This window comes from Arthrobacter sp. NPDC058097, assembly GCF_042884885.1.
Classification (GTDB): Bacteria; Actinomycetota; Actinomycetes; order Actinomycetales; family Micrococcaceae; genus Arthrobacter.
This window is the reverse complement of the sequence record NZ_JBHVSZ010000015.1, coordinates 1-108,833: the sequence shown is the minus strand read 5'-3', so window position 1 is coordinate 108,833 and position 108,833 is coordinate 1. Positions and strand designations below refer to the sequence as shown.

General features: G+C 63.7%; 92 protein-coding genes and 4 pseudogenes. 55 read left to right on the top strand and 41 right to left on the bottom strand.

What is annotated here, in order from left to right; all coding sequences use genetic code 11:
- The first annotated feature begins 159 nt into the window (after positions 1–159).
- Positions 160–1,923, top strand: a complete 1,764-nt coding sequence (locus ACFVTE_RS21570) for a thiamine pyrophosphate-dependent enzyme (RefSeq protein ID WP_387104134.1) — start codon at positions 160–162, stop codon at positions 1,921–1,923.
- Positions 1,924–2,028: 105 nt separating this feature from the next.
- Here ACFVTE_RS21570 and ACFVTE_RS21565 read toward each other — a convergent pair whose 3' ends face one another.
- The gene (locus ACFVTE_RS21565) at positions 2,029–3,390 is read right to left on the bottom strand and encodes a formimidoylglutamate deiminase (protein ID WP_387104132.1); all 1,362 of its coding nucleotides are present in this window, start codon (positions 3,388–3,390) and stop codon (positions 2,029–2,031) included.
- On the bottom strand, positions 3,387–4,586 hold the full coding sequence (locus ACFVTE_RS21560) for an allantoate amidohydrolase (RefSeq protein WP_387104131.1): 1,200 nt from the start codon (positions 4,584–4,586) through the stop codon (positions 3,387–3,389). The genes ACFVTE_RS21565 and ACFVTE_RS21560 overlap by 4 nt, the downstream gene beginning before the upstream one ends.
- A gap of 255 nt (positions 4,587–4,841) precedes the next feature.
- Here ACFVTE_RS21560 and ACFVTE_RS21555 point away from each other — a divergent pair, with 255 nt between their 5' ends.
- From ACFVTE_RS21555 to ACFVTE_RS21525, 7 genes are all read left to right on the top strand, one after another.
- Positions 4,842–5,507, top strand: a complete 666-nt coding sequence (locus ACFVTE_RS21555) for an IclR family transcriptional regulator (RefSeq protein WP_387104129.1) — start codon at positions 4,842–4,844, stop codon at positions 5,505–5,507.
- Positions 5,508–5,524: 17 nt separating this feature from the next.
- Positions 5,525–6,631 (top strand): ABC transporter ATP-binding protein, encoded by a 1,107-nt coding sequence (locus ACFVTE_RS21550; protein WP_387104127.1) that lies wholly within the window; start codon positions 5,525–5,527, stop codon positions 6,629–6,631.
- Positions 6,628–7,278 carry an ABC transporter permease gene (locus ACFVTE_RS21545; protein WP_387104125.1) on the top strand — a complete coding sequence of 217 codons (651 nt, stop codon included), beginning with the start codon at positions 6,628–6,630 and terminating at the stop codon, positions 7,276–7,278. The genes ACFVTE_RS21550 and ACFVTE_RS21545 overlap by 4 nt, the downstream gene beginning before the upstream one ends.
- A complete protein-coding gene (locus ACFVTE_RS21540; RefSeq protein WP_387104122.1) occupies positions 7,275–8,000 on the top strand; it encodes an ABC transporter permease in 726 nt (241 codons plus the stop codon). Before ACFVTE_RS21545 ends, ACFVTE_RS21540 begins: the two co-directional genes overlap by 4 nt.
- An 82-nt stretch (positions 8,001–8,082) precedes the next feature.
- A complete protein-coding gene (locus ACFVTE_RS21535) occupies positions 8,083–8,994 on the top strand; it encodes an ABC transporter substrate-binding protein (RefSeq protein ID WP_387104120.1) in 912 nt (303 codons plus the stop codon).
- A 26-nt stretch (positions 8,995–9,020) separates the two neighbouring features.
- The gene (locus ACFVTE_RS21530; RefSeq protein ID WP_387104119.1) at positions 9,021–10,715 is read left to right on the top strand and encodes a urocanate hydratase; all 1,695 of its coding nucleotides are present in this window, start codon (positions 9,021–9,023) and stop codon (positions 10,713–10,715) included.
- Positions 10,716–10,797: 82 nt separating this feature from the next.
- Positions 10,798–12,267, top strand: coding sequence for an aromatic amino acid ammonia-lyase (locus ACFVTE_RS21525; protein WP_387104117.1), 1,470 nt, complete (start codon positions 10,798–10,800; stop codon positions 12,265–12,267).
- Positions 12,268–12,344: 77 nt separating this feature from the next.
- On the opposite strand, the gene ACFVTE_RS21520 is transcribed toward ACFVTE_RS21525, so the two are convergent.
- The 7 genes from ACFVTE_RS21520 to dnaK all read right to left on the bottom strand — a co-directional run bounded on the left by ACFVTE_RS21520 (position 12,345) and on the right by dnaK (position 19,656).
- Positions 12,345–12,737, bottom strand: a complete 393-nt coding sequence (locus ACFVTE_RS21520) for a nuclear transport factor 2 family protein (protein ID WP_387104115.1) — start codon at positions 12,735–12,737, stop codon at positions 12,345–12,347.
- Positions 12,738–12,921: 184 nt separating this feature from the next.
- The gene (gene trxA / locus ACFVTE_RS21515) at positions 12,922–13,350 is read right to left on the bottom strand and encodes a thioredoxin (protein ID WP_387104113.1); all 429 of its coding nucleotides are present in this window, start codon (positions 13,348–13,350) and stop codon (positions 12,922–12,924) included.
- Entirely contained in the window at positions 13,347–15,983 is a 2,637-nt protein-coding gene (clpB, locus tag ACFVTE_RS21510; RefSeq protein ID WP_387104111.1) for an ATP-dependent chaperone ClpB, read from the bottom strand. Before clpB ends, trxA begins: the two co-directional genes overlap by 4 nt.
- The gene (locus tag ACFVTE_RS21505) at positions 15,980–16,294 is read right to left on the bottom strand and encodes a chaperone modulator CbpM (protein ID WP_377950842.1); all 315 of its coding nucleotides are present in this window, start codon (positions 16,292–16,294) and stop codon (positions 15,980–15,982) included. Before ACFVTE_RS21505 ends, clpB begins: the two co-directional genes overlap by 4 nt.
- Positions 16,291–17,232 carry a DnaJ C-terminal domain-containing protein gene (locus ACFVTE_RS21500; RefSeq protein ID WP_387104107.1) on the bottom strand — a complete coding sequence of 314 codons (942 nt, stop codon included), beginning with the start codon at positions 17,230–17,232 and terminating at the stop codon, positions 16,291–16,293. The genes ACFVTE_RS21505 and ACFVTE_RS21500 overlap by 4 nt, the downstream gene beginning before the upstream one ends.
- Entirely contained in the window at positions 17,225–17,755 is a 531-nt protein-coding gene (locus ACFVTE_RS21495) for a nucleotide exchange factor GrpE (protein ID WP_387104106.1), read from the bottom strand. Before ACFVTE_RS21495 ends, ACFVTE_RS21500 begins: the two co-directional genes overlap by 8 nt.
- An 8-nt stretch (positions 17,756–17,763) precedes the next feature.
- Positions 17,764–19,656 carry a molecular chaperone DnaK gene (gene dnaK / locus ACFVTE_RS21490; RefSeq protein WP_387104103.1) on the bottom strand — a complete coding sequence of 631 codons (1,893 nt, stop codon included), beginning with the start codon at positions 19,654–19,656 and terminating at the stop codon, positions 17,764–17,766.
- Between the two features lie 324 nt (positions 19,657–19,980).
- Between dnaK and ACFVTE_RS21485 the strand changes: the two genes are divergently transcribed.
- The 5 genes from ACFVTE_RS21485 (at position 19,981) to ACFVTE_RS21465 (ending at position 25,579) form a co-directional block, all read left to right on the top strand.
- Positions 19,981–21,654, top strand: coding sequence for a PucR family transcriptional regulator (locus tag ACFVTE_RS21485; protein ID WP_387104101.1), 1,674 nt, complete (start codon positions 19,981–19,983; stop codon positions 21,652–21,654).
- Between the two features lie 346 nt (positions 21,655–22,000).
- A complete protein-coding gene (locus ACFVTE_RS21480; protein WP_387104100.1) occupies positions 22,001–22,870 on the top strand; it encodes a S1C family serine protease in 870 nt (289 codons plus the stop codon).
- 66 nt (positions 22,871–22,936) lie between these two features.
- A complete protein-coding gene (locus ACFVTE_RS21475) occupies positions 22,937–23,512 on the top strand; it encodes an HdeD family acid-resistance protein (RefSeq protein ID WP_387104098.1) in 576 nt (191 codons plus the stop codon).
- Between the two features lie 37 nt (positions 23,513–23,549).
- Entirely contained in the window at positions 23,550–23,813 is a 264-nt protein-coding gene (locus ACFVTE_RS21470) for a UBP-type zinc finger domain-containing protein (RefSeq protein WP_387104095.1), read from the top strand.
- Between the two features lie 23 nt (positions 23,814–23,836).
- A complete protein-coding gene (locus ACFVTE_RS21465; RefSeq protein ID WP_387104093.1) occupies positions 23,837–25,579 on the top strand; it encodes an FAD-dependent oxidoreductase in 1,743 nt (580 codons plus the stop codon).
- A gap of 395 nt (positions 25,580–25,974) precedes the next feature.
- Here the strand turns inward: ACFVTE_RS21465 and ACFVTE_RS21460 are convergent, their stop codons facing one another.
- The 4 genes from ACFVTE_RS21460 to ACFVTE_RS21445 form a co-directional block, all read right to left on the bottom strand.
- Positions 25,975–27,228 carry an amidohydrolase family protein gene (locus ACFVTE_RS21460; protein WP_387104091.1) on the bottom strand — a complete coding sequence of 418 codons (1,254 nt, stop codon included), beginning with the start codon at positions 27,226–27,228 and terminating at the stop codon, positions 25,975–25,977.
- 61 nt (positions 27,229–27,289) lie between these two features.
- On the bottom strand, positions 27,290–27,745 hold the full coding sequence (locus ACFVTE_RS21455; protein ID WP_387104089.1) for a GAF domain-containing protein: 456 nt from the start codon (positions 27,743–27,745) through the stop codon (positions 27,290–27,292).
- 43 nt (positions 27,746–27,788) lie between these two features.
- Positions 27,789–29,462 carry a hydantoinase B/oxoprolinase family protein gene (locus tag ACFVTE_RS21450; protein WP_387104086.1) on the bottom strand — a complete coding sequence of 558 codons (1,674 nt, stop codon included), beginning with the start codon at positions 29,460–29,462 and terminating at the stop codon, positions 27,789–27,791.
- A gap of 10 nt (positions 29,463–29,472) precedes the next feature.
- Positions 29,473–31,524 carry a hydantoinase/oxoprolinase family protein gene (locus tag ACFVTE_RS21445; RefSeq protein ID WP_387104083.1) on the bottom strand — a complete coding sequence of 684 codons (2,052 nt, stop codon included), beginning with the start codon at positions 31,522–31,524 and terminating at the stop codon, positions 29,473–29,475.
- 581 nt (positions 31,525–32,105) lie between these two features.
- Here ACFVTE_RS21445 and ACFVTE_RS21440 point away from each other — a divergent pair.
- The 3 genes from ACFVTE_RS21440 to ACFVTE_RS21430 all read left to right on the top strand — a co-directional run bounded on the left by ACFVTE_RS21440 (position 32,106) and on the right by ACFVTE_RS21430 (position 35,632).
- Positions 32,106–33,395, top strand: coding sequence for an MFS transporter (locus ACFVTE_RS21440; protein ID WP_387104082.1), 1,290 nt, complete (start codon positions 32,106–32,108; stop codon positions 33,393–33,395).
- Positions 33,392–34,216, top strand: coding sequence for an aspartate/glutamate racemase family protein (locus tag ACFVTE_RS21435; RefSeq protein ID WP_387104081.1), 825 nt, complete (start codon positions 33,392–33,394; stop codon positions 34,214–34,216). The genes ACFVTE_RS21440 and ACFVTE_RS21435 overlap by 4 nt, the downstream gene beginning before the upstream one ends.
- A gap of 417 nt (positions 34,217–34,633) precedes the next feature.
- Positions 34,634–35,632, top strand: coding sequence for a zinc-dependent alcohol dehydrogenase family protein (locus ACFVTE_RS21430; RefSeq protein WP_387104079.1), 999 nt, complete (start codon positions 34,634–34,636; stop codon positions 35,630–35,632).
- A 195-nt stretch (positions 35,633–35,827) separates the two neighbouring features.
- On the opposite strand, the gene ACFVTE_RS21425 is transcribed toward ACFVTE_RS21430, so the two are convergent.
- From ACFVTE_RS21425 to ACFVTE_RS21410, 4 genes are all read right to left on the bottom strand, one after another.
- The gene (locus tag ACFVTE_RS21425) at positions 35,828–37,375 is read right to left on the bottom strand and encodes a helix-turn-helix domain-containing protein (RefSeq protein ID WP_387104078.1); all 1,548 of its coding nucleotides are present in this window, start codon (positions 37,373–37,375) and stop codon (positions 35,828–35,830) included.
- Complete coding sequence (locus tag ACFVTE_RS21420) at positions 37,368–38,450, bottom strand: DUF917 domain-containing protein (protein WP_387104077.1); 1,083 nt, start codon at positions 38,448–38,450, stop codon at positions 37,368–37,370. Before ACFVTE_RS21420 ends, ACFVTE_RS21425 begins: the two co-directional genes overlap by 8 nt.
- Complete coding sequence (locus tag ACFVTE_RS21415; RefSeq protein ID WP_387104074.1) at positions 38,447–39,667, bottom strand: hydantoinase/oxoprolinase N-terminal domain-containing protein; 1,221 nt, start codon at positions 39,665–39,667, stop codon at positions 38,447–38,449. The genes ACFVTE_RS21420 and ACFVTE_RS21415 overlap by 4 nt, the downstream gene beginning before the upstream one ends.
- Positions 39,668–40,084: 417 nt before the next feature.
- Positions 40,085–40,531 carry a hypothetical protein gene (locus ACFVTE_RS21410; protein ID WP_387104071.1) on the bottom strand — a complete coding sequence of 149 codons (447 nt, stop codon included), beginning with the start codon at positions 40,529–40,531 and terminating at the stop codon, positions 40,085–40,087.
- Positions 40,532–40,961: 430 nt separating this feature from the next.
- Here ACFVTE_RS21410 and ACFVTE_RS21405 point away from each other — a divergent pair, with 430 nt between their 5' ends.
- The gene (locus ACFVTE_RS21405) at positions 40,962–41,192 is read left to right on the top strand and encodes a YegP family protein (RefSeq protein ID WP_387104069.1); all 231 of its coding nucleotides are present in this window, start codon (positions 40,962–40,964) and stop codon (positions 41,190–41,192) included.
- A gap of 174 nt (positions 41,193–41,366) precedes the next feature.
- Here ACFVTE_RS21405 and ACFVTE_RS21400 read toward each other — a convergent pair whose 3' ends face one another.
- A complete protein-coding gene (locus ACFVTE_RS21400; RefSeq protein WP_387104066.1) occupies positions 41,367–41,819 on the bottom strand; it encodes a hypothetical protein in 453 nt (150 codons plus the stop codon).
- 100 nt (positions 41,820–41,919) lie between these two features.
- On the opposite strand from ACFVTE_RS21400, the pseudogene ACFVTE_RS21395 reads away from it, so the two are divergent.
- Positions 41,920–42,000: pseudogene (locus tag ACFVTE_RS21395) on the top strand (winged helix-turn-helix transcriptional regulator); the annotation flags it as partial.
- Between the two features lie 75 nt (positions 42,001–42,075).
- Positions 42,076–42,561: an Lrp/AsnC ligand binding domain-containing protein gene (locus ACFVTE_RS21390; protein ID WP_387104136.1), complete on the top strand. Its 486-nt coding sequence runs from the start codon at positions 42,076–42,078 to the stop codon at positions 42,559–42,561.
- Between the two features lie 232 nt (positions 42,562–42,793).
- Here ACFVTE_RS21390 and ACFVTE_RS21385 read toward each other — a convergent pair whose 3' ends face one another.
- A complete protein-coding gene (locus ACFVTE_RS21385) occupies positions 42,794–43,111 on the bottom strand; it encodes a thermonuclease family protein (protein WP_387104065.1) in 318 nt (105 codons plus the stop codon).
- 252 nt (positions 43,112–43,363) lie between these two features.
- On the opposite strand from ACFVTE_RS21385, the gene ACFVTE_RS21380 reads away from it, so the two are divergent.
- The 7 genes and pseudogenes from ACFVTE_RS21380 (at position 43,364) to ACFVTE_RS21350 (ending at position 48,291) form a co-directional block, all read left to right on the top strand.
- Entirely contained in the window at positions 43,364–43,666 is a 303-nt protein-coding gene (locus tag ACFVTE_RS21380) for a DUF4193 domain-containing protein (protein WP_387104063.1), read from the top strand.
- Positions 43,667–44,476: 810 nt separating this feature from the next.
- Positions 44,477–44,926 (top strand): hypothetical protein, encoded by a 450-nt coding sequence (locus ACFVTE_RS21375; protein ID WP_387104062.1) that lies wholly within the window; start codon positions 44,477–44,479, stop codon positions 44,924–44,926.
- Between the two features lie 93 nt (positions 44,927–45,019).
- A complete protein-coding gene (locus tag ACFVTE_RS21370; RefSeq protein ID WP_387104060.1) occupies positions 45,020–45,829 on the top strand; it encodes a hypothetical protein in 810 nt (269 codons plus the stop codon).
- Between the two features lies 1 nt (position 45,830).
- The gene (locus ACFVTE_RS21365) at positions 45,831–46,340 is read left to right on the top strand and encodes a hypothetical protein (protein ID WP_387104057.1); all 510 of its coding nucleotides are present in this window, start codon (positions 45,831–45,833) and stop codon (positions 46,338–46,340) included.
- 8 nt (positions 46,341–46,348) lie between these two features.
- Positions 46,349–47,863, top strand: coding sequence for an OmpL47-type beta-barrel domain-containing protein (locus tag ACFVTE_RS21360; RefSeq protein WP_387104056.1), 1,515 nt, complete (start codon positions 46,349–46,351; stop codon positions 47,861–47,863).
- Positions 47,864–48,113: 250 nt separating this feature from the next.
- Positions 48,114–48,182 (top strand): annotated as a pseudogene (locus ACFVTE_RS21355) (asparaginase domain-containing protein); the annotation flags it as partial.
- A 16-nt stretch (positions 48,183–48,198) separates the two neighbouring features.
- On the top strand, positions 48,199–48,291 hold the full coding sequence (locus tag ACFVTE_RS21350; RefSeq protein WP_387104053.1) for a hypothetical protein: 93 nt from the start codon (positions 48,199–48,201) through the stop codon (positions 48,289–48,291).
- 101 nt (positions 48,292–48,392) lie between these two features.
- On the opposite strand, the gene ACFVTE_RS21345 is transcribed toward ACFVTE_RS21350, so the two are convergent.
- Positions 48,393–49,361, bottom strand: coding sequence for a hypothetical protein (locus ACFVTE_RS21345; protein ID WP_387104050.1), 969 nt, complete (start codon positions 49,359–49,361; stop codon positions 48,393–48,395).
- Positions 49,362–49,720: 359 nt separating this feature from the next.
- Here ACFVTE_RS21345 and ACFVTE_RS21340 point away from each other — a divergent pair, with 359 nt between their 5' ends.
- Positions 49,721–50,158 carry a hypothetical protein gene (locus ACFVTE_RS21340; protein ID WP_387104048.1) on the top strand — a complete coding sequence of 146 codons (438 nt, stop codon included), beginning with the start codon at positions 49,721–49,723 and terminating at the stop codon, positions 50,156–50,158.
- A gap of 309 nt (positions 50,159–50,467) precedes the next feature.
- Here ACFVTE_RS21340 and ACFVTE_RS21335 read toward each other — a convergent pair whose 3' ends face one another.
- From ACFVTE_RS21335 to ACFVTE_RS21320, 4 genes are all read right to left on the bottom strand, one after another.
- Positions 50,468–51,502, bottom strand: coding sequence for an AAA family ATPase (locus ACFVTE_RS21335; protein WP_387104045.1), 1,035 nt, complete (start codon positions 51,500–51,502; stop codon positions 50,468–50,470).
- Positions 51,503–51,782: 280 nt separating this feature from the next.
- Entirely contained in the window at positions 51,783–52,958 is a 1,176-nt protein-coding gene (locus ACFVTE_RS21330; RefSeq protein ID WP_387104042.1) for an MFS transporter, read from the bottom strand.
- Positions 52,955–53,620 carry a GntR family transcriptional regulator gene (locus ACFVTE_RS21325; RefSeq protein ID WP_387104040.1) on the bottom strand — a complete coding sequence of 222 codons (666 nt, stop codon included), beginning with the start codon at positions 53,618–53,620 and terminating at the stop codon, positions 52,955–52,957. The genes ACFVTE_RS21330 and ACFVTE_RS21325 overlap by 4 nt, the downstream gene beginning before the upstream one ends.
- A 93-nt stretch (positions 53,621–53,713) precedes the next feature.
- Positions 53,714–54,346 carry a hypothetical protein gene (locus ACFVTE_RS21320; RefSeq protein WP_387104037.1) on the bottom strand — a complete coding sequence of 211 codons (633 nt, stop codon included), beginning with the start codon at positions 54,344–54,346 and terminating at the stop codon, positions 53,714–53,716.
- A gap of 78 nt (positions 54,347–54,424) precedes the next feature.
- Here ACFVTE_RS21320 and ACFVTE_RS21315 point away from each other — a divergent pair, with 78 nt between their 5' ends.
- From ACFVTE_RS21315 to ACFVTE_RS21270, 10 genes are all read left to right on the top strand, one after another.
- On the top strand, positions 54,425–54,853 hold the full coding sequence (locus ACFVTE_RS21315) for an Lrp/AsnC family transcriptional regulator (RefSeq protein WP_387104036.1): 429 nt from the start codon (positions 54,425–54,427) through the stop codon (positions 54,851–54,853).
- A gap of 41 nt (positions 54,854–54,894) precedes the next feature.
- Entirely contained in the window at positions 54,895–55,797 is a 903-nt protein-coding gene (locus ACFVTE_RS21310) for a LysR family transcriptional regulator (RefSeq protein ID WP_387104033.1), read from the top strand.
- Positions 55,798–55,904: 107 nt separating this feature from the next.
- A complete protein-coding gene (locus ACFVTE_RS21305) occupies positions 55,905–57,275 on the top strand; it encodes an L-serine ammonia-lyase (protein ID WP_387104031.1) in 1,371 nt (456 codons plus the stop codon).
- A gap of 888 nt (positions 57,276–58,163) precedes the next feature.
- A complete protein-coding gene (locus ACFVTE_RS21300) occupies positions 58,164–58,739 on the top strand; it encodes a DUF3090 domain-containing protein (protein ID WP_387104029.1) in 576 nt (191 codons plus the stop codon).
- A 256-nt stretch (positions 58,740–58,995) separates the two neighbouring features.
- On the top strand, positions 58,996–60,054 hold the full coding sequence (locus ACFVTE_RS21295) for an NADP-dependent oxidoreductase (protein ID WP_387104027.1): 1,059 nt from the start codon (positions 58,996–58,998) through the stop codon (positions 60,052–60,054).
- Positions 60,051–60,908 carry an alpha/beta fold hydrolase gene (locus ACFVTE_RS21290; protein WP_387104026.1) on the top strand — a complete coding sequence of 286 codons (858 nt, stop codon included), beginning with the start codon at positions 60,051–60,053 and terminating at the stop codon, positions 60,906–60,908. Before ACFVTE_RS21295 ends, ACFVTE_RS21290 begins: the two co-directional genes overlap by 4 nt.
- A gap of 72 nt (positions 60,909–60,980) precedes the next feature.
- Positions 60,981–61,583, top strand: a complete 603-nt coding sequence (locus ACFVTE_RS21285) for a TetR/AcrR family transcriptional regulator (protein ID WP_387104023.1) — start codon at positions 60,981–60,983, stop codon at positions 61,581–61,583.
- Between the two features lie 134 nt (positions 61,584–61,717).
- On the top strand, positions 61,718–61,927 hold the full coding sequence (locus ACFVTE_RS21280; protein WP_387104022.1) for a hypothetical protein: 210 nt from the start codon (positions 61,718–61,720) through the stop codon (positions 61,925–61,927).
- A gap of 237 nt (positions 61,928–62,164) precedes the next feature.
- Positions 62,165–62,602, top strand: a complete 438-nt coding sequence (locus tag ACFVTE_RS21275; protein ID WP_387104019.1) for a Rieske (2Fe-2S) protein — start codon at positions 62,165–62,167, stop codon at positions 62,600–62,602.
- A gap of 307 nt (positions 62,603–62,909) precedes the next feature.
- Complete coding sequence (locus ACFVTE_RS21270; RefSeq protein ID WP_387104018.1) at positions 62,910–63,236, top strand: hypothetical protein; 327 nt, start codon at positions 62,910–62,912, stop codon at positions 63,234–63,236.
- Positions 63,237–63,601: 365 nt separating this feature from the next.
- Here ACFVTE_RS21270 and ACFVTE_RS21265 read toward each other — a convergent pair.
- Positions 63,602–63,822 (bottom strand): annotated as a pseudogene (locus ACFVTE_RS21265) (BCCT family transporter); the annotation flags it as partial.
- 1,025 nt (positions 63,823–64,847) lie between these two features.
- Between ACFVTE_RS21265 and ACFVTE_RS21260 the strand changes: the two are divergent.
- The 3 genes from ACFVTE_RS21260 to ACFVTE_RS21250 all read left to right on the top strand — a co-directional run bounded on the left by ACFVTE_RS21260 (position 64,848) and on the right by ACFVTE_RS21250 (position 69,670).
- Positions 64,848–66,152 (top strand): SRPBCC family protein, encoded by a 1,305-nt coding sequence (locus ACFVTE_RS21260; RefSeq protein ID WP_387104015.1) that lies wholly within the window; start codon positions 64,848–64,850, stop codon positions 66,150–66,152.
- Positions 66,149–67,555, top strand: a complete 1,407-nt coding sequence (locus ACFVTE_RS21255; RefSeq protein ID WP_387104012.1) for a ferredoxin reductase — start codon at positions 66,149–66,151, stop codon at positions 67,553–67,555. Before ACFVTE_RS21260 ends, ACFVTE_RS21255 begins: the two co-directional genes overlap by 4 nt.
- Before the next feature lie 1,317 nt (positions 67,556–68,872).
- Positions 68,873–69,670, top strand: coding sequence for a 5'-nucleotidase, lipoprotein e(P4) family (locus ACFVTE_RS21250; protein ID WP_387104011.1), 798 nt, complete (start codon positions 68,873–68,875; stop codon positions 69,668–69,670).
- Positions 69,671–70,260: 590 nt separating this feature from the next.
- Here ACFVTE_RS21250 and ACFVTE_RS21245 read toward each other — a convergent pair.
- The 6 genes from ACFVTE_RS21245 to ACFVTE_RS21220 form a co-directional block, all read right to left on the bottom strand.
- A complete protein-coding gene (locus ACFVTE_RS21245) occupies positions 70,261–72,597 on the bottom strand; it encodes an arylsulfatase (protein WP_387104008.1) in 2,337 nt (778 codons plus the stop codon).
- Between the two features lie 85 nt (positions 72,598–72,682).
- Positions 72,683–73,075 (bottom strand): 4Fe-4S dicluster domain-containing protein, encoded by a 393-nt coding sequence (locus tag ACFVTE_RS21240; protein WP_387104006.1) that lies wholly within the window; start codon positions 73,073–73,075, stop codon positions 72,683–72,685.
- Positions 73,072–74,673 (bottom strand): FAD-dependent oxidoreductase, encoded by a 1,602-nt coding sequence (locus ACFVTE_RS21235; protein ID WP_387104003.1) that lies wholly within the window; start codon positions 74,671–74,673, stop codon positions 73,072–73,074. The genes ACFVTE_RS21240 and ACFVTE_RS21235 overlap by 4 nt, the downstream gene beginning before the upstream one ends.
- Before the next feature lie 225 nt (positions 74,674–74,898).
- The gene (locus ACFVTE_RS21230) at positions 74,899–75,774 is read right to left on the bottom strand and encodes an ABC transporter substrate-binding protein (protein ID WP_387104000.1); all 876 of its coding nucleotides are present in this window, start codon (positions 75,772–75,774) and stop codon (positions 74,899–74,901) included.
- A gap of 1,260 nt (positions 75,775–77,034) precedes the next feature.
- On the bottom strand, positions 77,035–77,280 hold the full coding sequence (locus ACFVTE_RS21225; protein WP_387103998.1) for a hypothetical protein: 246 nt from the start codon (positions 77,278–77,280) through the stop codon (positions 77,035–77,037).
- Positions 77,281–77,403: 123 nt separating this feature from the next.
- The gene (locus tag ACFVTE_RS21220; RefSeq protein ID WP_387103997.1) at positions 77,404–77,871 is read right to left on the bottom strand and encodes a hypothetical protein; all 468 of its coding nucleotides are present in this window, start codon (positions 77,869–77,871) and stop codon (positions 77,404–77,406) included.
- Positions 77,872–78,194: 323 nt separating this feature from the next.
- On the opposite strand from ACFVTE_RS21220, the gene ACFVTE_RS21215 reads away from it, so the two are divergent.
- A complete protein-coding gene (locus tag ACFVTE_RS21215) occupies positions 78,195–78,500 on the top strand; it encodes a zinc-binding dehydrogenase (RefSeq protein ID WP_387103994.1) in 306 nt (101 codons plus the stop codon).
- 176 nt (positions 78,501–78,676) lie between these two features.
- Here the strand turns inward: ACFVTE_RS21215 and ACFVTE_RS21210 are convergent, their stop codons facing one another.
- The 7 genes from ACFVTE_RS21210 to ACFVTE_RS21180 form a co-directional block, all read right to left on the bottom strand.
- Complete coding sequence (locus ACFVTE_RS21210) at positions 78,677–80,788, bottom strand: FAD-binding protein (RefSeq protein ID WP_387103992.1); 2,112 nt, start codon at positions 80,786–80,788, stop codon at positions 78,677–78,679.
- 146 nt (positions 80,789–80,934) lie between these two features.
- On the bottom strand, positions 80,935–82,383 hold the full coding sequence (locus ACFVTE_RS21205) for a sugar porter family MFS transporter (RefSeq protein ID WP_387103990.1): 1,449 nt from the start codon (positions 82,381–82,383) through the stop codon (positions 80,935–80,937).
- Positions 82,376–83,029 carry a bifunctional 4-hydroxy-2-oxoglutarate aldolase/2-dehydro-3-deoxy-phosphogluconate aldolase gene (locus ACFVTE_RS21200; RefSeq protein ID WP_387103987.1) on the bottom strand — a complete coding sequence of 218 codons (654 nt, stop codon included), beginning with the start codon at positions 83,027–83,029 and terminating at the stop codon, positions 82,376–82,378. The genes ACFVTE_RS21205 and ACFVTE_RS21200 overlap by 8 nt, the downstream gene beginning before the upstream one ends.
- Positions 83,030–83,078: 49 nt before the next feature.
- A complete protein-coding gene (locus ACFVTE_RS21195; protein ID WP_387103986.1) occupies positions 83,079–84,038 on the bottom strand; it encodes a sugar kinase in 960 nt (319 codons plus the stop codon).
- Positions 84,035–84,943 carry a carbohydrate ABC transporter permease gene (locus ACFVTE_RS21190; RefSeq protein ID WP_387103985.1) on the bottom strand — a complete coding sequence of 303 codons (909 nt, stop codon included), beginning with the start codon at positions 84,941–84,943 and terminating at the stop codon, positions 84,035–84,037. Before ACFVTE_RS21190 ends, ACFVTE_RS21195 begins: the two co-directional genes overlap by 4 nt.
- A gap of 2 nt (positions 84,944–84,945) precedes the next feature.
- A complete protein-coding gene (locus ACFVTE_RS21185; protein WP_387103982.1) occupies positions 84,946–85,947 on the bottom strand; it encodes a carbohydrate ABC transporter permease in 1,002 nt (333 codons plus the stop codon).
- Between the two features lie 74 nt (positions 85,948–86,021).
- Positions 86,022–87,320: an ABC transporter substrate-binding protein gene (locus ACFVTE_RS21180; protein WP_387103980.1), complete on the bottom strand. Its 1,299-nt coding sequence runs from the start codon at positions 87,318–87,320 to the stop codon at positions 86,022–86,024.
- Positions 87,321–87,591: 271 nt separating this feature from the next.
- Here ACFVTE_RS21180 and ACFVTE_RS21175 point away from each other — a divergent pair, with 271 nt between their 5' ends.
- The 11 genes from ACFVTE_RS21175 (at position 87,592) to ACFVTE_RS21125 (ending at position 101,966) form a co-directional block, all read left to right on the top strand.
- Positions 87,592–88,611: a LacI family DNA-binding transcriptional regulator gene (locus ACFVTE_RS21175; RefSeq protein ID WP_387103978.1), complete on the top strand. Its 1,020-nt coding sequence runs from the start codon at positions 87,592–87,594 to the stop codon at positions 88,609–88,611.
- 10 nt (positions 88,612–88,621) lie between these two features.
- Complete coding sequence (locus ACFVTE_RS21170; protein WP_387103976.1) at positions 88,622–89,632, top strand: Gfo/Idh/MocA family protein; 1,011 nt, start codon at positions 88,622–88,624, stop codon at positions 89,630–89,632.
- A gap of 15 nt (positions 89,633–89,647) precedes the next feature.
- Positions 89,648–91,282 (top strand): acyl CoA:acetate/3-ketoacid CoA transferase, encoded by a 1,635-nt coding sequence (locus ACFVTE_RS21165; protein ID WP_387103974.1) that lies wholly within the window; start codon positions 89,648–89,650, stop codon positions 91,280–91,282.
- A 32-nt stretch (positions 91,283–91,314) separates the two neighbouring features.
- Complete coding sequence (locus tag ACFVTE_RS21160) at positions 91,315–93,594, top strand: gluconate 2-dehydrogenase subunit 3 family protein (protein ID WP_387103972.1); 2,280 nt, start codon at positions 91,315–91,317, stop codon at positions 93,592–93,594.
- A complete protein-coding gene (locus ACFVTE_RS21155; protein WP_387103969.1) occupies positions 93,591–94,403 on the top strand; it encodes an enoyl-CoA hydratase/isomerase family protein in 813 nt (270 codons plus the stop codon). Before ACFVTE_RS21160 ends, ACFVTE_RS21155 begins: the two co-directional genes overlap by 4 nt.
- A 28-nt stretch (positions 94,404–94,431) precedes the next feature.
- Positions 94,432–95,949, top strand: a complete 1,518-nt coding sequence (locus ACFVTE_RS21150; RefSeq protein WP_387103966.1) for an aldehyde dehydrogenase family protein — start codon at positions 94,432–94,434, stop codon at positions 95,947–95,949.
- Positions 95,950–95,973: 24 nt separating this feature from the next.
- Positions 95,974–97,188 carry a glycoside hydrolase family 88 protein gene (locus ACFVTE_RS21145; RefSeq protein WP_387103965.1) on the top strand — a complete coding sequence of 405 codons (1,215 nt, stop codon included), beginning with the start codon at positions 95,974–95,976 and terminating at the stop codon, positions 97,186–97,188.
- A gap of 5 nt (positions 97,189–97,193) precedes the next feature.
- The gene (locus ACFVTE_RS21140) at positions 97,194–98,822 is read left to right on the top strand and encodes a GMC oxidoreductase (protein WP_387103963.1); all 1,629 of its coding nucleotides are present in this window, start codon (positions 97,194–97,196) and stop codon (positions 98,820–98,822) included.
- A 3-nt stretch (positions 98,823–98,825) separates the two neighbouring features.
- Complete coding sequence (locus ACFVTE_RS21135) at positions 98,826–100,256, top strand: MFS transporter (RefSeq protein ID WP_387103960.1); 1,431 nt, start codon at positions 98,826–98,828, stop codon at positions 100,254–100,256.
- A 92-nt stretch (positions 100,257–100,348) separates the two neighbouring features.
- Positions 100,349–101,371 (top strand): LacI family DNA-binding transcriptional regulator, encoded by a 1,023-nt coding sequence (locus ACFVTE_RS21130; protein ID WP_387103957.1) that lies wholly within the window; start codon positions 100,349–100,351, stop codon positions 101,369–101,371.
- A 52-nt stretch (positions 101,372–101,423) separates the two neighbouring features.
- The gene (locus tag ACFVTE_RS21125) at positions 101,424–101,966 is read left to right on the top strand and encodes a heme-degrading domain-containing protein (RefSeq protein ID WP_387103955.1); all 543 of its coding nucleotides are present in this window, start codon (positions 101,424–101,426) and stop codon (positions 101,964–101,966) included.
- Positions 101,967–102,000: 34 nt separating this feature from the next.
- Here ACFVTE_RS21125 and ACFVTE_RS21120 read toward each other — a convergent pair whose 3' ends face one another.
- Together ACFVTE_RS21120 and ACFVTE_RS21115 are read right to left on the bottom strand one after the other, a co-directional pair.
- On the bottom strand, positions 102,001–103,881 hold the full coding sequence (locus ACFVTE_RS21120; protein ID WP_387103953.1) for an AAA family ATPase: 1,881 nt from the start codon (positions 103,879–103,881) through the stop codon (positions 102,001–102,003).
- An 11-nt stretch (positions 103,882–103,892) separates the two neighbouring features.
- Positions 103,893–104,960, bottom strand: coding sequence for an ROK family protein (locus tag ACFVTE_RS21115; protein WP_387103950.1), 1,068 nt, complete (start codon positions 104,958–104,960; stop codon positions 103,893–103,895).
- Between the two features lie 153 nt (positions 104,961–105,113).
- Between ACFVTE_RS21115 and ACFVTE_RS21110 the strand changes: the two genes are divergently transcribed.
- Both ACFVTE_RS21110 and ACFVTE_RS21105 read left to right on the top strand, forming a co-directional pair.
- Positions 105,114–106,418 (top strand): DUF1479 domain-containing protein, encoded by a 1,305-nt coding sequence (locus tag ACFVTE_RS21110; protein WP_387103947.1) that lies wholly within the window; start codon positions 105,114–105,116, stop codon positions 106,416–106,418.
- A 429-nt stretch (positions 106,419–106,847) separates the two neighbouring features.
- A complete protein-coding gene (locus ACFVTE_RS21105) occupies positions 106,848–107,090 on the top strand; it encodes a hypothetical protein (RefSeq protein ID WP_387103946.1) in 243 nt (80 codons plus the stop codon).
- Between the two features lie 461 nt (positions 107,091–107,551).
- On the opposite strand, the gene ACFVTE_RS21100 is transcribed toward ACFVTE_RS21105, so the two are convergent.
- Complete coding sequence (locus ACFVTE_RS21100) at positions 107,552–107,815, bottom strand: helix-turn-helix transcriptional regulator (protein WP_387103943.1); 264 nt, start codon at positions 107,813–107,815, stop codon at positions 107,552–107,554.
- A 794-nt stretch (positions 107,816–108,609) separates the two neighbouring features.
- Here ACFVTE_RS21100 and ACFVTE_RS21095 point away from each other — a divergent pair.
- A pseudogene (locus ACFVTE_RS21095) lies at positions 108,610–108,833 on the top strand (aldehyde dehydrogenase); the annotation flags it as partial.

The window sequence follows — 108,833 nt, the reverse complement described above, 5'->3', positions numbered from 1 at the left end:
CATGGTGGCCGGCTGGTACGCCTGCCGCAAACGCATCCACGAAATCGCCGAAGCCCGCGAAGGCTTCACCGGCATGTCCCCCGTCATCGCCAACCCGACACCCATCAAATAAGACCTGCATCATCACAAACCCAGACCGCAGCCAGACAAAGAAAGCACATGACAACAGAGTCCCAGTCCACCTTGACCGCATCCGACAACCGCTCCTCCGATGGTCGGCCCCAAGAACCGAAGCCCCAACAGGTCCCGTCCGATGCCGCAACTCAACCGCACGGCCCGGCCCTGAAATCGGCCGGCCACGTGATCGTAGACTCGCTGGCCGCCCACGGCGTGGCGCGCACCTATGTCGTTCCCGGTGAAAGCTTCCTCGACGTGCTGGACGGGCTGCACAATTCGGACATCGAGACCATCGTGTGCCGGCACGAGGGCGGGGCTGCCTACATGGCCGAGGCAGACGGCAAAATGAACCAGCTGCCGGGAGTCGCCATGGTCACCCGCGGGCCCGGTGCCGCGAACGCGCACGTCGGGCTGCACACGGCATGGCAGGATTCGACGCCGGTGATCCTGTTCGTTGGCTTGATCCCATTCGCACACCGGGACCGCGAAGCGTTCCAGGAGTTCGACATCAAAGCCTGGTTCGACACCGGCGCCAAACGGGTCATGGTCCTTGACCACGCGGAGCGGGCATCCGAGATCGTCGCCGAGGCAATGTTCGCCGCCATGAGCGGACGTCCCGGCCCGGTAGTGGTGGGGCTGCCCGAGGACATCCTCCGGCAGAAGGTCAAACCGGAACTGCACCCGCCGATCCCCGTCGCGGCCGGCGGAATGAGCAGCCGGGACGCGGAGGCTCTCAAGGCTGCTCTTGCCGCGTCCAGCAAGCCGCTCTTTGTGACCGGCGGCAACGACTGGACCCAGTCGGCGGCGGACCAGCTGACCGCCTGGCTCGAACGGCACCAGATACCCGCTGCTGCGGAGTGGCGCACCCAGGGAACCGTTTCCTTTGATTCCCCGTCCTATGTCGGCCCCATCGGGTACGGCCGTCCGCGCCCCACCTATGACTTGCTCGACGAAACCGACCTCCTGGTATTTGTTGGCACCGTGCCGGGAGACGTGATTACGGACGGATTCGTCTGCCGGCAGGACTGGAGCAAGCAGAACTTCCTGGTCACCAGCGACCCCGCACTGCGCGGCCGTTCAGGTCCGGTTTCCCGGCAGATCCTCGCGAAACCGGAGGCCTTTGTCCGCGACCTGGCGGAAATCGACCTGCCGGCAAAGGAGGAATGGAAGGCATGGACGGGCCGGATGAGGGCCGAGCAGGAGTCCTTTGCCGCGCTTCCGGCGTCGACTCCGTCTGCCGGCAGGGCAAAGATGGACACCATGATGGCAAACCTGGTTCCCGGGCTGCCGGAGGACGCGGTGGTGACGTTCGGCGCTGGCGAACATACCAACTGGGCGCACCGATACTTCCCCACCCGCCGCTATGCCTCCATGATCAGTGCCCGCAACGGCTCCATGGGCTACTCCATCCCGTCGGCCATCGCGGCATCCCTGGCAGAACCGCAGCGCCGGGTGGTGACCATCGCCGGGGACGGGGAGTTCCTCATGAACGGGCAGGAACTGGCCACCGCAGCCCAGTACGGCGCCACCCCGCTGGTCATCGTCATGGACAACCAGGAGTACGGCACCATCCGCACCCACCAGGAGCGCCACTACCCGGACCGGGTTTCCGGCACCCAACTGAAGAACCCCGACTTCGGTCTGATGGCCAGGGCCTTTGGCGGTTTTGGCGTCACAGTCACCGAGGACAAGGACATTCCAGCCGCCCTCGCTGCGGCCCTTGCCGCCATTGACGAAGACGGCGTCTTCGCCCTCATCCACCTCGTGGTTGAACAGCGCGTCAAGGCCTACCCGGCCACCGTCTAACAGAACAGCCGACGACGGCGGGTACCTCCCGCCGTCGTCGGCTATCGATACGAGCCACGGATCTCCTCTCGGAATTGTGGCGCATCCGCCCCTGTCTCCGACTTTTTAGGAAAACTCCTTCAGGGCCTCCGTAAGGAGGTTCCCGGGCTTCCCCAGGCGCCTGTGGATGCCGTTCGACGCCACCAGTTCACCGGCTATGACGACGTCGGTAACGTCGCTCGCCGTGGCGCTGAACACGAACTGCGGCGCCGCCGATCCTGCGGTGCGGACCGAATCAGGTGCCACGGCCATCAGGTCACACACGGCGCCGGGCCGGAGGGCGGCCGGCATGACCGGCGTGGCCATGGAGGCGGCCGCTCCTTGTGTGGCGGCGGCCAGCAGTTCGCGTGGCGTGAATCTTCCGCGCTGGCCGGAGTTAAGCCGTTCGCCATGCTCCAGGGCACGCATCTCGGTCCAGGGGTCGATCACGGCGTGCTGATCCGTTCCGAGCGCAATGGTGGCTCCGGCGTCGGACAATGACCGGGCAGGTCCGATTCCGTCTGCCAGATCGGCCTCGGTACTGGGACACATCACTACTGTGGCACCCGCCTCGCCCAGCAGCCGGATGTCCTCCGGTGTGAGGTGCGTTGCATGGACGGCGGACAGGCGCCGTGTGAGCAGGCCGTGCCGGGCCAGCAGGCCCGCCGGAGTGACCCCGTACGCCTGTTGGCAGGCAGCATTCTCCGCCGGCTGTTCGCTGAGGTGGATGTGAAGGGGAATGTCGACAGGGAGGTGTTCGGCGACAATCTTGAGGTCCTGCTCGGGAACGCCCCGCACCGAGTGCAATGCCGCTCCCACGCTCACCATTTCCCGGGGAAAGGCGCGCGTCACTTCGGTTCGAAGTGAGCTGAGCCTGTCCAGCCAGGCGTGGGCATCTGTGTCACCGAACCGGGCCTGCTCTGCGCTGAGCGGTGTGCCGCCACCGCCGGCCCCGATTCCTCCGGCCAGGTAGAGGGTGTCCAGCAAGGTCAGCCTGATGCCGGACGCCATTGCTGCCCGGGCCAGAGCCAGTTCCATCCCATGCCGCTCCGGATACGGGTGGCCGCCCGGCTGGTGGTGGACGTAATGGAACTCGGCCACGCTGCTGAAGCCGGTCGCCACCATTTCCACGAAGACGGCGGTGGCGAGCTTTTCGTACTTTTCCGGGGTCAGTTCGCCGGCGCTGCGGTACATCTGCTCCCGCCAGACCCAGAAATCGCCCCGCCCGTCATGGGTGCGGCCACGCAGGATTCTGTGGAAGGCGTGGGAATGGGCATTGGCGGCCGCGGGGAAGACCATGCCGTCCAGCACTTGGTCGCCCGGTTCGGCATTGACGCCGGAACTCAGGCCGGAAATCCGGCCGTCATGCGTTTCCAGCCGGACGCCGGTGGCGACGACGGGTCTGCCGTTTTCCTCGATCAGCGCCGCTTCGCACCAGAAGCCTTTCACAGCAGGCCGCCCAGGACCTCGGCGAGGGCGACAGCACCGGCGTCGGCGTCCTCATCGGCGACATACTCTTCTGGCGAATGCGATATTCCGCTGGGATTGCGCACAAAGAGCATGGCGGACGGCACGTAACCGGCCAGCACCCCGGCATCGTGACCCGCCCCGGTTGCCAGCACGGGCACCCCCGGGAGGATATCGCCGATCTGCCGGCTCAGTGGAGGGTCGAAATGCACGGTGTCACTATAGGACTCCTCAGTGAGGAACACAGAGCATCCTTCCGCGGCAGCGATGTCCTGGGCAGCCGCGTAGATGGATTCGATGAGCCGCGCGGTGACGGCGTCATCGGGGTGGCGGGCATCCAGCCACATGTCCACGCGCGAGGCAATGACGTTGGTTCCCCCGGGTACCGGTGTCAGGCGGCCGACGGTCGCCCGCGCATCGGGCTGGCCGGCGGCGGCGTCCCGAACGGCCACGATGATTTGCGCCGCAGCAACCATGGGATCAGAGCGGTCGGCCATGAGGGTAGTTCCGGCATGGTTGCCCTGTCCGTGGACGCTTAGCTTCCAGCGCCCGTGCCCGAGGATGGAACTCCCGACGGCGATGCCCGGCCCGTGCGCGCCCAGGCCCTTGCCCTGTTCCACGTGGAGTTCAACGAACTGGCCGATCCGCGCCAGGCTTTCGGGATCGGGACCGATGTGCCGGGGATCCAGACCGTTGGAGCGGGCGGTATCTGCGAAGGTGTTCCCATCCGCGTCTCGTAGGTTCAGTGCCTTATCCACGTCAATTGCTCCGGTAAGGAGCCGGGACCCCAGGCACGCCACCCCGAAGCGGGAGCCTTCCTCTTCGGGGAAGACAGTGATGGCCAGGGACCGGTCCGGAGTCCTTCCGCGGTTCTTGAGTATGTCGACGGCGGCCAGTGCGGAGGCGACGCCGAGCGGACCGTCGAAGGCTCCTCCGCCGGGAACGGAGTCAAGGTGGCTTCCGGTGACCAGGGCACCCTCCTGGGGTTTTCCCCACCATGCCCAGATGATTCCGTTGCGGTCGGTTTCGACGTCGAGGCCCCGCCGTTGGGCCTGATCAACGAACCAGCTCCTCAGGTCCAGTTCGGCGGTGGAGTAGACGGCGCGGGAATATCCTCCGCGAACGTCATCCCGGCCGACGTCCTGGATGGAGTGAAGCAGTTGCGTGACGGTTTCCACATGAACCTCCGATTGATTTCCGCTGCCACCAAGTAAAAACCACATTTCATTGGATGACAAGCCTTTAGGGACGCTGCCATGGGCCGCCATCAAGCCGACGCGCCGCCGAAACGGCGTGTTTTCAGGACAGGTGAACCCTCCCGGACGGCTAAAGCTGCGGCGTAATCTTTCTCGTCCTATTGCCATGCATTGAAAAAGGGTTTTTACTTGATGGCAAGACAATGTGATTCGGACCACCTGAAAGCGGGACAGGCAGTGGCGGCAGATTCTTCAACCCGGACGGTCGAAAGGGCCCTGGCCCTGCTGAGCGCGGTCTGCACTGACGGTGCTATCAGCCTGAGCGATGCAGCAAGGGTGGTGGACTTGTCGGCGAGCACGGCCCTCCGCCTCCTGCGAACCCTTGAAGGCAGCGGTTTCGTCTCGCGGGACCCGGGGGGAAACTTTCGCCCCGGAGCAAGCGTCATCCAGCTCGGAGCCCTGGCACTGAGCCATGAATCCCTGGTGGGTCTCTGCACGCCGCATATGAAGAAGCTGGTGGCCGAAACAGGCGAATCCTGCTACCTGAGCATCCCCGGACCCGGTGACACAGGGATCTATATAGCGATAGTTGAAGGCACGCATTCGATCCGTCACACCAGCTGGGTGGGCCGAAGCATTCCCTTGGAAGGCTCTGCCGCAGGGCAGGTGCTGACGGGAGAGCAGCCCGAGCGCGGCTTCGCAATCGTCCGCAGCGGAGTCGAAGACGACATCACAGCCATCGCCGCACCGATTGTGATCGGCGGCCGCACTGTAGCCGCCCTGAGCATCGTGGCCCCCAGCTACCGGCTGGACGAGACGAAGGCTCTGAAAATTGGCGGGGAACTGCTGAGGGTGGCCGGCAACGTCCTCACTGAACCCTCCGAAAACCATGAAGTGGCCTAAGAAAGCATGGAAGAGAAATGATCAAGTTTGAAAACGTGACAAAGGCTTATCCCGACGGAACTGTTGCCGTCGATGGGCTGAACCTGGAAGCGCCCACCGGGAAGCTGACAATCCTGGTTGGTCCTTCCGGCTGTGGCAAGACCACCTCCCTGCGAATGATCAACCGCCTGATCGAACCAACCAGCGGAACCATCTACCTTGACGACCAGCCAACTTCCGGCATGGATGCAGCGTTGCTTCGCCGCCGGATCGGGTACGTCATCCAGCACGCAGGCCTGTTCCCGCATCGCACGATTGTGGATAACGTCGCAACCATGCCCGTCCTGCTCGGCGCAAGCCGGCAAGAGGCCCGCACCAAGGCACTGGAACTCATGGAGCGCGTTGGCCTGCCGGCGAACTTCGCCAACCGCTACCCCTGGCAGCTCTCGGGCGGACAGCAGCAGCGTGTCGGAGTTGCCCGCGCGCTGGCATCGGATCCCGCCTTCATGCTGATGGACGAGCCGTTCAGCGCGGTGGACCCAGTGGTCCGTGCACAGCTCCAGGACGAGTTCCTCCGCTTGCAGCGCGAAATCGGCAAGACCATCATCATGGTCACGCACGACATTGATGAGGCCCTCAAGCTTGGGGACCAGGTGGCTGTGATGCGCGTCGGCGGAAAACTCGCCCAGATGGCTTCCCCCTCAGAACTCCTGACCGCCCCGGCCGATGAATTCGTGGCCGACTTCGTTGGCCGAGACCGCGGATACCGGTCCCTCGGCTTCGCCAACGCGGCCGAAGCTGTCTCCGTCAGCGAAGAACCCGTCGTGCAGCTCGGGGCCTCCGCCGCCGAGACACAGGCCAAAGCCACGGGAGCGTGGGTCCTGGTCGTGGACGGCGGCAAGAAGCCGCTCGGCTGGGCCCAGCCGGACCTGGTCGGCGCAGAGCTCAGGCGGGAGCACCTTAACCTCAGCGGCACCTCAGCGTCGTCGTCCGGCACCATGCGCCAGTTGCTCGACGCCGCACTGTCCTCACCCAGCCGCCGCGGCGTCGTCGTCAACGACCAGGGCGAGCTCATCGGCACGGTAACCGCCACCGACGTCATCAAGGCCATTGAAGCTGAACCCCATCTGGAGACTGCACGATGAACCTTGAATGGCTGGGCCGCCAGTTCGACAACATCGTGTTCCTGTTCGGCTGGCATGTCCTGCTTGCCGTTACCCCGCTCGTCCTTGGCCTGCTGATTGCCTTGCCCTTGGGCTGGTGGGCACACCGCAGCCGCCGGATCTACCCCCTTCTGGTGGGCGTAGCCGGCCTTCTGTACACCGTCCCGTCGCTGGCGTTGTTCGTGCTGCTGCCCCTGGTCCTTGGCACCAAGATCCTGGACCCGCTCAATATCGTGGCCGCGCTGACCATCTACACAGTGGCCCTGCTGGTCCGCGTCGTGGCCGACGCCCTGGATTCCGTTCCGGAAGACACCATCCAGGCGGCGAAGGCGATGGGCTACCGCAGCTACCAGAGCCTCCTTAAAGTGGAACTCCCCGTGGGCGTCCCGGTGATCAGCGCCGGTCTACGCGTGGCAGCCGTGTCCAACGTCAGCCTGGTATCCGTGGCCGCGCTGCTGGGCATACCCCAGCTCGGTTCCCTCTTCACACAGGGCTTCCAGCTGCGGTTCTTCACTCCGATCATCGCCGGCATCGTCCTCTGCGTGGTCCTGGCCATGATCCTGGACGGGCTGATCATTCTTCTCAACCGGTGGCTGACACCGTGGACCCCCAAGGTGGTGGCATCGTGAACTACTTGTTCGACCCCGCACACTGGACCGGCGCGGACGGCATCCCCAACCTGATCGGCGAGCATCTGCTCTACTCGCTGATCGCGCTTGGTATCTCCGCCGTCATCGCTGTACCGCTCGGCATCTATATTGGCGTAACCGGCAAGGGCGTCTTCCTGATTGCCGGACTCGCCAACGCCCTCCGAGCCCTCCCCAGTGTGGGGCTTCTCATCCTGCTCGTCCTGCTGATCTCCCCCGCTTTCCCCTCCAAGATGGGCTATATCGTGCCGAGCCTCATCGTCCTGGTGCTGCTCGCCGTGCCGCCGATCCTCACCAACACCTACGCCGGCGTCCGCGCAGTGGATGCCGCAGCCGTCGACGCGGCGAAGGGCATGGGCTTCCGCACCATGAAGATCCTCACGGACGTCCAACTCCCCTGCGCGCTTCCGCTGATGCTGTCCGGTGTCCGCAGCGCCTTGCTGCAGATCATCTCGACTGCCACGATCGCGGCGTACATTTCGCTCGGCGGCCTCGGCCGGCTGCTCATCGACGGCAAGGCGCAGAACGATTACAGCCAAATGGTTGCCGGCGCCGTCCTCGTGGCCCTGCTGGCCCTGTTCTTCGACCAGCTGCTCGCCTTCATTACCCGACGGGTCGTCTCACCCGGGCTAACCCGGCGCGCGGTCAAAACCGCCGTGACGCCCGTTACTGCCGAGACCGTCAAAACCCCCGTCGCGCTCTAGCTCCCCCTCTCCACCAGCCCCCCGGGCGCCCCGCACCTGACTACTGCACGCCCCGTACAGTCCATCGCCAGAGAGTATTGACATGAAAAAATTCCTGACCGGCATCACCATTGCCACGGCTGCCGCCATCGCCCTGAGCGCCTGCGGCGGAGACCCCATGAGCACCTCCAACAACTCCCAGGCTGCAGGTTCCGCCGACAGCATCATCGTCGGCTCCGCAGACTTCCCCGAAAGCCAACTGATCGCCAAGATCTACGCCGAGGCCCTCAGGGCCAAGGGTGTCCAGGTCACGGAAAAGCCCAGTATCGGCAGCCGCGAGGTGACGATTCCGGCCCTCAAGGACGGCTCCATCGACCTCATGCCCGAATACGGCGGAGCGCTCCTGCAGTACCTTGACTCGAAAACCAAGGCAGTAACCTCCGAGGAAGTCACCGAGGAACTGGGCGCCAAGATTCCTGCCGGACTGACCCAGTTGACGGCATCCAAGGCACAGGACAAGGACGTGCTGGCGGTAAAGAAGGAGACGGCCGACAAGTACAACCTCAAGTCCATCAGCGACCTCAAGCCTGCGGCCAAGGAGCTCGTCCTGGGCGGGCCGCCGGAGTGGAAGACGCGCGTTAACGGTGTTGCCGGTCTGAAGTCCGTCTACGGTCTGGAATTCAAGGAATTCTCGGCGCTCGACGCCGGCGGTCCGCTGACGCTGAACGCCCTCCTTTCCGGCCAGGTACAGGTGGCCGACCTCTTCAGCACCGACCCGGCGCTGGCAGCCAACAACCTGGTTGCGCTGGAGGACGACAAGAACCTGTTCCTTTCCGAGAACATCGTCCCGGTCATCAACAAGAAGAAGTCCACGGACACGGTCAAGGAGGTCCTGGACAAGGTCTCGGCCGCACTCACCACCGAAGACCTGATCGAGATGAACGGCCGCACTGCGAAGTTCGAGGACGTCGGAGAGATCGCCAAGGACTGGCTCAAGTCCAAGAACCTGGCCTAGGCCGCGCCCGAATTAGGAGTACGCAAATGACAGCCGATTTCACTACCGGTGCCCGTCCGGTCAGAGCAGCCCGCGGCACCGAGCTTACGGCCAGGTCCTGGCAGACCGAGGCGCCGCTGCGCATGCTGATGAACAACCTTGACCCGGAGGTGGCCGAACGCCCGGATGACCTGGTGGTCTACGGCGGGACCGGCCGGGCGGTGCGCTCGTGGGCTGCGTTCGATGCGATCACCCGGACCCTGGAGACCATGGAGAAGGACGAGACCCTGCTGGTCCAGTCGGGCAAGCCGGTGGGCGTTTTCCGCACCAATGAGTGGGCGCCGCGTGTGCTGCTGGCCAACTCCAACCTCGTCGGTGACTGGGCCACCTGGCCCGAGTTCCGCCGGCTCGAGGCCGAGGGCCTGATGATGTACGGGCAGATGACGGCCGGGTCCTGGATTTACATCGGCACCCAGGGCATCCTGCAGGGCACGTTCGAGACGTTCGCCGCGATCGCCCGCAAGCTCACCGGGGACGCGGACGGCACACTGGCCGGGACCCTGACCCTGACCGGCGGCTGCGGCGGCATGGGCGGCGCCCAGCCGCTGGCCGTGACCCTGAACGAGGGCGCCTGCCTGATCGTAGACGTCGACGAGACCCGCCTGCGCCGCCGCGCCGGCAAGCGCTACCTGGACGAAGTCGAAACCGACCTCGACGCCGCGATCGCCAAGGTCCTGGCCGCCAAGGAAGAGCGGCGCGGCTGGTCCGTCGGCTACGTCGGCAACGCCGCCGAGGTGTTCCCGGAACTGCTGCGCCGCCACAAGGCCGGCGAGCTGAGCATCGACATCGTCACCGACCAGACCTCCGCCCACGACCCCCTGTCCTACCTGCCGGAGGGCATCTCGGTGGATGAGTGGCAGCGCGAGGCCGCGGCCGACCCGGAAGGGTTCACCAAGAAGGCCCAGGCATCGATGGCCCGCCACGTCCAGGCCATGGTGGAGTTCCAGGACGCCGGCGCCGAGGTGTTCGACTACGGCAACTCGATCCGCGACGAGGCCCGCAAGGGCGGCTACAGCCGCGCGTTCGAGTTCCCCGGCTTCGTCCCGGCCTACATCCGGCCCCTGTTCTGCGAGGGCCTGGGCCCGTTCCGCTGGGTCGCCCTCTCCGGTGACCCCGAGGACATCGCCGTCACCGATGCGGCCATCAAGGAACTGTTCCCGGAGAACAAGCACCTGCACCGCTGGATCGACGCCGCCGGCGAACGCGTCGAGTTCGAGGGCCTGCCGGCCCGGATCTGCTGGCTGGGCTACGGCGAACGCGCCAAGGCCGGCCTGCTCTTCAACCAGCTCGTCGCCGACGGCAAGGTCAAGGCACCCATCGTGATCGGCCGCGACCACCTGGACTCCGGCTCCGTCGCCTCCCCGTACCGCGAAACCGAAGCCATGGCCGACGGCTCCGACGCCATCGCCGACTGGCCCCTGCTCAACGCCCTGATCAACACCTCCTCCGGAGCCACCTGGGTCTCCATCCACCACGGCGGAGGCGTAGGCATCGGCCGCTCCATCCACGCCGGCCAGGTCTCCGTCGCCGACGGCACCGACCTCGCCGCACAAAAACTCGAACGCCTCCTCACCAACGACCCCGGCATGGGCGTCATCCGCCACGTCGACGCCGGCTACAACCGCGCCCTCGACGTCGCCAAGGAACGCGGCGTCCGCATCCCCATGAACGAATCCCGCTGATCCAGTCCGTCGGGATCAAGGTTTCGACAAGCTCAACCAGCGAACAACCACCGCCAGTATGGACACCAGAAAGGATCATTCAGTGATCGAGATCGACGGACGCCAGTTGGACCTGGCCGCATTGGCGGCAGCAGCCACTGCGGCAACACAGGTTCGGCTGGCGCCGTCGGCCCTGGAACGAATCGCAGAATCACAGCGCTCCGCCCAGGCAACGGCTAAGGCCCGACCGGTCTACGGCCGCTCCACCGGCGTCGGCGCGAACCGCTCCGTGACCCTGAACCGGGGTGTTGAGGGAGCCGACGTTCACGGACTCAACCTGCTCCGGAGCCACGCCGTCGATGCCGGCAGGGCCTTGAATCGGGAAACCGTCCGGGCCATGTTGATCATCAGACTCTCCCAGCTCGCTGCCGGGTCGTCGGGCATCAGCCCCGCAGTGGCTCAGGCTCTCGCGGGGTTGATTAACGCCGATGCCCTGCCTGAGGTGCGGGAGTTTGGCGGCATCGGAACCGCGGACCTTCCCGCGCTGTCCGGGACGGCGCTCACACTGTTGGGCGAGCGGCCAACGATGGACGGGCAAAATGTCACAGCACCGCTGGAAGGCTGGGCCACGGAAGATGCCCTGCCGTTCATCAGCTCCAATGCGCTCACCATCGCCCAGGCAGTCGTGGCCCATCAAAAGCTCACGACGCTGCTGGAGAACCTTACGGCCATCGCCGCACTGTCCTTCGCTGCCATGTCCGGAAACCGGGAGGCGTTCAGCCCCCACGTGGCGCAGGCGGCAGATACGGCTTCGGTTGCCAACATGGCCAATGTGCTCTATGACCTCTTGGACGGTCACCACAGCCCGGCACGAATCCAGGACCCCTACTGTCTGCGCACCCTGCCCCAGGTCCTTGGTGCCATGCTCGAAGAACTCGAAGCGCTTCAGGCCCTTCTTGAACGCCTCGTCGTCGCAGGCCATGAGAACCCGCTGGTGTTCGGCTCCGCACAGGATGGCAGCAATGGCGTGGCCCACCACGGCCTGTTCCAAATGACCACTCTAGGAAGACGCGTGGACGCTCTGCACCTCGCGGTCGGTGCCGCGTGTGCCACACTCCTTCGCAGGATCGACCTGCTTTGCGATCCTTCCTATACCGGCCTGAACCCTTTCCTCGCCGCCGACAACGCAGGCCAGTCCGGAGTCATGATGCTGGAATACGTGGCGGCTGCGTCGGCGGGCCGAATCCGGGCCAGCGCACAGCCGACGAGCCTGCAGACTGTGGTCCTGTCACTGGGCGCGGAGGAAGACGCGAGCTTCGGAAGCGTGGGTACGTCCCAGTTGTCAGCCACTGTCGACGCTTTTTCGACAATCGTTGGCATTGAATTCCTATGCGCCGTGAGGGCGCTGAGGCTGCAGGGCCGGACCAGCGCCGAGTTCCGCAGTGAACGGCTCCGTACAGCTTTCGATGCCGGGCTGGGGCTCCCAGCAAGTGTCCAGGACCGGGACCTCCGCGGTGACGTGCAGGCCGCAGCCAGAATGGTGCTTAGCCCGGGCTTCGGATACCCCATGTAACCCCGTTTCGAGGGCTCGCCCCCGAAGGGAAATGCCCAGCCATTCCGCGAAGGAAAGGCTGGGCTTTACGGCTCGGGCTACCCCCAGAAGGCGTCTCCCTGCGCCGTGTCAGCGTAGAACTCCCGGGCCTCCGCAACCTTGCCGTCGCGGACTTGAAAGGTCAGGGCTCCGTCTGTGTCCAAAGTCTTGCCGTTGGTCTCCGCGTGGTTATGCTGCAGCCCGACAATGTGGTTGTCCCCTCCAATGATCTCCTGCAGTGTCACCTTGAAGGTTCCGTCCGAACGTGTCGCCAGTTCACCAAAATAAGCGAGGATGGCCTCGCGTCCCTGTTTAGACCCCGACAGCGCGCCGGTGCCGGGACCGTACCAGACGGCATCCTCAGCGAACAATTCGCGCAGCGTCTCCATATCCCCGGCGTCGAAGGCCTCGTAGCCGCGCCGAATCAGCTCAACATTTTCCTGGGTTCCCATTTCCGGTATCTCCGTCTCCATTGTCGGAACACTCTCGGACGGCTCAAGGGTATTCCTGGCCCATCCGCTTGTCGACGACGATTTGGTAGCGGACAGGGGGATTTTTCTCGACCATCTCAAACGGTGACACCGCGCCCATAAGGGGTGGCGGGATACTGCCCGCGGTTCGTCCGCCGTTCTTGAACTATTCCGCGAGTGCCCCCTCCAACCAGGACCTCAGCACCGGCGCGGGAGCTGCGCCGGCCTGCCTCGCGACGATCTTGCCGTCGACGATGACCATCAACGTTGGCACCGCCTGAATGGCGAATCTGGCGGAGAGCTGCGGCGAGTGGTCCACGTCGACCTTCACAAGTTTGATGTGCCCCGCGCGTTCGTGGGCCAACTCGTCCAACACGGGGCTCACCATCCGGCAGGGTCCGCACCACACCGCCCAAAAGTCAACCAGTACCGGAACGCCGGACCGTTCGGCAATCTCGCCGAAGTCGTCGTCGCCCGCCTCAACCACCCAAGGAAGCTCCCGGTGGCAATTCCCGCACCGCGGCCGGCCCTCAGCGACAGCCGGCACGCGGTTGGATTTGCCGCAATGGGGACATTTGGTGATGGCCTTGTTCATGCTGTTCCGGCCCCCTCCAGCTCCATCGTGCTGTAGTCAACCACCAGTTCCCCTCCGGATGCGGTCACAGTGACCACTCCGCCTTCCGCGATGCTGCCACGCAGCAGGGCGCGGCCCACTTGCGTTTCCACCACATGGGAAATGTAGCGGCGCAGGGGGCGGGCCCCGTAGACCGGATCGAAGCCTCGTTCGGCTATCAGAAGGCGCGCCTCCTCGGTCAGGTGCAGCTCTATTTGCTGCTCGGCCAGCCGCTGCCGCAGCTGTTGGAATTGCAGATCAACGATGCGCTCGATTTGCGGCAGTCCCAAGGGTGCGAACAGGACCGTATCGTCCACGCGGTTGAGGAACTCGGGGCGGAAATGCGCCCGGAGCTCGCCCATCACCATGCCGCGCGCCTCCTCGGTGATCGCCCCGCCTTCGGCCGAACCCTCCAAAAGATACTGGGAGCCGATATTGGAGGTCATGATGATGACTGTATTGCGGAAGTCGACGGTCCGGCCCTGCGAGTCCGTAATCCGTCCGTCGTCGAGCACCTGGAGCAAGGTGTTGAAAATGTCCGGATGGGCCTTTTCCACCTCGTCGAACAGCACCACCGAGTACGGCTTCCGGCGTACCGCTTCGGTGAGCTGGCCTCCTTCGTCGTAGCCGATGTAGCCAGGAGGCGCCCCCAGCAGGCGGCTCACGGTGTGGCGCTCCTGGTACTCACTCATGTCCAGCCGGATCATTGCGTTCTCGCTGTCAAAGAGCGCCGCAGCCAGAGACTTTGCAAGCTCGGTCTTCCCGACGCCGGTCGGGCCAAGGAAGATGAAGGAGCCGATGGGCCGGCGGGGATCCCGGATACCGGAGCGGGCACGTATGATAGCGTCCGACACCGCGCTGATCGCTTCTTCCTGCCCCACGACGCGGGCGCGCAGAATTTCATCCAGGTGCAGGACTTTTTCACGTTCGCCCTGCTTCAGCCGTGCGACCGGTATGCCTGTCCACGCCGCGACGATGTCGGCGATCTCGTCCTCCGTCACCACCTCGCGGAGCAGGCGTTTTTCACCCTGTTTCGCGGTCAGCCGGTCCTCCTCGGAGGCCAGCCGCCGTTCGAGGTCGGCCAGTCTGCCGTAGCGTAGCTCAGCCGCCCGGTTGAGGTCGTAGTTCCTCTCGGCTTCCTCAGCGTCCTGCCGCAGCCGCTCCAGTTCACTGCGGATTTCCTGCAGTTTGTGGATCGCCTGGCGCTCGGCCTCCCATTGGGCCCTCTTCGCGTCGGCCTCAGCCCGCAGGTCCGCCAATTCACGCCTCAGCTCCTCGAGCCGGGTCTTGCTGGCCGGATCGGATTCCTTGGAGAGTGCTGCCTCTTCTATTTCGAGCCGGGTGACTTTCCGTGTGAGCTCATCCAGTTCCGCCGGCATCGAATCAATTTCCGTCCGCAGCCTGGCGCACGCCTCGTCCACAAGGTCAATGGCCTTGTCCGGAAGGAACCGGTCAGTGATGTACCGGTGGGAAAGGGTGGCCGCAGCCACCAGAGCACTGTCCTGGATCCGCACGCCGTGGAAGACCTCAAGCCGCTCCCGCAGCCCGCGAAGAATGGAAATGGCGTCCTCGACGTCGGGCTCGTCAACCGTGACCGGCTGGAAGCGGCGTTCCAAAGCCGCATCCGACTCAATGTGCTTGCGGTATTCGTCGAGTGTGGTGGCGCCGATCATGTGCAGTTCCCCGCGGGCCAGCATTGGCTTGAGCATGTTGCCGGCGTCCATTGATCCCTCAGACGCGCCTGCCCCGACGACGGTGTGCAGCTCGTCCACGAAGAGCAGGATCCTGCCTTCTGCCGCCAGCACCTCGGCCAGCACCGCCTTTAGCCGCTCCTCGAACTCGCCGCGGTACTTGGCACCGGCCACCAGGGCGCTCAGGTCGAGCGAGAAGATGGTCTTGTTCTTCAGCCCTTCCGGCACATCCTGCCGGACGATCCTCTGGGCCAGCCCCTCCACAATGGCGGTCTTGCCGACTCCGGGCTCGCCGATAAGCACCGGGTTGTTTTTGGTCTTGCGGGAGAGTATCTGGACGACCCGCCGGATTTCCGCGTCGCGGCCGATGACCGGATCCAGCTTTCCGGTGCGGGCGTCCGACACCAGATCGCGGCCGTACTTCTCAAGCGCTTCGTAGGTCTGTTCCGGTGTTGCCGATGTGACGCGCTGATTTCCCCGCACTTGGGTCAGTACCGACAGAAACGCCTCGCGGGTGATCCCGTGATCAGCCAGCACCCTTCCGGCCGCAGTGGACCGCCCCTCCTCCGCCAGGGCAACCAGCAGGTGCTCCACTGAGACATACTCGTCTTTGAGGCGCTTGGCTTCACGTTCGGCGGCGTCCAGGAGCGCGCCCAGCCTGCGGCTCACATACACCTGGCCCGGTGCCGCTCCAGGGCCCGTGACCTTTGGCTTGCGCCTCAGCTCGGCTTCGACGGCGGCCCTCAGCTCATCCACATCCACCTGCATGGCCACGAGCAGGCGCGGGACAAGGCCACTTTCCTGCTCCAGCAGGGCCAGCAGCAGGTGTTCGCCGTCGGTCTCAGTGTGTCCATTGCGTTGGGCTATGCGTTGAGCCTCTGCCAAGGCCTCCTGCGACTTTTGGGTCAAACTCTCCATGTTCATTGTGAAGCAGTCCCTTCCACCTGCGTGATTTCAACCAACCGTCGTTCAAGCGAGTCGACCCGCACCAACAGATCGAGTACCAACGGGATTGCCGCGTAGTTCAGCGACAGCTCCGAATGGAGTCTCATGACGCGCGCTATGAGTTCCGGGGCCCGCGGGCTGAACCATGGTCCGCCCGCGGCATCGCCAAGCGGCCGGATCAGATCCAAATCTACGAACCGCATGACGACGTCCGGGTGGACGCCGCTGCTGCGCGCCACCGCCTCGAGGTTCAGACGCCACGGATAGGCGAGCGGATATTCTCGGCTCATAGAATCCCCTCCCTCGGGTGGAAGTCGGACACAGCGGCAAGCTGCTCATATAGCTTGCGCACCTCACTGCTCAACCGCGGGGGCACCATGACGCGGATCTCTGCGTAGAGGTTCCCCGGCTGGCCCTTCGGATTGGGCACGCCCTGCCCGCGAAGCCGAAGCCTGCGCCCGCTGGAAGACCCGCCGGGAACGGTGATGGTGACCGGTCCCGCAGGTGCGTTGACCTTGATCTTGGTCCCGAGGGCGGCTTCCGACGGCGTGACGGGAAGGTCGAAGTGAATGTCCCGGCCCTTGAGCCGGTATCTGGCGTCCGGCTGGATGCGTACGGTCAGGAACAGATCCCCCGGCGGACCCCCGCCGCGGCTCGCGGCGCCCTCTCCCGCGAGGCGGATGCGCTGGCCGTCGAGTACACCGGGGGGCACGTCGACGTCATAGTTCCGGGCTTCACCACCGGGCTGCGCCAGGCGGACGGTGCGACGTCCGCCTCGGATCGCTTCGTCGAGGGTCAGCCGAAGCTCGGCTTCGTGGTCCGCTCCCTGTACCGGACCTGCACCCTGCTGACGGAACCAGCCCCCGAGCAGGTCCTCCCAATCGACGTCGCCACCCATATCGACGTCGACGTTGCCGTACCCGCCGCGTCCCGGCCGCGGACCTGGCCGAGGGCCGCCGGTCCCCCATCGCGGACCGCCTCCGGCCGGTCCGGCGCCGCTGCCGGCGTACTGCCGGAAATCGGCACCGAAACGGTCGTAACGGGCCCTCGTTTCGGCATCCGAGAGAGTGCTGTAGGCCTCGCCGATTTCCTTAAACCGCTCAGCGGCATCCGGATCACGGTTGACGTCCGGATGATATTTTCGCGCCAGTTTGCGGTAGGCGCGCTGGATCTCGTCAGCGTCCGCCGTCCGGGAAACGCCGAGAACGGAATATGGGTCGTTAGCCACGGTCAGCGTTCACCGCCCGGCTGACAACGACCGCCGCTGGCCTGAGGATGGTGTCCGTGCCGCCGTAGCCCGGGCGCAGAACGGTCAGCACCGTCCCCGGTGGAGCCTCGTCCGTTTCCGACACACTGACCACCTCATGAATCCGAGGGTCGAAGGGGACGTTCTCGGCGTCGATCCGCGGATAGCCAAGGCGGGACAGGGTATCGATGGCCTGGGATCGGATGGCGGCTATACCCTCGACGAGCGGGTCCCCGGCAGCCGGGGCGTGAGCCAAGGCCAGTTCCAGATTGTCGAGGACGGGCAACCACGCCAAAGAGACCGCTGCGCGCTCCTGTGCCCTTAACTGTGCGCCGTCCCGGGCGGCGCGCTTTCGGACGTTGTCTGCGTCAGCCAGCGCACGGCGCCACAGATCCTCCATTTTGGCCAGCGCGTCCGCCTGTTGCGTCGCTTCGTTATCCCTTTCACCGAGTGCGGCGGCATCTGCCTCGTTACTTCCTGGAGCCGGTCCTGCCTGGTCGCTCATGGCCGTTCCTAGCCACGGTCGAATTCCGCGTCGACGATGTCATCCTCATCTACATCGTTGGACGCTGCGGGCTGAGATGCGGATTCCTGACCCGCCCCTGCGGTGGCCGCAGCCGAGGCGCTCAGCGCCGACTGCAGCTGCTGAAGCTCGGAAATCAGTTCCCTCGCGGTGCCAACGTCTGCCTGGTTGCTGACGGCGTCGCGCGCCTGGCCAACCAGCAGTTCCGCTCGGGCCTTGTCGTGCACCGGGACTGCGTCACCTAGCTCATTGACGGCCCGCTCAACGCGGTAGGCCACCGCATCGAGTTCGTTGAGGGTATCGATCCGCTCCCGGTTCTGCAGGTCCTCGCTTCTGTGGGACTCAGCCTCAGCAATCATGCGCTCGACTTCCTTGGTGTCGAGGTTGGAGCCTTCGCTGATGGTGATGCCCTGTTCCTTGCCCGTGTCCTTGTCGCGGGCGGTCACGTTCAAAATGCCGTTGGCATCTACATCGAACGTGACTTCGATCTGCGGTTCTCCGCGGGGTGCTGGCCGGATATCGGTCAGCTGGAACCGGCCCAGCACCCGATTATCCGCCGCCAGTTCACGCTCCCCCTGCAAGACCACAACGTCCACGGCGGGCTGGTTGTCGTCGGCGGTGGAGAACACTTCGCTGCGGCGTGCGGGGATGGTCGTGTTGCGCTCGATGATCTTTGTCATCACACCGCCGCGGGTCTCGACACCCAGGGAAAGCGGCACAACGTCCAGAAGCAGGACGTCCGAGACCTCTCCTTTAAGCACGCCGGCCTGGATCGCCGCACCGATAGCCACGACTTCGTCTGGATTGACGCTCATGTTGGGATCTTTGCCGCCGGTAAGACGCCGAACGACGTTCTGCACAGCGGGAATGCGGGTGGAGCCGCCGACCAAGATCACTTCATCGATGTCGTTGGCCGTGACCTTGGCGTCCGTCATGGCCTGCTTGACCGGATCCATGGTGCGTTCCACCAGGTCATGGGTGATGTCTTCAAAAACGGAGCGCCTAACGGTGGTCGTCAGATGCTTGGGGCCCGTGGCGTCGGCAGTGATGAAGGGAAGGTTCACCTGGGTCTGGGTCACAGAACTCAGCTCGACCTTCGCTTTCTCGGCGGCCTCGAACAGGCGTTGCAACGCCTGGGGGTCCGACCGGAGGTCGATGCCGGCCTCCTTCTGGAAGTCGTCGGCCAGGTAATCGACAAGCCGGCGGTCAAAATCGTCTCCGCCGAGGTGCGTGTCACCCGCTGTGGAGCGGACCTCCACAACCCCGTCCCCCACGTCCAGCAGGCTCACATCAAAAGTTCCGCCGCCAAGGTCGAAAACTAAAACCGTCTCATGCTGACGTTTATCGATGCCGTAGGCCAGGGCCGCAGCAGTAGGTTCGTTGATGATGCGCAGGACTTCCAGCCCCGCGATCCTGCCCGCATCCTTGGTCGCGGTGCGCTGTGCGTCGTTAAAGTACGCGGGAACCGTAATGACGGCCTCGGTCACCTTTTCGCCCAACTGCTTCGCGGCGTCGTCCACTAGCTTGCGGAGAACGAGCGCGCTCACCTCTTCGGGGGCTACTTTCTTGCCCTGAACCTGAAAACGCGCCACGCCGTTGTCGTCCGCTACGACGTCGAAACTCACGGCCTTGGCCTCATCCGTGATCTCGTCATAGTGCCGGCCGATAAACCGCTTGGCCGACGTGATGGTTCCTTTGGGATTCAGAATCGCCTGCCGGCGGGCCAGTTGCCCCACAAGCCGTTCCCCGTTGTCCGTGTACGCCACAACCGAGGGCGTGGTCCGGGCGCCTTCGGCGTTGGGGATAACGCGGGCTTCCCCGCCTTCCCAGACGGCGATCACCGAGTTGGTTGTTCCAAGATCAATTCCTACTGCTTTGGCCATGACTCACTCCGGTCCTAGAGGGCGCGTTTCTGTCCTGCGGCGACGTCCGCCCGAAATTGCACCGCATGATTCCACCCCGTGTCCTGCTGGGCCGCGCGGCTCACGGGGCTGTGTCATGGGGCCTTACAGGTTGAGTCTGCCCGTGGAAGGGAGCGACGGCATGACCCTCGAGGGTCCAAATATGCTCCCGGTCTTTGACCTAGCAGGATAGGGTCCGCAGGCGTAGTCTGGATAACGCCGGGATGATTGGGGATCCGCCGCCACCTATCTCGCCCACGAACGAGGCCCTTAGCCGCGGACAGAGAGGGCCGGCAGGTAACTTGGATGTTCGATCGACAAAGGGCCGAGGAGACTCTCCTCAAGGCCACACAATCTGTTTCTACACTGGAATTTTGCCATGTGTCAGCATGCTTTCTAGTGGTGGACGGTCATCTGCTTCCCGGCCCGAACCGGGCGCCGACGCCCCTGGACCCCGATGTCGGCCAGTTCGACGCCAGGGATGCCGAACTTCCCTCCACAGGGCCGGGGTGGCGATACGCGCTTTCGACCTATGATGACAGCGGAGAACTGAACGGGTGCCTTGTCCTGCAGGCCCGCACAGCCCCGAGTCCGGCGCAGATGATCGAGCTACACGCAACGGCGGCAACTGCCCCCGGCGCAGTCGAGGAAGCGGCAGGAGCACACCAGCAGGAGCACAGGGCCCCGATTTCCAATGCCCCCGACGTGTACAATCGCCTGCGTATCCTCACGGCAACGGTACTGCAGCTCGAAACCCGAACGTCGATCCAGAACGCCCTCAATGGCACTCTCACAGCCCCCCTCGGACAAATGAGCTCCCGGGAGTCCCTTCTGGCGGAAGTACTCTCAGTGCTGACGGGGCACCCGGTCTGCACCGAGGACGCATTCGGCAACATCCGCGCCGCGGCCGGCACGAAATCCGGGCGTCCGTATCTCCGGCCCAGTGCGGCCGACAGGTCGCGGACGGTGCAGCTCTGGCACGCCTTCGGATTGCCGGTCCAAGAACCCCGAGGGCTCGTGGCGCTGGTTCTGCCGGACCGGGACGTGCTCGGAGCAATTTGCTTGCTCGAGAACGGCAGGCCCTACACGGCCGATGACATCTTCGCCTTGGAGTATGGAACGCGGCTCTTGCAGATCGAGTTGTCGCACCGCCGCAGCATTGCCCAGCTGGAACTGAAACTGGGGCGCGACCTGGTGGATGAATTGGTGTCGGGAATGGATGAAGAGACCGCAGCCGTGCGTGCCGAGGCGATGGGATATGACATCACGGGCCCGCAGCACGTCATCGTTGCTCAGTGGCAACCGCCAAGAACCGACGATACGGTCGTGGTCGCCCTGCGCAGAACGCTGCGGGAACTGCAGACGCCTGCCCTCGTTTCACGGCGTTCGGACATAACACTTGCCGTGGCTACGGGAGATCCGCTCGATACAGAGCTCTTTACCGTTGCGGCAAGGACTCTGCGCAGCGCCACCGGAGCCGTGGGCATCGGAGGTCCGAGCCACGATGTCACCCAGCTCCCACGTTCTTACGCGCAGGCCCTGCGTGCGCTGCACATCCGGGTACATTCCATCGACCCCTACGGTCTCACACGCTACGACCAGCTGGGGATCTACCGCATCCTTGACATGCCCGGCAGCGAAACTGACCTCTCCGGCTACGTCGCGGAGTGGCTAGGTGCACTGCAGAGTAACGACGCCCGCCGGGGATCCGATCTGGTGCACACCTTGGCGCAGTATCTGGATCATGGCGGCAACTATGACGACACGGCCGACAGCCTTGCCATCCACCGGAGCACGCTGCGATACCGGCTGAAGTCCATCCGGCAGATCACCGGTTTAGACCTTGCTGACCCCGAGACCCGCCTCAACCTGCACGTTGCCACGCGTGCCTGGCGCCTACGTCCGCACGAACGCGATGAGCCATTGCACGGCTCAGATCAAGCGCGAAACAGAAGCGCGCACCAGGTGCCTCGGATTTGACCTGAGGGACTCAAATTCGGGCCGTTTTTAGGCGTCGCGGGGCCATGCGGGCGCGACGGGGACGGAGGAGACTCAGACTGGTACATGTCGCCGTAGACGTCCAGAGAAGGCTGGGGATCCAATGAGTATGAGCAGACGAACGGCCGCCGAGGGCAAGGCCCCGCTCCCGTCGCCAGGACGCAGGAGGGCGTGGACCGCCCTCCTCGGCGCGGGGTTACTCATATTCGGGTCGGCGTGCACAGGGTCGCCTCCGGCTCCGGCATCACAGTCCGCCAGCGCTGGGGGTTCCAGTTCCACAGGAGACCTTTCAGCCGTTCCTGGGATCGTCAGAGAAGTTGAACCCTCTGTGGTCACGATCCAAACATCAGGGGGCATCGGCAGCGGAGTGGTCTACCGCAGCGACGGCACCATCGTCACGGACGCCCACGTGGTGGAGGACCAGCAAAAGAAGCCGTTCAAGAGCGTCCGGATCCACTTCGCGGACGGATCCCAGGCAACGGCCACTGTCGTCGGTGTTGACGACCCAACCGATGTGGCAGTGGTGAAGGCTGACCGTGGCAACCTTCCGGCAGCCAGGTTCTCGACAACACTTCCCGAAGTTGGGCAGCTGGCAGTTGTTCTTGGCAGTCCGCTGGGGCTGGAGCAGACCGTCACGGCAGGCATCGTTTCCGCACTTCACCGTAATATGCCACCGTCAGAGGGATCGCCGCAGGGGCTTATCGACCTCATCCAGACGGACGCCCCCATCTCCCCGGGCAATTCAGGTGGAGCGGTGGTCAACAGCAACTCTGAGGTCATCGGGCTCTCAGAAGCGTATCTGCCGCCCAGCTCGGGGGCCGTGTCCATCGGGTTCGTGACTCCCGCGGCGACCGTGACCGACGTAGCGGACCAGATCCTGAAGAGCGGGGTGGCCACACACGCGGTCCTTGGAATTATTCCGACCGACATCTCTCCTGAGGTCGCAAGCCGCTTTGGCCTCCCCACAACGTCGGGGGCGCTGGTCATCGAAGTTGCCCGCGGAGGACCGGCAGCCAAAGCGGGACTGCAGCCAGGAGACATCATCACGCAGTTCGACGGGCAGAAGATCGCGAGTGTGACCGACCTCCTGGCCGCTATCCGCAAGAAAGAGCCGGGGCAGCAGGCCGATGTCGAGTTCCAGCGCGGGCCAGACACGAAATCATCGAAAGTCACACTGGGGAGCACCGCCAAGGAATAGACCCTGTTCGAAGGCACTGAGTCAGCAAGTTTACGAATGAACCACTCCAGAAACAGAGGTCTGGCTATGTCTGACACACTTCCACAACAATTGTTCAAGGGATCAGGAACTGCGCTGATTGTCCGGGGCATTGCGGCCATTCTGTTCGGCATTGTAGTTGTCGTCTGGCCCGGTGTTTCCCTACTCGCACTGGTGATCCTCTTCGGGACCTACGCTGTCTTTGACGGCGTCACCAACATCGTGCACTACGTCAGGCGCATGAGGCGCCGGTCCGCCGTCTGGCAACTAGTAGGCGGCATCATCTCCGTGCTCGCGGGTCTCGTCGCGTTCATCTGGCCGGGCACCACCGCCCTGTCGCTGGCGCTCGTAATCGGTGTGTGGGCGGTTATTCTCGGTGTCTCCCAGATGGCTCTCGCCTTTGAAACCAGAAAGACCGTCGGGCTGTGGTGGCTCTGGCTGATCACAGGCATCGTCACCACTCTTTTCGGCCTCTTCCTGGTCTTCTTTCCCGGCCCGGGCATACTGAGTCTCCTGGGTCTGCTCTCGTCCTTCGCAGTTCTCTTCGGAATACTTCTGATCGCCTCCGGAGTCGGACTGCGCAGGCTGGGCGAAAGCCCCGGTACTAGGCTCTCGATGGGCTAAAAGCCTGCTAACGGGCCGGACCGACATAGGAGCCACCATGATTCCTGGAATTCGTGATCCGCATCTGGCGCGGATTCGTCCCGTTCGGGTGCGCACACCGCAGGGCTGCGAGGAATGCCTGTTGTTGGGCACGGCATGGGTCCATCTGCGTTTGTGTCTCACCTGCGGCCATGTCGGGTGCTGTGACTCCTCACCCATGCGGCACGCCCGGGCCCACGCCACCGAATTGCATCCAATCGTTCGTTCTCTGGAGCCCGGCGAGGACTGGCGCTGGTGCTATCCCCATGAGGCATTCGTCTAGGCTACCGGCGGGCGAACCAACTGATGCAACCTGTCGCAGGATCGACGCCGAGGGAAACGCCGGATGTCGGCGGCGCCTACCCACGGCTCGGCCAGGCCCAGATCGAATTGTTGGGCCGCGCCGGCACCAGCCGGGCTACCGCGGCCGGAGAAGTCCTCATCCAAGAGGGGACGGTTGGGGCTGATTTCTTCGTCATACTGCAGGGCACGGTAGTGGTCGTCGAGGGGCTGCACGCCGCCGGTGGCAGACAGCCTGCTGAGCTTGGCCCCGGCACTCGGATTCTCGAAGTTCACGGTCCGGGACGCTTCCTCGGGGAACTGGGCCTGGTCGAGGGGCAACCGGCCTTTGTCAGCACTGTGTCCGCCGAGGCGGGTGAAGTGCTTCAGATCAGCGGGGACGACCTGCGCCGTGCCGTCCTGACGGACGCCGCAGTGGGCGAGACCATCCTGCGAGCATTTCTACAGCGCCGGGTCCTGCTGATCAGCGCGGGCGCGGGCACCCGCATCGTTGGATCCCGCTTCAGCCGTGACACCCTTCGCCTCCTGGAATTTGCAGCCGCTAACCGCCTGCCTCACCACCTGGTCGATCTGGAGGATGATGAGCAGGCGCAGGGCATTCTGGACCGGGCCGGGATACTCGCGGATGAGCTGCCGGTGGTGGTGCTAAACGCCTCGCAGGTCCTCAAGAACCCGTCAAACGCAGAGCTGGCCCTTGCCATGGGCCTACGGGCGGTGAAAGAGCATTCGGCTTCGTACGATCTCATGGTGATCGGAGCCGGTCCCGCCGGACTGGCGGCCGCAGTCTACGCGGCGTCGGACGGGTTGTCGGTCGTCCTTAAGGAAGGCTTCGCGATAGGTGGGCAGGCCGGCACGTCGCCGCGGATCGAGAACTTTCTCGGCTTTCCCGCCGGAATCTCAGGTGGCGAACTCACTGAAAGAGCGATCATTCAGGCCCGCAAGTTCAGAGTGCAGATCAACGTCGCCTGCCGGGCACGCAGCATCGAATTGAAGGATGGCGAGATCCGCGCCGAGTTCCACGAGAGCGGCCCTGCATCCTCACGGGCAGCGCTGCTCGCAACCGGGGTTCATTACCGCCGCCTCCCAGTCCCCGGGCTGGAGAAATTCGAGGGGATCAGTGTCTTCTACGCCGCCACTGTCCATGAAGCCAGGCTCTGCGGATTGCAGCCGGTGGCCGTCGTTGGGGGTGGAAACTCCGCGGGACAGGCCGCGCTTTTCCTGGCTGGCGCTGGAGCACCAGTGCGGCTGGTGGTGCGCGGGGCAGACCTCTACGCGGACATGTCGAGATACCTCGCGGAACGGATCGAAGAACACCCGGGCATAGAAGTACTGCTGGGGGCCAACATCGTGGCCGTAGACGGTTCTGGCGCACTTGAACGGATCGTCGTCGATCTGGGAGCCACAGGCGAACAACGCAGCTTCGACTCCCGGTACCTCTTCATTTTCATCGGGGCCTTGCCGCACACAGAATGGCTGCAGGGCACCGTCGCCTTGGATGACCACGGCTTTGTCCTCACCGGGGCTGATCTCGAGGACCTTCCTCCTGAGTTCAGCCATCTGGGCCGCAGCCGGCTGCCCCTGGAAACCAGCGTCCCGGGGATGTTCGCGGCCGGTGATGTTCGGCATGGGTCGGTGAAACGGGTAACGGCTGCCGCCGGCGAAGGCTCAACAGCGGTGGCAATGATCCACGAGCACCTGCGCCTCCTTCGGGATGGACCGGCCAGCGCGCGTCAGGGTGACGGACACTGAAAGTCCAGCAGGACAGTCCCTATCCCCTGCAGTGCAACGTACGACGGCAACGGCACCCATCTCGCGATTTTCCGTCCAGTCGCCGCGGCCAATAAGACTGCCCGGGTCCCATCCACCAATCTGCCGAAAGACGCACGCGGGTCCGCGGCTTACCGCCGGTCAGCTTTTTAAGCTAAGCGGCATGAATCCCCGACGGCTCCGGATACTCCTGCACGTCTGTGAGGGAAGGAGAGCCCAGCTGACTCCCTGAGGGCGCGACGCATGGCTTCCACGGGCGCCGCCATGCCAGAGCTTCTGTCTTCAGTTGCCCTGTTGAAGCACACCTGTCCTGACATGTAGCTCCACGGAATCGCGGTTATCGGCGTTCGGAGATGCGTTCCATCTCGCACGTTTTCTTAGGCAACCGGAACGTCTAGCGGCAAGTCCGCCGAGCCCTGAAGGACAGCGGTGGACATGATCTGCCCGTCCTTGATGACGGTACGCGTCTTGCTTTCGTCCCAGAGGATCGAGGGTTCATTGAATGGATTCCCGTCCAGCACAACCAAATCCGCGCAGGACCCTCGGGTGATGCGTCCAAGGTCACCGCGGCCGAGCAAGGCGGCATTGGTTGATGTTGCCGACCGGAGTGCGCCGTACACGCCAAGCGCTTCACACTGCAGACGGAGTCCGGCCAGCTGCTCATCCTCAAGTTCACCCATGAGGTCTGTTCCGAACCCAATCCGGACCCCGGCATCTCGGGCCAGTGCCACGGCGTTCCTCCCGGCCTCCAGCACTTCCCGATTCTTGGCTGCTCCCACTTTGGTGAGGCCGACTTCCTCTCCGCGTCGTTCCATGGCCTCATAGGTCACCAAGGTGGGGACAAGATAGACGTCGTTTTCAGCCATTAGCTGCGCGGTTTCCGCGTCCAGCAGATTGCCGTGTTCGATGCAGCGAACCCCGTTAAGTACTGAATGGCGAATGGCCTCGGGCGAATATGCGTGAGCCGTGGCGTAGCTGCCCCGGCGGGTAGCCTCCTCCGTTACGACGCGGATTTCCTCCGCGCTGTACTGCGGAACCCGAATCGGATCGATCGGTGAAACAACCCCTCCGGAGGTCATTAGCTTTATGGCGGAGGCACCCGTGCGGAATCGGTGACGCACGGCCCGGAGCAGGTCATCGGCGCCGTCCACCACTTCGCACATGTGCCCGCCGTGGAAGCATCCTCCTTGGTTCGCGGCCCGGATGTCGCCGTGGCCGCCTGTCTGGCTCAGCGCCGGGCCTGTGAAGAAGTAGCGTGGACCAGGGTACAGACCCTCCTCGATGGCGCTGGCAAGGCCAACGTCCCCACCGGCAACGTCACGAACCGCAGTGAAGCCGCGGAGCAGTGCAGCCGCGAGGCGTCTTGCCCCGGCAAGTGCGGAATAGCTCAATGGCCCCGTCTCGTTCCTCGCGGACGTCAGGCTTAGGGCGTAGGCATGAAAGTGCGCATCGATAAGTCCTGGAATCACGGTTCGGCCGCCAGCGTCAAGGACGGCACCGGTCGATTCCACCTCCCGCCCTGTGGCGGTGATCCGGCCATCCCGGATGCTGATGGAGCCCTCAATCAAGTCAGGTGAAGCACCGTCGAAGATTAGGGCGTTGCGTATTGTCAAGCTTTCCGAAGTGGTCACGTGCGGTTCCTTCGTATTGCGTCCGCGGGCGGGCCCCCAATTGGTGCCCGCCCGCGGAGAACTAGTTGGCGGTGGTAAGAGCTTCTTCGAGCAGATGGACAGACCGCCGTGCGACGTCCACGGCCGCGTCCACCGAACTCTGGTCGTAGCTGCCCTCAGGTGCGAGGAAGTTCATGGATCCGATAGTCTGGCCGTTGCTTACAACCGGAACGTTGACGATGGCCCCGCAGCCCAGTGACTCGATGGTTGCCGAATCAAAGAAGAAAGCGCGGACCGCTTCCTTGTCCTCCCCCAGGAACGGCTGCTGTCCATTGAGCACCTGTTTCAGCCACACCGGGTTCGTGTCCCCGGCGAGGGTCTTCTTTCCGCCCACCGGATAGACATCGGGATGGGTAGTGTAGACGCGGGCCATACTGGTGCCGTTATCGGCAACGACGGAGGCGGTAAAGAGCGTGACACCGACTGCTTCCTGGGCGTGAGCGTACACGTCGTCGAAGGATTCAAATTGGGAACTCATAGAGTCCTTTCTTTTCTTGATGGAACCCATCCGCTGGCGGTGATTAGTAGCCGTAGTGCGTCTTAGCGAAGTCCTCGGTGATGAATCCGTTGACGATGTCGTAGGTGATGTCCTCGCGGGAGCGCTTGGACACATCTCCGAAGCCGCCCCCGCCTCCCACGGCGAGCCGGACGACGTCACCGGCCTTGACCTTGCGGGCGTTCGCCTTCAGGGTGCGAACCTCATCACGGCGGCCGGGGTTGATCACAACTTCGGGGCCCTGGGCGTCCGAGCCGCCGAAGAGCCCCCAGGCAGGGGTCTTTGACCGTTCGAACCAGAGCCCGACGACACAGTCGGCCAGGAATTCGTATTCGCGCACCACGCCGTTGCCGCCGCGGTACTGCCCAGGGCCGCCGGAGTTCGGGCGGATGGAGTACTCGTTGATTCGGAACGGGTAGCGGGTCTCCAACATCTCGATGGGCAGGTCCTTGAGTGAGCCGTTGACGTTGTTGATCATGGCGGATTCACCATCCGTGCCCTGCCAGGCACCCCAGCCGCCCAGGGTGGCTTCCATGGTGACGAAGTTCCGGCCGAAGCGGGTGTCGAACCCGGCGGCGGTGATGATCATTGAGTCACCGTGGCTGGCGCTGGCGACGCGTTCGGGCATGGCCGGGGCCATTGCCTTCGAGACGAGGTCGATCAGCAGCCCAAGGTGGGAGAAGTACCACTGGCACGGGGCCGGCGTTACGGCCCCGAGCACTGAACCGGACCGCACCTGAGTGGTCATTGGCCGGAACGATCCGCCGTTGGAGTTGGACTCTGGGCTGACAAGGAGTTTGTAGCCCACGCGCAGTGCCGAGACGGCCTGGGCGGCGCCGCAGTTGACCGGCCCCATGGTCTGGTCCGCCGAGCCGGTGACGTCGAAGTCAACGGTGTCGCCGGCTACGGTGATCCGCAGCTTGATCGGAATGGGAGTGTCCAGATTGATGCCGTCGTTGTCCAGAAAGCCCTCGGCTTCGTAGACGCCGTCCGGGATGTTGCTGACGGTCACACGCTCGATTTCCTCCGTTTGGCGGAAGATCTCATCCCGGGCGGCATCCAGCTGCTCCATCCCGTACCGGCCCACGAGCTCCTTCATTCGGGTGGTCCCCATCCGGAGGGCGGCGATCATCGCGTGCATGTCACCAATGGTCTGGTAGGGGAAGCGCACGTTGGTCCGGATCAGGTCCACAACCGAAGTCTCGATTCCGGCTTCGACCAGCTTGACCGGTCCCATCCTGAAGCCTTCCTGGAAGATATCTGTCGAGTCCATCGAGCCGCCCACATCTTTGGACCCCATGTCCATCCAGTGCGCACGGGTGGCGGCAAATCCGACCACCGCCCCTTCGTCGAAGATCGGAGCAAAAAGGGTCACGTCGTTCAGGTGGGTGCCGCCCAGGTATGAGTCGTTGAGGATCCAGATGTCTCCTTCCTGCCAGACCGCCCGGCCGTACATCTCCTCCACGGCGATGGAACAGGTTTCGAGGTTGCCGAGGAACAGCGGCAGGCCAGCGGACTGTCCGAGCACGCGGTGTTCGGTGTCCAGCAGGGCCACGACGCAGTCCCCGCCCTCATAGAGGATGGGTGAGTAAGCGGAACGGATCAGGGTGGCGTTCATGTCATCCGCGGCGCTGGTGAGCGCGTTGCGGATGATTTCCACGGTGACGGGATCCAGGGTTTTGACTGCTGCAATTGTCATTTTTGGTACCTCAGTTTCCTTCGACGTCTTCAGAGCGGATGACCAGGGAGCCGAACTCGTCGACCTTGACCTTGAACCCAGGGGGCACCACGGTGGTGGCGGTCTGCTCCACGATGATGGCGGGCCCTTCGAATGTGTGGCCGGCGCCGAGGTCGTCCCGGCGGACCACGATGGTGTCGTGCTCGACGTGGTCAAAGACCACCCGCCGGACTTCATGCTTGAACTCCGGGTCCTGTGCAGGGGCGTGACTGGGAGCTTCCAGCCGTCCCAGGTCGCCGACGGCCTGCGTCCGCAGCGTGACGATTTCGATCGGGGCGCCGAGGTTGGAGTGGCCGTAGCGCTCGTGGTACATCGCGGAAAAACGGCGAGCGAGGTTGGCCACGAAGTCGGGAGACTCGGGTTCGTCAGCGGACGTCAGTGGAACGTTCAGGGAGAACTCCTGAGACTGATAGCGGACGTCCACGGACGCCGTCGTGGCGCGGCTTTCCTCCGGAACCCCTTCCGAGACCAGTGATGACAGGCCCTCGACTTCCATAGAGCGGAGGATGCCGGCCATATCAGCCACATCGATGTCTTCGTCGAGGTAGAAGTAGGGTTCGGAGAAGTCCTTGCGGATGTTGGTTTGCAGCATGCCCCAGGCGGAGAAAGCACCGGGGAAGCGAGGAACGACCGTTTCCGGGATGCCGAGTTCTTTAGCGAGGAAGACGGCGTGCATGGGTCCGGCTCCGCCGAAGGCCACGAGGGAGAAGTCGCGGGGTTCGATACCCCTGGAGATGGTGATGGTCCGGATGGCCTGGGCCATCTGGGAGTTGGCGACGTCGCAGATGCCTTCTGCCATGGCGATGGGGTCCAGGCCGAGCTGGTCACCTACTGTTTTCAAGGCTGTTATCGCGGCTTCACGGTCCAAGGCGACCTGCCCGCCGGCGAACCAATCGGGGTCGACTCGTCCGAGCACCAGGTTGGCGTCGGTAACGGTGGGTTCCGTGCCGCCGCGACTGTAGCAGGCCGGTCCGGGGTTGGCCCCTGCGGAACGTGGTCCCACCCGCAGGCCGCCGGCTTCGAGCCAAGCGACGGAGCCGCCGCCGGCTCCGACGGTGTGGATGTTCACGACGCTCATGAGCATCGGCAGACCTTCTAGGTGGGCCTCTGTGGAGACGTCCGGCTTGCCGTCAACCACCAAGGAAACGTCAAAGGATGTTCCGCCCATGTCCACGCCGATGAGGTTGCGGTTTCCTGAGACACCCGCCAGTTCGACATCGCCCATGGCACCGCCGACGGGGCCGGAAAGCAGTGTCTGCAGCGGCCGCTTACGGGCGGACTCGGCGGTGAGCACGCCGCCGGAGGACTGCATGATGTGAAGCGGCGCTTCCACTCCCCGGTCAGCGAGTTTCTCTTCCAAGTCCAGGAGGTAGTTGCGTACGACCGGCCCCGTGTAGGCCTCTACGACGGCGGAGGACGTGCGCTCGTATTCGCGCCATTCCTTGGCTGCTTCGTGCGAAAGGGAGACTGTGAACTCTTCCCCGAGTTCCTCGATCAGGATTTCGCGGGCCCTGAGTTCGTGTGAGGGGTTCTTGTAGCTGAACAGGAACGCAACGGCGACGGCGCCGTAGCCCTCCTCCACTGCCCGGCGGGCCGCTTGGCGGACTGCCAGTTCGTCCAAGGGCACGAGTTCCTGGCCTTGGCTGTCCAGCCTGCCACCGACGCCGATGACGTCCTTGCGCTCGACCAGAGGGGCAGGCTTGCGGTACTGAGCATTGTAGAGCTCAAGCCGGGGGCCGCGAGCGATGTGATAGGTATCTTCGATGCCGGCCGTAGCCAGCAGTAGCACGGGAACCCCACGACGTTCCAGGAAAGCATTCAGGCCCTGGGTGGTGCCGTGCACCAGGAAATCGATGTCCGAGAGATCATCAACTATCGATTCGAGGCCCGCGATGACTCCGGCACTCAGGTTCCCCGGGGTGGTGGACGCTTTCGTAGCCGCATAGGTTCCGGCGGCCTGATCGTACGCCACGATGTCCGTAAAGGTTCCGCCGATATCCATCGACACCCTGTAGTTCGGCATGTGTATCTCCTCATGGTTCTGGAATGGCACTTGGTGTGTGCGAAATCACGCTACATGCGGGGGTGACCGAGTCGGTGGGCATACTGCATGCTCCGGCTATATCTGAATGGGCAGACTGCATAAGAGTGTTGTGCCGACGCCGGAACTGTCGAGGGCTGCGGGCTACGCACCACCGGCGAGGTCTAAGGCGCTTGCCAGGGCTTGGCAACAACGGCGGATAGAGCCTGCCCAATATCACCAAAAAGCAAAGTTATTGACCTGCGCAGAGGGTGCCCTTTTCGAAGAGCAGTGCTTCACGCCCAACCAGGTGAATCCGAAAAGTGCAAAGTGAACACTGCCTGAGCACTCTTCATTTGTAGTGTGAGTGCAATCACTCGGCGGGAGGCCAGGAAGAGCTACTCCGAGTGGAGGCTTGGACGAGCTGCTCCGAGGTGCATTCCTTGATATCCGGGCCGTTCTCCGTGCACAGAAACGCTGCGTGTACTTCTTATCCTGTCCAAAATATCGGAGGTCAAGACATGTCCAGTATCGACCCACTCATTTCAGGGCCAGCGCCCGGGACTGCGAGTCCACCTCGCTCCATGGCCGTCGGGCACGCGTTCCGCGACATGCCTTTCGGGTCCATCCACTTCAAAATCTGCGCGGTCCTCTTCTTCGCTTTCGCAATCGAAGCCTGGGAAATGCTCATGCTCACCTATGTTGCTGGTGATCTGGCTACCAGCCTGCAGGTCGGTATGACGCAGGTAGGAATCGCCATCTCGGCGCTCTTCCTGGGCATGATCCCCGGGTCACTAATTTGGGGGCCCATCTCAGACCGGATCGGAAGGAAAGCGACGTGCGCATGGAGCTTCGCCGGTTATGGCGTCTTCACGCTCCTGAGCTGCTTCGCACCGAACTTTGAGACCCTCTCGGTGGCTCGCTTCCTCTCCGGGCTGTTGTTCTCCGGCGTCTTCACCGTTACTTTCCCCTATTTTGAAGAACTGCTCCCGGTTAAGGTCCGTGGAAGGGCCACCGTCTATCTTGCCGCAGGGTGGCCGATCGGTATCCTAGCCGCCCTCGGTACCGCTGCTCTGATCGGAGGGCACGGCTGGCGCTGGGTCATTGCTGTTAGCGCACTTGCCAGCCTGTGGGGCATCGTTCTCTATAAGGTCGTTCCGGAATCTCCGTACTGGCTGGCCAGGCGGGGCCGGAACGAAGACGCGCATGCTGTCCTCGAACACCTGGGAGCACGAGGCATCTCCCGTGACACCATTTTGACGGTGTCGGAGGGCAAGAAGCAGTCCATCTGGAGCCTCTTCAAGCGGAAGATGGGCCGGATCACGGTCATTCAAGTCCTTATCAACTTCACCTTCTCTTGGGGCTACTGGGGACTTCAATCGTGGATGCCGACATTGCTTGAAGGGCGAGGACTGAGCGCCTCATCAAGCTTCTCCTTCATCGCCCTGAGCGCGGTCCTCATGATCCCCGGATACATGACGGCCTCCTACCTGACCGGACGTTTTGGCCGCAAATGGATATTCACGATCTACGTCCTCGCCGCGGCGGGCGGCGGTTTCTTCTTCGGGACAGCCTCAACCGAGACTGAGATGTATATCGGCATGTTCTCTCTGGCCTTCTTCGCCCTTGGAGCCTGGGGGGTCTGGGACACGTGGATGGGCGAGCTCTATCCCTCGGCCCTTCGCGGCTCAGGTTACGGGTTCGGGATTTTCGGTCAGCGCGTTGCAAATACGGTCGCACCGAGTCTTGTCGGGTTCCTCCTAGCCTCCGCCGCCGGAGCTACCTCAACAATCCTGTTTATCAACATGTTCTTGTTTGCAACGGTCATCCTCGGCCTGTTCTTGCCCGAAACCGAAGGAAGTGAATTGGAATGATCACCCCCAACAACGATCTCGACGCCCTCTCGAAGAACACCCGAATCCTGTGGATCAACCCGCTCTACACAGATGTGTACAACCGAGCGATGGCGGATTCCTTCCGCCAGATAGTTCGTCCCGGCACCGAAGTTGATGTCGTTTCCCTTGACGGCGAGGGCCCCTCCCACGTTGAATACAACGCCTTCGAGGCACTTATGCTTCCACAGCTGTTGCGAACGGTGCGGTGGGCGGAAGAAGAAGGCTATGACGCCGCCGTCATCGGTTGTTTTTACGACCCGGCGCTGCGGGCGGCACGCGAAATCACCGATCGCATGGTGGTTGTCGGCCCGGCGCACTCGGCGCTGAGCATCGCCGGAAGTCTGGGCGAGCGTTTCTCCATCCTCGTCGGACGGAAAAAGTGGATTCCCGAGATGGCCGAGAACGTCCATCGTTGCGGCGCATCAGAGCGTCTTGCCTCATGGCGCGTGCTCGAAATGGGCGTCGATGACTTCCAGGAGGACCCGGCACTCACGGAAAAGCGGATCATGACAGAAGCCCGCAACGCCGTAGAGCAGGACGGCGCAGACGTCGTCGTCCTCGGCTGCACAGCCGAATTCGGATTTTTCCGAACGGTTCAGGAGGAAATTGGCGTACCCGTGATCGACGCGACCGTGGCCCCGCTCAAACATGCCGAGCAGCTCGTCGACTCGGTCCGCCGGTTCGGTTGGACGCACAGCAAGCGCCTGGGCTACGACGGGCCCACGGCCCAAGACCGCCAGCGGTTCTTCCCGGCTCTCGAGCCAAAGCACATGGTGTCAATGACCGCTGTGTCCTCGTAAATACATCGCACCGCTCGTCACACCGACCGCTTGCGCGTCACAGAGTCGCTCCAACCCTAGGGCATCTTTGGCCGCAGGGTACCCCGATACCCTCGCTTGCCTCGACATCCCGTGATCGAGGCAGGCGAGGGAACCCTTGCGGGTCACTAGCAATGCAGGGACGGGTACCCGCACCCTTTCCATAACCCCCGGTGGCATCAGCGCCGGCTAACCCAATCAAAATCTAACGTGGCACATAGCACCACGCATAAACGGAGGTACGGCGATGTCCAGACGGCCCTTATGCATCAACCCCATGATCACCCATGCCTACCATGTCCCTATCGAGAAGCCTCTCCGCGGTGAGGTGCGTGATGACGAGCAGCAAAGCCCAGGCCTGCTGTCCGCTATCAAGCCCAACCTCTCGCTGGTCCAGCCATGAGCAGGCAGGAATCCGCGGTTGTCTTCCGCGAATTCGGTGGCCCTGAAGTGCTGGCCGTCGAAACCGCTTCTCCACGTCAAGTCGGCGATAACGACGTCCGCATCAACGTCGCAGCATTCGCACTGAACCGGGCAGATCTCATGTTCATCCACGGAGAGCACTACACCATCCCGGTGTTTCCCTCGCGGATTGGTTCCGAGGCAGTGGGAACCGTGACCGAGATCGGCAAGAAGGTCACCGCCTTCAACATCGGCGACCGCGTCACGAGCATTCCCTTCTTCACCACAACCGACGGCATACAGGGAACAACAGCCGTCCTACCGGCAGACTACGTAACCCTTGCCCCACCAGAACTTTCGGATGCCCAGGCCTGCTCTGTTTGGATGCAATATCTCACGTCTTACTTCGCCTTCGCAGAGGTAGCCAATCTCGGACCCGAAGACACAGTGCTCGTAACGGCTGCCGCCAGTTCGGCCGGGCTTGGCGCCATCGAGATAGCACGCGCGCTGGGGGCGAAAGTGGTCGCGACGACGCGCTCGGAGAAGAAGCGATCGCTGCTCCTCGAGGCTGGCGCAAACGAAGTAGCCCTCGTGGGGGTCGATGACCTCGGCGAGGTCATCGACCGCACCACCGATGGCAAAGGCGTGCGGGTCGCTTTCGATCCTGTTGGAGGAGAGTCCCTCGGCACCTACGTCGATCACCTCACACCCAACGCCGTCATTTTCGGCTACGGAACGCTGAGCGATTTGCAGCCTGTTGTCCCTATTGCCGCAATGTGCAGAACTCAATCGGTTTTCCACCCGTACTCAATGTTCAACCACGTCGGGCGGGCCGATGAGCGGCGGCGGGGTGTTGACTTCATCCTGGAGCGGATTAGCTCCGGGGCCCTGCGGCCCAGAGTCGACAGGGTCTTTGCTTTCGACCAAGTGCTTGATGCCTACCGCTACATGGAGTCGAACGAACAATCAGGGAAGATTGTTGTCGAACTAAGCTAGCCCTGCCGCGCCTGGATCCGTGTCCGTGGAACAGTCCGGCGGGCACGGACCGGGGGTCGGGCTCAGGCGTGGACCGCGCCGTCACGCACAGCTGAGACATGTGGACGCGGGGTGTGCTGGTGCCCGGCGTTCGATGGGCGCAGTTTGAAGCCGCCCGCCCGGAGCCAGACATACTCCGCGCAATTGCTGGAGGAATCAGACTGGGAACTCGTGGGAGTCATTTCTGGTTTTCCGTGGGTCTTCGGAGGTCGTTTCCTCAGGCATGGATCGCCGCAGGACTTTGGCGATGAGGTGGACGGACAGCACCTCCGAGGGGACATCCAGCGGGACGCCGAGTTCCCGTGCCCGGTTAAGCCGGGCCTGCAGGGTGTTCCGGTGCAGGTTAAGGGATTTCGCAGCGAGGCTGACTGAGCCGCGGTGATCGAGGAAGACTGCCACCGACGTAATGATCACATCGCGGTCGGGGGACGCCATCAGTCGTGGCAGTGCCAGTTCGGCCACGAGTGCGACTGCGTCCATGTCGACAAAGGTCGTGGCCGCGACCACCCCGAGGCTGGCGAAGCCTAGAACCGTACCGGGCCCCGTTGACCGGGCGGACGCAGCAGCCAGCCGCGCCTCACGCACAATCAACGCCAGCGCCGGGACCTCCTCCTGCCACCGGGACAGTCCCGCCACCAGGCCAAGCTCGGCAAGAGCCGGCCCCAGACGTGCCCTGATTCGGGTTTCGAGCTGGGTCGAGGCGTCCTGATCCCCGGCCGGTACGAGCGTCAGCCAACCGCCTTGAACCTCGGCCAAGGGGCTGCGTACTGTGACCTTGCGCCAGAGCAGGCGCAACACGGCCGTCAGTTCGGGCCGATGGTCTTGCACCGGCCCGCTGCGGAACCACACGGCCACGTACGCTTCCCCTTCGCGCCAGCCCAACTGGTTCAGCAGATGTCGGTGTTTTTCCTCGAACTCCGCGCCTGACGCGGCAGGGTCCTTATCCAACCCGGCGATCGCTGCCGTGGGAGCGGCGCGGGCGGTGCTGAGTAGGTCCTCCAACAGCCAGGCAGCCTTCACCGCGGGGGTGGCCACCTCAAGGATTGAGCGGACCAGGCGCAGGTTGTGGACGCCGGAAGTGGGCACGCGGGCCGTCAGGGCGAAGCGGACGGCACTATTGGCCGCGCCGACTTCCACGGTGATGACTTCGTCAGTCTCCCGTGGAGGCATCCCGGCGGAGACCAGAACCACACCGTCGTACTCCAACGAAACTGCGACCCCGTTCAGTTCCCTGGAGATGGTCTTGAGGACATCACCGAGTGTCGTGTCCTTTGCGACTGTCCGGACGACCCTGGCCAGTTCCGCATCGACCACTGACAGGGCCGCTCCGATCTCGGCCGCCAGTGCCAAGGCAAGCGCTGCAGGCTCCCCGTCAGTGGCCAGCAGCGTGATGCCCAACCGCTCCGCCAATCCGACCGCCGCGCTTGCATAGGCGCTGCCGGCCACGACGACGGCGCTGGCCCGCCGCTCCCAGGCGTGTCGCAGCGCCGCGGACACCAGCCAACCGCCTGATCCCATCTCTGAGGAGAGGACCACCACAGTATTGGGCCGCACCTGCCGGATTGCCTCCAGCTGGGAGACGAGAACAACACTTTCTATCAATCCGCTGGATGGAGTGAGATATAGCGGCGTGGTGCCACGAAGGGAGCCGTGCGCCAAAAGCCCGGCGACATCGAGCCGGGTTTCATTTTTTGATCTACGCATGTCGACGCCTTGGGTGCACGATCGGAATGCCGAAGGCCTTTGGCTCGGTGAGATCAAGCCCTGCCTCCGTGTACCACTGCGCCGCTGCCGTGATCTTCACGATGTCCATGACGTCGCCCACCTGGACGTCATCAATGTTGACAACCGTGCCCTGCTCGGAATTGAGTAGCGTGACCATGTCCGGGACGGCTGCTGTTACCGCACCGTCCACGAGGACCAGCAGGATCTCATTCTGGATTTCAAGACGGACGATGCGTCCGGTGGTTTCGTCTTCGAGCGTTACGCTGGACGGCTGGGCCGGCAGGCCGAGGTCGGTGGGCCTGGAGAGGCTTTCGATGTGGCTCACGCGGGCGCGGGCGATGCGCGTAGTGCCGAGGAGATCAGCGAGCAATAACAGTTTTCTCTCAACCGGGGTGCTCGCGTCGAGGATTTGCCCGATCCGGATCATCCGGCTGATGGAGCCATGAACGCCATGCTCCCTCAGCTGTTGTGCGGAACACGGATACATGGCGGTGGCTGCCCAGCCGCCGAGTTCAGTCACCAGTGCACGCACCAGCGTTTCGGCCCGCTGCGGGCTCTGGACCTCAACCACCGCCCGTTCCCCGGTTACCCCCATGAGCGCGATAGGGCCGATCGCCACGTTTCCAATGTTCAGAGTTGTCTGGCTGATCAAGGGAAAGACGCGGCCCATGGGGTCGGAATCGATGACCGGCAGCGAGGACTGCAGCCCAACCATGAGGGGGACGATTCCGTTGATGTTGGCGGCGGCGAGCGAATAGATCGCCCGCACCGGCCGGCCGAGACTGGCCTCGATGGCACGGATGCAGCCTAGGAACTCATCGCCCACGGGAGGCATGTCGGCGATGAAAAGGCCTTGCGTTACCATTCCGACCGCCACCACCAGATCGTCGGGAGCAAGCTCGTCGACGGTGATGAGTTCCAATGACCGGTCCTCCATGGCCCGCTGGATCATTTCTGCGTAGACGTAGATGGCCGTCGGGTCGATGGTGCAGGTCAGGAAGTGGGCCCCGGTGCGGAGGTTCCGGATGTCCTCAGTAGTGAGTATGGTGCTCATGGGTTGGTTCCCCGCGCAGCTGCGGGCAGCACGGGTTCCTCGTCGGCGGACGATTCTCCTGCCGCTTGGACCCGGATTCGAACGATTCCGGGGTGGCCGTAAGGCATGGCATAGACGTTCGATTCAAGGATGTGGGTTTGCCCGGGGCTGGCGCCCAACTGGACTGCCGCTGAGTGGGCGTCCTCTTCGGCGAGGTTCTGTACGCGTTTCAGGTCAACCCGGCCGCTGACGGTCTCGAGCCTGTCGATCCACGCTGTCAGCGGCGCCACGGCAGGTCCCACCAGTGCGGCGTCCTTCACCGCCGGCTGAGTGGGCACCAGCCCGAAGGGCAGCGCACTCTCCTGCCGCTCGCGGATGTCGGCAATCACGGAGGGGAAGTCGGTGCGAACCGGGTGGTGGACGGTGTACGGCTCGAGAATGGCGGCGTTGCTCGCGAGGCTTGCGTCAAATCCTTGGCGAATGAGGCTCCTGGCGACAGGCAGGCCTCCGTGGATGTGGCCCACGGTGGCCCCAGCCTCCATGCAGAGAATCACTTCCCCCTCGGGGACTCCCGCCAACGTGGCCGCGCCAAGGATTCCCATCGCAGGCTCGGCGCGCAACCCGTGCACAGGCGCCAACGCCAGCCGTGACAGAGGCGCGCGGCCGCCGTCGTTCTTTGCAAACGACAAGTGCGTGGCCGGGAACTGGCGCCGGCCTGCCTCCTCAAGCATGGCAGCCAGCTCTTCCCCCGTCTCCATCAGGGCGCTGTTAAGGATGGCCGTGTAGTCGCGGTCCCGGAAAACACTGGAATAGAAGTCACTGGAAATACTGATCCGCATGTCTCTGTCGTTGCTTAGGATGGCATCAGCTATGCGCATTTCGTGGTCCTTTGACGCCGTCGAACCGACTGAAGTGATCGCCACGTTCCGTACGTCACTGGCAAGGATGCCGGGGAGATCGGCCAGGAACGCCTCCAGGTCCAACCGGGCCAGAGGCCGTCCCCGCAGGTCGTGACCCCCGCGGACGTGCACCGTCCGGGTCACTGCCGGCTTAACAAGGGGTGGCAGGACGGTCATGTGGAAGTCGTCCGCGGGGGGACGGGGCGAAATGCGGATGGCGACGACGTCGGCCAGCTTCCGCTCCACCAAGACCCGTCCGACGTCAGCGGTGATCTCCGCGATGCCTGACCCGAACTCCCGACGGAGCACTGACAGGGACGATTCCAATGCTTCCGACAAGCTGCCCGCGCGCACCTCCCCAGCGGCGGAAACTACAGTCCGCCCGTCCAGTACGACCGTCCGGCAGCTGGTTCCCTGCAGCTGCAGCCCTACTCTCATTGTTCAGGTCCTGCCTGGCGTCTACCAACGATGAGTATCTGCCGAGTAGTGAATATCTTCCATATGTATAGAGTGCACCACTAGTCGTCCTCTAATGCTCCCCCAAGCCGCTGAGAGCGGTGACGTCCAGTTCGACCGTGACCACTTTGGTTTTCGTGCTGCCTGCGCTCTTGCCAACAATCACGTCTGGCAGTACTCGCTACCGCGTTCGGACTCGCTGGATGCAGCAGCGGCGGGGGAACCCGGGATGCATGACCAGAACCTGCCCACGAGCGGCCTGCCAGGCCGAAGACCAAACGCGGCCAGCCAAATAGACCCTCACTGGGACTTCGACACAGGACCCTGGTCTCTTCCAACGCCCAAGTCCCTGGGTTTGGGCAACGACAGAACCAGGGTGAGGATCAGCAAGGGAAGAACTATCGCGTGATAGGCAACGTCGACGGGTTGGCCGCCGATGATGGTAAACGTCAGTCCGACTATGAAGCCGGCGATGGCGAACCCGGTCGCAGCCTGCGCAGCAGCGCGTCCATGCTTCGGGCTGCTGAGGACAGCGACGGCGCCTGCGATGAGGACGACGCCGATGACCGCTTCGGCGATTCCAGCGGCTTCAGGGTTGTAGGGTCTCGTGCCGCCGTGGATCACTCCGGAAAGGTGCAGCGCCGAGATCACCGCCAAGGAGAGTGCCTCGACGACCAGCAGCGCCAATATCGCACGCCGCCTGCGGTTCGAGGCGAACCCCAAAGCAGAACTCATGATGGTTGTCATGCCAGTCACGCTACGCGCCAACTGAGGTAGCTGCATCGCCTCAGAGAGGTATCTAGCGTGCTCCCAATATAGTACTGCTCCCTACCGCACTGCTTCGCCCGACCCGAGGCAACGGCCTGGGGCCAGCCGGAACGTTTCGGCGGCGCCGAGCTCCGGGGTGGTATCCACCATGACGCACCCGCCGGTGCTCGCCCAAGCCGGCAAGTGGCCGCAGACGGTATCACGGTCAAAACCCCTCCAACCGGGAATCATCCTTACCGCCCTCTCCCGCTAAGTCCCGGCGAATGCCGATGGATGGTTGCCGCCCGTCCGGAATGCGGACCTCCAATGGAACGAGGTGTTAGTGTTGTCATGTCCAATGACAAATATTGTCAATCACCCGGGGGCGTGATGCGTTCCTAGTCTTTTTCGCGGGGTCTGATCACAAACAATGGCCGGTTACTTCGAACTCATAAACGTCCCGGAGGGCGGATATCAACTAAGGCTTCGTGGTGGTCAAGGAGAAATTATCGCCTTGTCGGTGAGGTATCCGACGAAACAGGCCGCGGCGGCGGGCGTTTCTCAGACACGTGAGGTTGCCGCGAGCGGCCTCATCCGGGATCTAAGCAGTGAGCCTGCCAGCAATTCCGGGCCTGAGGCAGCTGACGAGGCGCGCAACTAAGCTACTTCGGACGTTATGCCGCTGCCGACGCGAGGGACTGACGTCGCCCAGGAAATAGGCCGGATTGTAGGTCCGCACCCCCCGTCAGCGGTCCAACACTGTGTCCACCTTGGCACGGGGCCTGGTCGAGCCATCAGCTGTCATTCTGGACGCGTTGGCGGATGGAGAACAGAGCTAAATCGTGGCCGAGACCAACAGGCGGCGCTTGGTCAGCGTGCACGTGCCGGCGGCCATACTGATGGTAGACGAAGGGGTTGGGTCTGCCGCGATGGTGGACCTGAGGGTCGAAGCCGCGAGGATGCCGACGATGCCGGCGGGCATCCACCAGGCCAGGACCTTGACGAGCCTCGACTCGCGCAGCGTCTTGAGCGCGGCGAAAGGAAGTGCCCGAAGGCCAAAGGTGATGATGAAGACGGCCGGAACGGCCAGGACAGCAAGCGCGAAACTGTGCCCCGCCAGGATCACGGACGAAATGTGCTTTTGCCATCTGGCCGCGTCCAGTGTCAGCGTGACGAACAGGGCACACAGCGCGAACTCCAGTCCCCCGATCTGGCCCGGAAGCAGTGAAGCCAGGAGGACACCGGCGAGCCCGCCGCCCAACCAGTAGCTCTGGAAGGCAAGCTGCATGCTGAGTAGTCGTCGTGAGGTCCACACCTCATGCGACGCGGCGGTGACGGCGTAGGCCTCATCGATCGGGGCGTAGACCGAACAAAAACAGGGAGATGGACGGATTTCCAATCTGGATCTGGCCGACCTAGTCAACCTGACCCCGGGCCCTTGCTTGCGCCGGGTCCAGCGACTGGAAGCCGCCGGCATCATCCACGCCTACGGCGCCCGGATCACCCCGGGAGCCATAGGGCGCGGCTTCGAAGTCATCCTGGACGTGGACCTGACCCGGTTCGATCGGGACAGCGTCCGCGGATTCGAGGAAGCGCTGGCAGCCTTCGACGAAGTAGTCGAGATGCACCGGCTCTTCGGGTCACCGGACTATTTTGTACGCGTCGCGGTTGCAGATCTTGAGGCCTATGAAGAGTTCCTGAGCAACCATGTGCTCGCCATCCGCGGCATCCAGAAAGTCAGTTCGCGCTTCACGATGAAGACCATCAAAACAGTGATGCTGTCGGCACCATATGTAATGGGCGCCGCATGCTTCTGCCAGAAACCGCGCCACACGTCGGGGATTACCAGGTGCTCGCCATTTCCCGCCCAAAACCTAAACCGAAGCTGGGGAAAGCCATGGGAACTCTTGATCCGCCGGCGGCATCGTTTAATCCAGCAGCCAGCAATCGCACCGACACCGCCACCGACACCGCCGGGCCGACACAGCAGCCAGCGGTCGAAAAAAATAAGGGAGCAGAATCAGTCATGAAGCGGATAGTGTCATCCCGGTCACTTGGCCGGCCCTCCCGCGAACGCACAGAGGTTACCGCAGCGAGCGGGATCACTGGCCCTCCCACTGCCCGGCGGAGGCCATCGGTCGTTCCGCAGGAATTCACCTCGGGCAACCGCATTCACGACGGCGGATCCGAAATCTGGCCTGACTGCAGCGACTGAAACCGTGCTTCAAAACATGGGCGGCATGCATCAACCAACTGCTGTTATTACGATGCGCTCGGGCGCCTGGCGCGCCGCGCTTGCAGCCGCCGGCGCCGTCCTTCCGCTCTCGGGATGCACATCCACCGCGATTGGCCCGGCAGCAAACAAAGGGGACGCCGGCGGGACGCAGGTCTCCCGTATTCGAACCACACCGGCGTGTCATCCATGAGTTCGTGGGCCTGCCGGGATGCCTCGCGTCCGAAGCGCTGTGCGGGTCTGCGTGGATCGGTGACTTCGGGAGTGCCGATGCCGATGAGGCGTACGGGAGTGGACTTGCCGTTGATGGTGACTCGGATGGTGTCCCCGTCCGTGACCGAGCTCACCGGGATGGGCTTTCCGCACCTGATGGCCAGGCCCTATATATACCGGGACTCCTTCCGGGAGAGGCCGAACAAGCAGCCCGCGCCGCAGGCTCGTGGCACTTTGGCGAGGACAACATCGATAGGCGTGCCGCTGGCGATGAAGCAGAACTGGTTGGCCTCGCTTTAGGAAGGTTCGCGGTTGGGGAATTATATCGGCATGGTGTACGTTGCACGTCGGACGACAACCATACTAAGAAAGAGATGTTTACCTAAGTGGCAACTGATTACGACGAGCTCCGAACCGAAGTCAAGGAATCGCAAAACGATTCTCTGGAGGCGCTCAAGTCAGCAAGTGCACCCGATGCGCGCAGTGTCGTGCGCGAGCTGGACGAAGCGGATGACATGGACAGTGTCGGGATCCCCGGCGGAGAATTTGTGGCCGAGGAACTGGTCGTCCAGGTCGTTCCGCAAGGCGACGACGAGTTCACCTGCTATTCCTGCTTCCTGGTCCGCCACCGTTCCCAAGTGGCACGGGAGAAAGACGGTCACGCCTACTGCATTGAGTGTGAGGGCTGAATCCCAGACTCTCTGACACCCCAATGGAAGTGTCCGTTCTCAATGCAGTTGTCAGTCGTGACATGGGAACTGACAGGTGGGATGAGAGAAAACATGCGCTTTCTTTCCCGCGTCGATGAGGGTACCTGTTGAGGACCAGCCGCAACTGGGGGCGGCTGAGGTGACGGCAGTCTTGAATGAGCGACGCAGCTCAACGACCTCGCCAACTGCTTCTAATTGCCTTAGCCAGGGCTACTGCGCGTTCGGCATGAACAAATATTCGGATACGCCGCCACCGCAGCCCAAAAGACGATCAGTTCCTTCTGTTGGAAAGTCTCCGCCAGGGATGCCGCCGGACATTTTCCGTCGACGGCACCAAAAGCCGCGCAGGAAGCAAGCACCCCGCATTTCTAGGATTTTTCCGGGAATAAGCCGAGGAAAACGCATTTGCCAGAACTGCGCATTGCCTTAGGATTCCGGCGGCTACTTGCTTCCGGATGGACGGTGTGCCGCGCCATGCACTGTGCCGACTGCCGTTGGGGGCGTGGATTCCGGGCGCCTGAGTCCGCCCGCGCCGCCGGCGGGCGCGCCTGATCTCGAAGGCACTGGCTCTGCCTACCTGAGTACCCCGGTCAGGTAATCGATATTTGCCCTGCAAAAAGTCGAGTACAGCCACGCATTGTTGGCAAAATCATGGCATGCCAACATGTGTTCATCGACCGGCTGGGCAGTCAATACAGAAACGCATTGCGGAAACAGTTTTGCCATTCTGCGGACCCCCTTGTGCCGGTTTCGGAAAAAACAATTCAAGGGAGTCTCAAAATGCGCAAAATGACAGCAAAAGGAAAGATCCTCGCCACAACGGCCGCAGTTGCCCTCGTAACCGCCGGCGGCGGGGCGGCCTATGCCTACTGGACAACCACCGGCAGTGGTTCCGGACAGGCAGTGAACTCGGCCGGTGGCGGCACCGTCACCCTTCACGCAAACTTCGCACCGGGCGTGGCCCCCGGCGGCTCGGTGGCAGTGACCTACACCGCCGACAACGCGAGCTCCACAACAGACACCAAAGTGGGGGCGTTGACCGTGGAATCCATCACCACCAGCGACGTCAACTGCCTGCCCGCATGGTTCAGCGCAGACGCCAACACGAGCAACGCGACCGTGCTGCACAATTCCACCGGCACCACGGTGGGAACCGGCACCTTGACGTTCGCGAACGACGCCGCCAACCAGGACGCTTGCAAGAGCGCCACCGTGACGATCCACGTTTCCAGCATCTAGTCGAATCGGGTTGGTGGGCTTCGGCCCACCAACCCGGTGACAGCGACCCGCTACGCCGACCAGGAAGGCACGAGGGTGCAAAACAATCCGGGAGTGTTCCGCTCAGCGCGGCACGGTGCTGGTTCGACCACCGGCGCACTGCTTACAGTCGTGATCCTCATGCTGGTGTCTGCAAGCTCGCTTCTCGCCGGAAACGGCAATGGTGGGACCAAGAGCATCACCCTAGCATCGAGCCCGAACACGCGGACCGTCCAGCCGGGCGAATCTGCCAGTTACAACATCACGGTCAAGTCGCCGGACGGATACACCGGAAGTGTCTCGCTCTCTGTCGCCGGCCTGCCAGGCAACACGTCTTCGGCGTTCTCTCCTGCAACCGTTACCCTTACCTCGGGTACCACTGCCGCGAACCTGACCGTGACCACCACAGCCGCCACCCCCGAGGGGACCTACAACCTCAGCCTCAAGGGAACCGGCGGAACCATCCAGTCCGCCGTCGTCGGCGTTGAACTAACGGTTGCGGCAGGGAAGCGCGCCTTCACGATCTCCGGAAGCCCCGTTATGCCCCTGGCCCCGGGCTCTTCCTCGCCCATCGACCTTCAACTGAACAACCCGAACAATGGGACCCTGGCTGTCACCAACCTGACGGTGTCCATCGCCGGAATAGCCCGCACGACCCAGGCCATCACCAAAAACCTGCCGTGCACCACGGCGGATTATGAGCTGACCCAGTTCAGCGGCAGCTATCCGTTCACCGCGGTTTCGGGCACCTCATCGCTCTCGGGAAACGGCATCCTCCAGGCGAAATGGCCGCGGATCAAGATGCTGAATACCTCCATTAACCAGGACGGGTGCAAAGGCGCGACCATCCTGTTTGCATACTCCGGAACCGGACAGGGTAACTGACATGAAGCCGACTCGATGGTTGAAGACCGGCCCGCTTCTGATAGCCAAGGCAGCGGCCATGGCCGCCGTACTGCTGATGGTGCTGGGGGTCGGAACTGCCTACGCCTACTGGTCCACCATTGGGATCGGAAGCGGCTCCGCGTCCAGCGGCACCATGCAGACGGTGTTGGTGGATGCCTTTGTCAGCGGTGATTCGCCGGCAACCTCGCTCGTCCCTGGGGGCTCGGCGGATGTGATCCTGCGCGCCTCCAACCCCAACGGCTTCCCGGTGCGGGCGTACAGCGTCGCGGTCAACGGGCCGGCCACCGCCGACGCCGCGCACCCTCAGTGCACCACCACCGGCGTCACCTTCAACCCACCGGCCAGTCCGTTGAGCCCCGCGGTTGTCGTGCCGCCGAATTCCTCGGTCCTGATCACTCTCCCTGGCGCCGCGACGATGTCCGCAGCCTCGCAATCTGCGTGCCAGGGCTCCGTATTCCGGCTTCCAGTGACGATGGCGGTCCGCAAATGAGCAAGCCCATGAACCGTGCAAGCTGTGGAAATGCCCCGACGCTCCGGCGCCGCATCCTGTGGACGGTCTCGGCCGTCCTGTTTATCACCTGGGGCGCCCCTGCGGCCAACGCCTTCTGGCAGACCGTGAGCAGCAGCAATTTCGCAGCGGCCAAGGCAGACACGCTGCCGCAAGGCGGCACTCCCGCAGCTTCCCCGGCCGGCGCCAATGTCAGCGTCAGCTGGGCGGCCGTGACGACGCCGGGCGCGCACGCCGTGGCGGGCTACACGATTGCCCGGTACGCCTCCCCTACCGGCGGCGCCAAGGTCGACGCCGGCGGCGGTTGCGCCGGAACCGTCAGCACCCTGGCCTGCACGGAGCAAACCGTGCCCGACGGCACCTGGTACTACACCGCCACCCCGGTCATCGCACTGTGGACCGGCACGGCCAGCGCGCGGAGCGCAGGCGTGACCGTTGACGTCACGGCTCCGACGGTCTCCGTGACCTCGGTTTCCCCGGCGCCGAACGGGGCCAGCTTCAATAACTCCACCCCGGTCACCGTCAACCTGGGCGCGGTGGACAACCCCGGTGGTACAGGCGTTGCGGCCATCAAGTACACCGTGGACGGCGGCAGCATGGTTGTTGTCAACGCGGCCACGGCAGCGGTGAACGTCAGCGGCAACGGCACGCACACGGTGTCATTCTTCGCCACGGATGCCGCCGGAAACTCGGGCGCACCGCAAACGCAGACCATCCGCATCGACACCGTGCCCCCCGCTATCCCCACGATCTCCACACCCGTCTACGTCAACATCGCCAATGTGGCCAACGTTCCAATCACCGGCACGGCAGAAGCAGGGGCCTCTGTGGTTCTCACCGTCACCGATTCCGGGGCGCACACGGTCACCCAGACCGTCAGCGCCAATGGCTCCGGCAGTTGGAGCGCCGCCGGGCTGAGCCTGACGTCGCTCAATGATGGACTCCTGAGCTACAGTGCAGTCGCCAGAGACGCGGCAGGGAACACCGGCCAGCCGGTCGGCGCATCGTCCACCAAGGACGTCGCCGCGCCAACCGTGAGTTCCATCATCCAGGCGAACAACGGAGGAACCGGGCAACAGGGCCGTGCCAGCAACGGAGACACCCTCACCATGGTCTACTCCGCGGACACGGCCGCCAGTACCCTCTGCAGTAGTTGGAGCAACAGCGCAGCTACCGCGTCGGCCACGGGAACCGCCAGCATCAGCTCCGATGACACCATGACGTTCACCGGCGCAAGCTGCTCCACGCCGGCCATTGGAAGCGTGAAGCTGATCGCCAACTACAACAGTCACCTGACCCTGGCCCGGAGCTATGCCGCCACGGTTACCTGGACCAAGTCCACCGGGACCCTGGTGCTCACGCTCAATGACGGCGGCACCGGCGGTACCCGAGGGGACGATTCCACGCTTGTCGCCCCTGTCTACACCCCGGCAACAGGCGTCGCTGACACCGCCGGAAACCTCATGACCGGAACGTTCACAGCGGCCACGCTGTCCGGGTTCTAGGACCCGGTATTGGGACCCGGTAATGGGGCCCGGGTTCTGGCACCCGGGCCCCGGGCCCGGGTTCTAGAGCCCCGATCACCGGTCCGGAGGCCAGCCAGCAGCCAACCGTGCCGGGCAGGCGACCCAGACGGCCAATGCTCGATGAACGCGACCAAAGCGTCAGGGGATTCGCGTGGCGCCAGCCCGGGTCGTTCCACCGCCTGGTTCGACGTCAGCATCAGTGAACACATGAAAGAGAGACGAGTCCGACGGCTTCGTCGTGCTGCACGGCACCAAGACCCTGGCGCACTCGGCAGCCGCCGTCAGCTACGCCCTCAAGGGATTCGGCAAAGCCCGTGGTGTTCACGCGCTCACAGATCCCCTTCGGAGTCCCGAGCACCGACGCCCCCGGCAACGTCCGGGATGCGTGGTCGAAGCGGGGCTCGTAATGGCTCCCCGGCACTGTGTCCCCGGTAGCGGTCCCGGCGGGCGCTGAGCCCCCTGTCGCCCACCGGGCACGGCGCCCGGTCCCCTCACATGCGGGACGGCTTCAGATCCAGTCGTCTGAGACGCCCGGGACTGTGCCGTCCCGGTGCACCGCGATCATCTGGGCGGCGCTCATCCCCCTCAGATACCCCTCGGCTGCCTGCGCGGCGGTGATCCCCGCGTCGACGAGCCTCATCAGGTCGTGCTCGTCCGGGAAGACTGACAGCCCTGCCGGACGTGAGGCCCCGGCCAAGACCTGCGCCCCGAACAGGATCAGGCGGCGCTCGACGTCGAGACTGCGCCTCTCGCCTTCGGCGGCACGCGAAAGGCCATTGGCAAGCCCCATAGTGCGGGCATCCCGTGAGATTTGCGCGGCGAAGTCGCCCCCATGCCGTACAGCGAGCCGGTAGACGCCTATCTTGACCTCGTTTGGGGTCGCCGGGCCGATCCCGAAATGTTCGATCCAGCCGCTGATGTCCTCGCCCCGGACTGGCTGGCCTGCGCCCGACTTCAGGCGGGCCAGCAGCCCACTCAAAGTACCCTCGTCGTCCTCGGCGTCGAGGAACCGCGAGATGCCGATCTGGAGGATGTCTCGCAGATCGATCCTGCGCTCCTGCACGGCGGCCCAGACCGTCTTGTTCCTCCGGAGCTTGCCGAGCAGGTCCTCCCCCAGCTTCTCCCCGAACCCCTCCGGGTCCTCGTAGAAGGACAGGGGGGAGTGCTGGAAGCGGTCGAGCACCTCCGAAGGCATCGCCGCACAACGCAGCGCGGCCTCCGCGGCGTCGTGGTTGTCCTCGATGAGATCGTCAAGCCCTTGCTCTTCGAGGAATGCGACGGCCTCGTCCGCCGTGGTGATCCCCGCGTCGAGTAGAGCCACGGCAGTCTCCGGGGACACCACGCAAAGGACCTCGCAGAAGTTATAAGGAGTGGCCGTGAACTCGAACTCGGCCTTGCGCCCCCCACGGCTCGTCCGCTTGGCCAGGGCGTCCAGCAGGCTGTTGCCACTCGGGAGGTCGCGAGCGTACGTCTCCACGACGCGGCGGTGCACATCGTAAGACGGGGCGTCCGGGAACATCCTCCCCGGCACGGGATCACTGCCCATACGTCCGAGACTAGACCCTTCCCGCGCCGTCAGCGGAAGACGGCAGCAACGGCCGAATGCGGGCCCACTGCCCATCAGTCAAAACAGAAGTACGAGACACTCATCAAGCATCGCGGCTCAGGAACCCAAGATTTAGGAGACACGCCCTAGTGCGATGGCGGCTTCGAGGCAGCGCATCAGTGACTGAAGTCACACTAAGCGTGATATCGTTTGGCGCACACGCGGCTCATCGAACTTCCAGTTCTTGGAAAACCTCTGTCGCGCCACGAATCCGGGGGGATCAAAACAGCGTGAAGCCACACAGCAGTTCCAGCACGGCCGAAGTCAGCCTTCTTGAGCATCACGGATCCGACGTTGACAGGCCAAGGACCCTGGGGGACGCTCCAACGATCGAGCGACTCGATGACGAATTGGTTGGCATTATCCTCACCCCAGGCGTCCGGATCACCGCCGCGAACATCCCGTCTATCAGGAGCCAACTCATCTCGGTCTTCAACGAGCGGCCCTGTGGCCTGCTGCTGCACATGGCTGGAGCATCGGCCATCGAGAGGGAGGCCATGACCCTGTACATGCAAGCGATCACAGTCACAGCCTTGGCCATCGTGGGACACAGCCCGGTGGACCGCGTCATCGCCCACCGGCTGCTGGGCGTGACTTCACCCTCGTGCCCGAGCCGGTATTTCACGCAATACCACGAGGCGCTCGAATGGCTCCGGTCGAGGGAGTAATCAGCGGCCACCTGTGAGCTTGATGGCAAGATGAATCCCGTGGCGCCGAAGAAACGGGCGACGGCCCCGAACCCGGAATGAGTACTGATGTATCGGGGCGGCCTGACCCGCGGCCACATCGCGAAACTGGTCGGAGCCGCGACGAAACGCCGGCCGTCAGCCCCTTAGGGTGGTTCGGGGTGCGGTGCAATACTGGTTGCGCTGGCCTCGGCCTGGTGCGTGTTCTTCAGGGCAGCAGGTTGCACGACAGTGGAATAATTCCCGCTCAGGGGCCGGACGGCATTCGCCTGACAGCCGCCGCAGATCAGGTCAGACCAGCCAGCGCCACCAGCGTGGCTGCTCCGGTTCCGGCGTTGGTTCGGGCTCCGGCACCTCCCCCAAAGCCAGTGCGGCCTCGGCGATGTCGTCCGCGGTGAGCGTCATGACGGCCTCACGGTCGAGCGCATCGAGACTTTGTTCCCCGTCGAGCGACAGCCGCAGCGCCTGGCGGTTGAGCGCCTGCTCGAACAGCGTGCGGGCGAACCGTGCGTTGCCGGAGTCCTCGCCTGCGTGGAGCCCGGTGAGGATGCGGCGCAGCATCTGGTCCGCACCCGGCTCCAGCGTGTACTCGTGCTGGGCCAGCATCTGGTGGAAGATCGTCTGGAGTGCGTCGACGGAGTAGTCGGGGAACGTGATCTCGCGGGCGAACCGGGAGCGCAGTCCCGGGTTCGAGAGCAAGAAGGACTCCATCAACCGCGGGTACCCGGCCACGATCACGACCAGGCGGTGGCGGTGGTCCTCCATCCGCTTGAGCAGGACCTCGATCGCCTCAGGGCCGAAGTCCGTCCGGCCGTCCTCCGGGGCCAGCGCGTAGGCCTCGTCGATGAACAGGACGCCGTCCAGCGCACGCCGGATCACCCGGTCCGTCTTGATGGCGGTCGAGCCGACGTACTGCCCCACCAGGCCCGAACGGTCGACCTCGACCAGATGGCCTTTCTGAAGCAAACCGACCGCCCGGTACATCTCGGCCAGGAGCCGCGCCACGGTGGTCTTACCCGTGCCCGGGTTTCCGAGGAACACCAGATGCTGTGATGTGGCCACCTCCGGCAGGCCATGCGCCTTACGGCGGGCCTGGACCTGGAGCAGTGCGACGAGGGCCCGCACCTGCTCCTTCACGGTCTCCAGTCCGACCAGCGCGTCAAGCTCGGCCTGCACCTCGGACAGCGGCCGGGCCGGCCCGGGCCTCACACCGAGGAGATCGCCGACCAGGTCGTCGACGCGCTCCGAACCGGGCAGCTTGAGCTGATCGGCCAGATGGCCGATGGTCTCGCGCAGGTCGTCAAGCGGATGGCGGCTGGAAGCCATGCATCCACTGTAGTACTCGATTTCCCGACCTGGGTGGGGTCGGCCTCACCAGTATCAACTCCCTCTCGTAGAATTCGCGCTGTACAGGCAGTCTCCGTTGGATTATGCGGGCACCCGCCGTGGCTTTCGGTGCTGACTCCAAAAGGCCCCGCGCCTTCCAGCACGACGGGATCACCTTTAGCGGCGATTCATAACGAGCAGGACAGGGGTTCCGAAAGTACGAGGTCGAACGGAAGCGGAAGGCTGTTAGGGTTCCACTACAGGGCCGCCTTACAGGGGCCTAGTCCAGCCGCACGCCCCGGAGCAGGACGAGCGTTCCGCCCACCACAATGGCTGAGGTAAGGAAGACTCCCGCGGCACCGAGCCCTGCTGCCGCCACACCGACGGTACTCGGCAGGACCACTTGCCCTACCCGGTTCCCGGCTAGTCGGAGGGCAAGCGCCCGGCCACGCTGGCCTGCTGGTGCCTGGGAGGAAAGCCAGGACATGGTGAGGGGCTGACCGATGCCAAGGCCCAGCCCGAGAACGGCCATGACAACAAACAACAGCCAGGCCGGCATGGGAATCGCCGCCGCCGCCAACGCGACCGTAGACAGAGCAAGGCTCACCACCAGCAACCTCATGCGGCCGATCCTTCGCGACACCCGGCCCAGGAGGAGCCTGGAGACCATGGAAAACACCGCCCGGACTGTAAGCATGGCCCCGACAGTTGCGGCGGTCAGGCCGCGATCGTGACCCAGGGCAGGAAGGTAGACCATGATCAGGTCCACCACGGCCAGGACAGTGGCGCTGGTGGCCAAGGCCCGGGCCACACCGGGAGCTTTAAGCAAGGAAACAGCACTGGCTTTGCCGGCACCGGCGGCGGTTGCCCTTCTCTTGCCTCCGCTGACCTCCGCGGAGACCACGAACGTAGTCACAAAAAGGACCAGGCTCATGCAGACGGACAGGAGGAAGATCGCCTGCGTGTCAGGGCGGACAGAGGCGCCGCCCACAAATGAAATCGCCATCGGTCCCAGCGCCTGCCCAAGGGATGCTGCGAATGTCAGGTACCCGAATGCCGAATCCATCCGGGAAGAGGCCGCATTATTGGCTACCACCGCTTGCTGTCCCACCACGCAGGCCAGCTGGCCGGCGCCCAGCAACGCGGTTCCGATGACCAGCGCGACGATGGATGACCCTGCCAGCAGCAGGAAGGACGAGCAGGCAAGGACGACGCCGGACCCAATCGCCATTAGCCGGCGTTCACCCAGACGGTCCACCAGGCCGCCCGTGGGGACAGCGAGCAGCAGGGGAAAGACTGCGTAGCTGGCTGCCAGAAGCCCCAAGGCAAAGCCGGGAACGTCCAACTCCAGGGCCCGGTAGGTGACGGCCGGGCGCACGAGGAACGTGACGGCCTGGATCAGCGCCGAGTGGGCGAGAAGGGCGGCAGCCGAGCGGCGTCCGAGTTCACCAATCATGAGATGCCAAGACCAGGGCCGGAAATCACGCGCAGTGCCGCATCCCGGGCGGCGATGACATGGTCGAAGGCAGTTTTGGCGGCCTTCTCCGGGTCGCCGCCCGCCACGGCATCCACCAGCGTCCGGTGCTGGGTGAGGGCCTGGTCCCGCCGTTCCTGGGTGCTGTTAGTGAAGTGCCGGTACCGCTCCATCTGGCTGGAGATCTGGTCATGGAATCGTCGGGCCCACGAGTTGCCGGCGATTTCGGCAATTTTTGCGTGCAGCGCCATACCTTGGTGCATCGCGTCGTCGGCGAACTCCACCAGGGCGGCATTCCGGGCAAGGATGCCTTGGAGCGCCTCGATGTCCGCCGCCGTTGCTTTCAGACAGGCATTACGGGCCATCAGGGATTCCATTGCGGCCCGGACCTCATACAGTTCCGAGATCACTGCCTCATCCAGTTCCGGAACCAGCACACCGCCGGTGGCCTGCTGCTCCAGCAGGCTCTCGGAAATCAGCCGCCTGATCGCCTCCCGCAATGGGGTGCGGCTGACCCCGAGGGCCGCCGCCATCGCCGGTTCATATATCCGTTCCCCCGGTTTCAGCTTAAGCGTCAGGATCTGCCGCTTCAGTTCGGCGTAGGCGACATGGGCACCGGTGTTCCGGGCAGGGGCATCAGGCACGAACTCGACCTCCATGGAAAAACATACTTGTATACAGCTATACAGTAAACCCTGGGTCTTGAGTCGGCGCCCAATGTCCACCGGCACGGTCCGTCACGGACCGTGCCGGTGCACCAAGCGTTTACCAACTTTGCTATGCCTCCAAAGTTGCAGTTGTGGCCCGGGTTCGCGGGCGTCCTGGAGCGATAGCAGTTCGGCACGCAGCTCGGAATCCAGCGCGGCATCGAGCACGGTCAGTGCAAGAACCGTGGCGCCGTCCACCACGGCTTCGTCGGCCTCGGGTGTGATGGCGTCGGCCGTGAAGTCGGGGTGGTGCGGAACGGCGGTGCTGTTGCGGACCACCACCATGCCGTGCACGGCCGGGAGCACCTGGGATACGTTGCCCATGTCGGAGGAACCGCCGCCGAAAATCGGCGTGTGGTCAACGGGGCGGCCCACGGCTTCCATATTGGCGTCCCAGAGTTTGCCGAGCCCGGCATGCGTATCGATGGGAGCGTAGGGGTGTTCGGTCTGCCGGTGCGTCCACATGCACCCTGTGGCGATGGCCGCGCCTTCGAAGCAGGCGAGCAGCCGGCGCTTGAGGTCCCGCCACACGTCAACGTCCCCGGCACGGACTTCCACCTGCACCGTCGATTCGCCGGCAATGACGTTCGTTGCACCGCCGCCGTGTGAAATGAAGGCATTGGTGTTCGCGCTTTCCGGAAGGTGCTGCCGCAGCACGGCCACGTCGGCTGCTGGGCTTGAGTGCCAGGGCAGCGCCGACGCCAGCGGCCGCGATCATGTTGTGTCCGTGGGCGCCGCCCGGTGAGCCGGATCGCTGCGGATCACGGCCTCAGCGAGCAGCGCGTTGCCGACGGGCTGGCCCGGATGCGGGCAGACGGCATGGTTCGCATCCGAACCGATGTGGCCCGCAGCGTCACGGGTTGGCCGGTCTATGCCTGGTACTTTGTCCGTACCCCGGCCAGGCAAATCCAGCAGATGCGCCAACTCATGGCGCAGATTCCCGAGGCCCGCACAGCGCTTGCGGTGGCAAGCCAATACAACCTCGTGGTGGCGGTGTGGCTGCGCGAAATGACTGACGTGATGCGCTTCGAAGCCGCCCTCGAAGCTGCTGTTCCAAGCGCCCGGATCGTGGACAGGAGCGTGGTGTTCCGGATGGGCAAGCACCTGGGCCGGCTCATCGATGAGGAGGGCCGCGCAACGCTGGGCTTCGTCCACCCCTTCACTCCGTAGCAAGGACTGAGGTTAAGTAGAGCTAAACCGAAGGAGGGCCCGTGCTGGACATCCGCCGCCTGCATATCCTCAAGACCCTAGCGCTTGAGGGCACCATGACGGCAGCTGCCACGAAGCTGCACATGACAACCTCCGCCGTCAGCCAGCAGCTGGCGGTCCTCGAGAAAGAGGCCGGGCTGGCTTTGCTTGTCCGAACCGGCCGGAGGGTCCGGCTGACCGAAGCCGGCGCCTTGTTAGTTGAGCATTTTGGCCGGATCGCATCGGAGGTTGAAGCGGCCGAAGCCACCCTGAAGAAGTTCCAAACAGATGTCCGCGGAGGCTTGGCCATCAGCGCTTTCCCGAGTTTCTGCAGCACCGTACTTCCCTCCGCGGTCATGTCCCTCCAGGCCGCGTATCCTCGGCTGGACGTCACGGTGTCCGACCTCGAACCGTTCGAGAGCGTGGCCCACCTCCGGGCCGGACACATCGACATCGCCGTGGTGGATGACCTGCACGAAATCCAGGACGAGGGCTTGGTGAAAACGGTCCTGGCCCGCGACGAGATCATCCTGGTCCTCCCCCGCGACCGTCCCGTGCCCGGGACCGGCCTGCCCGTCAACCTCGCCGACTACGCCCAGGAAAGCTGGGTTCTGGACCAGGAGGGCAGCGTTTTCGAACAGTTCGTGCTCCAGACCTGCAGGGACGCCGGCTTCACCCCCAAGGTCATCGCGAATTGCCGGAACCTCATGGCCACCTTGGGCTTGGTGCGCGGCGGCCTGGGCGTAGCTTTGATGAGCGAGCTCAATCTGGGCCGTGAGACGGAAGACCTCCTGGTCCGTCGCGTCGATCCCAGCTGCGGCCGCAACATCATCATCCTCTACCGGTCTGCGAGCAGAGCCGCCCCGGCCATAGCCGCCGTCATCGAAGAACTCAGGATAGCAACCGAAGCACGCCCCACGGCGTGACCGTTAAGCTCAGCTTGACAATCACTTCACTTATTCCCGATGGACGCCAGCGGCGCCGGGCCCCAAAGTTGAAAGGGAACCCGCTCCCCACTTCCTTGGAGGATCCCATGGCCTTGAGCGCCCTTGACCTGTTCTCAATCGGCATCGGCCCGTCGTCGTCCCACACGGTGGGCCCCATGCGTGCGGCGCGCACCTTTATCGATGGGCTGGAGCAGGATGGAAAGCTCGACGCCGTTGATCGCGTTTACGCCGGACTGTTCGGTTCGTTGGGGGCTACTGGAAGGGGGCACGGTTCGGACAAGGCAGTGATCCTTGGCTTCATGGGCGAGCTTCCGGAAACGGTGGACCCCATGGGTGCCGACCGCATGGTTGCCGAAGCGACAGAGGCAAAGAAGATCCTCCTCGCCGGACGACGGATGGTCTCCTTCAACAGGGCAAAGGACGTTGTGCTGCACATGCGCCAGTCCCTTCCCGCCCACCCCAACGGCATGCGCTTCCAGGCCTTCGACGGCCGGGGAAACCTCGTCTTGGAGCGTGTGTACTATTCCGTGGGCGGCGGCTTCGTGGTGGACGAGGACGCCTTCGGGAAGGTCCAGCATGACACCGTGACCCTGCGCTACCCCTTCAGCAATGCCGGGGAATTGCTGACCCACTGCGACCGCGAGCGCCTGTCCATCAGCGACATCATGCTGGCCAACGAAAGCGCATGGCGCAGCGAAGCAGACACCCGCGCCGAGCTCCTGCGCATCTGGGAAACCATGAAGGAGTGTGTGTCACGCGGCTGTAGCCGCACGGAAGAGCACCTGCCCGGCAACCTGATGGTCCGCCGTCGCGCTCCCCGCCTGTTTGCCGACCTGCAGATCAAAGACGACGCGAGCGATCCTTTGCGCGCCGTGGACTGGGTCAACCTGTTTGCTTTGGCGGTGAACGAAGAGAACGCCACAGGCGGCCGGGTGGTCACGGCACCCACCAACGGTGCCGCCGGAATCATCCCGGCGGTCCTCCACTACTACATGAAATTCACGCCGGGAGCATCCGAGGAACACGTGATCCGGTTCCTCCTCACGGCCGCAGCTATCGGCGTCCTCTTCAAGACGAACGCCTCCATCTCAGGCGCCGAGGTCGGCTGCCAGGGCGAGGTCGGATCGGCGTGCTCCATGGCTGCGGGCGCGCTCTGCGAAATCCTCGGCGGCACCCCGCAGCAGGTGGAAAACGCCGCCGAAATCGGCATCGAACACAACCTCGGCCTGACCTGCGACCCCGTGGGTGGCCTGGTCCAGATCCCCTGCATCGAACGCAACGCGATGGCCAGCAACAAGGCCATCAACGCCGCACGGATCAGCCTGCGCGGGGACGGCATCCACCACGTGTCCCTGGACACCGCAATCAAAACCATGCGCGAAACCGGCGCGGACATGAAGAGCAAATACAAGGAGACCTCGCGCGGCGGCCTGGCGGTAAACGTCACCGAATGCTAGGCCAGCCTCCCTCGAACCAAGTCAAAAAGCGCCGGGATCCGCCAATGGGTGGAACGTCGATGCAAGGCACCCATGACCCCGGAGCGTATTAGCGCTCGTCCGTTCACACCGCCGCGAAGCCCAGACAACGTGCTGGGGTTCGTCCAAGCCGCTTGGGACAGAGTACTCGACGGAGAAGGGCCTCCAGGCAGATGAGTCAGACCACCACCAGTTGCAGCTGACCAAATCACGTCTCCAACCTGAAGCTGTTCCCCGGAAATCGCCGTGCCTGCTACGCCCCCGCCGCTTCCAATGGCTGTCATCCTTAACAGTGCCGGCGCTCGGGCGGGGCTGGCCCTGCGGGCGGCACACTTGTCAAAGCCAGTGGTTACGCGGCGAATACCTCTGCTGTCAGCCTTGCCGGTCGGTGGCGGCGTGGGCGGCGCCATCGGTGGCTAGCTGAGGTGTCGCGCTGGAGGACCGTAGTACGCGATCGAAGCGCGACGGCAGTGGCTAATAAGTTCCTTGACAAGGTGGGTCTTACGGGCTTATGAGCCTCTGCCAAAAACCATGTACTGGCGCCGGTACGTGCCGGCCGCACTCATCGGCCGTCAGCTCGCTCCAAACCCCTAGCGTCATGCAGTAGACGCCGGAGGTAACGATGAAAAAGCAGGAAGACAGCAAACCGGACACCAGCGAGCCCAGTGACCAACGAAGAACGCCGAAAAGGAGTCCGAGCCAGATTTTTCTCAGGTCATGTTGTCCAGGCCCTGGACGTCCGTGAAGAGGTAGCGAACGACAGAAGGTCAATCAGCCAAGCAAGCAAGGAGGCACCCGCTCCGGCGATGCACCGGTCGGCGGCGGTGCAGGGCAAAAGCACCATGAACCTCACGTGCCTAAAATACTGACATGCCTACACGTGTTCACGAGTTTTCCTGGCCGGATCGGGTCGTCGTTGGCACCATTGGCCTTCCCGGGGCGCGCACGTTCTACCTGCAGGTGCGCGAAAGGACACAGATCGTGAGCATTGCCCTGGAGAAGCAGCAGTCCGCCCTGCTCGCCGAGAAAATCGACGAAATTCTCGACCAGCTCATCACCATCGAGAACAACCCCTTCAGCGTTCCCACGAGTCCTCCCATTGAACTTGTCGACAATGACCAGCTGGAGGCCGTTCAGGAGCAGTTTCGGACCGGCGCCATGAGCTTAGGTTGGGACCCAACGACGGCGCAGGTCGTCATAGAGGCCTACCCCATCAGCGATGTCGATGCTGATGGGAACGACGAATCCCTTGATGAGAACAGCCCTAACGAGACCGAAATGCTTCTGGTGCGGATGCCCGTCGGTACTGCCCGCGCATTCGCCAAGCGCGCCCGTGCGGTCGTGGGCGCCGGGCGTCCGATCTGCTCGCTCTGCGGCTACCCCATAGACCCCGACGGCCACACCTGCACCCTTCCCGAGGCCGGAGACCAGCCCCGGACCTTGTGACGCCGAGCCGACGCTCACCCACCGCATCACGACGGCATCAAACACTACATCCCCAGGCACGACCGGCGACATGATGATCGTCCATGAGCCGGTAGCAGGTGAAAGTCCACAGGGGCATTTTCCCCACGGCACCCTGGCTCACCCATGTCTCCTAATGCTCCCCTTCATGCAGACCACCTGCTGAATCAGCACTGTTGACGCAACTTATTGAGTGTACTCATAATTGAGTATTCTCATTTAGAAGGGGCGCTCCACCATGAAGGCGTTTGTAATCGATAAGTACAAGACCGGACTCCGGTTGGCCGTAACCCCTGAGCCGGAGGTCGGGGCGCATGATGTCCTGGTCCGGGTGGAGGCGGCCGGGCTCAACCAACTGGACGAGAAGATCCGGCTCGGTGAGTTCAAGCAGATCCTGCCCTATCCGCTGCCACTGGTCCTCGGCCATGACTTGGCGGGAACAGTCCTCCAGGTCGGAACGAACGTGCACCGCTTCCGACCGGGCGACGAGGTGTTCGCCAGGCCTGGCAAAGACCGGATCGGCACTTTTGCCGAGCGGATCGCCGTCGCGGAGGCAGCCCTGGCGCTGAAGCCTGCGTCCATCACCATGGCCGAGGCCGGATCCCTTCCGCTGGTGGCTTTGACCGCCTGGCAGGCCCTGGTGGAGCGCGGCAAGGTGCAGCCGGGGCAAAAAGTGCTCATCCACGCAGGTGCTGGCGGAGTGGGCTCCATCGCCGTCCAGCTCGCGAAGCACCTCGGAGCGACGGTGGCCACCACCGCCAGCGCCGCCAACGCGGAGTTCGTCCGCGGACTCGGCGCCGACATCGTCATCGACTACCGGGATCAAGACTTCGAGGAGATCCTCAGCGGCTACGACCTGGTCCTCGACAGCCTCGGCGGCCGGAACCTGGAGAAGTCGCTGCGCATCCTTAAGCCCGGCGGCACGGCAATCGGAATCGCAGGACCGCCGGACCCCGCCTTCGCCAGGGAGTCCGGCGTCAACCCTGTACTCCGCTTGGCTATCGCCGGCCTCAGCCGGAGCATCCGAGGCAAGGCGCGCCGCCTCGGCGTCCACTACGAATTCCTGTTCATGCACGCCAGCGGCGAGCAACTGAGCCGCATCGCAAGGCTCGTCGACGACGGCGCGTTACGTCCCGTCGTCGGACGCACCAGTCCGTTCGCGCAGACTCCGGAAGCCCTGCAGGCGCTGGGAGCCGGCGGTTTCCGCGGCAAAGCCGTCATCATCAATCCCCCGGGCCACGCCGCCGCCCCCGCGCCCGAAATGGCAGCGCGCCCCCAAGCCGGAGAGCCGGCATGAGCGCCGCCAACAATCCCGCCCCATCCTCCTACGCCGAGGCGCCCACCCGATTCGTCACGGCCGGCGGCATCACCTACGCCTACCGCGAACTGGGGCCAAAAGACGGAGTTCCTGTGGTCTTCTTCGTCCACCTTGCCGGCAACCTGGATAACTGGGATCCCCGGATCATCGACCCCACCGCCAAGGAACATCACGTCATCACCTTCAATAACCGAGGCCTGGGTGCCACCACCGGTGGGGTGCCGGACAGCATCGAGGCAATGGCCGAGGACGCCGCTACCTTCATCAGTGCCCTGGGCCTGGACAGGGTGGACGTCTTCGCTTTCTCCCTGGGCGGGATGGTGGCCCAAGCCCTCATCGGCAAGCACCCGGACCTGGTCCGGAAACTCATCCTTGCCGGAACGGGTCCCCGGGGCGGGAAAGGCATGGACAAAGTTGCCCGGGTTACGTACACCGACATACTGCGGGCCACTCTGGTCCGGGCTGATCCGAAGGAATTCCTGTTCTTCAACCGCAATGCCACCGGCAAGCAAGCGGCAAAGGCGTTCATCGCGCGTCTCCAGGAACGCCGGGAAGGGCGTGACCGGCCGGTCCGGATCCGGGCGTTCCGAACCCAGCTTAAGGCCATTAGGAACTGGGGCCGGGCCGAGCCGGCCGACCTGTCCACCATCACGCAGCCAACCCTGATCGCCAACGGCGACAACGACCGAATGGTTCCCTCGGTCCTATCAGAGGACCTGCACCGTCGAATCGTCGGCTCGGAGCTGGTCATGTACCCTGACTCCGGCCACGGCGGAATCTTCCAGTTCCACGAACAGTTTGTTCCGGTTGCCATCGAGTTCCTCCAACGCTGACCACCCGTGCGCGCCCCATTGGCTACACTCGAAGTCAGCTCAACACCAGGACCGTCCCGGAGGACACCCGCCATGCATCTTGCTTCCCAGCCCGTCTCCCGGCGGGAACGGAACAAGCAGGCCAAGCTTGACCGGATCACGGCGGCGGCCCGCGAACTCTTTGCCGAGCATGGCATTGACGATGTCACTACCCAGCAAATTGCAGAAAAGGCCGACGTCGGCGCGGGCACCCTGTTCCTGTACGCGAAGAGCAAGGGCGAACTGCTGCTGCTCGTGCAGAACTCCGCCTATGCTGATGCCCTCGCGAAAGGCAAGGCCGGGGCCGCGGAGATCAGCACACCTCTCGATGCTGTCATGGCCATCATTCAGCCCGTGGTGGAATGCAACCGGACCCAGATCGACAACGGGCGCACCTACCTGCGGGAAATGGTCTTCGGCGACCCGAACGAGCCCCACCATCAGGCGGCGCTCACTCTTGCCGCCGGGACAGAGGGAACCATTGCCGACGTGCTGCAGCGCGGCGGCCGTACCGGTGCGGCAACTGCCGCCACTCTTGCCCGCACCGTCTCCGCCATCATGTTCCTCACCATGGGAGCCTCCATCAACGTTTCCCGGTCCACTGACGAACTGATCCTGGACATCCGGGGCCAGGTAGCAGCCATCCTTCCCGCCTGACCGGCATCACCTCCTATGCTTCCAAACGGCGGAATCCTCTCACGCGCCGTCTTTCCCTTACCGGGACGCTTCGCACCCGCGAACCCGGCCGGCCAGCGGCACACTCGCTTCGCCCAATTCCCGGGCACCTGAGCATGACTTACCTCAACGGAGCAACCGTCCTCGTCACCGGCGCAACGGCGGGATTGGTAAAGGCCACGAAGCCCTCGCCCGCGGCGCCGCCAAGGTCTACGCGACTGCGCGGCACCCCGCACAGCCGAGCGACGAACGAATCGTGCCCCGCACCCCTGGACGTCGCCAACCCTGCCTCCATCCGGGCAGCACTGCGCAAGCAGTCCGACTAAATGACTTGCCCGCACTAGGGAGTCATCGACGATGCGCAATCGAATGCGTCGGATTTTCCTCGGAGTGGAGTTCCGTTGACCTGTAGAGATTGCGTTCTCTAGCCGCCGACACCGCCCAGCTGGGCGGACCGGAATGGGCAGCAGTATCGCTCTTGCTTGAGCCCCGTGCCTTGGTGCGGTGGTGGGCGTTTTCAGGGAGCGCAGCGTACTGCCAGGCGCAGCTGACACGATAGGTCCATGAATTCCGATACTCCCCTGTCCAGACGCTCGCTGCTGGTTGGTACGGCTGCCACGGCTGGCGGCGCGCTGGCCCTTTCCGCCTGCTCCGTCGCACCCTCCGGCAGTGCCGGCGTCCCGGCGGCTCCAGCGCCTTCCGGCCCGCCCGTCCGGATTGGCAGGCTTGGCGAGGTCGACGTAGGCGGCACCGCCACTGGGAAAGCCAATGGCAGGACTGTCGTTATTTTCCGGCCCGAAGACCGCAAGGTCGTGGCCTATGACGCAACGTGTACGCACGCCGGGTGTCCGGTGGCACCGGCCGGTACGACCTTCGAATGCCCCTGTCATGGCTCCACGTTCAACGGCTCGGACGGCAGCGTCATCAGCGGGCCGGCGCGCCGCCCGCTCACGCCTCTGACCACCGCGATCGACGGAGACTGGATCACCGTCGTCGCCTGACACCGGATCAGGGCAGGCGCCCACGCACAAAGCCAAGACGATGCGCCGACGCCCCAGGAGCATCCGGGCTTAACGTCTCAGAGAACGGACCACTCGGCCATGATGAGCTGATCATCAACCCGGCGCCGGGCCCAGGCGTTGTTTGGCAGTCCAAAACGCTGCCAGTCAAAAGGCCGTCAATCCGTTCCTGTCTAGGCCGCCCCCGAGTAGCCCAGAAGGTTAGCCAACCGTGACCCTCGGGGCGTTCCTCGATGGCGCAGCACCCATTACTGTCAATGGCACCATCGGGAACGACGTAAGAGGCATCATGACCATCGACATCGGGCTCATCCTCAGTCATGAGGACGAAGCGCACTTTGCAGCCCAGACCGAAGCCGTCACCGCAGCACTGCAGCAGGTAAGGAAACTGCATCCGGCATACAGCTGGATGGGCACCGATGAGATCCGCTGCAGAGGATGCAATGCCGGCCTCGACATCCCGTCCCTCGCCAGCACTAACGCCAACGCCGACAAGGCCTTTCGGGCGCACCAGACGGACCAGGTCGACGCCACGCTGGCCGCTGACGCCCATCACGCGATTCGAAACCATTCGGCGAGTCATGATCCGATACCGGGCTTAAACCGGGCCGGATGACCAAAGGCGGCCGGCACGGTGCCCTGCTTCCGATACGACGCAGAGGTTCCATCGGGGCCGCCCGTGTCAACTGGAGCTCCGGTCAACCGCTATTTGACCGGAGCTGGCGCATCCGCACCAGGCCTTCGAGGCCGTGCTCGCAGGGCGCGTTCGTTTCCCAGGGCCCAGGAGGGCCCCGGATGCCCTTGGTTCTGCGGCATACGGGTCTTTGCGCGGACCCGCGCCGGGCAACCAACCTTCACAGCCACCCTTTCAAGCACAGACGAAGATGCGTCGAGCGTCATTGAGCATGGGAGCGTTGTCGGAGAGCTTCATGTTGCCGTCCCCGCCCCTGTGGCAGTTGGCGGCCATCCAGGTGTCCTGGGCGCGGCGAACATCATCGCGACCCACGAGATGGTAAGGAATTCGGGTTTCTCGCCGTCTTTCCCCAGAGCGGGATGTTACCGAACTTGTCCAGGGCAAGCCACAGGACAAAGACGACAAACAAAAAGGCCAGCACCATAAAGAGCCGGCCGGTGTACTGCAAGACCCAGTTAAGAGCAGTGGTGGAGGTAGCGGCGAGGCTGTCACGGCCCACGAAGCCCCATTACGCAAAGGCGGCGCCTCCCTTGTCCGGATCGAGGACTGCGGGGTTAGCGTCTTCTTCTCTCGAGACACTGATGACTTTTTCGATTTTGCCCAAATTTTCGGGTTCCTCGCTAGGGTGAGTCTCCGCCCGACTGTTGTCGGGCAGGAAACTCGAACAGGGGTTTTGGGTCGTTTTTCATAGCCATGAGCGGGCCCCTCGGTCGGCGAGTCATGGCTTTGCGGATAAACGTGGCCTCGGTTCTTACTCGGGGTGTGGATGCATGCAAGACAAGCGGAAACTCTGGTCCGCGTCGACACGATGTCCGTGGCCACTTCCGCCATGGCGGCCTCCTTTGATTCCTCCCGAGGGGCTGCCCGCCCCACAACCGCAGGTTAGAGGCCAAACGTTGCGCGCATGTTTCTGATGGATGACGTTCCGCATCCGAAACCGTGTTTCGACAGGTCCCGGATGGGTCTTGGCAACGTTTGGTAGGTGCTTTCCCCGCCGACAATGCCGACTCGGGCAGAGTTTTGGCATGGGCCGCCAGGCGCACCGCTGTATTCGCGAGTTTCCTCCGCCCACCAGAACACCGGAAATTAGCAGGACCGCCCGGACCCGCACAACGACACTGAGCGATTTGGTCACCTCCCACGGGCGAGGCCTCCGGCAGGGACACCGCCAGGCCGGAAATGACCGAGTCAGTGCGGTCCACTCGGGTTGGGATCCATCGTGGTGGTGCAGCATGGGCCGTCCGGCCGGCAACCTCGATGGCCTGCCTGTTCTGCCGGACTTGCGCTACATCGTCAGGAGCTTGACAACAGGCGTGGCGTGCGCCACTCTGTTGCGTATCCTGATTGCCGTTGCGAATGACGCACTTGGAGACAGGGGATGTTGGAGTCACCACGGCGATCCACGGCTTTTCCCTAAATCCTGTGCATTTATTCGATCCAATTTCATGACTACAACGTTCTCGACCACGCCCGGTCCCCTAAATCTCCGGTCCAACGATTTACACACTAACCAGCCCTCCCAGGAGGAAACACATGACTACTTCAGTGAACGTGCCCCTCAGTTCACGCGGAAAACTCGCTTCACCGTTGCCTGCAGAGCAGCTGGCTGAAATCACTGAGTTGTTTGCGTCCCGGCGCACCGGATACTCCCTCGATGCCCCCTTCTACACGGACCCGTCGATTTTCAAAATCGACATGCAGGCCATATATGGCAAGCACTGGATCTTTGCCGCCAGCACGGCTGAGCTGCCGGAGCCGGGCGACTACGTTACGGTCGACTACGGCCCCTACTCTCTGATCGTGCTGCGCAACGACGACGGCGGCGTGAACGTCCTGCACAACGTATGCCGCCACCGCGGCGCCCGCGTCCTGACCGAATCGGCGGGGTCAACGGGAAACCTTGTGTGCGGCTATCACTCCTGGACCTACGCACCCAGCGGCGATTTGATCCACGCTTCGGCACCCGGAGAAACGAAGTTCGACAAGAGCTGCTTCGGCCTCAAGCGCGCCCATGGCCGCGAGGTCGCCGGACTCATCTTCGTTTGCATTGCTGATGAGCCGCCGACGGACTTCGACGAAACCTCAAAGATCTTTGAGCCCTACGTCACGCCCCACGATCTGGCGAAGACGAAAATCGCTTACCAGCAGAACATCGTCGAAGAAGGCAACTGGAAGCTCGTCATGGAGAATAACCGTGAGTGCTACCACTGCGACGGCCACCCTGAGCTCGCCTGCTCCCTGTTCCCCACCTGGGGCCTGACCGAGGGTCTGGTCCCGCCCCATCTCGAGGAGGTGTGGAACCGCAACAAGGAAGCACAGTCCTCGCTCGAGGAGCGTTGCCGCCGCTACGGCCTTCCCTACGAGGTAGTCGAGGAGCTCGACACGCGCGTCGCGGGAATCCGTATCTCACGGGAATCGCTCGACGGTGAAGGCGAATCGTTCTCTCCGAACGGGCGCAGGCTTTCCAAGAAGCTACTCGGTGACTTGCGGGACTTCCGCCTTGGCCGCTGCTCGATGCACCTTCAGCCCAACAGCTGGTTCCACTTCCTCGGGGACCACGTCATCACATTCGCCGTCTTCCCCATCAACGAACACCAGACACTAGTACGCACCACCTGGCTGGTTGCTGACGACGCCGAGGAAGGTGTCGACTACGATCTGGACAAACTCACCTACACGTGGAAGCAGACAAATCTGCAGGATAAAGCGTTCGTGGAGCTGTGCCAGACGGGCGCCAACAGCCCCGCCTACGAGCCCGGCCCATACATGAAGAGCGAATACCAGGTCGAGGCGTTCATCAACTGGTACATTCAGCGGGCGCAGGAGCACTTGGCATGATTGAACTCCGCGCCGACACCGCGACCCAGGAACCACAGCGCATTCGCGGTCTTGAAATGCCGTGGAACAGGGTGATGGGCAGCACTGAGGGACCCGCCCGCGCCGCCCACGCACTGGGCCCCTGGCATCCGCAGGAGTTCATGGCCGAGTGCGTCGAGACCATTCCCGAGGCGGGCGGCATGATGACCTTCGTGTTCCGCCGTTGCGACGGTGCGCCACTGGCATTCCGTGCGGGCCAGTACGTGAACGTCGCCTTTCCCGTGAACGGTGAAGACGAGGATCCGGTGGACCGCAGCTACTCGCTGTCCAGTTCGCCCACCCAGCCGTGGACCTTCAACATCACAGTCAAACGCGACCCCATTGGGCTCGTCTCGCCCTGGGTGCACGAGAACGTCACACCCGGCACCGTCCTCGAGATGCTCGGACCGGTCGGAGCATTCCACCTGCCTGACGCCGACCGCCGGGCACGCTACCTCTTGCTGGCCGCCGGCGCAGGCATCACCCCCATTATGTCGATGGTGCGGACCATCCACTCCCTGCCCGGACAGGCTGATGTCGTGGTGCTCTACCACGGAGCTGAGGCCGGAGGATATGCCTTCCACCAGGAGCTGGCCTACATCGCGTCCGTGGACTCGAGGGTCAAGGTCTTCTACTCCCTGGGTGACCGCAGCAAACCCGAAGGGTGGCAATGGCTCAGCGGAAGGCTGACAGCGGCCATGCTCGACGAGGTTGCCCCCGATGCCAACGGCCGCCAGGTCTATGCCTGCGGCCCCGAGGGTTACCTGAACACCGCCACCGAGCTCCTGGAGAAGGTCGGCGTCGACGACACCTCCATCAACATGGAATTCTTCACGGGGGATCGCCAGACGATCCTTGAATACCAGGCAGAGATCGCACTTGCAGAGGACATAGCGGAGGAAATCGCCGGGGAAATCGCCGAGTCCGCCGAAGACTACTACGAAAGTCAGCCCACAGCGTTCGGGCTCTACGAGCCCGGCTACAACGCCGACGGACCACTGAAGGCCACGGGACTACCGCTGGAAACTGTTGACCCTGACACGTCCACCCCCGACGGCATTGCGGATCTTGGGCCGGAGGCTGGGACCACCGACCCCTCGAGCTTCGACACCGTCGGGACGGGAAGCCTCACCCTGTCCTTCATGCGCACGGGCATCAATGTGCGCATCAACCCCAATGAAGACATCCTCGGGGTAGCCCAGCGCGCCGGCGTCAGGATCGGTGCAAACTGCAAGGAAGGCATGTGCGGCTCCTGCAAGGTCGTCAAGCTTTCGGGCGAGGTCGAGATGAACCACCAGGGCGGAATCCGGAAACGCGAAATTGATGCAGGCAAGTTCCTGCCCTGCTGCTCCACAGCGCAGACTGACTTGGTAATCGACGCCTAACTGCTTCCGCGTGCTCCAGACCGAACAGCATCAAGGATGGTTTTCACGGCAACAATACAAGTGGGCAAATGCCAGGCATGGCGTTCCTCCCCTTCCAAACCACGCCATTCCTTCCCAAATGAACTCACCACGGCTCGAAGGACGTGAGATCAAGACGCCGAACACCAAACCCCTGAATGCAACCAATCCACGGAGTGAGATCCCTGTGCCCCTGGCTTGCACCACTATCAAGTGCCAGCCACGCCTCGGTGGCCTAGTCTTCACTTTCCTCGGATGCCAAAAGGCCGCTGGTTCTGAACCATCTCCGGGTGAGGTCTTTCGGCCAGCGGACCGCCACGGGTTCACAGGACCTGCACCACCTGCGAACCACCCGCTCACGTATAGGCACGGTCCCAAGGCGGTGAGGACTACGTTCGCGAGCCGAGGCGGCGTAACGCGAAGGCCAAGCTGCGCGGCAGTGTCGCGCTTGGCGTACCACCAGCGGGCGTTTGCTCACGCGGGGTATACGCTAACGCGAACGCACCTTCGGACCAGGTCATGATGCCGAGGCCACGGACGTCCATGAACAGGTAACGAAGGACGCACCGTCGATTCAGGAAGGCCAGGAGGCTGCCGCGCCGCTACACCCACTGTAACGCTGCTCCGCCGTCTCAGCCGGAGTCGGACGCGCCACGCCGGCTGAGCTGTGATGCGACGAGCATGCCGAGGACTGGGTTCAAAGAACGTCATAGCGCTGCAGCCTCCTTCAGACGTCTCATAGCTGAGGCAATCGATGAGGACGTGACCCGATGCTTGCCGAACAGACGGCATCAGACAGGCCATGAGGCCCAGCGAATTCCCGCCATAACGCAATCACAATTATCAGCGTTGCATCGGCCCGCTCAGCAATCGGACTTCGAGCTTGTTGCCCGGCCCCAGAGGTCAGCGCGTGGCCCACTAGACAGCCTCTTCCTTACTCAGGTCCTGGATGATCCAGGACGGTCTGCCACCTTATGCGGCGAGTCCTCAGCATTGAACGCTTGTTCAACCTCCGCTATTGTCCTGCATATGAGATTGGTCACAATGCTCGAGAAGCTGGTCAACGGCGATTCCGCCGCCGATTCCTTGGACCCGGCCCACGGAGGCACTACAGCGCAGGTAAGACCCTGCGTCGGGTCGTCGGGGGATACCTCAACGGTGACACCTGCCCCTGTGAGCACTACTCGCCGATGGGGAGTCCTCCCTAGGGGAACACCTAACCGTGCTCAATTGTGAAGGGCCAGAACCGTCACGACATGTTTTAACCAGTCGAATCATGTACTGAACAAGGAGGTTCACTTGAAGAGATCCACGAGCATTGCCTGCACGAGTATCGCCGTTGTATCCATGCTGTCCGTGGCCGGCTGCGCCGCCCCCGACCGGGCCGGTACGCGTGCAGAGGAGAGCCCTAATCCCGAGAACTGTGCTGTACAGGAACACGCTATGGGTCTGCGCTGGCAACAGCAAAGCGCCGAGGCGCAGGCACTGCAGTCCCAGACCTACCGGATCGCCGGTGAGCGGCTCGAGGAAAAGGTCAAGCAAGCGAAGTCCAAGGACCTCGCGGTCATTACCGATCTGGACGAGACCGCAATCGACAACACCAAACTGTTGGCCCGCGACATGACAGCCTGCCACGATTACAGTGTCTGGGACACCTGGGGCCAATGGGAGCTCAAAGGATCACCGTCCGCGATCCCGGGCGCAGCCGAGTTCTTCCAAAAAGCCGATGAGCTCGGCGTCTCGATCTACTACATCTCCGACCGAACCGAGGAGAACCTCGATGCCACCATCGCCTCGCTGAAGGACCTGGACTTCCCGCAAGTATCCAAGGACCAGGTAATGCTGCTGGGCCTGCCGAAGGAGGAACGGCGCACCAAAATCCAAAAGGAACACAAGGTCATCATGCAACTGGGCGACACCCTGCATGACTTCTCTGGGGACTACGCCAACGCCCACCTCGACCAGCAGCGGCAGCTCGTCGAAAAGGACGCTAAGCACTTCGGCGACGACTGGTTCATCCTCCCTAATCCCACTTACGGCTCCTGGGAGGATGCCGAGCTCGACAAATGGGACGCCAAGCTGGAAACCAAGAAGTAATCTTCCTGCTGGCCCTCGCCAGGACCTTCGCGCTGTCGACCAATAGAGAGTCCTGATCGGAGTAATCGTCGGTGCCGGATTCTTGCACCCGCCGCTTCAGAATGCACGGAGGTTGGCGAGCAGAACGTTCCCCCACAGAAGCGCGGGTAACAGTTCCAAAACTGGTACCCGCGCTTCTTGATATAGCTGCCTGTCCATATCATCAAAGACATTTTGTTCGTACGACCTCTGACGGCAACGGCCAACCCCAGCAGACGCAGCGATCAGCAGTGAGAGTAGCAGTTAACATGACGTCCGCGCTGGCCACCGGCCTACTCGTCTTTGCCGGTACCGCCGACCTTAGGCTCAGCGGTACTTGACGGAATATCCCCTATCTGCGTACAGAAATAGGCGGGGAGCACCCCGCAAAAACGGCCGTTCGGCATCGTTTAACACGGCAAACTCCCCTCCAGTGGCCGGCTTCTGAAATAGCAGCAGCGGTCACAAACCTTGAGGGCCCGTGTGCCTGTGATTGTTTTATGCACCGCTGAATGGCGTCACTTGAGGGGTGCCGCCATTCAGCTCACAACTAACTGGGTTGCTGGGCTTTTTCAGTCGTAGGTGAGTGCGACTTCCAGTTCCAGCTCGGCCAAGACCAGTGGGTCGTAGGGCGCGCGGTTTCCGGGTTCGTAGTGGATGCTGTGGAGGTTACCGGTGTAGCGGAATGAGCCGTGACGTTCATACAGGTCCCAGTGGACGGGCCCTCCTCGGTTTACTCCTACGTCAATGCCGCTGAAGGGTGCCATTCCGACAAAGGCCCAAACATCTTCAAGTGTCGCCCGTTGGGCGCCGTTTACCGACAGCAAGTAGGTGACGCGGAAGTCCTGGCCGGCTAGGGCTGACACGTGGATCTTTTGGCGTCCGGTCGCCAAGGTTCCTCCGTTGATGACGTGGAGCTTGCCGTACTCGTTGAGGGCAAAATTGAGCTGGTCATCCTCGATGTAGACCGAGTAGCCGCCGCCCTGATCGCCGTGGGACACGAGTACGCCTTGGTTCCCCGGCTCGAAGGTCACGTCTATCTCGATGGTGAAGTTTCGGAGGGCGATGAGCTTACTGGACCGGTACCGTTCAAGTTTCGGTGTTCCTGGCAGGAGTGTGACCGGCTTGGCGAGTTCCTGTTCGGCCGGGCGGCGGATATCCAGATGCCCTCCTCCGCGCCCGTCCTGCAGCGGGAAAACGGTGTTTTCCCAGGCGGCCTTTTCCCAGGCGAGGGCAAGTTTCTGGAGCAATTCGGGGTTGTCCGCGGCCACGTTGTGCAGCTCGTTGGGATCGCTTTCAACGTGGTAGAGCTCCCACTCGCCGTCATCAATGGGGGTTCCGGGCTGGTGGTCGGCAACAATCTTCCAGCCATCGCGGTAGTAGCCTCTGTTGCCCCCGAACTCAGCGTACTGTTCCCGGTGCGTGCTCGGGTGCTTGGCGTCCCGCAGGACGGGTGCAAAACTGACCCCGTCTATCTCCTGGGCCGGCAGGTTATGCCGGCGGCCGGGATGCTCCAGTCCGGCCAGGTCCAGCAGCGTTGGAGTCAGGTCGGTGACGTACTGGTACTGCGGGCGTATTAGCGATTCCTGGGCAGATTTCTGGAGTCCCCGAGGCCAGGAGAGGATTAAGGGAACCCGGACCCCGCCTGCGTAGGTCTGGCCTTTGTAGAAGCGGAAGGGCGTGTTGGAGGCCATACCCCAGCCTTGGGGGTAGTGCACCATCGCCTGGGGTCCGCCGATAAGGTCGGGATCCCGTTCGACGTCGGGCTGCCAGTCGGTGGGCAACCCGGGGGTGTGGTTGAACCGGCTGAAGTAGGATCTGGTGCCTTCGGGGCCTCCTTCGCCGGTTCCGCCGTTATCGGACGTGAAGACGACGATGGTGTTCTCGCGTTCACCGAGTTGTTCCAGCAGTTCCAGCAGCCGGCCCAGGTTTTGGTCAACGTTGTCCACCATGGCGGCGTAGACCTCCATGTAGCGCGCGTACAGGTCCCGGGTCTCCTCGGGCAGGCTCTCCCAGGCGGGGACCACGGCCCCGTTTTTGTAGTTGCGGTCTGGCAGTGGTGTTCCTTCGGGGATGATGCCGGCTGCTACCTGCCGGGCGTGGCGTTGCACCCGTACTTCGTCCCACCCGTGATGGTATTTCCCACGGTATTTGTCGATGTCGACGCGTTTGGCCCCGAGCGGTCCATGCATGGCGGTGTGGGCGAAGTAGAGGAAGAACGGTTTGCGTGAGTCACTGGCGCGCAAGGCCTTGATCATCGACAGCGCCTGGTCAGTGTAGTCATCGGTGATGTAGTACCCCTCAGGGGTTTCCTCCCGCAGTTCCACGGTGTTGTCACGGACGATTTGGTTGGGGTGGAAAAATGAGTTGAACCCTTCCAGTGACCCGTAGTAATGGTCGAATCCACGCTGAATGGGCCAGGTGGACTTGGAAGCCCCCTCGTTGATCAACGCATCGCGGGTCAGGTGCCACTTGCCCACGCCGAAGGTTGCATAGCCGTGTCCCTGAAGGATTTCGGGCAGGGAGACAACATCTTCATCGAGCTCCAGCCGGAGTCCGGGGAATCCGGGATCGGAGTTGGCGACGCTCGCGAAACCGGCGCGGTGGGGGTTGAGTCCGGTCAGCAGGGCAGCACGTGCGGGTGAGCAGACAGGCGTCGTGTGGTAGTTGGTCAGAGCCACGCCGGTCTGTGCAAGGTGATCCAGGTGAGGGGTTTCGATTTCGGAGCCGAAGGGACTGATGTCGCTGTAGCCCATGTCGTCAAGCAGAACCACGACGATGTTCGGTGCACCCTCGGGTGCCCGTTTCTCGGCGGGCCATGCACGACGGGATTCAGCGACGGTCCTGCCGATGCTTCCTTCGAAGGATTCGTAGCCCCGGGCGTACGGGGGAATCGGTTCATTCGTCACTTGTTCTCCTCGAAGAAGATCTGGTCGGTTTTCGTGGTCGGTGGTGTCGGGGGCCCGCACCGCAGGGGGGCTCGGGATCAGGCGGTCAGTGGATCCGAGGTGGATGCGGGCGCGGCGTGCCGGCGTTCTCCGTGGTGGAGATGCGCGCTGGTGGAAGCGCCGGCCCGACGGCGAGACGGGCGCCCGGCGTACGTCCGTGGCCCCAGCCGATGCCTTTGCGGTAGCTGCCGAGCAGGTCGCTGTTTTCCAGACGCTCTTCGTCGTGGAGGGGGCTGTCGGCGGGCAGCGGATCGGCGTTCGGCGCGACGAACAGGGCGTCGACGGGGCAGTATGCCTCACACATGAAGCATGTCTGGCAGTCGTCCTGCCGTGCGATGACCGGTAGGCCGTCCGCTCCGGTGTCGAACACGTTGGTCGGGCAGACCTGGACACACTTGTCGCAGCTGATGCACTTGTTCGGCGAGACGAGCTCGATCATGACGCCACCGCCGCAAGGTCGCGGGTCCACGTGCTCGGCGCGGTCCACAGAGTGTCCAGGCCGCCGACCAGCAGGCGGTGGTGCTGGGCAGGGTCGGTGTCCTTGTAGTCCTGCCGTGTGTGCATGCCGCGGCTTTCGGTGCGCGTCAGTGCCGAGGTGTACATCCAACGGGCGTGCGCGATCATCGCCGCGGCCGAGCGGGCGCGGACAGCGTCGCCGTCCGTGGCGTAGAGGGAGGAGCGCAACTGGTCCCACGTGTCGTTCAGGGCCGCGAGGGCGGGGGTGAGCCGGTCGGCATGGCGCAGGTAGTTCTTGTCGTACGGGTGGACCTGCTCACGGACGACGCGCAGCACATCCTGGTATCCATCGGGACGTCCGGGCGTCCCCGTTGGTACCAGCGCGGCCCCGCCCGCGCCGGATACCGTACGGTCCCCGGCACGGGCACCCAGGCCCTTGGCGTGGATCGCGGCCGCGCGTCCGGCCCACACCCCCGAGGACATCGCCCAGGCCGCGTTGTGCGAGCCGCCGCCGGTGAAGCCGCCGCAGATCAGCTCGCGGGTCGCGGCATCGCCCGCTACGTACAGGCCGGGCACCGACGTCTCGCCGTGCTCGCCCGCAACGTGCACACCGCCGGTGCCGCGGACAGTGCCCTCCAGCAGCAGCGTCACCGGAAAACGGTCAGTGAACGGGTTGATGCCCGCGCGGTCGAACGGCAGGAAGAAGTTGACCTGCCCGAGCCGCATGGCGGCCTGGTCATCCGGCGAAGCACCGTCCAGGGTGCAGAAGACTCGGTTGGTGAGCAGTTCGCGGGCGATCACCGAGCGCCCACCCTGGCTGCCAGCGCCCTCAAGCACCGACCCGTCCTCACGATAGAACGTCGCGAAGCTGTAGTATGCCGTCTTCGTGACCGTGCTGAACTCCGGGGCGATCGCGTAGGCGGTCGAGAACTCCATGCCGGAGAGTTCCGCGCCGACCTCGGCCGCCATCAGGGCACCGTCGCCGGTGTTGACGTTGGTCCCCAGCGCCTTGGACAAGAACGCACACCCGCCGGTCGCGAGCACCACAGCTCCGGCCCGCACCGTGTAGTGCGTCCCCTCCTGGCGGCGATAACCGCGCGCGCCGGCGACAGCCCCGTACGCGTCGGTGAGCAGTTCGAGCGCCGGGCTGTGATCAAGGATCCGGACACCCGCCCGGGTAGTCCGGAGGCGTTGGATCCGCATGTATTCCGGGCCCTGCACGCCTCTGCGCATCTGCTGCCCATCCGGCCCGACGGGGAAAGGGTACTTGCCCTCATCTGCGAGTTCGTTCATGTTGTCCCAGGTCTGGTTCAGCACGCGCCGCATCCAGCCCCGGTCGGCGAGAAATCCGCCCAGCCTGTCACGGCTGTCCATCGCTGCCTGACGGGCTTCCTCTGAAGGCGGCACGTACCAGACCCCCGTGCCGCCCGAGGCGGTCGGGCCGGACGTGCCGCAGTAGCCCTTGTCTGCCAGGATCACGTCCGCTCCAGCGCGGGCAGCCTTGATCGCGGCCCACGTCCCGGCCGGGCCACCACCGATCACCAGGACGTCAGCGGTGAGATTCAGGATGTCAGTATTCATGAGGACTCCAGAGTGCGAAGATCGACGCCGAGACCCTGAGCAGGCGCTGGCGTAAGGCGGTGAGGACAGGTGTCCCCACGATGCGAGGACGTGGAGGAACGTCCACGTGGAAATTCCCCGGCGGCGGCGTCACGGGTGATACCGTCCGCAGCCGTCAGTGTCGAACCGGGCAGGGCGTCCCTGGGCGGCCTGACAGCGAAGACTGATTGGGTGTGAAGAAATCCGTCATGACGAGGACTTCAGCAATCCGTTGTGTTCGTTGGTGTAGTACTTGGACGGAGTGATGTCCCCGGTGACGATGCCCGTGTCCTTCAGCCATTCTGACCAGCGGCTGAAGTCCTTATCGGTGATAGCTCCCTTGGCCGGCACGCCGACGCTCTTCCAGTACTTCAACGCCGCGGTACTTTCATTACGCTGGCGTTTCTCGATAATGCTGGTAAAGCGGGCGATCACCTCATCGCGCGGGGTGGTGCGTTCCCATTCAATGGCCTTGGCGACGCCGGTAGTGAAGATCTTCGTGGTCTCCGGATTCTGCTGGATGAAGTCCTTCCGCAGAACGAACTGGCCTCCGGCGAACGTTCCAAACAGCTGGAAGTCGCTGAAGAGGGAACGAAGCCCACCCTTGGCGACAGCATTGTCCTGCAGCACCCCGCCAAGAACTCCGACATCGACCTGACCACGGCGAATGGCTTCCTCGGTGTCGTTAGGCGGAACCACGACCAACTGGACCTGCTTGATCTCATCCTGGCTCAGACCGTTCTTCTTCAGGTAGCTGTTCAGGACCGCGTCATAGTGCGCACCCAGGGTGTTGACGGCGACCTTTTTGCCGATCAGATCCCGGGGGGCACGGATGGGGCTGTCGTCCTTGACATAGAAGCCGTTGAAGGTCTTCTCGTCCTCCCCGTAGGAGCTGATGACGGCCGTTACAGGTGCGCCTGCCTCGATGAGCTTCACGACAGCACCGGCGAACGCACTGCCGAAATCGGTGGCACCGGTAGCCGCCGATTGAATGCTGGCCGGGCCGCTGATGGTGTTGCCCACCCACGTCAGCTTCACATTGCCCAGGAAGCCAAGGTCCTCAGCCAGCTCGGGAAGGGTCACGGCGTTAGCTGTTCCTTCATAGCGCAATTCCGTAACCTCGGGCGCTCCCGAACCGCCCTGAGCAGTCGCCGGGCCCCCACAGCCGGAAACCACCAAGGAGACGGACAGGGCCGCGGCCACGCCAAGGACGGAAAAGGTTCTTCGGGATACCTGCAGGTTTTTCATGAAGGACTTTCTGGGTTTCGGGGATGAAAGGTGTGGGGTGGGCTTGCCCGGTTGGCTTGCGTGTCCACAATGAGAGCAGAGATGAAACGGGCACAGAAGAGTCGTGTTCACGAAGGGAAACCGGGAGTAAAGAGCGGCTCACACGGCGTCGCACCAGACCAAACCGACGCATAAAGACACGCTGCGGAAAATAGCGAAATTCAAGGCAAGGGAGGGCAACGCAACGAAACCTACTCGCTGGTTCATTGTCCGCGGGCGTCACAAATCTTCCTCAAACAACCCTGGTACGTATCTATGCACGGCTCCACCGGGTGAATTTTGGATAAGGAATCGGGGGTAAGGGTCGCTTCGTGAACCTCGTGCCGTCACAGAGACCAGTGGCGGGCCCAAAAGATTCCCCCAAAAGTCGGGCATTTGTTACCGCGCCGCCCCGAAGAAATCGCCGTGGACCTTGCCGGACACGCTGTGAAGGAGCGGCTATTGGGCAGGTCCCTGCAGTTGCTACAAAAGCATTTCCCGGAGAAAGGACTCCTTAACCCAGGGCACGGAGACGCTGCGGGCAGCGGCACTCAGTGGCCCCTCCGGAGCGGCTGCCCTCTCAGCCGAAGGCTGCTGTGAAGGGCCGGGCCGAGTGCATCTTTGGAGACGCGACGTGTATCCAGCGGCATGGATGACTACCTCGCCCGGCCATATGCCTCCCGATTTCCGGCCGTGGATAACCCGCATTTACCCGAATATTTATGCCCGCACAGTTACCTTGGACGTTGGCTGACAACGTCCGGTTTAGAACAGCCCGGCGGGTGGTTCCTCGCGCGGTATAGGGGCGAGTTTGGAGCAGTGGCCGTCGTCCGGGATGCAGCCCACGAACGCGGGGGCTTTGGGTGGGTGCATGCTACTCCTGCACGGAACCCACCGCCCCCACAGGCTTCCGTATGGCCGCTGACCTCCTGGCGCGTCCTGCGGGCAATCGGCATCGAACCCCCGGCACGCTGTCCGGAGGCTTCGGCGCAGGCGACATTCTCTACGGCATTGGCCGCGCGTTGAAATCGGATAACGGAAGTCGGCCGGCATTCACGTCAGCGCAACTCATCCTCATCAGCCTACGGATGGTTCCCATCTGGTTTCCTGTTTTGAGATGCGGCGGATTACCAGCGTCTCGAAGTCCACGAGCTTCCGAGTTCCGCTGCCGCTGTCCAATACCCAGAACATAGCCATGGAGGGCACGGTCTGCAGCACCTTCCCGCGGTTATCGCATCGTCCGTCGTAAAAGGCTTCAATCATGTCGCCCGGAGCCAGGTCCGCCAGATCCCGCACGACATCGCCTGTCAGTTCGTCCGTCATGGCCCCTCCTTCGTTCGGTGACCGCGGATTTGACCCGCCAATTCAGGCTAGCGGCTGCAGTTTGCGCCTGCGTTTCCACGGCATGACGTCTACCGAACCACCCTGAGGCTTTGCACGGCCGGACTAGGCCCGGGGAATCTGCCGGTTTCCCGGTGAGCCTGGCCCCTGGTTCGGAGTCCCTGCGACGTTGATGACTGGGCGGAAATCAGCAAGCTGCTCTGCCTGAAGGCTATGCGCCACCGCCCCGGGAAGGAGCAGGAGGTCCCGCACATCGTGCAGCCCGGGCCACGCCTTCCACGTCCCGAGGTCATTAGCAACAGACACGACGAGGTCCCGACGCTGCCCGTCATCCTCATCGGCCGGGTACAGCTCCCAGCACAACTCGTTCAGAACAGCCAATTGCCGAATGTGCGCACGCATCCCCTCGCGGACCCACGCGCTTTGAACCGTCTTGAACATGGCCGGTCCCGCGTCGTCCCACCAAGCGCGCGCCAAGGCGTCGGTCCACGCTCCTGAACGGGGTGGCCAGCCGCGCGCCAAGGCGAAGTACTGGATCAGGGTCCAGGACGCGTATCTCTGAATTTCCGACACGTCTCCGGATCTGTGCCTTGCCTCCGCAATAACGTGTTGCGTGTACCGGTGCATAAGCCCTCCAACAGCGTGGCGTGGGCGGTCGATCCCTGAACTCCGGACGTTGCCAGTTTAATCATCGGCTTCAGCCCGCGGCAACGTTCCGTCGCTGTTGCTCACCCGATGATCCGCGACGCCCAAGCACCTACCAACTGCGGCAGGCTTGGGGCGCAACCCCTGCCGTTCACAGACAGTGGTGCCGCTCCGAAGGTCAGGGACGATCGGGCACAGAATCAGGCCACCAACAACCACGCCCAGGACCGTGGCCAAAAGGGGTGCTCGATATGGTGGGAGGCGATGGTTTGCAAGACTCCATCCGCGCCGCCAAAGGAAATGGCCTAGTCGCTGTGGTCGGTTTCCTTGAAGGGCAGACGGCCAATCTCGATCTCATGGATGTTATCTGGCACGAGACCCAGATCCAGGGCATCGCGGTGGGCCGCTTGCGCTCCTTCCACGATCTCGTGAAGTTCCTTGACGAGCACACTATTCATCCGGTCGTCGACAGCGTATACGCCTTCGAGGACGCACTCGCAGCCTACGGGAAGCTCTCCGACGGTGCCTTTGGAAAGGTTGTCCTCAGTATTCCCTGACAACCAAGGGTCGTCGGTGGTCAACTCCCCCAGGTCCGAAGGCTGTCACGAGACGTGACAGCCTTCGGACTAACGACGACCCTGGACTACGTTGGTGTTCGCTGCAGGGTTTCTTGGCCGGTTTGTCATGCCCTCAGCGATGGTACGGACCAGCCCCGTGAGGGCCCGCGTCCGGCTCAGTAGATGTTGCCGTTGGCGCGGAAATCCCGCCAGACGTTTTCGAAGAATTCGTCATCCTGGGGGATCGGCCGCCGGCGCCGCCAACGGAACTCAACCTTCCGGGGCAATGGCTCGACGGCGCCGCCTGTGGTGGCAACGGGCTCCTCCCCGATCTCGACGAAGGAAGGGCAAGGCAGCGCCGTTTCCTGCACCTGGTCGTCGAGGGCGCCGTTGTCCAGCCGGAACCTGAAAATATCCGGCAAGTCGAGCTCTTCATCGGGTTCGGACCCGTGTCCTTTACGTGGAAGGGAGCCAGAGGGGTCGGAGTAGATGACGGATCCCCGTGATTTCCCGTTGTGGGAAATGTAGTCGGCCATCGCGGACAGGTAGACATGCGCCGTCGTCAGGATGTCCCGCACGAGAAAGGTCCGGTTGACGGAACGCCGGGAGCCCGGGTCGGCCGATACCTCGTCAGAGTAGCCGCCCGCCCATGCCGACACCTGTTCCAGTGCTTCGAGGATGGAGGCGCTGGACCGCACCGGCCCGGCTTTTTCGCTCATGAGCTCCTGGACCCTGGACAGCATCTCCGCAGTATTGTCGGGGGTGCCCTGTTCTGCCCTGCCTGTCGCGCAGGACAGGAGATCAAGGGCCGCGCCGAGGACGGGAACCGCGGCCTGGACGAATTCGCTCTCGGTGAGCAGGGGTGCGTCGCCTTTGGCGGCTATGTACTGCGCGGCGCGGGTCGCGCCCACCTGTCCGCTGTTGAGGGCTGCGCCTCCGGGACGGTAGACACCGTGGGAGCCCGCGGCTTCACCTACGGGGAAGAATCCCCGTACGTTCGACTGCCACCAGGCGTCGACGGTGAGCCCGCCGTTGTTGTGCTGGGCGCAGACGTCGACTTCCAGCATCTGCTTCTCGAGGTCGATGTAAGGGTTCCTGTCGAGGTAGAACCGGTAGGCCGGTTCGTTCATGTGGCGCAGACGCTCAATGGGAGTTCCAAAGAGCGCATCGGCCCGGCGGAGGTACTCATGCGCTTCGGGCTGCAGTTCGGAGTGGTCGAAATGTGTGCGGACAGGGTTTGTCCGGAAGTCAAGGAAGACCCGGCGGCCCCGAATCGCGGTTTCCCGGTAGACGAGCAGGTCGATCAGGGACGACCCGTCGGCCGCCTTCCTGGCATCGAAAGGCCACTGGTAGCCCTTGAGGAACACCAGCGATATGAGCCGTCCATAGTCGGCAATCGTTTCGGTGAGGAACTCCCGTTCGTCGTTGCCGTCGGCATCGGTGGAAACAAAGCGCGGGATGGCTTGCATGTACGTACCCGAGACGTTCCACCGGGGCTTGATCGAGCCGAGACCGAACTGCCATTCGGTGAGGTTTTTGCCGTTCACGCCCGCACGCAGGGCCGCCCCGGAGGCGCCCCACTGGCCATTCGGGAAAACCCTCTTCGCGTAGATACCCGCAGGGCCGCCCGTCGCATAGACGATGTTCCGGCACCTGAAAAAGAGGAATGGACTTTCGCCGGAGCCGCTGGAGATATTCGTGCGCAGGACCAGGAGTCCGGCGACGCGGGTTCCTCCCTGGCCATCGGGGCTCACCACGATGTCGACGACCCGGCACTCGTCAAAGACTCCGGTTCCGTTCCGGCGAACTTTCTTTTCAAGCTGTTCCACCATGGTCCGACTCGTGTAAGGCCCCACGGAGGTCGCCCGCTGGCGGGGATCGTGGTCGGTTTTGTAGCCGACGAACTCCCCGTAGCGGTTCTGCGGGAAGGGCACGCCCAGGTCGCAGAGCCGGATAAAGCCACGGGCGCTTAGCGCAGCCTCGGCCAGGGCGTTGTCGCCGTCCATGGCTCCGCCTGAATACAGCGTCTCGGCCATCTCCCGGACGGAATCGGGTTCGCTCCCGGAGAGCGTGAGCTTGTAGTACGTCTGCTTGTCGGAACCGGCGTTGCGGGAGGCTCCGGCGCGTACTTTGTCGGCCACCATCACGATGTCATCATGGCCCAGTTCCCAAAGTCTGTCGGCGGCGCAGTAGCCGGCAGATCCCGTTCCGACGACGACGGTGGATACGGTTACTACCGGCACCTGTTCCTCGCCAAAGGTCATCGTTGTGGGCGTTGGGTTAGTCATTACTTCTCCGTCAATCAGGCCGCAAGCGCGGCATTGGGTGGTGCGGTTCGCTGCTGTCCGGTCATACCGTGCCCGGCAGGCAGCAAAGGGTACGACGGACACCCCGCGCCCGGTATGGGCTCGGGGTGTCCGTCCAAGGGACAGGATCAGCGGCCGACGTGGGCCAGATCCGGGTGTGCATCTTGGGTCGCAAACAGTGTTTCGGCCTGTTCGAGGGACAGGCCTTTGGTTTCGGGAACCTTGTACTTCACGAAGAAGTACGACGCCGCGGCGAAGACCGCGTAGGTTGCGTAGGTCAACGGCAGTGAGGTGCTGGCCATGGCAGGGAAGAACAGGGTCACCATGAAGTTGGCGATCCATTGTGCTGCTGCAGCGAAACCGAGCGCCCGGGCGCGGATGGGTGACGGGAAGATCTCGCCCAGCAGCACCCAAACAACCGGACCCCAGGACGCGCCGAAGCTCACCACGAACACGTTGGAGGCGACCAGCGCCACCGGTCCCCAGATGCCGGGCAGCGTAATTTCCGTGCCGGTTCCTGTGGCGAAGGCGAATGCCGCGGCCATCGCTGTCAGGGAAGCTCCCATGCCCACCGAGCCGGCAAGGAGGATTGGCCGGCGCCCGATCCTGTCGACGAGGGCTATCGCTATGAGGGTCACCAGGACGTTCACGACCGCCGTGACGACAGAGATCGTGAAGGAGTCCTGTTCCTTGAAGCCAACGGCCTTCCACAGCGTGGTGGAGTAGTAGAAGATCACGTTGATGCCGACGAACTGCTGCAGCACGGAGAGGATGATGCCGATCCAGACGACGCTGTGCAATCCGAACGCCGGTCCCCGCAGTGAGGCGGTCCGGGTTCCTCTCTGTTCCTGATTGAGGGTGTCCTGGATTTCCCGGATGTGGCTGTCCGCATCGGTTCCGGAACCCAGCTGTGCGAAGGTCTTCCGTGCGGCCTCCAGGTTCCCTTTGAGGATGAGGTAGCGGGGGGATTCCGGAAGGGTGCAGGCGATCCAGCCATAGGCGACGGCCGGGACGACAGCTGCGATGAACATCCAGCGCCATGCCTCCAGTCCCAGCCACAGGGGCTGGTCCGCGCCGTCGGCAGTTGCGGCGAGGATGGCATCGGTGAGCAGGGCGGCGAAGATGCCGGTGGTAATGGCCAGCTGCTGTAGAGATGCCAGCCGGCCGCGCATGTGCCGGGGCGAGATCTCCGAGATGTAGGCCGGTGCGATGACGGAAGCGATGCCGATGCCCAGGCCGCCGATGACCCGCCAGAAACCCAGATCCCACACGTCTGCGGCAAGGCCGGTTCCGATGGAGCTGATGATGAACAGCACGGCGCCGAGCTTCATGGCCGGAAGGCGGCCGAAGCGGTCCGCGATTTTTCCGGCTGCGTAGGCGCCGGCGGCGCAGCCCAGCAGAGCGACTGCCACGAGGAATCCCGTGACGCCGCTGCTGAGGGTGAATTCGTCCTGCATGGCGTCCACTGCCCCGTTGACCACTGATGAGTCGAATCCGAAGAGGAAACCCCCGACAGCGCCGGCCACGGAAAGCCAGATGACGCGGACGGGAACCTGCCCTGGCGTAGTTTTAGGCACGGCGCAGGGCTCCCCTGTCAGCGGTTTCCGCAGCTGCTCCCAGGAATTCGCGGACTGCCACCGCACCTTCGTCCGATGCGAAGTCGGAGCTCAGCCCGACGACGCTGACCCCAGCGGCTAGATACGTGGACGCAGTTGCCACGCTCATCCCGCCGGTGGCGACGAACTGCGTGCCGGGGAAAGGGCCCTTCATGGCCTTGACCCAGTCCGGGCCGAGAACGGATGCGGGGAAGGCTTTGAGCCAAGAGAGTCCGTATGCCCTGGCCCGAAGGATTTCACTCGCCGTGGCGACGCCGGGAAGGTGCGGCAGGCCCCGCCTGATGCTCTCGGCGACTACTGCGTCATCCAGTCCGGGTGACACGGTGAAGGATGCGTTGGCCGCGGTGGCTGCAACGAGTTGTTCAGGGTCGATGATGGTGCCTGCACCGACGGCGACGCCGCGTTCGGTTGCGGCGCTGGCCACAGCGGCGAGCGAGGGCACGGCGTCCGGCGTCTCGATGGTCACCTCGACATGTTCGACGCCGGCATCCCAGGCGCGGGTGGCGCGCCTGACGGCTTCGTCGGGGCTGAGTCCGCGGAGGACGGCGATGACCGGGACGCGGAAGAAGTCTTCGTGGAACCAGTCGGTGGGGGCTTTAGGTGTCAATGTGCTGTCTTTCTCAGGTAGTGCAATTGGTCTGTGACCGTGGCGCTGTTCAGCGCAGCGCTGCGTGGTCTGGGGCGGACCCGTAGGAGCGGGGACGGGTTCCGTGCCCGGGCCGGAAGTCCGCCCGTGTCCCCAGCGTCCAGGCTGCAAAGGAGTGTCCGAGTGCCAGCCGTTCCTCTGGGCTGTCGCCGCGCAGAAGTCCGGCAAGGTAGCCGGCGGCAAAGGCGTCACCGGCACCGACGGGTTCGACGACGTCGACCCGGTGGGCGGGCACCCGGAATACCGTCTCGGCAGCAGCATCGCGCAGAAATTCCACCGCTTCGGTGGCTCCGTCCTTGACAACCAGGTGCTTGGGACCTGGCAGGAGAGCCGAGACGTCTTCGGCAGTGCTGCAGCCCCACAGGGTTTGTGCTTCGTCGAGCCCGACGAGGACGACGGTGGCCATGTCGGCCAGCTCCCGCAGGCAGGGACCGGCGACGTCGACCGGCCAGAGTGCCGGGCGGTAGTTGACGTCGAAGGAGACCCGGTAGCCCCTGTCCCGGGCGTTCGTCAGCAGGTGCCTCGTGAGTGCCGCACAGTTTTCCGACAGGGCGGGGTTGATCCCGCTGGTGTGGATCCAGCCTGTCTGTTCCAGGGGCCAGGCCGCGCTGTCCCACGGGGACATGCGCGAGGCCGCGGACCCGGCGCGGTAGTAGAGGGTGCGGGCGCCGCGGCCGAGGTCGGGGTCCTTGAAGTAGACGCCTGTGGGCGACGCGCCGTCGCGGACAACCAGGGTGACGTCCACGCCGCGGGCGGACAGCCCGTCCATGATCCGGTCGGCGAAAGGGTCCTGGCCAAGCCGGCTGGCCCAGCCGGTGCGGTAACCGAACTCGGCCAGGTGGCCGGCGACATTCGATTCAGCGCCCCCGAATCCGAGGAGGCATTCCTCGGCTTGGCTGAGCGGCTGGGCCTGTGCGGGGGTGACCACCGCCATCGTTTCCCCCACGCACAGCACATCGAGCTGCGTCATTTCACTGCACCTGCTGTCAGCCCGCTGACGAAGAACTTGCCGAGGACCAGGTAGAGCAGGACTGTGGGGGCGGCCACGAGGACGGCTCCGGCCATGAGCTCCGAGTAGTCAACGGTCGTCGTTCCGATGAGGTTGTTCAGGGTGACGGTGGCCGGCCAGGCTGCCGGGGAGGCGAGGATGAAGCCGAAGAGGAAGTCGTTCCAGATGTTGGTGCACTGGAAGATTCCGGCGACGACGAAGCCGGGGACGGACAGGGGCAGCATGACCCGGGTGAAGGTCGTCCAGATTCCGGCGCCGTCGATGGACGCGGCCTCGATGATGGCACTGGGGATGCCCTCGTAGTAGTTGCGGAAGATCAGGGTCGTGATGGGGATGCCGTAGATGATGTGCACCAGGATCAGGCCGATGAGGCTGCCCTGGAGGTGGAGCATGTTCAGGAACTGGAAGACCGGGATGATGACGGCCTGGAACGGGATGAACATGCCGACCAGCAGGACGGTGAACAGTGCGTTGGAGCCGCGGAACGGGAACTTGGAGAGCAGGTAGCCGTTGAGTGAGCCCAGCAGGCAGGAGATGACTGCCGCGGGAATGGTGATCTGCAGGGAGTTGGTGAGGGACCCGTGCAGTTTCGTCCACGCGCCTTTGAAGGCATCCAGGCTGGGAGCGTCCGGGAACGCCAGGAAGAAGTTGGGGGCGCCGTGGCTGCCTGACAGGGCGGTGGCGATGATGACGTACACGGGCACGAGCATGCCAAGTGTTGCGACCGCGCAGATGGCCAGGACGATCCATCCTCCGACGGTTTTCGGCAGGTGCCACGAGCGTGGTTTGCCGGCCCGGGCTGCAGGGCCGCGGCGGCTGGAATCGGTGAGGCGGGACGGTTTGGTTTGGAGGGTTTCGACGGCCATGACTATGCCTTTCGCTCTTTCCGGTATCCGCGGATCAGGTAGGGGACGATCACCACGAGGGTCAGCAGGAGCAGGATGATTGCCATGGCTGAGGCTTTGTCGTACCGGCTGGTGAGGTAGTTGTAGATGTAAATGCCTGGGACGTCGGTGACAAATCCGGGGCCGGAGCCTGACATGGCGACGACGAGGTCGAAGATTTTCAGGGCGACGTGCAGCAGGAGCACAAAGCAGGTGATGGTCGATGGCCAGAGCTGCGGAAGCACGATGTGGCGCAGCCGCTGCCAGATGTTGGCGCCGTCGACGCTGGCGGCTTCGAGGTGTTCCTCGGGGATGGAGGCCAGCCCTGCAAGATACATGGCCATGGCGAACCCGACGAGCTGCCAGGCGGCGGCGAAAATGATGGGCAGCAGGGCCACGGGAATACCGAACTGCACTTTCAGGAAGTCAGTGCCGGACGGGTCATTCAGGGCGCCCAGGATGGTGGTGTCTGTGGTCCACCCGGGCGGGTTCTCGATTCCTATGCTTCGCAGGATCTCGTTGACGCCGGTGGAGGGTGAGAAGATCCAGCGCCAGGCCACACCGGTGACGATGAAGGACAGCGCGTACGGCAGCAGGAACACCGTCCGGAAGAGGCCCTTGCCGACGCTGACGTGGTGGATGAACAGGGCAGCGACGAGCCCGCCGAGGATGGCCAGGACCAGGAAGATGACCGTGAAGATCACGACGTTGCGGATGTCGGCCTGGAAGCGCTGTTCCTGGATGATTTCGCCGTAGGTGCCTCCGAAGGGCTGCCGCAGTGTCAGGTCCGGGCTTGTCCCGATCTTCCAGTTCGACAGGGAGATGTAGACGGTGATGCCGATGAAGACATAGACGAAGATGAAGCTGACCAGCAGGCTGGGTGCAAAAATCCAGGCCGAACGGCGGGCCGTCTTGATGTTGTGGGGTACTTGCTTCTTGAACCGGGGACCGGCGGGTGCCGGAGGCTGGGCTGTTGATGTTGTCATGTGAAGTGATCCTGTCCGGGGGCGTGGCCGCGGTTTCCTGCGGCCACACCCTTAGCGGCTTGGTTGCTGACCGGCTACTTCAGCTGGGTCTTCTGGGCCTGCGTCATGCTGGCCATGAACGCGTCGATGTTGCCGCTGCCGTTGAAGGTGGAGACGGCATCGGCGTAGGTCTGGGCGAACTCGGCGGTTGTGACCTGTCCGTGGGCCAGAGACGAAACAACCGAGGCTTTGGCGAAGCTCTTGGCGGCTTCCTGCTGGTACTGGGACAGCGTGGAAATGTCAGCGTTGGTGACGGCGGGGATGGAGCCCTTCTTGGCTGCGAACTCGGTCTGGATCTTCGGATCCATGAGGGTCGTCAGCCAGGCCTTCGCTGCGTCCGCGTGCGGAATGTTGTTTGCGGGGATCGAGAATCCGTCGCCGACGTAGTCGAAGATGTCTTCCTTGCCGGGGAAGGTCACCCAGGCGAAATCCTTACCGGGTGTTTTCTTGGCGTTGAGCAGTTCGCCGTAGGCCCAGTCACCCATCAGGCTGACGGCGCAGCTGCCGTTGGCCATCTTCTTCACGGCCTCGTCCCAGGTGATGGCGGAGTGGTCCTTGTTGGAGAGGGACAAGATGGTCTTGTAGTCCTCCAGGGCCTGCTTCATCTCGGGGGCGTCGAAGGAGTATTCGTTGGTGAACAGCTTCTTGTAGTTCTCCGCCCCCGTCCGGGACATGATGATGGATTCCAGAAGCTCGGCGGAGGCGAAAATGTCCTTGTCTCCGAGGCAGACCGGGGTGGTGCCGGAGGCCTGGACCTGTTTGAGGGCGGTGATCAATCCGTCGACCCCGGAGGCCGGGTCGATCTTGACGTTGGCCTTTGACAGGACAGCGGGGTTGGTCCACAGCACGTTGCCGCGGTGCACTCCGATGGGGACGGTGTAGTACTTGCCATTGACCTGCTGGGCTTCGGCCACGTCCTTAGGTAGCTTGGACGCCCAGTCGTTTTGGGTCCACAAATCCGTCAGATCAGCGACCTGGCCGCCGTCGACGTAGCTCTTCAGCTGTCCCGCCGGGTGCAGCTGCCAGGAATCCGGCGGGCTGCCGGCCTGCAACCGGGCTGCCAGCGCCTGCCGGGCGTTCGCACCGCCGCCGCCGGAGACTGCAGCGTTGTCAACTGACAGGCCGGGTGAGGTCTTCTTCACGCCATCAATCAGCACGTTCAGGGCGTCGGCCTCGGAACCGGAAGTCCACCAGGACGTGATCTCCAGCTTGTCTGTGCCGCTGCCCCCGGTGGAGCTGCCGGCGGGCTGGTTGGCGGAACATCCGGTGACGGTCATGAGGCTTGCTGCGGCCGCGACGGCCATCGAGATCTTGAGTTTGTTCTGTACACGCATGACTACTCTCCTTTGGGTTGTCAGACGCCGGTCAGAGCCGGCTTCAGCCTGCGTTGTGGTTTAGATTACATAATCTGGTAGATCGATGCAATAACTTTTCTACAGAAGACGGTCGGCCGGGAGAACCAGAGGTCATGCGTCATGCTCACATACGTGACTTTGGCGTTTTTTAGCGGATAACCAATGGTAGACAACTAGTAGATCGGTCTAGCATTCGGCGTTTCAACGTGGTAGAAATGGTTCACGAACTACCGCGAGGAGGTGGACAGCCATGAAAAAGATAACCCTTGATGATGTCAGCAAGGCATCGGGAGTATCACGATCTACCGCTTCGCTGGTTCTCCGCGGCAGTCCCCGCATCCCAGAGGCCACGGCAGACCGGGTGAGGCTCGCAATGGCGGAGCTCGGGTACGTCTACAACCGGCACGCGGCCAACATGCGGCGCAGCGAGTCCATGACCCTCGGGCTGATCGTCACCGACATCCGCAACCCCTACTTCGCGGGCCTGACCATGACCATCGAGGAGGCCGCCCACGAGGCCGGCTACACCCTCTTCGTCGGATACAGCCGCGACGATGTTGAGCGTCAGTACGTCCAATTGGAGACCATGGTCCAGCAGCAGGTCGACGGCATCTTCCTGCTGCCGGCGACCGGGTCCGAACTGACGCCGGTGTGCGGAATCATCGACCGTTCAGCCGTGCCCGTTCTGCAACTGGCCCGATATTTCTCGGAAGAGCTCGACTACGTCGGCCCTGACAACATCGCCGCCGGCCAGCAGCTGGCCCAGCACCTGACCTCCCTGGGCGTTGCGTCTGCTTTGCTCGTGGGCGGCCCTGAACACTCATCCGCCCGGCACGAACGGATCAAGGGCCTGGAAACCGGCTTCGCCGGAAGCGGCGTGGCTTTTGACCCGACACTGTCCGCAGCAACGACCAACAACGCCGCCGGCGGCTCCGACGGAATCTCGCAGATCCTTGATCAGGGGATCTGGCCCGACTGCATCATCGCCTACAGTGACGCCGTCGCACTGGGCATCTACGCCGAGCTGCGCCGCAGGAACCTGGAACCAGGCCGCGACGTGTCGGTGGCAAGCTTCGACGATATTGCCATGGCGGAACTCCTGCTGCCCCCGCTGACGTCCGTATCCACGTTTCCGGAACTTATCGGCCAGCGGGCGGCGCAGCTGCTGCTGAACCGGATCAGGGACTCCACCCTGCCCCCGCAGCGATCCCTTATCGAACCGGCGCTGAAGGTCCGCGCCTCCACCGCCCAATGGCGACCACGAAATTAGGAGAAACACCATGCCAGCACTTAAATGGGGCCTCATCGGCGCCAGCGACATTGCCGCAACACGAGTCATCGATGCCATTCGCGCCAGTGGAGGCCACGTCGAGGGCGTCGTGAGCGGCTCAGCCGGGCGGGCCGATGAATTCGCCGCGCACCACGGACTGCATTTCGCGACCACCGACCTCGATGAACTGCTTGGATGGGACATTGACGCCGTCTACATTTCATCCACCAACGACAAGCACTTCGACCAGGCCTGCCGGGCACTGCGCGCAGGAAAGCACGTGCTGTGCGAGAAACCACTGGCACTGGACTCCCGCGAGGCCGAAGCCATGGTGGAACAGGCCGACGAGCTCGGACTGGTCCTGGCCGCCAACCACCACCTGCCCGGAAGCCCGCTGCACGCCAAGGTCCGCGACCTCGTCGCCGACGGCGCCATCGGAACAGTGCTCTCTGCCAAGGTCGCCCACGCAGTGCTCCTCCCCCAGCGGCTGCGGGGCTGGCGGCTCGGGCAAAGCACCCCCGGCAGCGGCGTGATCCTGGACATCACCTGCCACGACGCATCCGTCCTGAACCCGCTCCTGGGCAACCCCGTGGCCGTCACGGCCGTCGCAGTGCAGCAGGCCGACTGGAACACCGGCGGCCAGGAAGACGCCGCCATGACCGTCATCCGCTACGAGCGGGAGGGCAAGCCCCCTGTCCTCGCCCAGACCCACGACTCCTTTACCGTCGGTTACGCCGACACCTGCCTGGAAGTCCACGGCACCGAAGGCACCATCAAAGTCATCGACGCCATGACCCAGGACGCCAAGGGCCAGGTCCTGCTGACCACCAAGGCCGGCATCCGCGATGTCGACGTCGACTGCTCCGAGGACCTGTACGTCATCGGCCTGCGCGCCTTCGCCGCGGCCGTCGAAGGCACCGGCACCGCGACCGCCACCGGCCGGGACGGCCTGATGGCACTCAAGGTCGCCCTCGCAGCCCAGGAATCAGCCACTACCGGACGCACCGTCCACATCAATTAACCCAGAAAGAACCCCATGCAGAAGGTACAGCTCCTCACGGCCCGCGAAGCAGCGGACCTCATCAACGACGATGACGTCATCACCGTCAGCTCCTCCAGCGCCCTCGGTTGCCCCGACAGCGTCCTTGCCGGTATCGGGCAGCGCTTTGAGGAAACCGCCCACCCGGCCAACATCACCTCCGTGCACCCGATCGCTGCAGGTGACATGTACGGCGTCAAGGGCATCGACCACATTGCCCGTCCCGGCCTGCTGCACAAGGTGATCGCAGGTTCGTACCCGTCCGGTCCGTCCAGCTCCGAACCGCCCCGCATCTGGCAAATGATCGAGGCCGAAGAAGTGGAAGCCTACAATTTCCCCTCCGGCGTCATCTACCAGATGCACCGCACCGCTGCCGCCCGCCAGCCCGGTGTCTTCACCCAGGTCGGCGTCGGCACCTTCATCGATCCCCGCCTCCAGGGCGGCAGGATGAACAACACCACTCCTGCCGCCCACGTTGAAACCGCCACCGTCGCAGGACAGGAATGGCTGTTCTTCCCCTCCGTCGTCCCGAACGTTGCCATGATCCGCGCCACCACCGCGGACGAATTCGGCAACCTGACTTTCGAAGACGAAGGCTCCCCACTAGGTGCCCTGGATCTGGCCTATGCCGCACACAACAACGGCGGGATCGTTATCGCCCAGGTCAAGCGCATCGCCGAAGCAGGCAGCCTGCACCCCCAGCACGTGAAAGTTCCCGGGATCCTCGTCGACGCAGTCGTCATCGCCGAAGACCAGCTGCAAACCACACTCACCTCCAACGACCCCGCCATCTCCGGGCAGCTGCGCAAGCCGCTGAGCTCACTGCCCCACGTCCCGTTCTCGATCGAGAAGATCACCGCCCGCCGGGCATCGCAGGAACTCAAAGCCGGCGAAATCGTCAATCTCGGCTTCGGTGTCTCCGCGCTCGTACCGCACATCCTGGTCGAAGAGAACCAGGGCCGGGAGGTCAGCTGGGTCATCGAACAAGGGGCCGTGGGCGGCGTCCCGCTGCTGGACTTCGCCTTCGGCTGCTCCCAGAACCCGGACGCGATCATGCCCAGCATCGACCAGTTCACCCTCCTGCAGGGCGGCGGCTTCAACCGCTCACTGCTCTCCTTCCTCGAGATCGACCGGCACGGTAACGTCAACGTCCACCACCTGCCCAAAAAGCGCCACGTCACCGCCGGCGTCGGAGGTTTCGCCGACATCACCTCATCCGCTCCGGAGATCGTGTTCATGGGCGCCTTCACCGCGGGACGGCGGGACATCGCCGTCGGCGAGAACGGCCTGGACATCCGCTCCGACGGGCCGTTCACGAAACTGGTCAACGACGTCTCGGCCGTGACCTTCTCCGGTCCCCGCGCCCTGGCCCGGGGCCAAAAGGTCAAGTACATCACCGAACGCGCGGTGCTGGACCTGACCGCCGCCGGCCTCGTCGTCACCGAAATCGCCCCCGGCGTCGACCTCCAGAAAGACGTCCTCGACCGCAGCGAATTTCCGCTGATCGTCGCCGAAGACCTGCGGACCATGGACCTCGCCCTCTTCGCCGACGCCCCTGCCGGCATCACCCTCCCCTTGCTGCCGCTGCACGAGCGGATCGAACAGCGCACCCCTTCCTTGGCCGCGCGCTGACGCCGGTCCAAGCACCGAAAGGATCTACCGCGATGAGAAGCTTCCGCATCCTGACCCCCTACGAAACTGACCTCGCCGACGCCCTGTTCGAGGCCATGTTCCCTTCCGACGGCCAGAGCCCGGACGTTCGCGAGGCAGGAGTCACCCAGTACCTCGACCTGACCCTCGAAGGGTACGGCCGCAAGGACCTGCCCAAGTACCAGTGGCTCTTCGGCGCCCTCGACCGCTACGCCGAGGACAAGCACGGACGCAACTTTGCCTCCCTGACGTTGGAAGAGCGCACCGACGTCCTGGCGCTCCTGGAGCAGGGTGAACTCAGCGACCAGCTGCCCGTGAAGGACCAGCGCGACCTGTTCGGTCTGGTGATCGCCCACACCCAGGAAGGCCTCTTCGCCGACCCCGCGCACGGCGGCAACAAGGACGCCGTCGGCTGGAAGTTCCTCAAGCACCCCGGCGTGTGGCTGGAAAACTCTGCCGAGGAAAACCTCAGCACCGAGCACGTCACCAAGGGCGGGGTCATCAAGACCCTTGCCGATGCGATGCAGGAAATCCCGCGCGACACCGAGGGCCACAAGCTCAAGCAGCTCGGCTACGAAAATGCCGTCAACCCGCAGATGACCGACGAAGTCGATGTCCTGCTGGTCGGTGTGGGCGCCATGGGCGGGCTCAGCGCCCAGGTCTTCGCCGAGGCGGGCCTCAGCGTGGTGGGCCTGGAAGCCGGACCCTTCCGGCCGCTGGATGAATTCCTCCCGGACGAACTCGAGCACGCCTACTACACCCGCGGCGGACTCGGTCCGAAATTCCAGCAGGAAACCCCCCGCTGGCGCGAAACAGCCGAGGAAGAAGACAGCCGCGAAGCAACCTTCTCCTTGGGCAGGATGGTCAACGGCGTCGGCGGATCCGCCGGGCACTACGGGTCCTGGCTGCGCCGGTTCCACCCGTGGCAGTTCGCGCCCAAGAGCCACTACGACAACCTCTACGGGGCCGGGTCCCTGCCCGAGGACTGCACCCTGGCGGACTGGCCCGTCACCTATGACCAGCTCGAACCGTTCTACACCAAACTCGAACACCTGATCGGCATCGCCGGCGACGAGTCCAACCCGTTCGTCAAGCGCAGCAAGCCCCTTCCGCTGCCCGCCACCCGGCCGTTCATCCTCGGCAACAAGTTCACCGAAGCCACGAAGGCCGCCGGACTCCACCCGCACCCCGTCCCGGTCGGGTTCACCACCGAATCCTACGGCGGCCGCCCGGCCACCGGCTACAGCGCCTGGAACAACGGCCTGGGCTCCTTCCGCGGCGACCGCTGGCACCCGGGCCTCGGGCCCGTCCCGGCCGCGATCGCCACCGGCAACTTCGAACTGCGCACCCACTCCCGCGTCACCCGCATCATCATGGACGACTCCGGGGCAGCCCGCGGCGTTGAATGGGTCGACCCGCTGGGCCGGGTACGCCGGCAGTACGCCCGCGCGGTGATCCTCTCCGCCTACACGTACGAGAACCTTCGCCTGATGTACGTGTCCGCCGACTCAAAGCACGACAACGGACTGGGCAACAACAGCGGACAGCTGGGCCTGCACTACATGACCAAGATGTTCGGCCACGTCGACGCGCTCTTCCCCGGCACCGAGTTCAACCGACACACGGGACCGGCCGCCCAGGGCGTGGTGCTCGATGACTTCCTCTCCCCCGAGTTCCGGTCCCTCGACCACGGCTTCATCGGCGGCGCCACCCTGGGCGCGGAACAGCAGGCCCTGCCCCTGCAGATCGCCCGCGAAACCCTGCCCCAGGACGTACCGCGCTGGGGAGCCAAGTACCGCGACCACCTCAAGCTCTGGTCGCAGCAAGGCGTGATCCGGATCCAGCCCGACGCGCTGCCCTACGCCTCACACCGGCTCGAACTCGACCCGCGGCACCGCGACGCATCGGGACTGGGCATGCCGCTGGTGCGCGTCACCTACCGGCTGCGCGAGAACGAACGCCGGCTGGCGTCCTGGATGGCAGACAAGGCCACCGGGCTGCTGAAAGACATGGGTGCCACCAAGACCTGGCAAGGCCCGTACTTCACCGGCGTTGGCTCCAGCCACGACCTCGGCGGCGCACGGTTCGGCCACGACCCGGCAGGAACGGTCCTGGACGAGCACCTGGCCGTACACGACACCCCCAACCTGTTCATGTATTCCGGTGCAGCCTTCCCCAGCTGCCCCGGCATCAACCCGACCCTGACCATCTGGGCCGTCGTCATGCGGGCCGCGGATTACCTTGCCGGCGAACTGGGTGGCAAGCAGGGCGGCCAGCGTAAGGACCAGTCATGAGCACCGGAACCGCAACCGCCACCGACCAGAATCTCGGCCAGGTCACCGTCGAGTACTCTCCCGACGGTCATACCGCCACGGTCCTGATCGACCGTGCGTCCAAGCTGAACGCCCTGACCCTTAAACTGCTGAACGACCTGGACGCGGCGCTCCGGGAAGTCAGTGCCTCCAAGGCCCGGCTGGTCATCGTGCGCACGGCCGGTGAAAAAGTCTTCTGCGTCGGCGCAGACATCACCCACTTCGCGGACCTGTCCGCCGCCGGAATGTGGCGGGACTGGATCGCCACCGGGCACCGGGCCTTCGACGCCCTGGCCAGGCTGCGCCAGCCCAGCATCGCCGTCATTGATGGACTGGCTTTCGGCGGCGGCCTGGAACTGGCGCTGGCCTGTGATTTCCGCGTCATCGCCGCCGAGGCAAAGATAGCGCTCCCGGAAACAGGTCTGGGCACCGTCCCTGGATGGGGCGGCACCGAACGCGCCACGGAGCTGGTCGGCAGGGCCAGGGCAAAGGAACTCGTCCTGACCCGCCGGCAGCTCACCGGCGATGAAGCCGTTTCCTGGGGGCTGGCCACCGCCGTGGCGCCCAAGGCCGAGCTCGACGACACCGTCGACCGGCTGTCCGGGGAACTGCTCGCCGGCGCACCACTGGCCGTGCAGCTGGGCAAACAGCTGATCGACGCCGCTGCAGACGGCGCCCCGTCACGGGTGCTGGAGGCCCTGGCAGGAGGTCTCGCCGCCGCTACCGACGATTTGGCGGAAGGTGTCGCGGCGTTCCGTGACAAGCGCCCCGCCCAGTTCACCGACAACTAGAACAACCACGTACTAAGGACACCCCGAAATGGAAACCAAGAACTACACCCTGGCGGACGTGGAACTCACCTACCGCCCCATGATCATCGACGGCGAAGACGCCAAGGCGAGCGACGGTGAGACGTTCACCCGCCTCAGCCCCGCCCACGAGGTGGAAGTCACTTCCTTCCCTAAAGGCACCCAGGAGGACGTCGACCGGGCCGTCAGCTCCGCACGCCGCGCCCTCGACGCCGGATGGCGCCAGTCCACCGGTTCCCAGCGCTCCAAGCTGCTGCTGAAGGTCGCCGAGCTGGTGCGCCGCGACGCCGAAGAGCTGGCCCTCGCCGAAACCCTTGAAACGGGCAAGCCCATCACCCAGTCCCGCAATGAGGTCGCCGGCACCGCCGAACTGTGGGAATACGCCGCCAGCCTGGCCCGCAACACCCAGGGCGACGCCCACAACGCCCTCGGCCCGGACACCCTGGCCCTGGTCGTCCACGAACCCATCGGCGTCATCGGCATGATCACGCCGTGGAACTTCCCCCTGCTCATCATCAGCCAGAAGCTGCCCTTCGCCCTTGCCGCCGGCAACACCGCCGTGATCAAGCCCAGCGAAAGCACCTCTGCGACCACCGTCATGCTCGGCCAGTTGATCCGCGAAGCCGGGTTCCCCGCCGGCGTGGTCAACATCGTCACCGGCAACCGGGTCGTCGGCGCGGCCATCGCCGAACACCCGGGCATCGACATGATCAGCTTCACCGGCTCTACCGGCGTCGGCAAGGGTATTGCCGCGGCCGCCGGACGGGACCTGAAAAAGGTCGAACTGGAATTGGGCGGAAAGAACCCGCAGATCATCACCGCCAACGCGGACTTCCACGCGGCGGTCGACGCCGGCGTCTTTGGCGGCTACTTCAACGTCGGGCAGTGCTGCAATTCCGGCAGCCGGCTGATCGTGCACCGGTCCATCGCCGACGAGTTCGCTGCCGCCGTCGTCGACCGGGCACAGCACATGCGCGTGGGCGACCCGCTCAAGTCCGAAACCCTGGTCGGATCCCTCGTCAACGACGCCCAGCTGGCAGTCGTTGAACGCTACGTCGCCGAAGGCCGCGAAGCGGGGGCGAAGCTGCTCACTGGCGGCGACCGTCTCGACACCGGTCTGGACGGCGGCAGGTTCTACCAGCCGACCGTCTTCACCGGGGTCACAGCCCAAATGTCCATCGCCACCGACGAGATCTTCGGACCGGTCCTGTCCGTCCTGCCCTACGACACCCTCGAGGAGGCCATCGGCATCGCCAACTCGACCTCCTTCGGCCTGTCCGCAGGGATCTGGAGCAACGACATCAACGAGGCCCTCACCGCCGCCCGCGACCTGCGCGCCGGAACCGTCTGGGTCAACCGCTGGATGGACGGCTACCCGGAGGTTCCCTTCGGCGGATACGGACAAAGCGGCATCGGACGCGAACTCGGGCGCCAGGCTCTGGCCGAATTCAGCGAACTGAAGACCATCCAACTCCAGGTCGGCACCCGCGAAACCCGCTGGGTGGACGCGCCTGACGCTGCCCGCTGAAACTGCGCTGCGCAGGACATCACCATGACCGCTTCAGCAGCTTCCGGGAGCCGGCAGGCCGGCACGGTCCTGCCTGCCATCCTGCCCCTGACCCTGCCGGCAGAGTATGAAGTGCCGGCGGAGTTTCACCGCTCCGCAGCCAAGGCCTGGGCCACTGCCGCCGCGAAGCTTGGCAAGCTCACAGCCACACACCCTGACCGCTTTCCCCTCTACACCGAGGACGGCAAATGGGTGGTCGACGGTGAGGCGTGGACCAACTGGTGCGAAGGCTTCCTCGGCGGCCAGCTGTGGATGCTCTCCCGCCGGGCGGCCCCCGGTGACCGGGCGGATTTCCGGGCCGCGGCCGAGCACTACTCCGAGCTCATCGAGGACCGGAAAACCGACGGTACGGTCCACGACCTCGGCTTCCTGTTCTGGTCAACCTACCGGCGCTGGTTTGAAGCGACCGGAGACACCGCGAAGCGCGATGTCCTCGTGGAGGCAGGCCGGACCACAGCCAGCCGCTACCGTGAAGCCGGGCGCTACATGCCCAGCTTCCGGCAGCCGGACAGCCTGTTCATCGACATCATGATGAACATCCACATGGCCCTCTACGCCGCCCAGCAGACCGGCGACCGGGACATGGCTGCCAAAGCCCTGGACCACTGCCTGACCACCCGGCGCCACCTGATCAGGGGTGACGGGTCCGCTTCCCACGAAGGCATGTTCGACCTCCAGACCGGGGCGTTCCTGAAGCAAACCACCCAGCAGGGGTATGCCGACGACGGTTCCTGGGCCCGTGGACAGGCCTGGGCACTCTACGGGTTCGGCACCGTCTACCGCTTTACCGGGGACCGCCGCTTCCTCGAAACAGCGGTCTCCGCCGCGGACTTCTACATTGAGAGGACAGGGGACCGTCTCGTCCCGCCGAACGACTGGGAAGAACCCGCACCTGCGCGTCCCTACGAGACGTCGGCCGCGGCGGCCGCGGCCGGCGGACTCTGGCAGCTGGCCGGCCTTGTCCACGACAGAACGAAAGCCGCCTTCTACGCCGACTACGCGGTCAGGATCCTCTGCCGCCTGGCTGAGGACGACTTCCTGGCCTCCCCCGGGGAGGACTGGGAGGGCGTGCTCAAACACGGCAGCTACCACGAAGGCAAAAACCTCGGCGTTGACGAATCGGTTATGTGGGGTGACTACTGGTTCCTCGACACCATCGACCAGATTCAGCAGTTCGACGAAACACACAGGAGCCAATGAGCGCCATGGCATACGCAACAATCAACGAGGCACCGCTGCCTCGCATCCCGGAAGAACCGGTAACCCCTGACGAAGTGGTCCGCACCGACGTCGCCATCATCGGCTCGGGCATGGGCGGAGGAACGATGGCCTACGCCCTCAAGGATTCCGGGGCAAAGATTCTCGTCGTTGAACGCGGCCACCACCTGCCGGCGGAACCGCAGAACGCCGACCTGGACGAGGTCTACATCAAAGGCCGCTACAAGAACGCCGACACCTGGTTCAACGGCCGCACCGGCGCCTCGTTCAAACCCGGTGTCTACTACTGGGTGGGCGGGAACACGAAGGTCTACGGCGCCTGCCTGCCCCGGTTCCGCGCCAGCGACTTCGAAGAAGTTCAGCACGAGGATGGAACCTCACCGGCCTGGCCCTTCAGCTACGCCGACCTGGAACCGTACTACACCCGGGCCGAGGAACTTTTCCAGGTGCACGGGCAAATCGGCGAGGACCCCACTGAACCGCCGCACTCGAAGGCCTACCCCTATCCCGCTCTGGATCATGAACCGGCCATCCAGGACCTCGCCGACTCATTCCGCCGGCAGGGACTGCACCCCTTCCGGATGGCCAACGGCATGGACGCGGACACACCCGAAAAACGGGCCCTGGTCGCGACCAGCGACGGCGCCCCCAACGAGGCAGGGCTGAAGGCCGACGCCGAGAAGGTCGCCGTCGACCCCGCTTTGGAGAGCGGAAACGTCACCTTGATGACCGACACCAAGGTCACCCGCCTCATTACCGGCCCGGACGGACGCACCGTCATCGCCGCCCTCGCCGAAAACAACGACCGGATCATCCGGATCGAGGCCGACAAGTTCATCCTCGCCGCCGGGGCCGTCAATTCAGCCGCGCTGCTGCTGCGTTCCGCGAACGCTGAAAACCCGCGCGGACTGGCCAACTCCACCGGGCTGGTCGGCCGGAACTACATGGTGCACAACAGCACCTTCTTCATCGGCATCAACCCCTTCAAGATCAACCGCACCCTCTGGCAAAAAACGCTGGGCCTGAACGACTGGTATGAGGCCGGCCCCACCAACAGGTACCCGCTCGGGAACCTGCAGATGCTCGGGAAACTGCGGGCCAGCATGCTCAAGATGGCCCGCAGCTGGGCGCCCAGCCCCCTCCTGAAACTCATGTCGGACCGCAGCATCGACATCTACCTCACCACCGAGGACCTGCCCCGGCGCGACAACGGGATCAGCATCATCGACGGCAAAATCCACGTCTGGTGGGAACCGAACAACCTCGGCCCCCACAAGGAGCTGGTCAGGCGCATCACTAAAGCAGTGCGGAAGGCCGGGTACCCGGTGATTTTCACCGAGCGGATGGGAATCGCGACCAACTCGCACCAGTGCGGCACCGCTGTGGCCGGCCATGATCCCCGCACCAGCGTCCTCACCGCGGAATGCCGCGCCCATGACCTGGACAACCTGTGGGTCGTGGACAGCTCCTTCTTCCCCTCGTCCGCAGCCCTCAACCCTGCCCTGACCATCGCGGCCAACGCCCTTCGCGTCGCGGACAAAATCCTTGCCGACGCCAAGGCCGCAGTCCGCACACAGGCAGCAGGCCAGAAACACTCAACCCAAAACGACAGGTAACCTGTGAACCCCCAACACGAACAAACACTGACACCGGCGGACGAAACGCGTTCCGTCTCCACCCGCGACCTGACCAGGGCCGCCTGGGCGAGCTCCCTCGGCAGTGCCTTGGAATACTACGACTTTGCCCTGTACAGCCTCGCCTCGGCCCTCGTCTTCAGTCCCCTGTTCTTCCCCGGCAGCAACCCCGCCACGGGACTGATCCTCAGCTTCGGCACCTACTTCCTGGGCTTCGCCGTCCGCCCCCTGGGCGGCATCATCTTCGGCCGGCTGGGAGACCGCCTTGGCCGCAAATTCGTGCTGCTCACCACCGTCCTCCTGATGGGCGGCGCCAGCACCCTGATCGGTGTGCTGCCCACCTACAACGGCTCAGAAGGTGACTGGTACGGCGCCGGCGCCGGAATCTTCGCACCCGTCCTCCTGATCGTCCTGCGCCTCATGCAGGGGCTCGGCGCCGGCGCCGAAATGGCGGGCGCCTCCATCCTGATGACCGAATACGCTCCGGTCCGCCGCCGAGGGTTCATCGCAGCCCTGCCGTTCCTCGGCGTCCAGATGGGCACCGTGGCCGCCGCCCTGGTGTACTTCCTGCTGCTGAACACGAACCAAGCCGTCAAAATCACTGAAACCTGGCTCTGGCGCGTCCCGTTCCTGGCGAGCGTGCTGATCCTGGGCGTCGCCATCTACATCCGCCTGCGCCTGAAGGAGTCCCCGACGTTCGCGCAGCTGGAGCCGCACGAACAGGTCACCGAAAAGCCGCTGCGCACCCTGCTGAAGCGCTCGGGCAAGACCGTCCTGGTGGGCATTGGGCTGCGGATGGCCGAAAACGGCGGCTCCTCCATCTACCAGGCCCTCGCCGTCGCGTACGTTTCCAGCGCCGCCATCGGCATCAAAGGCCCCATCGGCGCACTGTCCCTGGTGTTTGCGGCCGCGGTGGGTGCCGCCGTCGTGCCACTGGCCGGATGGCTCACCGACAGGTTCGGTCGCGTCCGGACCTACCGGGCCTTCGCCTTCTTCCAACTGGCTGCGGCATTCCCCGTCTGGTATGCGCTCAGCTTCGGCGACACCGTACTGACCATTGTCGTCGTGTCCATCGGACTGGGCGTCGGCACGTGGGGCATGTTCGGCTCCCAAAGCGCCCTCATGTGCGAGCTCTTCGGCTCCCGCCAGCGTTACCTGGGCGTCTCTGTGGCCCGGGAAGGCTCCGCCGTCATCGCCGGCGGCATCGCTCCGATGATCGGAGCATGGCTGATGTCACTGGCTGTCACCGCCGAAGGCGGGTCCGCCGTCCCGCACGCAGGAACCGGGGCGTGGCTTCCCATCGCCGGTTACCTGTCGCTGTTGACGGTGATCACCATCATCGCGACCTTCTTCACCCCGGAAACAGGCGGCCGCAGCCTTGAAGACCCCCGCGACGCCCTCCACGCCAAGTCCTAAGAGCGGCTGTCCGCTTCACGGCTGCATTGATTGGTAAAGTCGATAGGCGGAGGCTTTCCCTCCGCCTATCGACTCACCGGCAGGAACACAGCATGGCCCCGCGCATCACCCTCGAAGACGTGAGCAAGGCTGCCGGCGTCTCCCGCTCAACTGCGTCGCTGGTCATCAGGGGAAGCTCTCGCATCCCGGAAACCACCGCCGTGAAAGTACGCGAAGCCATGGACCAGCTCGGGTACGTGTACAACCGGCAGGCAGCCAACCTCCGCCAAAGCAGGACCATGACCATCGGGCTGATCGTTACCGAAATCATCAACCCCTACTTCGCCGAACTGGCGATGGCGGTGGACCAGATCACGCACGACGCCGGCTACACGATCTTCATCGGCTACAGCCGCGACCTCGAAGACCGGCAACAGGAAATAGTCGCGTCAATGATCGAACGTCAGGTAGACGGGCTCCTCATCCTTCCTGCCCTGGACACAGACCCCGGGAGCCTGACCAAACAGGCCAACGCCGCCAACGTTCCCATCGTCCTCCTCGCCAGGCATTTTCCCGGTTTCGACTACGCCGGCAGCGACAACGTCAAAGGCGCGGGCATGCTCGCGGACCACCTCGCGGCGCTGGGATGCAAGACCGTCGCCTTTGTGGGTGGCCGCACTGCCCCCTCTTTCCTGGAACGTGAAAAGGGCCTGCGCAGCGCACTGGATGCACATCACGCAGAGCTCTGGAGCCGGGAAGAACTCCGCAGCACCGTCAGTCCCGAAGGCGGTGCCACGGCACTCGGACGGCTCTTCGACCAGGGTAACCTTCCAGACGCCGTTGTTGCCTACAGCGACATTGTCGCCCAAGGCGTCTACGACGAGATGCGCCATCGGGGGCTCGAGCCTGGCCGTGACATCGCGGTCGCCTCTTTTGATGACACGCGTATCGCTGCAACCCAGAGCCCCCCAATGACCTCGGTGGCCGGGTTCCCTCAGCAGGTGGGTACCAAGGGCATTCAAATGCTTCTCGCCCGCTTGGGTGAGGAGAACGCGGACACACCACCCCAAGTCGAACTTATTGAACCGCAACTAAAGATCAGATCCTCCACAGCCACCTGGCGCACGCGCAACTGATTCCACCCTGGCGGGTGGAATCCCGGGCGCCCCTCCGCGAAAGATTCCACCCGTGAACGCATCACACACTGCTCCCCCGGCCACCTCTGTGCAGAAATTTGATCCGGACTTTCGTGGCGAGCAGCCCGAGCCAGTACTCCTGGCAACAATCCAGCGGCTGGAAAATGAAACGCGGGCCCTGCGGTTCAGCAGGTTTGGGCAGGAGGATGCCATCGCCCTTGGCCTTCTGCTGGTCAACCTCGGGATATCTCGGGCTCTGCCAATCGCCATCAACATACGCAGGGAACAGCACATTCTCTTTCACGCTTCCCTTCCCGGGGCGACCCCGGATAACGAGACCTGGATAGAGCGGAAAAGCAGAACCGCGCTCCGCTACTGTGAACCTTCCCTGCTGGTGGGCCTTCGCGGTAGGGTTGGCGGCGGACGGCTCGAAGACAACGGCTGGTTCGACGAGAAACTCTTCGCATCCCACGGGGGCGCCTTTCCAATTCACGTCAGAGGAACTGGAGTCGTGGCAGCTGTGACGGTCTCCGGTCTGCCGCAACAAGCGGACCACGATCTGGTCGCGGAAGCGTTGCGGTCCGTCGTCAACTAGTTTGAGCGCGAAGGAAACACTCCCCTTCGCGGCACTAGGCCAAGGTCAGCTCCCACCCCCGCGGCCCGTCCTGCAGCCCGGTGACCGTAACCCCTTTCAGTCCTGTCGGCAGCTGCGACAAAGCGCGCGCCAGTGGGTTGACGAAGGTTGCTTCGACCGCTGAACTCACCCCCCGGCCTCCAAAATCCAGATTTTCCAGAGCAGATTCGGTGATCGTCTGTGTCACAGCCGGGGCCAGCGAAAGGGTAAGCCCGAACCCTGCCCGGACCGTGCGCAAGACTCCGTCAATGTATTTGGTTGCCAGTTGCTGTGCCACTGGTTCCGAGATGAAATCAAAAACGACAATGTTGTTCCCGATGCGGTTCAGGATTTCGGGGCGCTGCAGTTCCTCCGTGAAGTGGTGCGTGATCGCCTCATGCACCCGGTCGCGTGTGATCTCGTATGGGTCGCCCCGGCGGGCGACCCGAGTGTTTGTTTCCGCCCCTGCCGGCCTGTAGGTGCCAAGATTGGAAGTGAAGATGATCACGGTTTCGCTGAAATACACCGTGTCCCCCGCGCCGTCCGTCAGGCGCCCATCCTCGAGGATCTGGAGGAACTTGTCCAGGATCCGCGGATGGGCTTTCTCGATTTCGTCGAACAGAAGGATGGAGAACGGCTTTTGCCGGACGGCGTTCGTCAACTCCCCTCCGGCGCCGAAACCCACATAACCCGGCGGTGCGCCGATCAGGCGGGCCTCAGAATGTTCAGCCGAGAACTCGCTCATATCAAAGCGGGTGTACGCGTCGTCCACACCGAACAGCAGTTCCGCCAGCGCCTTGGCCAGCTCGGTCTTCCCCACGCCTGTGGGTCCGGCGAAGAACAGGATGCCCTGGGGCCGATTGACGGTTCCGGTGCCGGCATGGGCACCGGTGAGCCCCGTAGCCGCGCGGACGAGCACATCCAGCGATCGCCTTACCGCTGCCGGCTGACCGAGGACGCGTGAACTGACCTGCGGTTCTCCCCCGGCGATTCTCCCTAACAGCTCGGCATCCCTCCATGGGCTGTCAGAAACACCGAAGCGGAGGCTGCGGATGGCTACATCAATATCCGTTGCCGGTACGTCCTCGGTGACCGCGAGCTGAAGAATATGGTCCAAATCCCGCAACGTCATTCCGTCGGACAGGCGGGCGAAGGTATTGACCGCTACGGCTGCCTGTTCCTTTGGCAGGTCTCCATAGCCCTGCAGGCCGGGCAAGAGTGCCGCTGCTGCCGCGCGCCGGGTGGCAAGTTCCGGTGGGGGGACACTGATTGTCCTGACAGCGTCCCCGTAAGTGAGCCACCGCGGAGCTGCAACGTCCTGTCCCGCAAACCAAAAGACCGTGCTGGCGATACTGGCAGACCGGCACCGGGGCGCGTTTTGGGCCGGCTCAGTATGAGCAAGTTTCTCGGCCAGGGTGAAAAGGACCCTGAGGTCGGGCCCGGCGTGCAGTTCGTCCCGCCACATCCTTGACGCGAATTTCATCAGTATCGCCACGCGGTGTTCATCGCCCAGCATGGCTTTGCGCATCAGGTCCGCCATCTTCCCCAGTGTCGCCGAGGTCGAGCGCTCCAAATGAGACGGGCCGAAAAACTTCTCGGCAGCACCTTCGGTCCGCTCGAACTCCAGGGAAATTCCATCGACCGGGTCGTAGGAGTAGATGAAGTCGAAGCCGTTGACATCGCAACAGGAGATGACCAGCTCCGCCGCGGTCATCAGGCTGTCCCGGCCGTTGCATGTGGCCACGTGGAAGTCCTCTATGTTCCCTGTCAGGACCATCTGTCGTGCCACCGGAAGGAGCACGTCAACCTCACGGATCCAAGCCGGGAAGGTATCCCCGCCCTGACCCAACCTGGCTGCTTGCTTCGCCTGACCAGACTCCGACGACACTTCTTCCATCCTCACTTTTATCAAAAACCGAAGGCACGCCGAGCAAGCCGTTGAGCCTCGTAACCGGCCCCGTCCAGAGGTGCAAAGCTTCCGACCGTCACCTCGACAGGAGAGACAACCAACTGCGCCACCTCTTCCTTGATGAGTCGGGGTACGGCCTCCTGTGCGGTGAGGGGACCCCCTAATACGACTGCACGGGGATTGAGGAGAGTCACGATGTTGGCCACGTGATGAGCGACTCGGTGCATGGCGTGCTTGAGTTCGGCCATCGGGAGTGTGGCCGGGAACCCGCTTACGGCTCCGGAGTCCAACCCATAGGATGAACGGCGACCGAAACCGTGGGAGGCGAGTCCCTGGGTAAGATCCTGACCATCTAGGTCACGAAGATAGCCGATTTCCCCCGCCAGGCCGCGGTGCCCGCGCTGCAGGGCCCCGCCCAGGAACAAACCGGCACCCAGCCCGTCCCCCATATAGACATAGACGAAGTTGTCTTCTCCGACCATGGCTCCCAGGTGCCGCTCGGCAAGAGTCGCCCAGTTCACGTCGTTGTCCACGACGATGCTGGGTGCACGAATGCCGAGCTCCTGCACAGCGTTGAAGCGCCCCGCGGCAAAGGCTGAGTTTTCCAACGAGACCGTGTCGCCGGTCTTGGGATCGACAGGGTTGGCTACCGAGACACAGAGGGCCTCCAGCGGGGACTTGGCCTCCGCGGAAGCGTCCGCCAGCAGGCCCTTGGCAATGGCGATGACATCCCCCGGACCGATGTCCCAGTCGACGTCACGTTCTCCGTCGAAAACGGGTGTTCCGTCGATGCCGAAGGCGCGTGCGGCGATTTTCCGCGGCGCCAGCGCCAGCGCAACGGAGTGGGCCCGCTGCCCGTTGATTTCAAAGAGCGTGGCAACACCACCTCTGCCCCCGCGCCTCGTTCCGGTCGACGAGATCACTTTGTGTTCCGTCAGCCTCTTGGCAGCTTCGGAGATCGCAGGCTTTGAAATGCCGGTAAGGTCAGCGATTTCGGCGCGGGACAGTGGCTCCGGCGCAGCGGCGAGCACAGCAAGAAACTGACTCTCTGTGATGGATGCAAGCATCCCGTGCCGGGGCAAATCTTGGACTGTCACCATTCGAAAATCTTTCCAGTTAGGGTTCTTTACTGAATCATACCTTTGGGGTTACAGTTGATCCATACTCTTTCAGTAAGGATTCATTACTGAATGTCGGAAACCACTTAAGGAAGAAAAGGCATGACTGAGACCGAGCAGACCAGCTGGGAAAATCCACCGGCGGACTACCCAGCAGCGATCAAGGCAGTCAAGAAGAAACTCCGCGCACAGATCGGCGACGTCGACGCGCTGTTCGCGAAGATCGAAACCTTCATCCGCGCCGAAGTGGACGACATCGTCCAGACAAAGGCGCGCGGGGAAAGCGTCTGGCCCATCGTCCAGTACTCCGACATCGAAAACTGCACAGTTCCCCAGGAAACCCTCGACCTAATCCACCGCCGCGGGTGCGCAGTCATCCGCGGCCAGGTGTCCGAGGAAACCGCCACCGGGTGGGATGAGTCCCTTGTTGACTACGTCGACAGCAATGACTTCGACAAGAAGTACCGGGGTCCAGCGGACAACTTCTTCGGGAACCTGAAGGCGTCAAAACCGGAGATCTACCCCATTTATTGGTCCTCGGCCCAGATGGAAGCGCGGCAGCACGAGCACACCGCCAAGGTTCAAAGCTTCATGAACGCACAGTGGAAGAGTGAATCGCAGGGCGTGACATGGTTCGACCCGGACCAGGATGCCATGTACCCGGACCGCATTCGCCGCCGCCCGCCGGGAGCCAACTCGAACGGCCTCGGCGCCCACACCGACTCAGGTTCCGTGGAACGCTGGCTCACGCCGGCGTACCAGCAGGTGTTTGCCAGCCTCTTCAGCGGCGATTTCGAATCCTACAATCCGTGGGATGCCGCACACCGCACCGAGGTGGACGAATATCCTTCGTCCACCATGTGCAGTGTCTTCCGCAGCTTCCAAGGTTGGCTGGCCATGTCTGAGATGGAACACGACCAGGGCGTGCTCCACGTAGTTCCCATTCCGGCGGCAATGGCTTACATGCTGATTCGCCCTCTGCTCTCGGATGTACCCGAAGATTCCCTCTGCGGCGCCGAACAGGGCAAGGCCCTGGGCGTCGACGAGAAGTGGCACCCCCTTCTCATGGACGCCGTCTCGGGCATTCCGGACGTCAGGCCCGGCGACTCCGTCTGGTGGCACTCGGATGTCATCCACAGCGTCGAACCGGTGACCAACCAGAAGGGCTGGGGGAATGTAATCTACATCCCAGCCGCGCCCATGTGCGAAAAGAACGCCAAGTACGCCGCCGATGTCGCTGAGCGCTTCCGCATGGGGGAAAGCCCCACCGACTTCCCCAAGGAAGACTACGAGGTCGAGTGGACGAACCGGTTCAAAGAAGAAGACCTCAATGAAATCGGCGCACGGGGCCTTGGAATTACCCGAAAGGTCCGCCAGTCCGAGCAGGCGGCAGCGGTCCGTCTGTAACAGCAGCCCAGACTGAGCGTTAAGGGAGCATCCAGCCAAACCAATGGCTGGATGCTCCCGCTTCACCAGCCCCTCGTACGGGCACAGCGAACGCAGAAACCTTGCGTCCTCCGCCCGCCAGCGCGGACACCAAAGAAGAAAGAATTTCAGGATGACGAACGACATGCTCATAGCGGACTTCGTTGTGGAAACTGTTCGCGAGCGGAACTTCGAACTGGACCGAGCAATGGCCACGGCAAAGTTCAGGGCCTCAATGGACCGAAAACTAGGCATTGTGGTCGCACGCCATGACTTCTGCCGTTTCTCGGTCGCGCTTACCGCCGACGTCCCCTACGGATTGATCCACGAACAGGACCAGGCACCTCGCACGCGAACGCATTCGCATCAGAGGCAACTCGCAGCCTGAGTATCTTTAGAAAAGAGATCTCGATGGAACTGGCATTAGTTATCGCTTTGATTGCCACAACCGGTCTCATCTTCAGGCGTGCTATCGCCCGACTACAGGCCAAAAGCTTCATGACCCGTCAAATAACGGTTATCCGCCGCGTCCTGCCGGATACACTAGCGACGGAAAGGCACATGATGATGGTGTTTGAGCGAATTGGACTCGCTGTCTGGTGCCTCATGGCAGTGGGCTCAGCCATCATTGCCGTCGATAGTACGCTCTCCTGATCCGCAGGTTCGTCAATTGAACCTTCCACTGGAACTGCACCCGTTCTGAGGATCTAGGTGCCCCCCGGCCCTCGTTTTGCCCGTGGCATCGATACCAAGCGGGTTGCGCTGGCCAACGCCGCCGATGTCGAGGCTGCCATCAACTCGGCACAAAAGGCGTCGGCATCATCAGCATCTTTGTTCAAATCGCGGCAGTAGGTATCCGCGTGACAGCTTTCCTCCAACCCTCAGGGCTGGGCCGTCACCTTGGCCCCACCACGCCCAGCCGCCGAGGCTCCTTCCTGCGACGGGGCCCTTGCGGACGAGCAGAACGACTAAGACCGAGAAGCCCGCAACGGGCGATTGACGGAGTCTTCATTATGGGCTCTGGATCGGATGCTCGTTGTTTGAGAGAAACGCGCATCTGATCGTGATATCCGCTGCGGCCAAACGCATGGATCAGCGGGCTCCGGCCGGGCCGGCTACATTTCACGGTCCACGTCAGGGAACTTTTGGACCGAGGCCCGACGTTCGTCCATAGATGACGGCCGTTCACCGCAGGGATCAAATATTTCCTCCACAGGGCGCCGGAAGTAGCGGGCTATGGTGATGGCCAGAGGAAGGGAGGGGAGGTAGCGGCCAACCTCTATGGATTGGATCGTTTGTCGCGAAACCTTAAGGGCGGCGGCGAGTTCCCCTTGCGACATTCCGGTTGCGATGCGGAGATCGCGGACTTTGTTCTGCACATCCACCCCCCGGGTAAGGGCTGTTTGTGTTCGACACGAATAGTGTGATTTGCAGAACCCAGTGCGTCAATGGTCGCGGTCGACATGGCTTGCGTTGTTGTCCGTGTTCGCACACGTTTCGGGTCGGAGCGGATACTGCAGACGCGTCGTCGCTGGTTACCCGCTCGATCCTTTCAGCCGGATGGACGACTTAGAGGATGTCTCCCTGGTGTGCGTCACAATCTCAGGCAGTCTCCTACTGGGACAGTAGCCGTACCATCGTTGGCCAGCTCCTGACGAGCTGGGAGAGTGGTCTGGTCCGGCGTGTTCATCGTTCTGTTCATCGGGTGCAGTTGGGTGCGTCTTCTTTCCCACTCGGGTGATCGGCGCACGACCGGCCCGGCTTTTAGGAATGTGCTAGAGACCGGTCGTGCCTGCTCGAGGGCATGGAATACCCATCTCGCGGACCTGCTCTGCACCGTCCGGCACACTGTCCACCCGGTCTAAATGTCCGCAAGGATGAGCTTGAAGTAGAACTCTGCGAAATTGTTTCGGCCCCACTCCCCTCGACATCTCTTACTAAGGGTGCTTAGCATTGAGGCCCTTAGGTACTTATTTCGCGCAGGTGCTGGCAAATCGGGTTTTCCGGGGCAGCCAGCCACCTCATATCCTTGGGCCTCCCGCCCCATTGGGTGTACCCAGAGGTCCTATACATATCCCACTCCCTCGTGACTGGCGCACGCGTTCCTGGGTGACGCTTGCCTTGCAGCGCGCAGGTGCGCGGCCGCGGGGTGGACATAGGAAGAGAGCGAACCGTGAAGGCAGTCGTTTATAAACTTGAGCAGCAGGGCAAAATCGCCTTCGACTACGGAAACTACTGGTTCAAGGGACAGACGATGGGCTCGGGCCAATGCCCGGTCAAAAAATACAACCGGGCCCTGCGGGACCTCATCGCCGGCGGAAAGGCCAGCCCCTCGTTCATCGTCAGCCACGAGCTGCCTCTGGATCAGGCCCCCGAGGGCTACAGGAACTTCGACAG

What these genes read in the sequence shown, in the direction of transcription:
- ACFVTE_RS21335 (WP_387104045.1), bottom strand. Translation starts at nt 51,502, where the DNA reads ATGGCTTCCAGCCGCCATCCGCTTGACGACCTGCGCGAGACCATCGGC.
- ACFVTE_RS21465 (WP_387104093.1), top strand. Translation starts at nt 23,837, where the DNA reads ATGCAACCTGTCGCAGGATCGACGCCGAGGGAAACGCCGGATGTCGGC.
- dnaK (WP_387104103.1), bottom strand. Translation starts at nt 19,656, where the DNA reads ATGGCCAAAGCAGTAGGAATTGATCTTGGAACAACCAACTCGGTGATC.
- ACFVTE_RS21160 (WP_387103972.1), top strand. Translation starts at nt 91,315, where the DNA reads ATGAGAAGCTTCCGCATCCTGACCCCCTACGAAACTGACCTCGCCGAC.
- ACFVTE_RS21425 (WP_387104078.1), bottom strand. Translation starts at nt 37,375, where the DNA reads ATGCGTAGATCAAAAAATGAAACCCGGCTCGATGTCGCCGGGCTTTTG.
- ACFVTE_RS21275 (WP_387104019.1), top strand. Translation starts at nt 62,165, where the DNA reads ATGAATTCCGATACTCCCCTGTCCAGACGCTCGCTGCTGGTTGGTACG.
- clpB (WP_387104111.1), bottom strand. Translation starts at nt 15,983, where the DNA reads ATGAACATGGAGAGTTTGACCCAAAAGTCGCAGGAGGCCTTGGCAGAG.
- ACFVTE_RS21375 (WP_387104062.1), top strand. Translation starts at nt 44,477, where the DNA reads ATGACAGCAAAAGGAAAGATCCTCGCCACAACGGCCGCAGTTGCCCTC.
- trxA (WP_387104113.1), bottom strand. Translation starts at nt 13,350, where the DNA reads ATGAACAAGGCCATCACCAAATGTCCCCATTGCGGCAAATCCAACCGC.
- ACFVTE_RS21570 (WP_387104134.1), top strand. Translation starts at nt 160, where the DNA reads ATGACAACAGAGTCCCAGTCCACCTTGACCGCATCCGACAACCGCTCC.
- ACFVTE_RS21225 (WP_387103998.1), bottom strand. Translation starts at nt 77,280, where the DNA reads ATGACGGACGAACTGACAGGCGATGTCGTGCGGGATCTGGCGGACCTG.
- ACFVTE_RS21295 (WP_387104027.1), top strand. Translation starts at nt 58,996, where the DNA reads ATGAAGGCGTTTGTAATCGATAAGTACAAGACCGGACTCCGGTTGGCC.
- ACFVTE_RS21215 (WP_387103994.1), top strand. Translation starts at nt 78,195, where the DNA reads ATGGTGGGAGGCGATGGTTTGCAAGACTCCATCCGCGCCGCCAAAGGA.
- ACFVTE_RS21280 (WP_387104022.1), top strand. Translation starts at nt 61,718, where the DNA reads ATGACTTACCTCAACGGAGCAACCGTCCTCGTCACCGGCGCAACGGCG.
- ACFVTE_RS21485 (WP_387104101.1), top strand. Translation starts at nt 19,981, where the DNA reads ATGTTCGATCGACAAAGGGCCGAGGAGACTCTCCTCAAGGCCACACAA.
- ACFVTE_RS21190 (WP_387103985.1), bottom strand. Translation starts at nt 84,943, where the DNA reads ATGGCCGTCGAAACCCTCCAAACCAAACCGTCCCGCCTCACCGATTCC.
- ACFVTE_RS21505 (WP_377950842.1), bottom strand. Translation starts at nt 16,294, where the DNA reads ATGAGCCGAGAATATCCGCTCGCCTATCCGTGGCGTCTGAACCTCGAG.
- ACFVTE_RS21110 (WP_387103947.1), top strand. Translation starts at nt 105,114, where the DNA reads ATGACTGAGACCGAGCAGACCAGCTGGGAAAATCCACCGGCGGACTAC.
- ACFVTE_RS21155 (WP_387103969.1), top strand. Translation starts at nt 93,591, where the DNA reads ATGAGCACCGGAACCGCAACCGCCACCGACCAGAATCTCGGCCAGGTC.
- ACFVTE_RS21145 (WP_387103965.1), top strand. Translation starts at nt 95,974, where the DNA reads ATGACCGCTTCAGCAGCTTCCGGGAGCCGGCAGGCCGGCACGGTCCTG.
- ACFVTE_RS21120 (WP_387103953.1), bottom strand. Translation starts at nt 103,881, where the DNA reads ATGGAAGAAGTGTCGTCGGAGTCTGGTCAGGCGAAGCAAGCAGCCAGG.
- ACFVTE_RS21115 (WP_387103950.1), bottom strand. Translation starts at nt 104,960, where the DNA reads ATGCTTGCATCCATCACAGAGAGTCAGTTTCTTGCTGTGCTCGCCGCT.
- ACFVTE_RS21105 (WP_387103946.1), top strand. Translation starts at nt 106,848, where the DNA reads ATGGAACTGGCATTAGTTATCGCTTTGATTGCCACAACCGGTCTCATC.
- ACFVTE_RS21300 (WP_387104029.1), top strand. Translation starts at nt 58,164, where the DNA reads ATGCCTACACGTGTTCACGAGTTTTCCTGGCCGGATCGGGTCGTCGTT.
- ACFVTE_RS21410 (WP_387104071.1), bottom strand. Translation starts at nt 40,531, where the DNA reads ATGACAACCATCATGAGTTCTGCTTTGGGGTTCGCCTCGAACCGCAGG.
- ACFVTE_RS21285 (WP_387104023.1), top strand. Translation starts at nt 60,981, where the DNA reads ATGCATCTTGCTTCCCAGCCCGTCTCCCGGCGGGAACGGAACAAGCAG.
- ACFVTE_RS21435 (WP_387104081.1), top strand. Translation starts at nt 33,392, where the DNA reads ATGATCACCCCCAACAACGATCTCGACGCCCTCTCGAAGAACACCCGA.
- ACFVTE_RS21175 (WP_387103978.1), top strand. Translation starts at nt 87,592, where the DNA reads ATGAAAAAGATAACCCTTGATGATGTCAGCAAGGCATCGGGAGTATCA.
- ACFVTE_RS21210 (WP_387103992.1), bottom strand. Translation starts at nt 80,788, where the DNA reads ATGACTAACCCAACGCCCACAACGATGACCTTTGGCGAGGAACAGGTG.
- ACFVTE_RS21330 (WP_387104042.1), bottom strand. Translation starts at nt 52,958, where the DNA reads ATGATTGGTGAACTCGGACGCCGCTCGGCTGCCGCCCTTCTCGCCCAC.
- ACFVTE_RS21185 (WP_387103982.1), bottom strand. Translation starts at nt 85,947, where the DNA reads ATGACAACATCAACAGCCCAGCCTCCGGCACCCGCCGGTCCCCGGTTC.
- ACFVTE_RS21430 (WP_387104079.1), top strand. Translation starts at nt 34,634, where the DNA reads ATGAGCAGGCAGGAATCCGCGGTTGTCTTCCGCGAATTCGGTGGCCCT.
- ACFVTE_RS21270 (WP_387104018.1), top strand. Translation starts at nt 62,910, where the DNA reads ATGACCATCGACATCGGGCTCATCCTCAGTCATGAGGACGAAGCGCAC.
- ACFVTE_RS21165 (WP_387103974.1), top strand. Translation starts at nt 89,648, where the DNA reads ATGCAGAAGGTACAGCTCCTCACGGCCCGCGAAGCAGCGGACCTCATC.
- ACFVTE_RS21140 (WP_387103963.1), top strand. Translation starts at nt 97,194, where the DNA reads ATGGCATACGCAACAATCAACGAGGCACCGCTGCCTCGCATCCCGGAA.
- ACFVTE_RS21520 (WP_387104115.1), bottom strand. Translation starts at nt 12,737, where the DNA reads ATGGGAACCCAGGAAAATGTTGAGCTGATTCGGCGCGGCTACGAGGCC.
- ACFVTE_RS21530 (WP_387104119.1), top strand. Translation starts at nt 9,021, where the DNA reads ATGACAGCCGATTTCACTACCGGTGCCCGTCCGGTCAGAGCAGCCCGC.
- ACFVTE_RS21535 (WP_387104120.1), top strand. Translation starts at nt 8,083, where the DNA reads ATGAAAAAATTCCTGACCGGCATCACCATTGCCACGGCTGCCGCCATC.
- ACFVTE_RS21365 (WP_387104057.1), top strand. Translation starts at nt 45,831, where the DNA reads ATGAAGCCGACTCGATGGTTGAAGACCGGCCCGCTTCTGATAGCCAAG.
- ACFVTE_RS21130 (WP_387103957.1), top strand. Translation starts at nt 100,349, where the DNA reads ATGGCCCCGCGCATCACCCTCGAAGACGTGAGCAAGGCTGCCGGCGTC.
- ACFVTE_RS21290 (WP_387104026.1), top strand. Translation starts at nt 60,051, where the DNA reads ATGAGCGCCGCCAACAATCCCGCCCCATCCTCCTACGCCGAGGCGCCC.
- ACFVTE_RS21445 (WP_387104083.1), bottom strand. Translation starts at nt 31,524, where the DNA reads ATGCCGAACTACAGGGTGTCGATGGATATCGGCGGAACCTTTACGGAC.
- ACFVTE_RS21450 (WP_387104086.1), bottom strand. Translation starts at nt 29,462, where the DNA reads ATGACAATTGCAGCAGTCAAAACCCTGGATCCCGTCACCGTGGAAATC.
- ACFVTE_RS21235 (WP_387104003.1), bottom strand. Translation starts at nt 74,673, where the DNA reads ATGAATACTGACATCCTGAATCTCACCGCTGACGTCCTGGTGATCGGT.
- ACFVTE_RS21470 (WP_387104095.1), top strand. Translation starts at nt 23,550, where the DNA reads ATGATTCCTGGAATTCGTGATCCGCATCTGGCGCGGATTCGTCCCGTT.
- ACFVTE_RS21440 (WP_387104082.1), top strand. Translation starts at nt 32,106, where the DNA reads ATGGCCGTCGGGCACGCGTTCCGCGACATGCCTTTCGGGTCCATCCAC.
- ACFVTE_RS21260 (WP_387104015.1), top strand. Translation starts at nt 64,848, where the DNA reads ATGACTACTTCAGTGAACGTGCCCCTCAGTTCACGCGGAAAACTCGCT.
- ACFVTE_RS21195 (WP_387103986.1), bottom strand. Translation starts at nt 84,038, where the DNA reads ATGACGCAGCTCGATGTGCTGTGCGTGGGGGAAACGATGGCGGTGGTC.
- ACFVTE_RS21495 (WP_387104106.1), bottom strand. Translation starts at nt 17,755, where the DNA reads ATGAGCGACCAGGCAGGACCGGCTCCAGGAAGTAACGAGGCAGATGCC.
- ACFVTE_RS21400 (WP_387104066.1), bottom strand. Translation starts at nt 41,819, where the DNA reads ATGCAGCTTGCCTTCCAGAGCTACTGGTTGGGCGGCGGGCTCGCCGGT.
- ACFVTE_RS21405 (WP_387104069.1), top strand. Translation starts at nt 40,962, where the DNA reads ATGGCCGGTTACTTCGAACTCATAAACGTCCCGGAGGGCGGATATCAA.
- ACFVTE_RS21170 (WP_387103976.1), top strand. Translation starts at nt 88,622, where the DNA reads ATGCCAGCACTTAAATGGGGCCTCATCGGCGCCAGCGACATTGCCGCA.
- ACFVTE_RS21360 (WP_387104056.1), top strand. Translation starts at nt 46,349, where the DNA reads ATGAACCGTGCAAGCTGTGGAAATGCCCCGACGCTCCGGCGCCGCATC.
- ACFVTE_RS21255 (WP_387104012.1), top strand. Translation starts at nt 66,149, where the DNA reads ATGATTGAACTCCGCGCCGACACCGCGACCCAGGAACCACAGCGCATT.
- ACFVTE_RS21455 (WP_387104089.1), bottom strand. Translation starts at nt 27,745, where the DNA reads ATGAGTTCCCAATTTGAATCCTTCGACGACGTGTACGCTCACGCCCAG.
- ACFVTE_RS21150 (WP_387103966.1), top strand. Translation starts at nt 94,432, where the DNA reads ATGGAAACCAAGAACTACACCCTGGCGGACGTGGAACTCACCTACCGC.
- ACFVTE_RS21180 (WP_387103980.1), bottom strand. Translation starts at nt 87,320, where the DNA reads ATGCGTGTACAGAACAAACTCAAGATCTCGATGGCCGTCGCGGCCGCA.
- ACFVTE_RS21240 (WP_387104006.1), bottom strand. Translation starts at nt 73,075, where the DNA reads ATGATCGAGCTCGTCTCGCCGAACAAGTGCATCAGCTGCGACAAGTGT.
- ACFVTE_RS21305 (WP_387104031.1), top strand. Translation starts at nt 55,905, where the DNA reads ATGGCCTTGAGCGCCCTTGACCTGTTCTCAATCGGCATCGGCCCGTCG.
- ACFVTE_RS21475 (WP_387104098.1), top strand. Translation starts at nt 22,937, where the DNA reads ATGTCTGACACACTTCCACAACAATTGTTCAAGGGATCAGGAACTGCG.
- ACFVTE_RS21550 (WP_387104127.1), top strand. Translation starts at nt 5,525, where the DNA reads ATGATCAAGTTTGAAAACGTGACAAAGGCTTATCCCGACGGAACTGTT.
- ACFVTE_RS21545 (WP_387104125.1), top strand. Translation starts at nt 6,628, where the DNA reads ATGAACCTTGAATGGCTGGGCCGCCAGTTCGACAACATCGTGTTCCTG.
- ACFVTE_RS21420 (WP_387104077.1), bottom strand. Translation starts at nt 38,450, where the DNA reads ATGAGCACCATACTCACTACTGAGGACATCCGGAACCTCCGCACCGGG.